The 114,067-nt window shown below is 61.8% G+C and carries 110 protein-coding genes, 1 tRNA gene and 2 pseudogenes (2 of these 113 only partly in view); 59 read left to right on the top strand and 54 right to left on the bottom strand.

Annotated elements, in window-relative coordinates:
• A protein-coding gene (locus GY791_16705; protein ID MCP4330068.1) for a DNA polymerase III subunit chi crosses the window boundary here: on the bottom strand, positions 1–314 show its 5' portion. The gene continues 136 nt to the left of window position 1, outside the view; only the first 314 of its 450 coding nucleotides appear in the window; it begins with the start codon at positions 312–314; its stop codon lies off the left edge, out of view.
• A gap of 15 nt (positions 315–329) precedes the next feature.
• Entirely contained in the window at positions 330–1,805 is a 1,476-nt protein-coding gene (locus GY791_16700) for a leucyl aminopeptidase (GenBank protein ID MCP4330067.1), read from the bottom strand.
• Positions 1,806–1,990: 185 nt separating this feature from the next.
• Between GY791_16700 and GY791_16695 the strand changes: the two genes are divergently transcribed.
• The 6 genes from GY791_16695 (at position 1,991) to rsmA (ending at position 9,652) form a co-directional block, all read left to right on the top strand.
• Positions 1,991–3,142, top strand: a complete 1,152-nt coding sequence (locus GY791_16695) for a YjgP/YjgQ family permease (GenBank protein ID MCP4330066.1) — start codon at positions 1,991–1,993, stop codon at positions 3,140–3,142.
• 43 nt (positions 3,143–3,185) lie between these two features.
• Positions 3,186–4,256, top strand: coding sequence for an LptF/LptG family permease (locus tag GY791_16690; protein MCP4330065.1), 1,071 nt, complete (start codon positions 3,186–3,188; stop codon positions 4,254–4,256).
• The gene (locus GY791_16685; GenBank protein ID MCP4330064.1) at positions 4,256–6,418 is read left to right on the top strand and encodes an LPS-assembly protein LptD; all 2,163 of its coding nucleotides are present in this window, start codon (positions 4,256–4,258) and stop codon (positions 6,416–6,418) included. The genes GY791_16690 and GY791_16685 overlap by 1 nt, the downstream gene beginning before the upstream one ends.
• A gap of 93 nt (positions 6,419–6,511) precedes the next feature.
• On the top strand, positions 6,512–7,765 hold the full coding sequence (locus GY791_16680; GenBank protein ID MCP4330063.1) for a hypothetical protein: 1,254 nt from the start codon (positions 6,512–6,514) through the stop codon (positions 7,763–7,765).
• Positions 7,765–8,787, top strand: a complete 1,023-nt coding sequence (gene pdxA, locus GY791_16675) for a 4-hydroxythreonine-4-phosphate dehydrogenase PdxA (GenBank protein MCP4330062.1) — start codon at positions 7,765–7,767, stop codon at positions 8,785–8,787. Before GY791_16680 ends, pdxA begins: the two co-directional genes overlap by 1 nt.
• A gap of 7 nt (positions 8,788–8,794) precedes the next feature.
• Positions 8,795–9,652, top strand: a complete 858-nt coding sequence (gene rsmA / locus GY791_16670) for a 16S rRNA (adenine(1518)-N(6)/adenine(1519)-N(6))-dimethyltransferase RsmA (protein ID MCP4330061.1) — start codon at positions 8,795–8,797, stop codon at positions 9,650–9,652.
• Here the strand turns inward: rsmA and gmk are convergent.
• Complete coding sequence (gmk, locus tag GY791_16665) at positions 9,627–10,265, bottom strand: guanylate kinase (GenBank protein MCP4330060.1); 639 nt, start codon at positions 10,263–10,265, stop codon at positions 9,627–9,629. The genes rsmA and gmk overlap by 26 nt on opposite strands.
• Before the next feature lie 11 nt (positions 10,266–10,276).
• Complete coding sequence (locus GY791_16660; GenBank protein MCP4330059.1) at positions 10,277–11,149, bottom strand: YicC family protein; 873 nt, start codon at positions 11,147–11,149, stop codon at positions 10,277–10,279.
• A 99-nt stretch (positions 11,150–11,248) separates the two neighbouring features.
• Here GY791_16660 and GY791_16655 point away from each other — a divergent pair, with 99 nt between their 5' ends.
• Entirely contained in the window at positions 11,249–12,010 is a 762-nt protein-coding gene (locus GY791_16655; GenBank protein MCP4330058.1) for an SDR family NAD(P)-dependent oxidoreductase, read from the top strand.
• A 33-nt stretch (positions 12,011–12,043) separates the two neighbouring features.
• On the opposite strand, the gene mltG is transcribed toward GY791_16655, so the two are convergent.
• The 5 genes from mltG to fabD all read right to left on the bottom strand — a co-directional run bounded on the left by mltG (position 12,044) and on the right by fabD (position 16,411).
• Entirely contained in the window at positions 12,044–13,015 is a 972-nt protein-coding gene (gene mltG, locus GY791_16650; protein ID MCP4330057.1) for an endolytic transglycosylase MltG, read from the bottom strand.
• A gap of 5 nt (positions 13,016–13,020) precedes the next feature.
• On the bottom strand, positions 13,021–14,280 hold the full coding sequence (fabF, locus tag GY791_16645) for a beta-ketoacyl-ACP synthase II (protein ID MCP4330056.1): 1,260 nt from the start codon (positions 14,278–14,280) through the stop codon (positions 13,021–13,023).
• 60 nt (positions 14,281–14,340) lie between these two features.
• Positions 14,341–14,574, bottom strand: a complete 234-nt coding sequence (locus GY791_16640; GenBank protein ID MCP4330055.1) for an acyl carrier protein — start codon at positions 14,572–14,574, stop codon at positions 14,341–14,343.
• Positions 14,575–14,722: 148 nt separating this feature from the next.
• Positions 14,723–15,460: a 3-oxoacyl-[acyl-carrier-protein] reductase gene (gene fabG / locus GY791_16635; protein MCP4330054.1), complete on the bottom strand. Its 738-nt coding sequence runs from the start codon at positions 15,458–15,460 to the stop codon at positions 14,723–14,725.
• A 9-nt stretch (positions 15,461–15,469) separates the two neighbouring features.
• Complete coding sequence (fabD, locus tag GY791_16630; GenBank protein ID MCP4330053.1) at positions 15,470–16,411, bottom strand: ACP S-malonyltransferase; 942 nt, start codon at positions 16,409–16,411, stop codon at positions 15,470–15,472.
• A 195-nt stretch (positions 16,412–16,606) separates the two neighbouring features.
• On the opposite strand from fabD, the gene rpsF reads away from it, so the two are divergent.
• The 12 genes from rpsF to GY791_16570 all read left to right on the top strand — a co-directional run bounded on the left by rpsF (position 16,607) and on the right by GY791_16570 (position 27,977).
• Entirely contained in the window at positions 16,607–17,074 is a 468-nt protein-coding gene (rpsF, locus tag GY791_16625; GenBank protein MCP4330052.1) for a 30S ribosomal protein S6, read from the top strand.
• Positions 17,071–17,319 carry a 30S ribosomal protein S18 gene (rpsR, locus tag GY791_16620; GenBank protein MCP4330051.1) on the top strand — a complete coding sequence of 83 codons (249 nt, stop codon included), beginning with the start codon at positions 17,071–17,073 and terminating at the stop codon, positions 17,317–17,319. The genes rpsF and rpsR overlap by 4 nt, the downstream gene beginning before the upstream one ends.
• Before the next feature lie 30 nt (positions 17,320–17,349).
• On the top strand, positions 17,350–18,024 hold the full coding sequence (gene rplI / locus GY791_16615) for a 50S ribosomal protein L9 (GenBank protein ID MCP4330050.1): 675 nt from the start codon (positions 17,350–17,352) through the stop codon (positions 18,022–18,024).
• Between the two features lie 131 nt (positions 18,025–18,155).
• The gene (locus GY791_16610; GenBank protein MCP4330049.1) at positions 18,156–19,385 is read left to right on the top strand and encodes a class I SAM-dependent methyltransferase; all 1,230 of its coding nucleotides are present in this window, start codon (positions 18,156–18,158) and stop codon (positions 19,383–19,385) included.
• Between the two features lie 157 nt (positions 19,386–19,542).
• Entirely contained in the window at positions 19,543–21,054 is a 1,512-nt protein-coding gene (locus GY791_16605) for a replicative DNA helicase (protein ID MCP4330048.1), read from the top strand.
• Entirely contained in the window at positions 21,041–22,153 is a 1,113-nt protein-coding gene (alr, locus tag GY791_16600; protein MCP4330047.1) for an alanine racemase, read from the top strand. The genes GY791_16605 and alr overlap by 14 nt, the downstream gene beginning before the upstream one ends.
• A gap of 6 nt (positions 22,154–22,159) precedes the next feature.
• Complete coding sequence (locus GY791_16595) at positions 22,160–22,933, top strand: ABC transporter permease (protein MCP4330046.1); 774 nt, start codon at positions 22,160–22,162, stop codon at positions 22,931–22,933.
• Complete coding sequence (locus GY791_16590) at positions 22,930–23,706, top strand: ATP-binding cassette domain-containing protein (GenBank protein MCP4330045.1); 777 nt, start codon at positions 22,930–22,932, stop codon at positions 23,704–23,706. The genes GY791_16595 and GY791_16590 overlap by 4 nt, the downstream gene beginning before the upstream one ends.
• A gap of 34 nt (positions 23,707–23,740) precedes the next feature.
• A complete protein-coding gene (gene radA / locus GY791_16585; protein ID MCP4330044.1) occupies positions 23,741–25,108 on the top strand; it encodes a DNA repair protein RadA in 1,368 nt (455 codons plus the stop codon).
• Between the two features lie 12 nt (positions 25,109–25,120).
• Complete coding sequence (locus GY791_16580; GenBank protein MCP4330043.1) at positions 25,121–25,780, top strand: CvpA family protein; 660 nt, start codon at positions 25,121–25,123, stop codon at positions 25,778–25,780.
• Positions 25,781–25,798: 18 nt separating this feature from the next.
• Complete coding sequence (locus tag GY791_16575) at positions 25,799–27,253, top strand: amidophosphoribosyltransferase (GenBank protein ID MCP4330042.1); 1,455 nt, start codon at positions 25,799–25,801, stop codon at positions 27,251–27,253.
• A gap of 4 nt (positions 27,254–27,257) precedes the next feature.
• The gene (locus GY791_16570) at positions 27,258–27,977 is read left to right on the top strand and encodes an SDR family NAD(P)-dependent oxidoreductase (protein ID MCP4330041.1); all 720 of its coding nucleotides are present in this window, start codon (positions 27,258–27,260) and stop codon (positions 27,975–27,977) included.
• Between the two features lie 13 nt (positions 27,978–27,990).
• Here GY791_16570 and GY791_16565 read toward each other — a convergent pair whose 3' ends face one another.
• Genes GY791_16565 through GY791_16555 form a run of 3 tightly spaced genes read right to left on the bottom strand, consistent with a single transcriptional unit; the run spans position 27,991 to position 31,327 of the window.
• A complete protein-coding gene (locus tag GY791_16565) occupies positions 27,991–29,331 on the bottom strand; it encodes a ribosome biogenesis GTPase Der (GenBank protein ID MCP4330040.1) in 1,341 nt (446 codons plus the stop codon).
• Positions 29,332–29,334: 3 nt separating this feature from the next.
• Positions 29,335–30,678 carry a PQQ-binding-like beta-propeller repeat protein gene (locus GY791_16560; protein ID MCP4330039.1) on the bottom strand — a complete coding sequence of 448 codons (1,344 nt, stop codon included), beginning with the start codon at positions 30,676–30,678 and terminating at the stop codon, positions 29,335–29,337.
• A gap of 4 nt (positions 30,679–30,682) precedes the next feature.
• Positions 30,683–31,327, bottom strand: a complete 645-nt coding sequence (locus tag GY791_16555) for a tetratricopeptide repeat protein (protein MCP4330038.1) — start codon at positions 31,325–31,327, stop codon at positions 30,683–30,685.
• A 206-nt stretch (positions 31,328–31,533) separates the two neighbouring features.
• On the opposite strand from GY791_16555, the gene GY791_16550 reads away from it, so the two are divergent.
• Together GY791_16550 and GY791_16545 are read left to right on the top strand one after the other, a co-directional pair.
• Positions 31,534–31,884 carry a DUF2794 domain-containing protein gene (locus GY791_16550; protein MCP4330037.1) on the top strand — a complete coding sequence of 117 codons (351 nt, stop codon included), beginning with the start codon at positions 31,534–31,536 and terminating at the stop codon, positions 31,882–31,884.
• A 100-nt stretch (positions 31,885–31,984) separates the two neighbouring features.
• The gene (locus tag GY791_16545) at positions 31,985–32,260 is read left to right on the top strand and encodes a hypothetical protein (GenBank protein MCP4330036.1); all 276 of its coding nucleotides are present in this window, start codon (positions 31,985–31,987) and stop codon (positions 32,258–32,260) included.
• A 277-nt stretch (positions 32,261–32,537) separates the two neighbouring features.
• On the opposite strand, the pseudogene GY791_16540 reads toward GY791_16545, so the two are convergent.
• A pseudogene (locus GY791_16540) lies at positions 32,538–32,726 on the bottom strand (hypothetical protein).
• Between the two features lie 58 nt (positions 32,727–32,784).
• Between GY791_16540 and GY791_16535 the strand changes: the two are divergent.
• Positions 32,785–34,125 carry a hypothetical protein gene (locus tag GY791_16535; GenBank protein MCP4330035.1) on the top strand — a complete coding sequence of 447 codons (1,341 nt, stop codon included), beginning with the start codon at positions 32,785–32,787 and terminating at the stop codon, positions 34,123–34,125.
• 297 nt (positions 34,126–34,422) lie between these two features.
• Here the strand turns inward: GY791_16535 and guaA are convergent, their stop codons facing one another.
• The 5 genes from guaA to GY791_16510 form a co-directional block, all read right to left on the bottom strand.
• Positions 34,423–35,970: a glutamine-hydrolyzing GMP synthase gene (gene guaA, locus GY791_16530; GenBank protein MCP4330034.1), complete on the bottom strand. Its 1,548-nt coding sequence runs from the start codon at positions 35,968–35,970 to the stop codon at positions 34,423–34,425.
• A 43-nt stretch (positions 35,971–36,013) separates the two neighbouring features.
• The gene (locus GY791_16525; protein MCP4330033.1) at positions 36,014–37,324 is read right to left on the bottom strand and encodes an RsmB/NOP family class I SAM-dependent RNA methyltransferase; all 1,311 of its coding nucleotides are present in this window, start codon (positions 37,322–37,324) and stop codon (positions 36,014–36,016) included.
• A gap of 20 nt (positions 37,325–37,344) precedes the next feature.
• A complete protein-coding gene (gene guaB / locus GY791_16520) occupies positions 37,345–38,808 on the bottom strand; it encodes an IMP dehydrogenase (GenBank protein ID MCP4330032.1) in 1,464 nt (487 codons plus the stop codon).
• Between the two features lie 98 nt (positions 38,809–38,906).
• The gene (locus GY791_16515) at positions 38,907–39,638 is read right to left on the bottom strand and encodes an RlmE family RNA methyltransferase (protein ID MCP4330031.1); all 732 of its coding nucleotides are present in this window, start codon (positions 39,636–39,638) and stop codon (positions 38,907–38,909) included.
• Positions 39,610–40,641 carry a Ppx/GppA family phosphatase gene (locus GY791_16510; GenBank protein MCP4330030.1) on the bottom strand — a complete coding sequence of 344 codons (1,032 nt, stop codon included), beginning with the start codon at positions 40,639–40,641 and terminating at the stop codon, positions 39,610–39,612. Before GY791_16510 ends, GY791_16515 begins: the two co-directional genes overlap by 29 nt.
• 151 nt (positions 40,642–40,792) lie before the next feature.
• On the opposite strand from GY791_16510, the gene GY791_16505 reads away from it, so the two are divergent.
• From GY791_16505 to GY791_16495, 3 genes are all read left to right on the top strand, one after another.
• A tRNA-Gln gene (locus tag GY791_16505) sits at positions 40,793–40,866 on the top strand.
• A 160-nt stretch (positions 40,867–41,026) separates the two neighbouring features.
• Positions 41,027–42,013 (top strand): hypothetical protein, encoded by a 987-nt coding sequence (locus GY791_16500; protein ID MCP4330029.1) that lies wholly within the window; start codon positions 41,027–41,029, stop codon positions 42,011–42,013.
• 245 nt (positions 42,014–42,258) lie between these two features.
• The gene (locus GY791_16495) at positions 42,259–42,684 is read left to right on the top strand and encodes a gamma-glutamylcyclotransferase (protein ID MCP4330028.1); all 426 of its coding nucleotides are present in this window, start codon (positions 42,259–42,261) and stop codon (positions 42,682–42,684) included.
• 21 nt (positions 42,685–42,705) lie between these two features.
• On the opposite strand, the gene GY791_16490 is transcribed toward GY791_16495, so the two are convergent.
• The 5 genes from GY791_16490 to GY791_16470 all read right to left on the bottom strand — a co-directional run bounded on the left by GY791_16490 (position 42,706) and on the right by GY791_16470 (position 50,920).
• Positions 42,706–44,421, bottom strand: a complete 1,716-nt coding sequence (locus GY791_16490; GenBank protein MCP4330027.1) for a glutamine--tRNA ligase/YqeY domain fusion protein — start codon at positions 44,419–44,421, stop codon at positions 42,706–42,708.
• A gap of 86 nt (positions 44,422–44,507) precedes the next feature.
• Positions 44,508–46,232, bottom strand: a complete 1,725-nt coding sequence (locus tag GY791_16485) for a Mur ligase (GenBank protein ID MCP4330026.1) — start codon at positions 46,230–46,232, stop codon at positions 44,508–44,510.
• A 26-nt stretch (positions 46,233–46,258) separates the two neighbouring features.
• On the bottom strand, positions 46,259–49,105 hold the full coding sequence (gene cphA, locus GY791_16480) for a cyanophycin synthetase (GenBank protein ID MCP4330025.1): 2,847 nt from the start codon (positions 49,103–49,105) through the stop codon (positions 46,259–46,261).
• A gap of 19 nt (positions 49,106–49,124) precedes the next feature.
• Positions 49,125–49,946, bottom strand: a complete 822-nt coding sequence (locus GY791_16475; protein ID MCP4330024.1) for a cyanophycinase — start codon at positions 49,944–49,946, stop codon at positions 49,125–49,127.
• Between the two features lie 605 nt (positions 49,947–50,551).
• On the bottom strand, positions 50,552–50,920 hold the full coding sequence (locus GY791_16470; protein ID MCP4330023.1) for a hypothetical protein: 369 nt from the start codon (positions 50,918–50,920) through the stop codon (positions 50,552–50,554).
• Here GY791_16470 and GY791_16465 point away from each other — a divergent pair.
• The 8 genes from GY791_16465 to GY791_16430 all read left to right on the top strand — a co-directional run bounded on the left by GY791_16465 (position 50,901) and on the right by GY791_16430 (position 59,644).
• Positions 50,901–51,449: a hypothetical protein gene (locus GY791_16465; GenBank protein ID MCP4330022.1), complete on the top strand. Its 549-nt coding sequence runs from the start codon at positions 50,901–50,903 to the stop codon at positions 51,447–51,449. The genes GY791_16470 and GY791_16465 overlap by 20 nt on opposite strands.
• 168 nt (positions 51,450–51,617) lie before the next feature.
• The gene (locus GY791_16460; protein ID MCP4330021.1) at positions 51,618–52,253 is read left to right on the top strand and encodes a DUF1326 domain-containing protein; all 636 of its coding nucleotides are present in this window, start codon (positions 51,618–51,620) and stop codon (positions 52,251–52,253) included.
• A gap of 266 nt (positions 52,254–52,519) precedes the next feature.
• Positions 52,520–53,311: a DUF2182 domain-containing protein gene (locus GY791_16455; protein MCP4330020.1), complete on the top strand. Its 792-nt coding sequence runs from the start codon at positions 52,520–52,522 to the stop codon at positions 53,309–53,311.
• Between the two features lie 190 nt (positions 53,312–53,501).
• Positions 53,502–53,831, top strand: coding sequence for a hypothetical protein (locus GY791_16450; GenBank protein ID MCP4330019.1), 330 nt, complete (start codon positions 53,502–53,504; stop codon positions 53,829–53,831).
• Between the two features lie 25 nt (positions 53,832–53,856).
• Positions 53,857–54,708 (top strand): class I SAM-dependent methyltransferase, encoded by an 852-nt coding sequence (locus GY791_16445; GenBank protein MCP4330018.1) that lies wholly within the window; start codon positions 53,857–53,859, stop codon positions 54,706–54,708.
• Between the two features lie 68 nt (positions 54,709–54,776).
• Positions 54,777–55,349 carry a PadR family transcriptional regulator gene (locus GY791_16440; GenBank protein MCP4330017.1) on the top strand — a complete coding sequence of 191 codons (573 nt, stop codon included), beginning with the start codon at positions 54,777–54,779 and terminating at the stop codon, positions 55,347–55,349.
• A gap of 21 nt (positions 55,350–55,370) precedes the next feature.
• Positions 55,371–56,480, top strand: coding sequence for an efflux RND transporter periplasmic adaptor subunit (locus GY791_16435; protein MCP4330016.1), 1,110 nt, complete (start codon positions 55,371–55,373; stop codon positions 56,478–56,480).
• Positions 56,477–59,644 (top strand): efflux RND transporter permease subunit, encoded by a 3,168-nt coding sequence (locus GY791_16430; GenBank protein MCP4330015.1) that lies wholly within the window; start codon positions 56,477–56,479, stop codon positions 59,642–59,644. The genes GY791_16435 and GY791_16430 overlap by 4 nt, the downstream gene beginning before the upstream one ends.
• A gap of 529 nt (positions 59,645–60,173) precedes the next feature.
• Here GY791_16430 and GY791_16425 read toward each other — a convergent pair.
• From GY791_16425 to GY791_16405, 5 genes are all read right to left on the bottom strand, one after another.
• Entirely contained in the window at positions 60,174–60,428 is a 255-nt protein-coding gene (locus GY791_16425) for a DUF1090 domain-containing protein (protein ID MCP4330014.1), read from the bottom strand.
• Between the two features lie 658 nt (positions 60,429–61,086).
• Positions 61,087–61,920: a CDP-diacylglycerol--serine O-phosphatidyltransferase gene (gene pssA, locus GY791_16420; GenBank protein MCP4330013.1), complete on the bottom strand. Its 834-nt coding sequence runs from the start codon at positions 61,918–61,920 to the stop codon at positions 61,087–61,089.
• Between the two features lie 49 nt (positions 61,921–61,969).
• On the bottom strand, positions 61,970–62,635 hold the full coding sequence (locus GY791_16415; protein MCP4330012.1) for a phosphatidylserine decarboxylase: 666 nt from the start codon (positions 62,633–62,635) through the stop codon (positions 61,970–61,972).
• A gap of 97 nt (positions 62,636–62,732) precedes the next feature.
• A complete protein-coding gene (locus GY791_16410) occupies positions 62,733–63,638 on the bottom strand; it encodes a c-type cytochrome (GenBank protein MCP4330011.1) in 906 nt (301 codons plus the stop codon).
• 43 nt (positions 63,639–63,681) lie between these two features.
• Positions 63,682–64,161 carry a cytochrome c gene (locus GY791_16405; GenBank protein MCP4330010.1) on the bottom strand — a complete coding sequence of 160 codons (480 nt, stop codon included), beginning with the start codon at positions 64,159–64,161 and terminating at the stop codon, positions 63,682–63,684.
• Positions 64,162–64,315: 154 nt separating this feature from the next.
• Between GY791_16405 and GY791_16400 the strand changes: the two genes are divergently transcribed.
• The 4 genes from GY791_16400 (at position 64,316) to GY791_16385 (ending at position 67,829) form a co-directional block, all read left to right on the top strand.
• Positions 64,316–64,900: a TIGR00730 family Rossman fold protein gene (locus GY791_16400; GenBank protein ID MCP4330009.1), complete on the top strand. Its 585-nt coding sequence runs from the start codon at positions 64,316–64,318 to the stop codon at positions 64,898–64,900.
• Between the two features lie 90 nt (positions 64,901–64,990).
• Complete coding sequence (locus GY791_16395) at positions 64,991–66,205, top strand: NADP-dependent isocitrate dehydrogenase (GenBank protein ID MCP4330008.1); 1,215 nt, start codon at positions 64,991–64,993, stop codon at positions 66,203–66,205.
• 22 nt (positions 66,206–66,227) lie between these two features.
• Positions 66,228–66,782, top strand: a complete 555-nt coding sequence (locus tag GY791_16390; protein MCP4330007.1) for a peptidylprolyl isomerase — start codon at positions 66,228–66,230, stop codon at positions 66,780–66,782.
• A gap of 6 nt (positions 66,783–66,788) precedes the next feature.
• Positions 66,789–67,829, top strand: coding sequence for a cyclase family protein (locus GY791_16385; protein ID MCP4330006.1), 1,041 nt, complete (start codon positions 66,789–66,791; stop codon positions 67,827–67,829).
• Positions 67,830–67,861: 32 nt separating this feature from the next.
• Here GY791_16385 and GY791_16380 read toward each other — a convergent pair whose 3' ends face one another.
• The gene (locus GY791_16380) at positions 67,862–68,785 is read right to left on the bottom strand and encodes a LysR family transcriptional regulator (protein MCP4330005.1); all 924 of its coding nucleotides are present in this window, start codon (positions 68,783–68,785) and stop codon (positions 67,862–67,864) included.
• A gap of 192 nt (positions 68,786–68,977) precedes the next feature.
• Here GY791_16380 and GY791_16375 point away from each other — a divergent pair, with 192 nt between their 5' ends.
• From GY791_16375 to GY791_16355, 5 genes are all read left to right on the top strand, one after another.
• Positions 68,978–70,144, top strand: a complete 1,167-nt coding sequence (locus tag GY791_16375; GenBank protein ID MCP4330004.1) for an aminopeptidase P family protein — start codon at positions 68,978–68,980, stop codon at positions 70,142–70,144.
• A gap of 37 nt (positions 70,145–70,181) precedes the next feature.
• On the top strand, positions 70,182–71,180 hold the full coding sequence (locus GY791_16370; GenBank protein ID MCP4330003.1) for a TRAP transporter substrate-binding protein: 999 nt from the start codon (positions 70,182–70,184) through the stop codon (positions 71,178–71,180).
• Positions 71,181–71,264: 84 nt separating this feature from the next.
• Positions 71,265–71,783 carry a TRAP transporter small permease subunit gene (locus GY791_16365; protein ID MCP4330002.1) on the top strand — a complete coding sequence of 173 codons (519 nt, stop codon included), beginning with the start codon at positions 71,265–71,267 and terminating at the stop codon, positions 71,781–71,783.
• A gap of 4 nt (positions 71,784–71,787) precedes the next feature.
• On the top strand, positions 71,788–73,095 hold the full coding sequence (locus tag GY791_16360) for a TRAP transporter large permease subunit (protein ID MCP4330001.1): 1,308 nt from the start codon (positions 71,788–71,790) through the stop codon (positions 73,093–73,095).
• A gap of 10 nt (positions 73,096–73,105) precedes the next feature.
• On the top strand, positions 73,106–73,864 hold the full coding sequence (locus GY791_16355; GenBank protein MCP4330000.1) for an arylmalonate decarboxylase: 759 nt from the start codon (positions 73,106–73,108) through the stop codon (positions 73,862–73,864).
• Between the two features lie 90 nt (positions 73,865–73,954).
• Here GY791_16355 and GY791_16350 read toward each other — a convergent pair whose 3' ends face one another.
• The 7 genes from GY791_16350 to GY791_16320 all read right to left on the bottom strand — a co-directional run bounded on the left by GY791_16350 (position 73,955) and on the right by GY791_16320 (position 83,615).
• Positions 73,955–75,133 (bottom strand): VWA domain-containing protein, encoded by a 1,179-nt coding sequence (locus tag GY791_16350; GenBank protein ID MCP4329999.1) that lies wholly within the window; start codon positions 75,131–75,133, stop codon positions 73,955–73,957.
• Positions 75,134–75,153: 20 nt separating this feature from the next.
• Positions 75,154–76,011: a MoxR family ATPase gene (locus GY791_16345; GenBank protein MCP4329998.1), complete on the bottom strand. Its 858-nt coding sequence runs from the start codon at positions 76,009–76,011 to the stop codon at positions 75,154–75,156.
• Positions 76,012–76,070: 59 nt separating this feature from the next.
• Complete coding sequence (locus GY791_16340; protein ID MCP4329997.1) at positions 76,071–77,270, bottom strand: hypothetical protein; 1,200 nt, start codon at positions 77,268–77,270, stop codon at positions 76,071–76,073.
• Positions 77,271–77,279: 9 nt separating this feature from the next.
• Positions 77,280–79,946 carry an alanine--tRNA ligase gene (alaS, locus tag GY791_16335; GenBank protein MCP4329996.1) on the bottom strand — a complete coding sequence of 889 codons (2,667 nt, stop codon included), beginning with the start codon at positions 79,944–79,946 and terminating at the stop codon, positions 77,280–77,282.
• 194 nt (positions 79,947–80,140) lie between these two features.
• Entirely contained in the window at positions 80,141–81,235 is a 1,095-nt protein-coding gene (gene recA / locus GY791_16330) for a recombinase RecA (protein MCP4329995.1), read from the bottom strand.
• A 292-nt stretch (positions 81,236–81,527) separates the two neighbouring features.
• Complete coding sequence (locus GY791_16325) at positions 81,528–82,058, bottom strand: hypothetical protein (GenBank protein MCP4329994.1); 531 nt, start codon at positions 82,056–82,058, stop codon at positions 81,528–81,530.
• Between the two features lie 588 nt (positions 82,059–82,646).
• A complete protein-coding gene (locus GY791_16320; protein ID MCP4329993.1) occupies positions 82,647–83,615 on the bottom strand; it encodes an IS1595 family transposase in 969 nt (322 codons plus the stop codon).
• A gap of 133 nt (positions 83,616–83,748) precedes the next feature.
• Between GY791_16320 and GY791_16315 the strand changes: the two genes are divergently transcribed.
• Positions 83,749–84,717: an IS1595 family transposase gene (locus GY791_16315; protein MCP4329992.1), complete on the top strand. Its 969-nt coding sequence runs from the start codon at positions 83,749–83,751 to the stop codon at positions 84,715–84,717.
• A gap of 583 nt (positions 84,718–85,300) precedes the next feature.
• Positions 85,301–85,819, top strand: a complete 519-nt coding sequence (locus tag GY791_16310; GenBank protein ID MCP4329991.1) for a hypothetical protein — start codon at positions 85,301–85,303, stop codon at positions 85,817–85,819.
• A 318-nt stretch (positions 85,820–86,137) separates the two neighbouring features.
• Here the strand turns inward: GY791_16310 and GY791_16305 are convergent, their stop codons facing one another.
• From GY791_16305 to GY791_16280, 6 genes are all read right to left on the bottom strand, one after another.
• A complete protein-coding gene (locus GY791_16305) occupies positions 86,138–86,560 on the bottom strand; it encodes a type II toxin-antitoxin system HicB family antitoxin (protein MCP4329990.1) in 423 nt (140 codons plus the stop codon).
• Positions 86,557–86,745, bottom strand: a complete 189-nt coding sequence (locus GY791_16300) for a type II toxin-antitoxin system HicA family toxin (protein MCP4329989.1) — start codon at positions 86,743–86,745, stop codon at positions 86,557–86,559. The genes GY791_16305 and GY791_16300 overlap by 4 nt, the downstream gene beginning before the upstream one ends.
• 139 nt (positions 86,746–86,884) lie before the next feature.
• Positions 86,885–87,649, bottom strand: coding sequence for an arginase family protein (locus GY791_16295; protein MCP4329988.1), 765 nt, complete (start codon positions 87,647–87,649; stop codon positions 86,885–86,887).
• Between the two features lie 110 nt (positions 87,650–87,759).
• Positions 87,760–89,775, bottom strand: coding sequence for a response regulator (locus tag GY791_16290; GenBank protein MCP4329987.1), 2,016 nt, complete (start codon positions 89,773–89,775; stop codon positions 87,760–87,762).
• Between the two features lie 170 nt (positions 89,776–89,945).
• Positions 89,946–90,365 (bottom strand): RNA polymerase-binding protein DksA, encoded by a 420-nt coding sequence (gene dksA, locus GY791_16285; protein MCP4329986.1) that lies wholly within the window; start codon positions 90,363–90,365, stop codon positions 89,946–89,948.
• A gap of 148 nt (positions 90,366–90,513) precedes the next feature.
• Positions 90,514–91,059: a DUF924 domain-containing protein gene (locus GY791_16280; protein ID MCP4329985.1), complete on the bottom strand. Its 546-nt coding sequence runs from the start codon at positions 91,057–91,059 to the stop codon at positions 90,514–90,516.
• A 167-nt stretch (positions 91,060–91,226) separates the two neighbouring features.
• On the opposite strand from GY791_16280, the gene GY791_16275 reads away from it, so the two are divergent.
• Entirely contained in the window at positions 91,227–91,535 is a 309-nt protein-coding gene (locus tag GY791_16275; protein MCP4329984.1) for a DUF1153 domain-containing protein, read from the top strand.
• A gap of 237 nt (positions 91,536–91,772) precedes the next feature.
• Positions 91,773–92,486, top strand: coding sequence for a response regulator transcription factor (locus GY791_16270; GenBank protein ID MCP4329983.1), 714 nt, complete (start codon positions 91,773–91,775; stop codon positions 92,484–92,486).
• A gap of 54 nt (positions 92,487–92,540) precedes the next feature.
• On the opposite strand, the gene GY791_16265 is transcribed toward GY791_16270, so the two are convergent.
• Positions 92,541–93,191 (bottom strand): histidine phosphotransferase, encoded by a 651-nt coding sequence (locus GY791_16265; protein ID MCP4329982.1) that lies wholly within the window; start codon positions 93,189–93,191, stop codon positions 92,541–92,543.
• 124 nt (positions 93,192–93,315) lie between these two features.
• On the opposite strand from GY791_16265, the gene GY791_16260 reads away from it, so the two are divergent.
• The 6 genes and pseudogenes from GY791_16260 to GY791_16235 all read left to right on the top strand — a co-directional run bounded on the left by GY791_16260 (position 93,316) and on the right by GY791_16235 (position 100,342).
• A complete protein-coding gene (locus GY791_16260) occupies positions 93,316–93,510 on the top strand; it encodes a DUF3553 domain-containing protein (GenBank protein MCP4329981.1) in 195 nt (64 codons plus the stop codon).
• A gap of 67 nt (positions 93,511–93,577) precedes the next feature.
• Entirely contained in the window at positions 93,578–95,284 is a 1,707-nt protein-coding gene (locus GY791_16255) for an NADH-quinone oxidoreductase subunit F (protein ID MCP4329980.1), read from the top strand.
• Positions 95,281–98,049 (top strand): formate dehydrogenase subunit alpha, encoded by a 2,769-nt coding sequence (fdhF, locus tag GY791_16250; GenBank protein MCP4329979.1) that lies wholly within the window; start codon positions 95,281–95,283, stop codon positions 98,047–98,049. Before GY791_16255 ends, fdhF begins: the two co-directional genes overlap by 4 nt.
• A gap of 142 nt (positions 98,050–98,191) precedes the next feature.
• Positions 98,192–99,394 (top strand): glycosyltransferase family 4 protein, encoded by a 1,203-nt coding sequence (locus tag GY791_16245; GenBank protein ID MCP4329978.1) that lies wholly within the window; start codon positions 98,192–98,194, stop codon positions 99,392–99,394.
• Positions 99,250–100,011: pseudogene (locus GY791_16240) on the top strand (TauD/TfdA family dioxygenase). Before GY791_16245 ends, GY791_16240 begins: the two are co-directional and overlap by 145 nt.
• Entirely contained in the window at positions 99,968–100,342 is a 375-nt protein-coding gene (locus GY791_16235; GenBank protein MCP4329977.1) for a TauD/TfdA family dioxygenase, read from the top strand. The pseudogene GY791_16240 and the gene GY791_16235 overlap by 44 nt, the downstream one beginning before the upstream one ends.
• A 15-nt stretch (positions 100,343–100,357) precedes the next feature.
• Here GY791_16235 and GY791_16230 read toward each other — a convergent pair whose 3' ends face one another.
• From GY791_16230 to fdhD, 5 genes are all read right to left on the bottom strand, one after another.
• Positions 100,358–100,723 (bottom strand): carboxymuconolactone decarboxylase family protein, encoded by a 366-nt coding sequence (locus GY791_16230; GenBank protein ID MCP4329976.1) that lies wholly within the window; start codon positions 100,721–100,723, stop codon positions 100,358–100,360.
• A gap of 68 nt (positions 100,724–100,791) precedes the next feature.
• On the bottom strand, positions 100,792–102,138 hold the full coding sequence (locus GY791_16225) for a YihY family inner membrane protein (GenBank protein ID MCP4329975.1): 1,347 nt from the start codon (positions 102,136–102,138) through the stop codon (positions 100,792–100,794).
• Between the two features lie 113 nt (positions 102,139–102,251).
• Positions 102,252–102,566: a hypothetical protein gene (locus GY791_16220; GenBank protein MCP4329974.1), complete on the bottom strand. Its 315-nt coding sequence runs from the start codon at positions 102,564–102,566 to the stop codon at positions 102,252–102,254.
• Positions 102,567–102,624: 58 nt separating this feature from the next.
• Positions 102,625–103,293 (bottom strand): molybdenum cofactor guanylyltransferase MobA, encoded by a 669-nt coding sequence (gene mobA / locus GY791_16215; GenBank protein MCP4329973.1) that lies wholly within the window; start codon positions 103,291–103,293, stop codon positions 102,625–102,627.
• A 140-nt stretch (positions 103,294–103,433) separates the two neighbouring features.
• The gene (gene fdhD / locus GY791_16210) at positions 103,434–104,315 is read right to left on the bottom strand and encodes a formate dehydrogenase accessory sulfurtransferase FdhD (GenBank protein ID MCP4329972.1); all 882 of its coding nucleotides are present in this window, start codon (positions 104,313–104,315) and stop codon (positions 103,434–103,436) included.
• A gap of 121 nt (positions 104,316–104,436) precedes the next feature.
• Between fdhD and GY791_16205 the strand changes: the two genes are divergently transcribed.
• From GY791_16205 to GY791_16175, 7 genes are all read left to right on the top strand, one after another.
• Positions 104,437–105,141, top strand: coding sequence for an ABC transporter permease subunit (locus tag GY791_16205; GenBank protein MCP4329971.1), 705 nt, complete (start codon positions 104,437–104,439; stop codon positions 105,139–105,141).
• Between the two features lie 3 nt (positions 105,142–105,144).
• Entirely contained in the window at positions 105,145–105,885 is a 741-nt protein-coding gene (locus GY791_16200) for an ATP-binding cassette domain-containing protein (protein MCP4329970.1), read from the top strand.
• A gap of 24 nt (positions 105,886–105,909) precedes the next feature.
• Complete coding sequence (locus tag GY791_16195) at positions 105,910–106,743, top strand: extracellular solute-binding protein (GenBank protein ID MCP4329969.1); 834 nt, start codon at positions 105,910–105,912, stop codon at positions 106,741–106,743.
• Between the two features lie 51 nt (positions 106,744–106,794).
• Complete coding sequence (locus tag GY791_16190) at positions 106,795–106,974, top strand: hypothetical protein (GenBank protein MCP4329968.1); 180 nt, start codon at positions 106,795–106,797, stop codon at positions 106,972–106,974.
• Positions 106,975–107,037: 63 nt separating this feature from the next.
• On the top strand, positions 107,038–108,180 hold the full coding sequence (locus tag GY791_16185) for a porin (protein MCP4329967.1): 1,143 nt from the start codon (positions 107,038–107,040) through the stop codon (positions 108,178–108,180).
• Between the two features lie 33 nt (positions 108,181–108,213).
• Positions 108,214–108,369, top strand: coding sequence for a hypothetical protein (locus GY791_16180; protein ID MCP4329966.1), 156 nt, complete (start codon positions 108,214–108,216; stop codon positions 108,367–108,369).
• A 21-nt stretch (positions 108,370–108,390) separates the two neighbouring features.
• Complete coding sequence (locus tag GY791_16175) at positions 108,391–109,218, top strand: solute-binding protein (protein MCP4329965.1); 828 nt, start codon at positions 108,391–108,393, stop codon at positions 109,216–109,218.
• A 3-nt stretch (positions 109,219–109,221) separates the two neighbouring features.
• On the opposite strand, the gene GY791_16170 is transcribed toward GY791_16175, so the two are convergent.
• The 6 genes from GY791_16170 to GY791_16145 form a co-directional block, all read right to left on the bottom strand.
• Positions 109,222–110,091: a helix-turn-helix transcriptional regulator gene (locus GY791_16170; GenBank protein MCP4329964.1), complete on the bottom strand. Its 870-nt coding sequence runs from the start codon at positions 110,089–110,091 to the stop codon at positions 109,222–109,224.
• A 44-nt stretch (positions 110,092–110,135) separates the two neighbouring features.
• A complete protein-coding gene (locus GY791_16165; GenBank protein MCP4329963.1) occupies positions 110,136–110,342 on the bottom strand; it encodes a hypothetical protein in 207 nt (68 codons plus the stop codon).
• Between the two features lie 23 nt (positions 110,343–110,365).
• Entirely contained in the window at positions 110,366–111,397 is a 1,032-nt protein-coding gene (locus tag GY791_16160) for a hypothetical protein (GenBank protein MCP4329962.1), read from the bottom strand.
• A 193-nt stretch (positions 111,398–111,590) separates the two neighbouring features.
• Entirely contained in the window at positions 111,591–112,076 is a 486-nt protein-coding gene (locus GY791_16155) for a hypothetical protein (GenBank protein MCP4329961.1), read from the bottom strand.
• 5 nt (positions 112,077–112,081) lie between these two features.
• Positions 112,082–112,804, bottom strand: coding sequence for a hypothetical protein (locus GY791_16150; protein MCP4329960.1), 723 nt, complete (start codon positions 112,802–112,804; stop codon positions 112,082–112,084).
• A gap of 364 nt (positions 112,805–113,168) precedes the next feature.
• A protein-coding gene (locus tag GY791_16145) for a c-type cytochrome (GenBank protein ID MCP4329959.1) crosses the window boundary here: on the bottom strand, positions 113,169–114,067 show its 3' portion. It continues 436 nt past the right edge of the window; only the last 899 of its 1,335 coding nucleotides appear in the window; its start codon lies beyond the right edge, outside the window — the gene reads right to left on this strand; its stop codon occupies positions 113,169–113,171.

The raw sequence follows: 114,067 nt of genomic DNA, 5'->3' as shown, positions 1-114,067 counted from the left end.
CAACGGTCGTACTCGGCCAACCGTTGCGATCGAGAACCGTCGACCATCACCAGAACCGATGCCGCATTCGGATTTTCGTCCTGATTTGTCAGCCATATCGGTTGCTCCGCCGCATGGCCGTCCTTGGCGCTGCCGTGAGGCAGGAAGCCACGGTCGTCGTAGGTCCAGAGATGGGCGTTCAACGCTTCGACCCGCTCATCGGAACCGACCATGACAACCGCACGCGCGCCGCTTTTGAGAACCTTTTCCAACAGCCGCGGCAGCGCAGACTCCAAGCTCGAGCGGGTCAGGTGATAGAAATCGACCCGTGACACCCCGGCTCCCCAGATCTATCTGACCTCATAACTTTCGGCGACGAATCTGTCCAACAACCGCACCCCGAAACCGGTTCCCCCCTTGGGCACCGTCGGAGAATCCTTCTTCGACCAGGTGACGCCGGCAATATCGAGATGCGCCCACGGCAGATCATTGACGAATCGCTGTAGGAATTGTGCCGCGGTTATGCTCCCCGCCTCGCGGTTGCCAATATTCTTGACGTCCGCGGCGTCCGTGTTGATCAGTTTGTCGTAATTGTTGTGGAGCGGGAGACGCCATACTTTCTCTCCCGTCTTGCTGCCGGCATTGCTTAGCCGCTCGGCAATCTCGTCGTTGTTCGACATCAGACCTGCGTGTTCGCTGCCAAGGGAAATGATGATGGCACCGGTCAAAGTCGCGAGATCGATCATGAGTCGGGGGTGAAAACGGTCCTGCGTGTACCATAGCGCATCGGCCAGAACGAGCCTGCCCTCGGCATCGGTGTTCAGAACTTCGATCGTCTGACCCGACATCGAGGCGACGATATCGCCCGGCCGCTGCGCCGACCCGGATGGCATGTTCTCGACCAAGCCGACGACCCCGATCGCGTTTACTTTAGCCTTCCTGCCGGCCAGCGCCTTCATCAAACCTATCACCACGCCGGCGCCGCCCATGTCCCATTTCATCTCCTCCATTCCGGCCGGCGGCTTCAACGATATGCCGCCAGTATCGAAGGTCACGCCTTTGCCGACGAACGCAATCGGCTTGCTTTTCTTAGATTTTGCAACGCCCTGCCACTGCATGACCACGAGCCGTGGCGGTCGCGCGCTGCCTTGGGCAACGCCAAGGAGCGCGTTCATGCCGAGCCGCCCCATTTGCTTTTCGTCGAGGACTTCTACCTTGACGCCGAGACCGGTCAATGTGCGGGCGGCCTTGGCCAAGGTTTCCGGATATATGACATTGGCGGGCTCCGAAACGAGGTCACGGGTCATGAAGACGCCGTCGGCGACCCTGTCCAGCGCGCCAAACGAGCGGCGAGCCTTTGACGCATTGCCGCAACCAATCGAAAGCGACTTCAGCGTCGGCTTGTTCTTCGGTTTTTCTTGGGTCCGATATTTATCGAACCGATAGGTGCGCAGGCGGGCGCCATAGGCGAATTGATCGGCCGCCACGAAATCATCAAGGAGTACCGTCGCCGTCGCCTCCCCCACACGATTGAGGAAGGTCACGACGGTTCCGCCGAGATCCTGTGCGGCTAGATCGTCAAGGGCCTTTTCCTCGCCGAGGCCGAGCAGCACGATGCGGCCGAGTTCGATGCCGCTTGGTGCCGCGAGTTCAAGTGTCTGACACTTTTTGCCCTCGAACCTGCTTGCCTTCATTGCCCGCGTCACCATGCCGGACACCTGTTTATCCAAACGCGCGGCGCTCGGCGCGAGCTTCCTTTTATCGAAAACACCGATTACGACCGCACCACGGGTCGGTAAATTCGGCTTCACAAAGCTTAATTTCATCCACGCCTCCCATTTGGCGGCGCCGTTGTCGGAGCGCCACGCCGCCAAGACTTATGACAGCCAGACCAAGCTTTCAAGCGACACGCCATGAAGATAACCTCGGCGACAAGTCTGATTTGACTTCAAGCCGCGCTACGTCTTGAATTCGGATCACGGCCGGTCGCACGCGAGGAGACAAATTGCGGATGGCAGATACAAGCGCCACGTATCGGAGCAGCCGCACTTTGCAGCGCTATATCTTCCGACAGGTTCTGGTCACATTCCTGATCGTCCAGGGGGCTATTATCGGCATGTCCTGGATTATCGGCTCGATGAACCACCTGCGTTGGGTCATCAATAACGGCATGCCATTTGCCGACTACATGTACTTCAACTTTCTTCTCATCCCCATCAACTTCAAGGGTTTGGTGACGCCGTCCGCGGTCATCGCGGTGATTTTCGTGTACAACCGCCTCAATTCGGAACGCGAGGCGGTTGCGATGAGTGCGGCCGGTCTGAGCCACCTTCGCCTAGCCATGCCGGGGCTGGTATTCGCGATGTTGTTGGCCGCCTTTATGGCGGTGCACCTCGCCTACATTTCGCCAATGAGTTACCGCGAGTTTCGCGCTATCAGCCACAAACTGGATAACGCCGGACTCGTCCTCAACCTCAAGGAAAAGGAATTTACCTCTGTCGCCCCCGATCTGGCGATCTACGTCGGAACCCGGCACAGCAACTCCGAATTCGAACGTGTCCTTGTATGGGAGACCAAGGACGCGGATGAGCCGTTGGCGGTCACCGCCGAGCAAGCCAAGCTAATATTCGATCACGAGAAGCCATTCTTCGCCATGTTCAACGGCACGCAGCAGGTTTACGATCGAGAGTCGCGGTCCATTTCCTTCACCGATTTCGAGCAATACACGCTGAACCTGGAGCAATACATTCAGGAATCGTGGGATCCCGCGGCCGAGTTGCGGGAGCTCTACCTGCCCCAATTATGGGCCCTGGCCCATGCCGATCCGCCGCGTCCCAAGTTTCGTAAATACGCATTTAGCCGCGTGGCCGCTGCGATCAAATTGATCGCCATCGTTGCTGCGGTTTTGGCGATCCTGCTGTCCGGCCCCTTCAATCGGCGCGGCCAAGCCTGGCGCATCGTCATCGCCGTTGCGACATTGTTCGCCGTCGAAGGGGTGGTCGCCGTTCTCGTTAACGCGACACTCGCCAGTTCGGTCGCCGGATTCGGAATGCTCGCCTTGTGTGCCGCGCTTATCGCCGGCGGGATTTGGTTCCTTTCGCGGCGCAGCCTTGGCCTCAACCTACCCTTCCGCCGTCGGCCGCCGCGCCGAGCGCCGGCATAGCACGGCCGATCCGATGCGCCTCTCGATCAGGCTTTCAACCTACGTGGCACGAAATTTTTTGATTTCATACTGCGGCGTGATAGCCGTCCTCACGGTTTTGAATTTTCTGAAATATCTAATCGACTATGGCCGCAAATCGACCGGCCGGGAGGATTTGACATTCGACATCGTCCTCGAGATGTCGGCGCTTCGAATCCCCCAGACCGTCGAGCTCATGACACCGATCGCCTTGCTGGCCGCCGGTATGATTGCGATGTGGCGACTCAGCCGGAACAATGAACTGGTCGCCATCCGGGCGGCCGGAATCTCGGTCTGGCAATTCCTCACTCCCGCATTGCTCGTCGCGATCGCGATTAGCGCTGTCGTCCTCGGCATCATCAATCCGTTGGGCGCGGACAGCTTGGCCCGACACAATGCGCTCTACACGAAGTACATCGATGCCAAGGATCGAGTGTTCAAGGTCTCGTCCGTCGGCCTCTGGTTTCGTGAAGTCGATTCGGCGGGCATCACCGTCATCCATGCCGATAGATTGGACAGTGGTGGCGACAGCGTCGCGATTGAAGCGGTTTCGGTCCTGTTGTTCGATTTCAATGATCGGCTTCGCCTGCGGATCGACGCCGATCGCGGCGAGCTTCACGATGGATATTGGCGACTGATCAATACCGTGTCCAAGGAGCCGGGAATTGGGCCCCAGTCGCATGAATTCATCGACCTCAAGACACGGCAGACGGTGACCCAAATCCAGGAAGGCATTACAGAGCCCGATTCCGTTCCATTCTGGAAACTGCCAGAGGTCATAGCTTTGACAGAAGCGGCCGGCTTCACAGCCGTTCGCTATCGTATACACTGGAATACGCTGCTGGCGTCGCCGGTCCTGTTTTGCGCGATGATGTTGATCGCGGCGACTTTTACATTGAGGATGCCGAGGCGCGGCGGCACGATGAAATTGATAATCGCCGGAATTATGGCGGGGTTTATCGTTGAACTTTTGAAGTACGTGATGGTAACGCTCGGTAACTTTGGCCAGGTTCCAGTTGTACTGGCGGCATGGACGCCCGCCGTCGCCGCGCTCATGTTCGGCGTAGCGGCATTGTTCCATGTTGAAGACGGTTGATGGTTCGGCGCGCTCTATTGTCCGCGTGCCTTGCCGCCCTGGTCTTGCTGGCCATATCGGCAGCGTCCTTTGCCGCCGGCAAGGATGAAGCCCTCATCAGCGCCGATTCGCTCACTTACGACGAATCACTCCAACTGGTCATTGCGCGCGGCAACGTCGAGATCGTTCGCGAAAACCGCATGCTGCTGGCCGACACGCTGACCTACAACGAGCGCGATGACATCGTAACCGCGTCCGGCAACGTTATGTTGATCGAGCCCGGCGGCAACGTTTATTTCGCCGATTTCATGAAGCTCGAGGACGGTATGAAAAAGGGCTTCATCGATGACCTAAGTGTGTTGTGGACGGACAACACGCGGATCGCGACGGAGCACGCGACATTCGTCGACGAAACCGAGAAGCGTTACACGCGGGTCATCATGTCGCCCTGCGATTTGTGCAAGGAGGATCCTACGCGCCCGCCGCTGTGGCAGTTAAAGGCCGACGAGGTGGTGCATGATGAAATCGCGCACGACGTCGTCTACCATGACGTAACCCTCGAAATGTGGGGCGTGCCGGTATTCTATACGCCCTATCTTTCGCAGGCGGATCAGACCGTCGACAAGCGGTCGGGCATACTTTTCCCGAGCTATGGCTACGATACCGAGCTCGGCTACACATTCCAGGTACCCTATTTCTGGAATGTGGCGCCCGATCTGGATTTTACTTTCTCCCCCATTATCACGACCAAAGAGCGGGTCAATCTGGTCACCGAATACCGCCAACGATTTACCGATGGCCTGATCGAGATTCTCGGCAGCGGCACCTATGTCGAACAGACCGACGACGACAACAACCCCGGCGATGGAAACGAACTCCGCGGCCACATCGAAGGTCACGGGCAGTTCGACATCAACAACACCTGGCGCTGGGGATTCGACCTCCACCGTTCGACCGACAAGACCTATCTGCGCCGCTACGGCTTCGATTCCCCGACCACGTTGGTCAGCGACGCCTATATCGAGGGCTTCAATCAACGCAGCTACGCGTCGGGCGAGACCTTCTTTTTCCAGGGCCAGAGGGACGAAGACGAGCCTGGCGATACGCCAATTGTCGTGCCCTTCATCCAGTTCAACCATGTCAGCCAACCGACCGACTACGGGGCGCGATGGGGAATCGACGCCAGTTTGCTCAATATCATTCGGACGGAAAGCGTCAATACGTTCCGCTTGGCGCTGGACGGGGAATGGGTGTTGCCGCATACCTTCGAGGACGGGCAGATTGTTACGGTCACCGCTTCGGTTTTGGGCGAGTACTACTTTGGCCAGGTCCTCGACGATGTGACGATGCCTTTCGGGCCGACAACGGACGTCAACAAAGGGCGGATCTATCCGCAGCTCATCGTCGACTGGCGTTATCCGTTCGGGCGCCGCTCGGGCACAACACAACAATTGATCGAACCGATCGTCGCCATTGTGGTCGCGCCACCGGATCCGAATTCGTCCGACCTCCCGAATGAGGACAGCCAAGATTTGAACTTCAGTGATGCGAATCTTTTCGAAGGCAACCGGTTCCCCGGAATCGACTTGCTCGATGGCGGCCAAAGGATCGTTTACGGATTGAAGGCTGGCGTCTATGGCGATAACGGCGGCTTCTCGTCCGTGTTTTTCGGGCAGAGTTATCGATTTTACGGCGATACGGTCTATCCGACGAATTCGGGACTCGACAGCGCGTTGTCCGACTTTGTCGGCCGGGTCCAAATTCAGCCGACCGACTGGGCCAATTTCGTCGCCCGGTTCCGCCTCGACAGCGGTGATTTCGCGGCCCGCGTTATCGAAATCGACTCCAGCTTCTACTTCGATCCGTTCGAGTTCGATATCGATTATACGTTCGTCGATGGCGTAACCAGTCCGACGCTGTCCTTCGATACTCGCGAAGATCTCAATTTCAGAACACGCGTACAGATTGACGAGAATTGGCGCGCATCCGCCTCCCACCGCCACGACCTGGCCAATGGCGAGCCGTTGAGTTCCCGCGTAGGTGCATTTTATTCGGATGAATGTTTCGACTTTGGTGCGGAATATGAACGCCGTTTCTTCGACGATTCCGCGTTTTCCGGCGACAATCGGTTCTTTTTCTCGCTGATTTACAAGCATTTGGGCGAAGTGAGAACGAGTATCTGACTTGATAACAACAATTGCGACGCCGCCCTGCCGATTGCTATATCTACTGGCGAATATGATTGTTTCCTTAACGAGGCAGCGCTGGATTCCGGGATGCGAACGATAGCCTCCATATTCGCGATCGTCTTGGCCTTGGCCATAGGCAACACCGCGCACGCCCAAAGCGTTCAGCGTATTGCAGCCGTCGTGAATGAGGATGCTATCTCGGTTTATGACTTGCTGGCACGGCTTCGCATGGTCGTATTGACGACCAATTTGCCCGACAACGCCCAAACGCGGAATTCGCTGGCCCCTCAAATCTTGCGGACGTTGATCGACGAACGCCTTCAACTCCAGGAAGCCGAACGGCTCAGCATCGGAGTCGACGACGAGGAAGTCGCGGCGTCGATCAAGAGGATGGAGTCGCAGCTTCAACTGCCCGAGGGCGGGGTCGCTGGTATTTTGCGGCAGGCCAATATTCCGATTTCGACACTGCGGGACCAGGTCAAGTCGCAGATCGCCTGGTCGAAAGTGGTCAGCACCCGCCTGCGGCCAACGGTTACGATCGGCGAGGATGAGATTCAAAATTACTTGGAAACCCTCAGGGCCAATTTGGGTAAACCCCAATTCCGTATCGGCGAGATTTTTCTGGCGGTCGACACTCCGGCCAACGACGTGGAGGTGCGGGACCGAGCACGTAAGTTAAGCCAGGAGATTCGTGAGGGAGCCCGGTTCCAGGCAATGGCGCGACAGTTCTCGGAGAGTTCGTCGGCCGCCGCCGGCGGCGACATCGGGTGGATCCGGTTGGACCAGCTCCAACCTGAAATCGCCGCGGTCGTGAAAACGATGGACGAACGACAGGTATCCGATCCGATTCGCACCAACGAAGGCTACAGCATCATCATCCTGGCCGGCCAGCGGAACGAGAAACTGCCGGAGCCGGTTGAGGTCGTTGCATTGCAGCAGATCAACCTGCCCTTCGGTGTCGGCGCTTCCAACGCTGAGATACAATCGCAGATCGAACTTGCGCGAACCGTGAGCGAGGTCGTCAGCGGTTGCGACGACCTCGAATCCGCGGGTCGTGAAATGGGCGCACGCGTCTCCCAGAGACTCGCCGATCTTGAGGTCGAGGACCTTACGCCGGCGATGCGCAAAGCCATCGCGGGGCTGCCGACGGGTCGAGCCAGTCCTCCAGTGACACAGGAGCAAGGCGTGAACGTTGTCATGGTCTGTGAACGCTCGCAAAAGAACGGCCTACCCAGCGACAGAGAAGTGACAAACCAACTGGCCACCGCCAAGCTCAATTTGCTGGCACGGCGCTACATGAGAGATCTCCGCAATACTGCGTTCGTCGACGTCCGCGTCTGATGGCTGGCCATGCGGACGGCTTGCTCGCCGTCACCATGGGCGAGCCGGCTGGGATTGGCGGCGAGCTCACAATGCTGGCCTGGCAATCCCGGATGCCAGATCAACCACCCTTCTTTGTCGTTGATGATCCGGCCCGGCTGGCAAGAATATGTCGGAACCTGGGATGGTCGATTCCGATCGAAGCGGTGACCGATGCCGGGCATGCGCGTGAGGTTTTTGACAACGCACTGCCGGTGGTGCCGATCACGGTTCCGGTCGCGGTAGAACCCGGTCGGCCGAATTCGAAGAACGCGGCGGCCGTGCTGGCCTCGATCGATCGATGCCTAACGCTGGTTCGTGAAGGGGCGGCCGACGCCCTGGTTACCAATCCAATTCACAAGCATGTCCTGATGGACGCCGGGTTCGAGCATCCGGGCCATACCGACTACTTGGCACAACGAGCGGGCAGCGCCGGCCGCGCGGTCATGATGCTGGTCTCGCCATCGCTGCGCGTGGTTCCGGTGACCGTCCATCTGCCCCTGGCCCAAGTTTCAGCGGCTCTAAGCGAAGATCTCATCGTTCGGCACTGCCAAGCAACCGAGGAGGCTTTGCGGCGAGATTTCGCCGTCGCCAATCCGAGGATCGCGGTGGCCGCGCTGAACCCCCACGGCGGCGAAGGCGGTGTCCTCGGCAAAGAAGAGATCGAGATAATCCAGCCGGCGGTCGAGCACGCGCGCACCATGCAAATCAATGTCATAGGGCCGACTCCAGCCGACAGTCTCTTCCACCCAATCGCTCGCGAACAGTTCGACGCGGCGATTTGCATGTACCATGACCAGGCGCTTATCCCGCTGAAAACGCTCGATTTTGATGCCGGAGTCAATGTCACCATCGGGCTTCCCTTCATCCGCACCTCGCCCGATCACGGTACGGCATTCGATATCGCCGGAACCGGGCGTGCCAATCCGCGTAGTATGATCGAAGCCCTGAAACTGGCCGCCGTGATCGCACAACGGCGGGCGCAATCGGCGAAGACGGCATAGTTGCAAGATGGTTAGCAGCGAAGAACCGCCGCCCCTTCGAGACGTTATCGCCAGGTACGGCCTTTCGGCACGCAAGGGGCTGGGACAACATTTCCTTCTCGATCAGAACCTAACGGCAAAGATAGCGCGCAGTGCCGGTGACCTGACCGGGGCAAATGTCATCGAGGTCGGTCCAGGTCCCGGCGGTCTAACGCGTGCGCTTCTTGAGAGCTCCGCCGCAACGGTCGTCGCCGTCGAACGCGATGCGCGATGTATCGACGCGCTCACCGAACTCGGTGCGCGCTATCCCGGGCGCCTCAAAGTCATTGAGGCGGACGCCCGTCGCGTCGACGTCTCGACATTGGCGCCGGCGCCACGCCACATCGTTGCCAACCTCCCGTATAATATATCGACCGTACTGCTCATTGCCTGGTTACGGCAAGCCGAGGCGTTCGCGTCGATGACCTTGATGTTTCAGCGCGAGGTCGCCGAACGGCTGGTCGCGTCGCCCCGTACCCACGCCTATGGCCGTCTCACAATTGCCGCCCAATGGCGCTGCCACGCCGATCTCCTGTTTGACCTGCCCCCCGCGGCCTTCGTACCGCCGCCGAAAGTCACGTCGACCGTGGTGCGCCTCGTTCCCCGCCCGACACCCCTCTGCGATGCCGATCCGACCTGCCTCGAACGCGTGGTGGCTGCGACGTTCGGACAACGTCGCAAGATGATCCGCTCGAGTCTTCGCTCCCTCGGCATCGATGCCAATCTGTTATGCGAGGCCGCCGCGATCGAGCCGACGGCACGCGCCGAGGCTCTCGACATTGTGGCCTACTGCGCCCTCGCCCGTGCATATCGGAAAATGATCACTGACCGCGGCGAAGGTTGTTGACGAAATCACCGAGACCAACAAGCCGTGCGCGACGGTGTCGTTCCGCCATGAGTATGGCTCGAACGCGGGCCACGCTGTCAGTAATGTCGCGGTTCACGACGATATAATCATACTCCGGATAGTGGCTCATTTCGTCCGCCGCTTTTGCCATCCGCGCGGCCACGACCTCACGACTATCCTGGGCACGCTCCGTCAATCGCTGTTCGAGGGCGCCGGTCGACGGCGGTAAAATAAAAACCGACACCAAATCCTCTCGCACCCGCTCCTTCAGTTGCTGGGTGCCTTGCCAATCAATATCGAAAAGCACGTCGCGCCCGGATTCGATGGCGGTCTCCACGGGTTCCCGCGGCGTCCCGTAATCGTGGCCGAAAACGTGCGCGTGTTCGAGCAAATCGGCACGTTCGACCATTGCCGCAAAATGCGCCTCGTCGACAAATATGTAATCGCGCCCTGGTTCCTCGCCGGGGCGGGGCGGCCGCGTCGTCGCCGAAATCGACAGAGTCAGATTGGCGTCGTGTTCAAGCAGGCGCCGTGAGATCGTCGTCTTGCCGGCGCCCGACGGCGACGACAGCACCAGCATCAAGCCGCGCCGGCGAATCTCGCTATCAGCCATGGCTCTGTAAGCTACTCAACGTTTTGCACCTGCTCCCGCATTTGGTCGATCACGGCCTTCAAATCCAATCCAATCGTCGTCAGGTCGATGTCGCTCGACTTCGCGCACAGCGTGTTGGCCTCGCGATTGAATTCCTGGCAGAGGAACTCAAGCCGGCGGCCAACCGGCTCATCTTTGGCAATGAGGTCGTTAGCCGCCATGATGTGTGCGTTGAGGCGGTCGAGCTCTTCGCGAATGTCCGCCTTGGCCGCCAATACCGCCGCCTCTTGAAGGAGCTTTTCCTCGGGCAGCGCGGGGACGGATTCGAGCAGTTGCTGTACCTGGGATGCCAATCGTGCGCGAAGCGCCTCCGGCTGCACAGCGGCCGTTGTCGACGCCGCCGCGACCAACTCGCCGACCCGGCCGAGTTGGCCAATCAGAACCTGCTGCAACCGCTCGCCTTCGGCATCGCGAACGGCGACGGCAACGGCGAGTGCCTCGTCCAGCGACGCCATCATCGCGGTGTCCCGTGTCTGGGTCGCCTGTTCGTCTTCCTCAGCATCGGAAAGCTCGATCAGGCCGCGCACCTGAAGCAAGTTCTCGATGGTTGGCTTTCGATCGGAAACCAGGTCTTTGAGCTCTGCCTGCAAGCTCAGTATCTGGTCGAGCAGGGCGTGATTTACCACCGGTCGTTGCGCCGACTGATTCTTGGTGACGAGCAGCGATATTGAGACATTGCCGCGGCGCAACACAGCAGCGCCACGTCGCCGAACCTCGGCATCCATGCGCTCGGCCCCGGCTGGCATACGGCAGCGTATATCGAGCCCCTTCCCGTTAACGGTCTTGATTTCCCAGGTCCACCGGGTGTCGGCCAAATGGCCATCGACGCGGGCATAACCGGTCATGCTGGATAATGGCACGAGCACCCCTTATTTTGTATTTCGGCCGCTATTGGCCGCAATATAGACTTGGTCCCATCCACCAACAAGGTGCATCCGGCCTTCATGCGCGATCCCCGAAGTGTCCTCATAACAGGGGCCAGCAGCGGCATCGGCCGCGCACTCGCAATGCGCTACTCCCAACCCGGCCGGTCTCTGGCTCTAAGCGGCCGTGACCAAAAACGACTGGACGAAACGGCGGCGCTATGTACGGAGCTGGGCACGACGGTCCGGCGTACGATCGTCGACGTGACCGATGCGGACGCCATGCGGTCGTGGATCGCTCAAAGCGATGAATTGGCGCCTCTGGATCTGGTAATCGCCAATGCCGGAGTGTCGGCCGGTACCGGCGCGGGCGGGGAGGACGCTGACCAGGCCCGGCATATCTTTCGCACCAACCTCGATGGCGTGGTCAATACGATTCACCCGGCAATCGACTGCATGAAACCGCGCGACCGCGGACAGATCGCGATCATCAGCTCACTCGCCGCCTATCGCGGGTTTCCCGGAGCCCCCGCATATTGCGCCAGTAAAGCGGCGGTACGAACTTACGGGCAAGCGCTGCGCGGCGCCCTCCATCGCCACGGCATCGGCGTAACGGTGGTCTGCCCCGGTTTCGTGAGAAGCGCGATGACCGACACCAACGATTACGCCATGCCGCTGATGATGGAAGCGGCCCGGGCGGCAGATATCATCGTCCGCGGCATCGAGAAAAACCGCGCCAATGTCGCTTTCCCTTGGCTGCTTCACGGCGCTGTCTGGCTTTTCGCCGCCTTGCCGGCGGCCTGGACCGATCCGTTGTTCCGGCGGCTTCCCGAAAAAAGTTAGGTCTCAGCAAAAGGCCTCTGCCTCACTCTTTCGCTATTGCGATTTCTGGCGCTGCAGCCGACGCCATTTCGCGACATTGCGGTTGTGCTCCGCCAGAGTCTTGGCAAAGACATGGCCGCCAGTGCCGTCGGCGACGAAATAGAGTTCCTTGGTGTCGGCGGGGCTGAGGACCGCGGCGATCGCATCGCGGCTCGGGATGGCGATGGGGCCTGGCGGCAGTCCGTCGATGAGGTATGTGTTATAAGGATTCGGCGTCTCCAGGTCTTTCGTCATCAACGGCCGGTCGATCGCGCCGGTTCCGTTCGAAAGGCCATAGACGACCGTGGGATCGGCCTGCAGCCGCATCCCGTTCTTGAGCCGGTTGTTGAACACCGCCGCGATCCTCGGGCGTTCTTCGGCGATTGCCGATTCCTTCTCGACGATCGATGCCAGGATGACCGCTTGTTGGCGATCGGCGACGGCGATTCCGCCATCGCGGTCCGGCCACAGTTCGTCCAGCGCCTTATTCATATCCGCGACCATCCGCGCAACCAGCGCCTGCCGGCTGTCGCCACGATCGAAATAATAGGTCTCCGGCAGCATCCACCCTTCATCAGGAACTTCGGTGATTTCGCCGTCCAGCGTATCGGCGGCCATGATCTCTTCGAGTGCCTGCTTGACGGTAATCCCCTCGACGATGGTGATGCGGTGTTGCACCGTCTTGCCGTCTAGCAGGAGATCCATGACCCCATTCGGACTAATCCCCGCCGGGACCTCAAATTCCCCGGCCCGCAGTCCGCGTCCGACGTCGGCGACGCGAACACCGGCAATGAACAGCCAGGGATATTCGACTATCCCCTCCTCCGCCAACAGCGAAGCGATGCCGGTGAGACCGATTCCCTTCGGGATCGTTATGATTTTCGGTTCGGCCAACGGGCCCGGTTGCGTGAAGACGTAGTAGCCCCATCCCATGACGCCGCCCGCGACAACTACGAGGGTAAAGATTCCGGCGAGAAGTCGGCCCATCTGCGCTAGGGCGCCGGACCGAATATCAGTGATGCGTTGGTTCCGCCAAAGCCGAAGGAGTTCGAAAGGGCATACCGAATCAGCCTTTCCTTGGCGGTAAAGGGCACGAGATCGATGTCGCAACCTTCGGATGGATTATCCAGGTTGAGCGTTGGCGGCGCGACCTGATCCTGCAAGGCCTTGATCGAGAAAATCGATTCGACGCTACCCGCAGCGCCGAGCAGATGGCCGATCGCCGATTTGGTCGACGACATGCTGAGTTTGTAGGCGTGGTCGCCGAACAAACGCTTGACCGCTCCCAACTCAATCTCATCGCCCAGCGGTGTCGATGTGCCGTGAGCGTTGATGTAGTCGATATCGTCCACGTTGAGTTGGGCGTTGCGTAGCGCCGCCTCCATAGCGCGATACCCGCCGCTGCCGTCTTCCGCCGGCGCCGTCACATGAAACGCATCGCCGGAAAGGCCATAGCCGAGAATCTCGGCATGGATCGTGGCGCCGCGCTTCTTGGCATGGTCCAGGTCCTCGAGAACAACGACCCCGGCTCCCTCTGACATGACGAAGCCGTCGCGATCTCGGTCCCAGGGCCGGGAGGCGGCCGGCGGATTATCGTTGAAGTCGGTCGACAGAGCCCGCGCCTGATGAAATCCGGCGATGCCCAGCCGGCAGACCGATGCCTCCGCCCCACCGGCAACCATGACATCGGCGTCGCCATAGCGGATCAACCGCGACGCATCGCCGATCGCGTGCGCTCCGGTCGAGCACGCCGTGACCACGGAATGATTGGGGCCGCGGAAGCCGAATCGGATCGATACGTAGCCTGAGACAAGATTTATCAGGGAAGCGGGAATGAAGAAGGGACTGACACCGCGCACGCCCTTCTCATGAAAGGCCAGCGCCGATTTCTCGATCCACTTGAGGCCGCCGATGCCAGATCCGATCAGGACACCGGTTCGGTTCTGCGATTCCTCATCCTCGGGTTCCCAGCCCGAATCCTTGACCGCCTGGATGGCCGCCGCCATGCCGTAAATTATGAAATCATCAGACCGGCGCCGGTCACGAACCGACATCCATTCATCAGGATTGAACTCGCCCGGGCCGTCACCGAACGTGAAGGTTCCGGCGATTTTGATCGGCAGGTCGGACACATCAAAAGATTCGATGGTTCGAATGCCAGATTCGGAATTGGTGAGCTTTTTCCAGGTGGTCTCCGCATCACAGGCGAGCGGCGAAACCATTCCTATGCCGGTTATGACGACACGTCGCATATTTGTGCTCGGCTCCGTACTACGGCAGCCAATGGGGCGCCGGACCGGCCGCTTCTCCGATCAGGCGTGTTGTTCGATGAAATCGATGGCGTCTTTGACCGTCACGATCTTTTCCGCCGCGTCATCGGGGATCTCGCAACCAAATTCCTCTTCGAAATGCATAACAAGCTCAACGGTATCGAGACTGTCCGCCCCTAAATCGTCGATAAAGCTGGCATCGTCCGTTACCTTGGTCTCCTCGACGCCAAGATGCTCGACTACGATTTTCTTAACCCGATCACCAATGTCACTCATATCTTACAACCCTCAAGAATTATTGGGCAATGATAGGGAGATAGGGCCGACGGGGCCTATGCGCGAGCCTTTCCGGACCTAAGAATCGCCGTTTCCTAACACACTTTGTTGACGATGACCAGCATATGCCCGTATTGAAAATCCGCCCTCAAATCATCGCCATTCCGCCGTTTACATGGATCGTTTGGCCGGTCACGTAGGCAGCCTCATCGCTCGCCAAATAGACCACCGAATAGGCGATATCGTCGGGGTCGCCGAGGCGTCCGACCGGGACGCGCTCGAGCAATTTTTCCTTTTGGGCGTCAGGCAGGACATCGGTCATCGCGGTTTCGATGAAGCCGGGGGCGACGCAGTTGACGGTCACACTGCGCGAGGCGATTTCCGCCGCCATCGACTTCGACATCGCAATCATGCCGCCCTTTGAAGCCGCGTAATTGGCCTGCCCCGGATTTCCGGTTACGCCAACGACGGAGGTAATATTGATGATACGGCCCCAGCGGCGACGCATCATGGAACGGATCGCCGCCCGCGACAGCCGAAACGCCGCCGTCAAATTCACGTCCAAAACGGTTTGCCAGTCCTCGTCCTTGAGCATCATCGAGAGGTTGTCGCGGGTAAGGCCGGCATTGTTGACCAATATGTCGACCCGCTCCATGGCGTCCTCGGCCCGCTTTATCAGCCCGAGGACTTGTTCCACGTCGCCGAGATCGCAAGGAATGACATGAACCCGCTCGCCAAGCTCACCGGCTATGGCATCGAGTCGCTCGGTCCGCGTGCCGGAGATGGCGACGGTCGCGCCTCTGTCGTGAAGACGGCGTGCAACCGCACCGCCGATACCGCCGGTCGCGCCTGTGACGAGCGCGCATTTCCCGGTCAGATCAAACATCGGCATCTCCTAGATCGAATTAAGGAAGCTTTCGATATCCTGGGCATCCTGGACCGCGACCGCGCTGAGGTCGCGGTCAATGCGCTTGGCCATTCCGGTCAGGATCCGGCCGGCACCGAGCTCGACCTGGGAATCCACGCCCTGATCGCGCATGTAGAGTACCGATTCCCGCCAGCGCACCCGTTCCGTGACCTGTTCCACCAGCAGGTCGCAAATTGTATCCGGATCCTCGACCACCGACGCCGTGACATTGGCCACCAAAGGTGTCGCCGGAGGCTCGATCGCCGCCCGCCAAAGCGCTTCGCGCATGACATCCGCCGCGGGCTGCATGAGGGCACAGTGGAAGGGCGCGCTTACCGGCAGCATGATGCTTCGTTTCGCACCCTGTTCCGACGCCATGGCAACCGCCCGTTCGACAGCGCCGCGGCTGCCGCTGACCACCACCTGTCCCGGCGCATTGTCGTTGGCGGCGGCGCAGACCTCATCGCCCGCCGCCGCTTGGGCGATCGCGACGACGGCGTCGAGTTCGAGTCCGAGTATCGCCGCCATGGCTCCGTCGCCGACCGGCACCGCATCCTGCATGGCGCGGCCTCGTGTCTTGAGCAGGCGCGCGGTCTCGGCAACCGAGACAGCTCCAACCGCGCAAAGCGCCGAATACTCGCCCAACGAGTGGCCGGCGACAAAGGCGGCGACACTCGGCAGGTCGACGCCGCCTTCCGACTGAAGAACCCTGACGACGGCCAAACTGGCCGCCATTATCGCGGGCTGTGCGTTCTCGGTCAGTGTCAGATCGGATTCGGGACCCTCGAACATGATCCGTGAGAGATGCTGATCCAAGGCATCATCGACCTCCTCGAGCAATTGCCGCGCCGCCGGAAAGGCCGCCGCTAAGTCCTGTCCCATGCCAACCGCCTGGGAAGCCTGGCCCGGAAAAACGAAAGCTCGTGTCATATTCTGCAATTTCCCCTGTGATTGGCATCTAGTGAAGGGGCCGGGCCAAGCGCTGTCAAGCGCACTTGCACGGCATCGGCAAATGTGTATATTTCGCCGCCTCATAACTCCTTGCCGACAATAGTCGGCTAGCGCCGGGTGGCTGATCTGTAAAGGGAGCAGCGCCGGGGCATGAACAGCCATGAGGAGCAAACGATGGCGTTTTACGAAAGCGTGTTTATTGCGCGCCAGGACATATCGGCGACCCAGGCCGATGCACTGGCCGACAAATACGGCGAGATCATACAAACCGGCGGCGGCACCGTCGCCAAGCGTGAAAACTGGGGTTTGCGCACGCTTGCCTATCGAATTCGAAAGAATCGGAAGGGGCACTACATATTGATGAATATCGATGCCCCCGCCGAGGCGGTCCTGGAGATGGAACGCAATATGCGCATCGATGAAGATGTCATCCGCTATTTGACGATCCGCGTCGACGAATTGGACGAGGGTCCGTCGCCGGTCATGCGGAACCGCGGCGGGCGCGATCGCGATGACCGTGGACCGCGGGGACGCGACAGCCGTGACAGCCGTGACAGCCGTGATGATAGCGATCGCCAAAAGAATCGCGCCAGCGACACCGCTGACGGCGGCGATACCAAAAGCGAAGGGGCCAAGGAATGAGCAACGGGACATCCAGACCATCCCGCCGGCCGTTCTTCCGGCGTCGCAAATCCTGCCCGTTCTCCGGCCCCAACGCGCCGAAGATCGACCACAAGGACGTCAAATTGCTGCAACGATTCATATCGGAGCGCGGAAAGATCGTGCCGAGCCGCATAACCGCCGTATCGGCCAAACGTCAACGCGAGCTCGCCCGCGCGATAAAGCGCGCGCGCTACCTGGCGCTGCTCCCCTATGTCGTCAAGTAGCGTCGGCGCACCGCGCGAGGAGACCCGCCCATGGAAGTGATACTGCTGGAACGAATAGAGAGGCTTGGACAGATGGGGGACGTGGTCAACGTCAGACCCGGTTTTGCCCGAAATTTCCTGTTGCCACAAAAAAAGGCGCTCCGTGCGACCCAGGCCAATCGCGAGTACTTTGAAACGCAACGGGTGGAGCTCGAAGCGGCGAACCTGGAACGACGCCAAGAAGCCGAGGATATCGCCGGGCGTATGGAGGGCTTGACCTTGGTAGTCATCCGTCAGGCCGGTGAGAGCGGCCAGCTTTACGGTTCGGTTTCCGCGCGCGACGTTGCCGAGGCGACCACCGCTGCCGGTTTTCATGTGGATCGAAGCCAGGTCCAGATGGCACACGCGATCAAGACACTTGGCATCCACGAGGAGCACATCGCGCTTCACCCCGAAGTCATCGTCGATGTCTCTCTGAACGTGGCTCAGTCGAACGAGGAAGCCGAAGCCCAGAAAGCACGCGGCGGGTCGCTGGCCCAGATTGCCGAGCGCGAGGCGGCGGAGAGTGCGGCCCGGGCGAACCGCGCACGCGCGGCCGAAGCGGCCAAAGAAGAAGCAGCGGAAAAAGCCGCCGAAGCCGCCGAAGAGGCCGATATCGAGTCTGCCGGCGAATCCGAAGCCGATGGCGGAGACGAGGCCGAGGGAGCAGAGAACGCCGAAGTGTAAGGGGACGTCGAGTTTGTCCTTTCGCTAGGGCGGTGTGATTTGCTATAGATTTAGAGATGGGCACGGGTCGGGTCACGTAATCGCGCCTTTGGTGCCCAGGACCACGTCGGATTCACAGTCGGAACGAAGCCATGCTGGCGTCGCACCTTCTGAAACACTTGGTCAAAATCGGCAATCTTCGCGTGATAGATGCCGATGGCGCAGTCCATGAATTCAAGGGCGACGAAGGGCGGACGTGCGCAATTCGGCTTCACGACCGAGCGCTCCATCGCAAGTTGTTTTTCCGGCCCGAGCTCTATATCGGCGAAGCCTATATGGATGGTTCGCTGACAATCGAGGAAGGATCGCTTTACGACTTCCTCGATTTGTGCGGCGTCAATATGGCGAATCTCGAGACTCATCCGAGTTACCGCCTTTCACAGCCGGTTAACCGAGTCCTGCGCCGAATTCATCAGTTCAACCCGATCGGACAGGCGCGCAAGCATGTCGCCCACCACTACGATTTGTCCGACACCCTTTACGATTTGTTCCTCGACAAGGACCGGCACTATTCGTGCGCCTATTTCCGCAGCGGTAACGATGATCTCGAGGCCGCCCAGGCCAACAAAATGAAACATATTGCGGCCAAGCTGCTGTTACGGCCGGGCCAGAATATTCTCGATATCGGGTCGGGTTGGGGTGGCATGGGCCTCTACCTGGCGCGCGCGTCCGAGGATTCGACCGTTACCGGAATTACGCTTTCTACCGAGCAACACGCGGTATCCAATAAGCGCGCCAAGGATTTGGGTCTTGACGGCCGGGTACAGTTCGAACTTCGCGATTACAGGAACCAGTCCGGAACCTTCGATCGGATCGTTTCGGTCGGCATGTTCGAGCATGTCGGAGCCAGCTATTACACCCAATTCTTCCGCAAGGTGAAGGGCCTGCTCGCAGAAGACGGGGTGGTCCTGCTTCATTCCATCGGCCGTATGGAGCCGCCGGGATCGACCAATCCATGGATCCGCAAATATGTCTTCCCGGGCGGATACACGCCGGCACTTTCGGAAGTCATGCGGGCGGTCGAGAAAGTTGGGCTGTGGATCACGGATATCGAGATCCTACGCCTGCACTATGCCGATACCTTGCGCGAATGGCGGCGCCGATTCGCCAACAACCGCGATAAGGTTATCGACCTGTACGATGAGCGATTTTGCCGAATGTGGGAATTCTACCTGACAGGGTCCGAGATTTCGTTCCGCCACATGAACCAGATGGTTTTCCAGATGCAGCTCGCCAAACGACAGGACGTTGTGCCGTTGACGCGGGACTACATCACCGACTGGGAACGAACGCAGTCCGAGGTATCGGTGGCGGCGGAATAGCAAGAGTTTTTTGTACCGCGCTTATCCACATCCGGCAGTCGCGCCGCGACAACCGATTGCTGGCCTCCGACCCGCTGTGGACAGGCCCGGTCAGATTCCTGTGGGTAGTTGCAATTGACTCTTCTGCAGAAGGGTGCGACGAGTCATTGTCCGATCCATGGAGAACTCGACTACCGAAACCAACATCACCGCCCTGCCCGGCAGCGAAACACGGGCCGCGAGCTATCGCACGCCGCCCCACAATTTCGAAGCCGAAATGGCGCTGTTGGGCGCGATTTTGGCCAACAACCGGTCCTATGAGCGGGTTTCCGAGTTCCTCCGTCCGGAGCATTTTGCCGACGACCGCCATGCGCGCATATACGAGGTCGCGGGCCGCCTGATTGACCGCGGACAAATCGCCGACCCGATTACCCTCAATGCCTTCTTCGATCAGGATACCTCCCTCGACGACATTGGCGGGGCCCAATATATCGCGCGATTGGCAACGTCCGCGGTCAGCATCATCAATGCGACCGACTACGCCCATACGATTCATGACCTGCATCTGCGCCGCGAGCTGATACAGCTCGGCGACGAAGTCGTGAACGGCGCCTATTCGGACGACGTCGATCTTCTCGCCATCTCGCAGATCGAGATCGCCGAGCAAAAACTCTACGATCTCGCCACCAAGGGCCATTACGAAGGCGGATTCCAGCCCTTCAAATCGTCCCTGACCGAAGCCGTCGACATGATGCAGGCGGCCTATCGTCGCGAAGGTCATGTCGTCGGCGTTTCGACGGGGCTGGCCGATCTCGACAAGAAACTCGGCGGGCTCCACCCATCCGATCTCGTTATCCTCGCCGGCCGGCCGTCGATGGGAAAGACGTCCTTGGCGACCAATATCGCCTTCAATGCCGCCCGCGATTTCCGCGAGGAAGAGGACGAGGATGGCAAGGTCCGCGTGGTCGACGGCGCGCTGGTTGGCTTCTTCTCCCTGGAAATGTCCGCCGAACAGCTGGCAACCCGGATTCTATCCGAGCGGTCTGGCGTCTCATCGGAGAAGATCCGCCGCGGGGAAATAGGCACCGAGGATTTCGACAAGGTCGTGCTCGCCAGCCAGGAACTCGAAACGATGCCTTTGTTCATCGACGACACACCGGCCTTGTCGGTGTCGGCGCTACGGACCCGCGCACGACGGCTCAAGCGTCGGCGCGGCCTCGGTCTGATCGTCGTCGACTATCTGCAATTGCTGAGACCCACCGCCGGAACGCGGCCGGAGAACCGGGTCCAGGAAATTTCCGATATCACGCGGGGCCTCAAAACGCTGGCCAAGGAGCTCAATGTTCCGGTCCTCGCGTTGTCCCAACTGTCCCGTGCCGTCGAACAGCGGGAAGACAAGCGGCCGCACCTTGCCGATCTTCGCGAATCGGGATCGATCGAACAGGATGCGGACGTCGTTATGTTCGTCTATCGCGAAGAGTATTATGAGCAGCAGCGCGAGCCGGATCCCGGCACCGACGCCCATTTCAAATGGCAGGAGAAGATGGCGCGAGTTCACAACATCGCCGAAATCATCATCGGCAAGCAACGCCACGGGCCGATCGGCACCGCCAAGCTGTATTTCCACAAGAACATCACCAAATTCGAAAACTTGGTTGAGGACGATCGGCTGCCGGATGACGGTCTCTAGGTCGAGGACGGGCTTTCGCGACAGCGCCGTTCTGACCATCGACCTCGACGCTATCGCCGCCAATTATCACACCCTGCGCAGCCGCCTAGCGGGCGGCATCTGCGCGGCGGTGGTTAAAGCGGACGCCTATGGCCTCGGCGCCGCGCGAATCGCGCCAGTCCTGCAGAACGCGGGCTGCCGTCACTTCTTCGTGGCGCTGCTGGACGAAGCCGTGGCACTGCGCGCGTTCTTGCCGCAGGCAGATATCTATGTCCTCAATGGCCTCTTGCCGGGCAGCGAGGCGACTTTTCACCGCCATCGGCTGGTGCCGGTGCTTAACGACCTCAGCCAGATCACGCGATGGCAGACCTATAGCCGGGAGCATGGGCCGCTGGGGGCTGCGATCCACATCGACACCGGCATGAACCGACTGGGTTTGTGTCCAGTGCAGACCGATCATTTGATCGCCGAGCCCGAACGCCTTGATGGTATCGATCTCCTCTACATCGTCAGCCATCTGGTCCGGGCGGAGGAAAACGACCATCCATTGAACCGGACGCAACTCGACACCCTGTCGACCGCGCTTGGGCGCCTACCCTCGGTGCCCGTCAGTTTCGCCAATTCTTCCGGCATGTTTCTCGCCTCGTCCTTCCACTTCGACCTCGCCCGTCCGGGGGCCGCCCTATATGGGGTCAATCCAACGCCGACGGCCGAGAATCCGATGCGCAACGCGGTCCGCCTCGAGGCGCCGATACTGCAGGTTCGTGACGTTGACAGCCCCATGACCGTTGGTTATGGTGCCACGCACAAGATCTCCAAAAGGGGAAAACTAGCAACAATTTCAGTTGGTTATGCGGATGGTTACCTGCGGTCTTTAAGCAGTCGGGGAACCTGCGTGGTCAACGGCGTGCGGGCGCCGGTCGTCGGCCGGGTGTCAATGGATCTGATCACCGTGGATGTCTCGAACGTTCAGTCACAAAGCATCAAAGCGGGGGACAAGGTTGAGGTGCTGGGGCCGGGTCACGACATTAACGATCTCGCGAACGAGGCCGGTACGATCGGGTATGAGATATTGACGTCATTGGGCCGGCGCTATCGACGCCGTTATGTCGGCGGCTGATCCATAATGCCGGTCCTGCAACCGATCGGTCACGCCGTACTGGTCTTTCTCGCGGCCATGGGGCGTATTTCCAATTTTGGCGCCCGCAGCGCCTTTCACTGCTTTCAGCCCCCGTTCTTCCCGCGCCTGATCGGTCAGCAGATGGTCGACATCGGCTTCTATTCTCTGCCCGTGGTTGGCCTTACGGCAATTTTCACTGGCATGGTGCTCGCGCTCCAGAGCTATACCGGATTTGCGCGCTTCAACGCCGAATCGGCGATCGCGACCGTGGTCGTGCTGTCGATGACCCGCGAGCTCGGACCGGTCCTGGCCGGGCTCATGGTCGCCGGTCGCATCGGCGCCGCGATCGCTGCCGAGATCGGCACAATGCGGGTCACCGAGCAGATCGACGCGCTGGCCACGCTCTCGACCAACCCGTTCAAATATCTCGTCGCGCCCCGGATTATCGCAGCCACCTTGATGCTGCCGGTGTTGGTCCTGATCGCCGACATCATTGGCGTGCTCGGCGGCTACCTGATCGGCGTTTACCAGCTTGATTTTAATGCCGCCAGCTATATCCGCCTGACCTGGGAATTTCTCGAGCCGATCGATGTCATCTCCGGCCTCACCAAGGCCGCAATCTTCGGATTTCTAATCGCGCTTATGGGCTGCTATCACGGCTATCATTCCGCCGGCGGCGCTCAAGGCGTCGGCCAGGCCACGACCAACGCCGTGGTCTCGGCTTCGATTCTCATTCTGGCGTTCAACTATCTGACAACCGCAATATTCTTCGGCATATGAGCGAGCCAACTCCCAAAATTTCAATTCGCGGATTGCACAAGTCGTTCGGGTCCAAACACGTTCTGCAAGGGCTCGACCTCGATGTCGCGACAGGCGAATCGGTGGTTGTGATCGGCGGCTCCGGCACTGGAAAGTCGGTGCTGCTGAAATGCATCCTCGGGCTCCTCGATCCCGAGGCCGGAAGCATCAAGGTGGATGGGGAAGAGGTCGTCGGCATGCGATCGCGGGACCACGACCGGGTCCGCGCCAAATTCGGCATGCTGTTTCAGGGTGCGGCGTTGTTCGATTCGCTGCCGGTTTGGGAAAACGTCGCGTTCGGTCTGATTCAAGGCCGAAGAATGGCTCGACCCGAAGCCAAATCCATCGCGCTCGAAAAATTGGCCTCCGTGGGATTGAACGCCGAAGTCGCCGAACTCGGCCCGGCCGAGTTGTCCGGCGGGATGAAAAAGCGCGTCGGTCTGGCCCGCGCCATTGCGGCCGACCCGGATATTATCTTTTTCGATGAACCGACCACCGGCCTCGACCCGATCATGGGCGATATCATCAACGACCTCATCGTCGAATGTTCGAAACAGCTCGGCGCCACGACCCTGTCGATCACCCACGACATGGCCAGCGCACGCAAGATCGCGGACCGTATCGCGATGCTCAATGACGGTCGGATCATCTGGAACGGACCTGTCAGCTCGATTGACGGATCCGGTAACGAATTCGTCGACCAATTCATTCACGGTCGCGCCGAAGGCCCGATCAAGATGTCGTTGCGCGGGTAGCCGCGATGTTACCATCCGGTCGAAGCCGATAGCGATGGCACGGCAGGTATCCCGCTTCGTTTGTCAGGAATGCGGCGCCTCCTATCGCAAATGGCAGGGTCGCTGCGATGAATGCGGCGAGTGGAATACAATCGTTGAAGAAACGGGTCGAGAGGTTGCGCCGCGCGGCGTCGGCGCGGCCAAGGGTCACCCGGTTCCCTTAACCACCCTGGATGGAGCGCCGGCCGAGGCCGACCGCCGCCACACCGGGATCGACGAGTTCGACCGGGTTTGCGGTGGCGGATTGGTAGCCGGGACGGCCGTCTTGGTCAGCGGCGACCCGGGGATCGGCAAATCGACGCTCTTGCTTCAGGTTCTCAGCGCCCTGTCGTCGACCGGCACCTGTATCTATTTTTCGGGAGAGGAAGCGGTCGATCAGATCCGCCTTCGGGCAAACCGGCTCGGTCTGGCCGATGCACCGGTCCAACTCGCTACCGCAACCAATATCCGGGATATCCTTACCACGCTCGAAATCGGCGCCGTCCCAATTGCGGTGGTCATCGATTCGATCCAAACCATGTATATCGACACCCTGGACTCGGCACCGGGGACCGTCGCGCAGGTGCGGACCTCGGCTCACGAACTGGTCCGGCTCGCCAAACGAATCGGCACCACCGTTTTTCTCGTCGGCCACGTGACCAAGGAGGGCATGATCGCCGGGCCGAGGGTGCTCGAACACATGGTCGACGCGGTGCTTCAATTCGAGGGAGAGCGCAGCCATCAATTTCGCCTGCTGCGCGCCATCAAGAACCGATTTGGCCCCACCGACGAAATCGGCGTGTTTGAAATGACCGACGGCGGACTGTCCGAAGTTGCCAATCCGTCGGCTTTGTTTCTTGCCGAACGCGAAGAGAATGTCAGTGGCGCCGCCGTGTTCGCCGCCATGGAAGGTACTCGCCCGGTCCTGGTCGAAATCCAGGCGCTGGTTGCACCGACCGCATTTGCAACGCCCCGTCGCGCGGTCGTTGGCTGGGACGGCGGCCGCCTCGCGATGGTCTTGGCGGTCCTGGAGACCCGTTGCGGGCTTGGCTTCGCATCCCGCGACGTCTATCTCAACGTCGCCGGGGGGATGCGCATTTCGGAGCCTGCGGCCGATTTGGCGGTCGCGGCGGCGTTGATTTCGGCGATATTCGATGTATCTGTCCCGACCTCCAGTGTCGTATTTGGCGAAATTGGCCTCGGCGGCGAGGTGCGTCGTGTCGGCCACGCCGAGGCGCGCCTGCGCGAAGCGGCAAAGCTCGGATTTGAGGCAGCGATCCTGCCGATGGCCAAAACGGCTAGCAAGACGAACCCCGATTTCGGCCTCTCAAAAACCGAAATTTCCCGCCTGCAAGAACTGGTCGAATTGCTGCGACCGGACTAGGATGTGCGCGTAATGGAGAATTGGCCCGTCAACCCCACGGATCTGGGCGTCGTCACGATAATCCTCATTTCAGGGTTGCTGGCCCTTGTGCGGGGATTTGTGAAGGAAATGCTGTCGGTCGGCGCATGGGTCGGCGCGGCCATCGCCGCCCTATACGCCTTCCCCTACGTTCAGCCCTATGCGCGGGATTTGATCTCGATCCCCTTCGCCGCCGACGCCAGCGCCGCGATTTCGGTGTTCCTCGTAACGCTGATCATACTATCCGCATTGACCCACTGGATCGCCAGACATGTGCGGCAAAGCCACTTCAGCCGTGTCGATCGCCTACTCGGCCTGGTTTTCGGGGTCGTCCGCGGCGCGGTGGTCATATGCCTGTTGTGGCTGCTGGTCGATTGGGCGGTTGAGCCCGCCAAGCAGCCGAAATGGATCACCGAGGCACGAAGCCTGCCCTTGATCCAGCAGGGCGGAATGATGTTGGCGCAACTTGTTCCCGAAGACGTCCGGGCGCGTGGGGCGGCGGCCATTGGCGACGCCGAGGACGCGGCGCGCGACGCGGTGAAATCCGAGGCCGGCCGGCGCCTCGAAGCCGGCTCTGGGTCCGACGAGGAACCGTCCGGATACGGAAACGAACAGCGCGACGACATGAACGAGCTTATCGAAAGCAACCAATAGCGAAGCACCGAAGCGGTGATTCTGACCATGCTTCCCTTTGACGATGACAAACTTCACGAGGAATGCGGCGTTTTTGGCATCTTTGGCCACGACGACTCGGCCGCGTTGACCGCGTTGGGGCTCCACGCGCTCCAGCATCGCGGCCAAGAGGCGGCCGGGATCGTCACGTTCGACGGCGAACACTTTCATACTCATCGGGCCCTGGGCCTGGTCGGCGACAGTTTCAGTTCGGAAGACGTCATCGAGAGGCTCCCTGGTGATTCCGCTGTCGGCCACAACCGCTATTCGACAGCGGGCGACACGGTATTGCGAAATGTCCAGCCGTTGTTCGCCGATTTCGAGTTCGGTGGGCTCGCCGTCGCACACAACGGCAACTTGACGAACGCCGTCGCATTGCGCACCGACCTGGTCAAGCGTGGCCATCTGTTCCAGTCGACCAGCGACACTGAGGTCATCATCCATCTCATAGCCACCAGCACCCGATCGAATTTGGTTAGCCGGTTTCAGGATGCGATGGCACAGATCGAAGGCGCCTACTCATTGGTTGCGCTCAGCCGCAAGAAGCTGATTGGAGTCCGCGACCCGCTCGGTGTCCGGCCGCTTGTGCTGGGGCAACTCGACAAGAGCTATATCCTGACCTCCGAAACCTGCGCGCTGGATATCATTGGTGCCACGTTCGTTCGCGACATCGAGCCCGGTGAAATCATTGTTCTCGATGCTGAAGGAGTCCATAGCTTCCATATGCCGGGGCACCAACCGCCGCGCTTCTGTATCTTTGAGTACGTCTATTTTGCCCGGCCCGACAGCTATTCCGAAGGGCTCAGCGTTTACGACGCGCGCAAACAGATTGGCGCCGAGCTCGCCCGCGAGGCGCCGGCGGACGCCGATCTCGTCGTGCCGGTACCGGATTCGGGAGTGCCGTCGGCGATCGGTTATGCCGCCGAGGCGGGCATCCCGTTCGAGCTCGGGATCATCCGCAATCACTATGTCGGCCGCACCTTTATCGAGCCGAGCGATCAGATTCGCCACCTGGGTGTCCGGCTCAAGCACAACACCAACGCGGCGATGCTCGCCGGAAAGCGGGTGATTCTCGTCGATGACAGCATCGTGAGGGGGACGACATCGCGAAAAATCGTCGAGATGGTGCGGCAGGCCGGTGCGGCTGAGGTTCATATGCGAATTTCGAGCCCGCCGACGACCAATTCCTGCTTTTATGGCATCGACACGCCGTCGCGCCAGGAGCTTCTCGCCGCCAACTACGATATCGAGGGCATGCGCACCCTGATCGGGGCCGACAGTTTGGCTTTCGTTACGATCGACGGGCTCTATCGCGCGATGGGCCTTTCGGGCCGCAACGCGTCGGCGCCGCAATATTGTGATGCCTGTTTCACCGGTGAATATCCGACACGATTGACCGATTGCGAGGGCGGCTCCAACAAGGCCCAGCTCTCGCTGCTCGAAGAATACGCCTAGCACCATGGCAGGCCAAACCGGAGCGTTGGCGGGGCGAATCGCCCTGGTGACCGGGGCGTCGCGCGGCATCGGCGCGGCGGTGGCCGAACGCTTCGCCGCCGAGGGTGCCCATCTCATCCTCGTCGCGCGCACCACGGGCGGCCTCGAAGAAGTCGACGACCGCATCCGGCGGAATGGGAATGAGGGCGCCACCCTGGTCCCGATCGACCTCACCGACTACGACAAGATCGATCAAATGGCGGCGGCGGTTTACGAGCGCTTCGGCCGGCTCGATGTCCTGGTCGGCAATGCCGGAACATTGGGGGTGCTTTCGCCGGTCGGCCATATCGACCCCGAAATATGGGACCGCACTTTCGCGCTCAATGTGACGGTCAATTGGCGCCTAATTCGCGATTTCGATCCCCTGCTCCGTCGCTCCGACGCCGGCCGTGCCATATTCGTCACGTCCGGTGCCGCCCGCGCCGCCTCTCCCTATTGGAGCGCCTATGCCGCCAGCAAGGCGGCACTCGAGGTCATGGTCCGATGCTATGCCGGGGAAACCGCCAATACCAACGTCAGGGTCAATATCCTCGACCCCGGTGTCGTCCGGACCGATATGCGGGCGACGGCCTTTCCCGGCGAAGACCCCGCGAGCCTGCCGCATCCGGAAACGATCACCGATGCTTTCGTCGCCCTTGCATCCGCGTCGTCGACCGACCACGGCGGCACGACTCAGGTGCAGTAATGGCGTTGAGAATTCAGGTATAGGGGTTCTTGCCCTTACGCAATGCGATCCGAATCGGCACGCCCTTCAGGTCGAAGTCCGCCCGCAGGGCATTGGTCAGGTAGCGAAGATAGGAATCCGGCAGCTCGCCAGGCTTGTTGGCGAAAACGGCGAAGGTTGGCGGTCGCGCCTTGACCTGGGTCATGTAACGGAGCCGAATCGGACGGCCAGCCGCCAGCGGTGGCGGATGGGTCTCGACCATGGCCTCGAGCCACCGGTTCAATGCCGCCGTCGGGACCCGCCGATTCCACGTCTCGTGGATTTCGAAGACCGCCGCCATCAAATGATCGAGCCCGCGCCCGGTCAGCGCTGAAACCGGCACCGCGGGGACATCTTTCACCTGAGGCAGCGATGTTTTCATGCGATCTCGGAGGGCCGCCAGGGCGGCATTCGCATCGGTCACCAGGTCCCATTTGTTTAGCGCGAGCACGAGCGCGCGCCCTTCGTCGGCGACCAATCGCGCGATCGTCAAATCCTGGCGCTCGAGCATCGTCCGCGCGTCGAGCACCAGAACCACGACCTCGGCGAATTGGACCGCGCGCAAGGTATCATCAACCGACATCTGTTCGAGCCGTTCGCTGACCCGCGCCTTACGGCGCATGCCGGCGGTATCGAAGAGACGGATCGCCCGATCCTGCCACTGCCAATCGATCGCTATGGCGTCTCGGGTGATTCCCGATTCCGGCCCGGTCAGGAGCCGTTCCTCGCCGATAAGACGGTTGATCAACGTCGATTTCCCGACATTGGGCCGGCCGGCGATCGCGAGCTGAAGCGGTCCGGTCCGCTCGACTTCGTCCAAATCAGCGGAATCCGCCTCCTCGCTGCGGTCGAACGGAACCAGCGCATCGATCAAGTCCGCGATCCCCAGACCGTGCTCCGCCGAGATGGCGATGGGATCGCCCATGCCCAGGCCGAACGCGTCCAGCACCCCAGATTGCGCCGCGGCGCCATCGCACTTGTTGACGATAAGGATTACAGGCTTGTCGCGGTCGCGCAGCCAAGCCGCGAAATGACGATCTATCGGTGTGACGCCGGCGCGGCCGTCGATGACGAACAGAACAACGTCCGAGGCGGCGACCGCATCGGCCGTGTGTCGTGCCGCCCGGCCCTCCAAGGTTGCATCGGCGGCATCTTCCAGGCCGGCGGTATCGAACACGGTGAATTGGAGGCCGCCAATGCCGCCCTCGCCGTCACGGCGGTCCCGCGTCACCCCGGGTGTATCATCGACGATGGCTTGGCGGCGTCCGACTAGGCGATTGAATAGGGTCGACTTGCCGACATTCGGCCTGCCGACAATGGCGACGGTGAAAGACATCGGTCACCGATAGGCGATAAGTTCGGCGTCTTCGGTCAGGAAATAAATCGTACCGTCGGCGACCACCGGCGACATCGCCACACCGTCATCGAGCTCCACCGTTCCGAGGAGTTCCGCCGTGTAGGGAGAAAACGCCGCCATGATTTCATTGTTGCCGGCGACGATGAGGCGGTCACCGGCAAGCACCGGACCACTCCACATTATCGGACCCGTGCGATCCTCGGGATCATCGTAAAGCGGCAGCGGCCGCACCCATCTGATGCCGCCGTTTCGCCGCGCGATCGCGACCAATTCCGCGTTGTTGGTCAGCACGAAAATGAAATCGCCGGCGACCCACGGCGTCTCGATGCCGCCGAAATCCTGCTCCCAGACCCTGCCACCGGTGCGCAGGTCGATTGCCACCATCCGGCCACTATGACCAATGACGTAGACCTGATTGTCATAGATCACCGGCTGCCCGCGAATCGTCGACAGCGATGAAATCGCATCAACACGGCGCAACGACACCAAGGCGTCGTTCCACACCGTCCGCCCGGTATCGATCCGAAACGCAAATATCTCGCCCGACGGGTAAACGGCGATCAGTGTGTTGCCGTCCGCTGCCGGGCTGGCATAGCCAAGGATGGATGCCAACTCGGTGATCCCGGCGTGGGACCACATTTCGCGTCCGTCGGTGGCATCGAGGGCCTGCAGCTGGCTGTCGATGGTGACCGCGAATACCCGACCGGCATAAACCGTCGGCGCCGCGCGAATCGGGCCCCGCATGCGAACGCGCCAAATCTCGCCGCCGGTCGCCGCGTCAAGCGCGATGGATTCGGCGGCGCCTGTGGTCACATAAAGGCGGCCCTGGTCGAAGGCGATGCCACCGCCCAGATTGCCTTCCTCTTCCTCTTCCGGAAGGACTTCGACCGACCAGATCTCGGCCCCGGTTGTCGCGTCGAAGGCGGCCACCATAGCCTCGGAATCGATGGTGTAGATCCGGCCATCGCCGATGATCGGCGCTGCCATCAAGCGGTCCTCGCCGCCCGTTCCCTCGCCGATGCTGACCTCCCACTCCCGCTGCGGCAGCTCGCTCGACGCGAGGTGATGCATGGCGTGGCTCGGTACGCCACCGGCCTGAGCCCAGCTCACGTTCTTGACCGGCGGCGGTATCTGGACATCGAGATCGGCCAGCGAGCGGTCCTGCTGGATTTTCGTATCGAGCACCATGACGGGAATTCGCTCGCCGACGAGCGGTTCATCGTCGTCGCCGGTTCCGAGAAGATCCTGAAAGTCGACGCATCCCGTCACGGCAAGGCCGAGGCCGAGCACGACGGTGACCCGCCACAAGAAGGCGCTCATCGCCATGCCCCTATCCACCGAGCGTGGCCAATATTTCGGTGGCCCGGGCGCGGAGGCCAATCGGCGCGGTATCGTCGTCGGATAAGGCCGTCAACAGGTCACGGGCCCGCCCGGTTTCGCCGGTTCGTATCGCCAACAGGGCGATCAACTCCTGGGCGCTATACCGCCACGGGCTCGTCTCCGCGGTCAGCGGCTGCAGACGGGCGGTCAAGGCGACCGGATCGCCGCTGTCGAGGGTGTTGAGCGCCAGCAACAGAACCGTGAGATCGCGGAATATGGGGTCGGTCGACGGATCGTCGGCGACCCGCTCGAGGATCGCCACCGAGGTCTCGGTATCGCCGGCGCGGGCGCGGGCCTCCGCTTCCTGCAGCCGGGCCAGCACCGCATAGCCATCGCCGGCGGATTCGGCCAATTCGGCGAAGGCCGTCGCCGCCGTCCCATCATCGCCTTGTTCGAAGGCGTCGAGCGCCACCGCGAAGGCTTCGCCCGCCGCTTCGCCCTGGCTGATCTGGTATTGGCGCCAGCCGGTGGATACGGCGATGGCAAGCACGACAAAGACCGCTATGCCGATCGCAATCCCGCCGTACTTTTTCCACAGCTTGGCGTAGCGTTCGTGACGAAGGTCTTCGTCGACTTCTTGGAAAATGTCGGCCATTCGATGATTCCCGGAGCGCCCGCTGGGGTCGGAGCGGCGTAAAATAGCCCGCCGTTTCGCTAAACGCAAACACCGCCTCGGGTTTCCGAATGGTTTTGACGGTAATCGCCAAATCCTTCTGGCCGTTGAATTATCGGCGCTGGACAGCCCTTCCAAAATGGGGGACGATTGGTCATGGAAATGTCACCGAAAGGAGCGTCCTGCCAATGGGACAGGTGCTGAGCATCGCGGACTTCAAAGCCCGTCCACAGGTTGTTTTTTTCGACCGCCGCGAGCTCAGTAAACTCCTCAATGTTTATAGTCGACGGGTCATCAGTGGAGAATGGCGCGACTACGCGATCGATCATGATGGTCGCCGGGCGGTGTTTTCGGTGTTCCGCAACAGCGCCGAGATGCCCGTCTTCTCCGTCGCCAAGGAAGCCCGCGGCGCGCGCGAAACGCCGCGCTACGTGGTGACCCGTGGTCCGTGCCAGGTTAGCCGCGCGGGGACGATCGACGAGGCCATCGTCGCTCTCGAGCGCCAGCTTCGCTCGGTTTCGCCGGCGCGCCGCGCTTAGAACGCAAAACTAATCCGCAGAACTCCGTCGCCTCGCCAAGCGCGCTTGATCCCACATAAATGTTCTTGTTATGTTCTGTTCTCTCGAACGGATCGTCACCATGGCCGGGATCAAGAACAGTCACCTCGCCGCCGAGGAGGGCAAGCGCCGTCCGACCACGCTCGGCGAGCTCGGTGACGCCCGGATCGATGTCTTCTGCTGGTGCAACCGCTGTAGCCACAATGCGGTTTTGGCGGTCGAGATGCTGATCGGTGAGCTCGGTCCCGACTTTCCGGTGCCCGAGGTCGGCGCCCGGACCCGCTGCAGCGGTTGCGGATCGAAGGATGTCGCGACCCGGCCGGCTTGGCCGTCGCTGGGTCTCGTCGCGCGGCACTAAGATTTTCGCTCGATTGGCGTCGAAATCGGCCGCCGCCATTCAGTTGGCTGGAGATCTATGATATGGTTGGTCGTTGAAGAGGAGGTTCGGAAGATGATCCCGCCGGACAATCAAGACTCGTCCTCAAAAAACGAAACCACATCATAGAGAAATGGCCCGGTCTCGGATCGGGCGGTGAGCTTTCAAGCCACCCACAACGCAACCCCGCCGGCGGATCCCAGGCGGGGTTGCTGGTTTGCCCGCGTTCAATCGTCCGCTAGCATCACGACAGTGCTCGTCATAGCGCGCCCGGGCAAAGCCCGTACTCCCACTCGATGGTGCCGGGTGGTTTCGAGGTCACGTCATAGACCACCCGATTGACCCCGCGGACCTCGTTGACGATGCGGGTCGCGGTGTGGTCGAGAAACTCGTGGGCGAAGGGAAACGGCTCCGCCGTCATGCCATCGGTCGAGGTCACCGCGCGCAACGGTGTGAAGTCGAGTTTAGAGGCAAATCCGCGATCCCGTTGTGAGGCAGATTCTGCGATGAAGCTTGAAATTCTTGAACTGAAAGAAGTTTGGACCGACGAATTGAAGCGTCGCGGTGACTGGGTTGTCGCGAATATCGACACTTCCATCGCGTGGCCGGTCAGAGTTCAAGAGCTGCCGTACGATGGGTGGAATTATTGGACTATTCCAGTCACACGCGATGCCTTTCCGGGGATTGCAGCCCGCGCTGATGGTATTTCACGGGACGAATTGCGGAAGCGCATCCTCCGATTTCTGAGTGTGATCTCATGGGTCGAAGGTAAGGGAGCGGTGCTCGAAGCCTTTTCCGGTGGTAGCCTTCCCCATTCAATTGGGCGAGGCAAGGAAGGCGGTTACGTAATCCGTGATGGTTTCGACCTTCCTTACCTGCCGGTTATCGATTCCGAGAGAGCAAAACTTGCCTTAGCACTGATGCGCGAAGGGCGGGGATTAAGTCACCCTGCTTATTCATTCCTCTCCTTTTTTCGTGCGATTGAAGTAGCGGTCGGAGACGGTCCCGCACGACGGGCGTGGATGCCGGACGTCATTGGAAGACTAGAAAACATGCATGCCAAGAATGCCGTTGCAGAGTTGAAGGCCGAAGGCGTTGCTGACATCGCGTTACACCTGTTCGAGTCGGGGCGCTGCGCGATTGCCCACGCCAATGCGGACCCAATTATTGATCCAGATGACCCGGCGGACTCTCGGCGTCTGTATCGCGAACTGCCGATCATTGAAAGTCTTGCCGAAATGGCGATCGAAGAAGAATTGGACTTTAAGACCTCGATGACGGTGTATCGTGAACACCACCATGAGCTTGCGGGGTTCAAAGCTGCTTTTGCCGATGACCATGTCGAAAAGCTTATACGTGGGGACGCCATTCCTCCCGGCACTCAGTTTGACCTCCCGACTATATCTGTTCGTTTGCGTGGGAAACCACCTTTTCCGGCTCTTGAAGGATTGGTGCCACTTCAACTTGAGCAAATTGGTTCGCGAGCCTTGTTGATCTATGGGAGAGAAGACGGCTCGCTACAGGCCAAGTTTTACCTCAACTTTGCGGAAGAACGATTGGAATTCGACATTTACGAAGGCGTCTTTGGGATCTCAGATGACGACTCAGCGGCCTACGCGGATAGAAAGGCCGACCTGATTGATTTCCAGAAATGGTACTTACTTAATGGGAGCCTTGAAATAGTTGATACCGAAAGCGGGAAAGAGATTGCTAGGAAGGATGCGTTTATACCTGTGAATGTCATCGTTCAACCTGAAGGCTTCGACAAAGAAATAGAGCTTTGGCGGGGAATTGCAGAGACCCGACGCGGATTGGAAATGTCAGGCAGTGAAAAGCCAGGGCCGTGAGATGGCGATAGGCGTGCAACGAGCCAGCTAAGGTCAGCTTTTCGCACACTGTCAACCGTTCGAGAACTTGCAGGAAACGGCCGCTTGCGCCTCATTTGGCCAGCTGGCCCCGACAGCTAGTTTCCGACTGTCGTGCAAAGCGGACCAAGTTGCGACAATGAACGGGATGTCCATCTTGGCGTGAAGTTAGTGCGGCGAATTCCATCATCATACATTTGTTCTTATTTGGGAACTATCGCCAGAAGCCTTTACGCTTTCGCGCGCTGTTGCCGCCGATCGTGGCCGTTTCTAATACTCTCACTCCCACTCGATGGTGCCGGGCGGTTTCGAGGTCACGTCGTAGACCACCCGGTTGACGCCGCGGACCTCGTTGACGATGCGGGTCGCGGTGTGGTCGAGAAACTCGTGGGCGAAGGGAAACGATTCCGCCGTCATGCCGTCGGTCGAGGTCACCGCTCGCAGACCGCAGACATACTCGTAGGTTCGCCCGTCCCCCATGACGCCGACCGTCTTGACCGGCAGCAGGACGGCGAACGCCTGCCAGATCGCATCATAGAGCCCGGCGGCCCGGATCTCTTCGAGATAGATCGCGTCCGCCTTGCGCAGGATCTCCAGCTTTTCGGGCGTAATCGCGCCCGGAATGCGGATGGCGAGCCCGGGTCCGGGAAACGGATGGCGGCCGACCAAGGACTCCGGCAGCCCCAATTCGCGGCCGAGGGCGCGAACCTCGTCCTTGAACAGCTCGCGCAGCGGCTCGACCAGCTTCATGTTCATGCGCTCGGGCAGGCCGCCGACATTATGATGCGACTTGATGGTGACGCTTGGCCCGCCGGTAGATGACACCGATTCGATGACGTCGGGATAGAGCGTGCCCTGGGCGAGGAAATCCGCCCCGCCGAGCTTGCCGGCCTCCTCCTCGAAGACGTCGATGAAGGTGGCGCCGACGATTTTGCGCTTGCGCTCCGGATCGTCGACGCCATCGAGGCGCGACAGGAAGAGGTCGCTCGCGTTCCGCGCCACCAAGGGGATGTTGTATTTGCGGCGGAACACGGTTTCGACCTCTTCGGCCTCGCCGGCCCGCAGCAGGCCGTGATCGACGAAGATGCAGGTCAACTGATCGCCGATCGCCTCATGGATGAGGACCGCGGCGACCGACGAATCGACACCGCCCGATAGGCCACAGATGACACGTCCCTTCGCCACCTGCGCGCGAATTTGCGAGATCGCCGAATCCTTGAACGCGGCCATCGTCCAGTCGCCGCGGCATCCGGCGACATGATGGGCGAAATTGGCCAGCAGCCGCCCACCCTGAGGCGTATGGACGACCTCGGGGTGGAACATGAGGCCGTAATATTTCCGCCCGTCGTCGGCAATCACCGCAAACGGTGCGTTCTCGCTGACGGCGACGGCACGAAATCCTTGCGGCAAGGATTCGACCCGGTCGCCGTGGCTCATCCAGACCTGCTCGCGCTGCCCCTTGTCCCAGAGTCCATCGAACAGCGCGCAGTCGTCGACAACCTCGATGAAGGCGCGGCCGAATTCGCGATGGTCGGCGCTCTCGACGCCGCCGCCGAGTTGCGCGCACAGGGTCATTTGCCCATAGCAGATGCCGAGCAACGGCACGCCCATCTCGAAGACGATGTCGGGCGCCCGTGGCGTGTCGTCGTCGATAACCGACGCCGGCCCGCCGGAAAGGATAATGGCTTTCGGCGCGAAGGCTTCGATCCGCTCGGCCGCGGTGCTGAACGGTGCGATCTCGCAATAGACCCCCGCCTCCCGCAATCGCCGGGCGATCAGCTGGGTGACCTGGGAACCGAAATCGAGGATCAGGATACGGTCGGTCATAATTCGATCCTATGGAACAGTTCGGACGCGCGTATGCAAGGGCTCACCGACCCTGGCGCTCGAAAATGGCGATGAAATAGCCGTCCGTCGCGGTCCGTGCCGGGCTCAGCCTCACATAGGGTCCGCCACAGGGACAGCTCCGCTCGACGACCCCATCCCACACGTCATTGGCCGGCAGCGCGACGAAATCCGCATGGCTGTCGAGGAACCACGCCGCCTGATTCTCGTTCTCTTCCGGCAGCACCGAGCAGGTCGCATAGACCAACTGCCCGCCATGCCCGACGCATGCCGCGGCGTCGGATAGGATCGCCCGCTGCGTCGCCACGTAGAGGTCGAGATCACCGCGAGACAGCCGCCACTTTGCCGCTGGGTCGCGCCGCCAAGCACCCGATGTGCTGCACGGCACGTCGGCCAGCACGCGGTCGGCACCGTCTCCCAAACCCGTCAACCTGCCGGCCCCACCGAGCGGCCGCACATCGACGAAACCTCTGATCCCGGCCCGCTGCAGGCGCGGCATCATGGCCGCCAGGCGACGCTGCTCGATGTCACACGCGACGAGCCGACCCCGCCCTTCCATCGTGGCGGCCAGCGACAGCGTCTTGCCGCCGGCCCCGGCGCAATAATCGACGACCGTCATGCCGGGCTGCGCCGTGGTCAGAGCGGCGATCAGTTGTGACCCCTCGTCCTGGACTTCGATCAGGCCGTTGCGGAACGCCGGCGTGTGATCGATCGGCGTGCCCTCGGCGATCCGCAGACCGAACGACGACATCGGCAACGGCTCGGCCGCGATGCCGACCGCCTGAAGGTCGGCGCGCACGAACTCACGCGTCGCCTTCAACGAGTTAACCCGGATATCCAGCGGGGCCGGGCGATTGAGGGCCTGCAGCTCCGCCACCACGGCGCCGTCGAAAGCGCTGTGGAGCGATTCGTCGAGCCAATCGGGGTATTCGCCACGAACCGTTTCCGGCTGTTCGGCGCTGTCGATCATGTGGCCGCAGAGCGCCGTGATCAGGGTTCGCTCCGCCGCCGTCAACGGCAACGGCCGATAAGTTCCGCCATCGAACAGCCCGGCAATCGCCCCCTCTTCCAGCCCGTCGGTAAGGACCAGCGAGGCGATCATGCGATCGCGGTCGGAAATCGCCTCACCGCCCAAATGGCGCGAGCACCACCAATCGAGGCGGGCGCGGCTGCGGATGATGGTGTAGATGCGGCGCGAAATCGTGCGGCGGTCCTTGGCACCGGCATACCTGTTGGCGCGGAACCAGGCGCGCAGGACGCGGTCGGCCGGGCGCCTATCCGACGCCAGCAGCCCGAGTATCTCGATAGCGCTTTGTAAGCGTGCCCCCGGCGTCACCCTGACCCTCCGCCGCCTCCTCAGATGTTGGGGCGATAGTTTGGCGCTTCCCGTGTAACGCTGACGTCGTGCGCGTGGCTCTCCTGGATCCCCGCGTTCGTCGTGCGTTGGAAAACACTGCGGGCCTGGAACTCGGCGATTGTCCCGTTACCGGTGTATCCCATGGCGGCACGCAGTCCGCCGACCAGCTGATGAACGATATTCGCCACCGACCCCTTGTACGGAACCTGCCCCTCGATGCCTTCCGGCACCAATTTCAGACTATCCCGGATCTCCTGTTGGAAATAGCGGTCGGCCGATCCGCGGGCCATCGCGCCGACCGACCCCATGCCGCGGTAGGACTTATAGGACCGGCCCTGGTAGAGATAAACTTCGCCCGGGCTTTCATCGGTCCCCGCCAAGAGTGAGCCGATCATGGCGCAATCCGCGCCGGCGGCGATCGCCTTGGCCAAATCCCCGGAATAGCGAATGCCGCCGTCGGCGATGATCGGCACCTCGGCCTTGTGGCCGACCTCGACCGCGTCGAGAATCGCGGTCAATTGCGGCACGCCGACACCGGCCACGACGCGGGTCGTGCAAATCGAACCCGGCCCGATCCCGACCTTGATCGAGTCCGCCCCGGCGTCGATCAACGCTTTTGCACCATCAGCTGTGGCGACGTTTCCGGCGACGATTTGGGTATGGTTGTCGAGCTTTCGAATGCGCCCTACGGAATCGATAACGCCCTCGGAATGGCCGTGCGCGGTATCGACCACGATGATATCGACGCCAGCGTCGAAGAGCGCCTGGGCGCGCACCAAGCCGTCATCACCAACGCCGGTCGCCGCCGCCACGCGGAGCCTGCCGTGCTCGTCCTTGGTGGCATCCGGAAATTGCTGCGACTTCTCGATATCCTTGACCGTGATAAGGCCGATGCAGCGGTAGGAATCGTCGACGACCAGCAGTTTCTCGATGCGGTGCCGATGGAGCAGTCGCTTGGCCTCGTCGCGATCGACTCCCTCCTTGACGGTGATCAGGTTCTCGCAGGTCATCAGTTCGCGGATCGGCTGGCCGGGGTCGCTGGCAAAGCGCACATCGCGGTTGGTCACGATACCGACCAAGCGGCCGCCATCGCCCTCGACCACCGGAATGCCGGAAATACGGTACTCGGTCATCAGCGCCAAGGCATCGGCCAAGGTCGCGTCCGGGTCGATCGTCAACGGGTTGACGACCATGCCCGATTCGAACTTCTTGACCCGGCGCACTTCGTTGGCCTGGGCTTCGATGTCGAGGTTCTTGTGGATCACGCCGACGCCGCCGAGTTGCGCCATGGCGATCGCCATCGCGCTTTCGGTAACCGTGTCCATGGCCGCCGATATCAACGGAATACGCAGCTCCACGCTGCGGGTCAGGCGCGTTCGGGTATCGGCGTTTTTGGGCAGGACGGCGGATTTGGCGGGCAAGAGGAGGACGTCATCGAATGTGAGAGCCTCGCGAAATTCCATGCCGCCTCCGAGTCCGAATTTGGCGCCGCACTATACAGACGACAATTGAAATCCCCAAGGAAATTGGTGGCGGCGGAGGTGGATTCTTGAGCCCCCGGCTAGGCCTCGCCACGAAATCCGGTTGCGACGACGTACATTTCGGCCGAGTCCTTTCGGCTCGCCGGCGGTTTGACATGCCGAACAGTGGCAAAGGCCCGCTTCATGCGAGCCAGGAGCGCCGATTCCGTACCGCCCTGCAATACCTTCGCGACGAACGCGCCATTCGGCGCCAGTACCTCGACGGCGAATTCGAGCGCCGCTTCGCACAGCGCCATGATGCGCAGGTGATCGGTTGCCGCATGGCCGGTCGCCGGCGCGGCCATGTCGCTCAGAACCAAATCGGCCTGCCCGCCGAGCCGATCGCGGATCCGGTCCGGTGCATCGACATCCATGAAATCGAGCGGAAGAATCTCGACCCCGGGCAAAGGGTCCATCGGCAGCAGGTCGACGGCCAGAACCGAACCGCCGCCGGATCCCGCCCCGACCCGATCCGCGGCCACCTGCGCCCAACCGCCGGGCGCGGCGCCCAAATCGAGGACCCGCATGCCGCGACGCAGCAGGCGGCACCGGTCATCGATTTCGGCTAGTTTGAACGCCGCCCGCGACCGGTAGCCCCGGCGTTTGGCCTCGGCGACATAGGGGTCATTGAGCTGACGCTGCAACCATCGCGTCGACGACGCCTTGCGACGCCGCGCCGTCTTGACCCGGACCGCCGGATCGCGCGAGCCGCCTTTTCCGGGCCCGGACACCTTCCGCGCCACGTTAATGCTCCGCCGATCGCGTTGTAGCAACCAACCCCATCAGGATGCCTTCGCGCAGGCCGCGGTCGGCGACGCGCAACCGTCCGACCGGCCACAAGCGGCAAATGCCTTCGAGAATGGCGGCGCCGGCGACGACGAGGTCGGCGCGCTCGGCTCCGATACAAGGATGGGTCGCCCGTTCCGCGCAGCTCATTGCCGCCAGTCTGCGGCTAACGCCGAAAATGTCGTCGAAATCGAGGTAACTGCCATCGACGCGCCGCCGATTGTAGCGGCGAAGATCAAACAAGATGCCGGCTAGTGTGGTCACCGTGCCCGAGGTTCCCAACATCTGCACCTGCCCCGATTCGACGTGGATCGAGATGCGGTGGCGGTCCTCGAAGGGCACGAGTCCGTCGACTACGTGGGACACCATGGTGTCATATTCATCGGCCGACACGCGACCGCCGCCGAATCGCTCGGCGAAACCGACGACCCCGAACGGCAGTGAGACAAAATCCTGCATCGCCGGTGCACCGGTGTCGGAGACCGTCAACCAGATCAGTTCCGTGCTGCCGCCACCGATATCAATGACCAGGGCGTGAGGATGGGAATCGTGAAGCAGCGAGGAACAGCCGACCAGAGCGAGGCGTGCCTCCTCGTCGGAATCGATGATTTCGAATCGAATCCCGGTTTCGGCGCGGACTCGGTCAAGAAACTCGGCCCCGTTGCGCGCCCGCCGGCAGGCCTCGGTGGCCACGCTCCGCGTCACCGTCACACCGCGCCGCGCCATTTTTTCGGCGCACACCTTAAGCGCGTCGAGCGTGCGCGCCATGGCGTCCTCGTCGAGGTCACCGGTATCCGACAGGCCTTCGCCGAGGCGGACGATGCGGGAAAACGAATCGATGACGCGAAAACCTTCGCGGCTAGGCCGCGCGATCAGCAGCCGGCAATTGTTGGTCCCGAGATCAAGCGCGGCATAGATCGGCGGCGACGGCGACGAATTCCGTCGCCGATCCTGTCTCGACATCTGCCGATCGTGTGCCGCCATCACCATTCCCGGATCTAATCGGTCCGAATTGGGCGCAAAGATTAGCCTGTCCACGGCACCGCCGCCAGCCTCGGGCCGACACGGTGGAGACTGTTCACAGCGGTTCGGGTTATGGTAAAAGGCTGCCGCGTCGGCGGCGACCGGGCGTCGTCCCGCTTGGGGGATAGTTCAACGGTAGAACACGCGGCTCTGGACCGCGTAATCCTGGTTCGAATCCAGGTCCCCCAGCCAATTCATTAAGTTATCGCTTTATAAAGATAATTTGGAAACTCTTGGGCGATCTAGCCCATTGGCTAGCCCATAAAAGTGGTCCAAGCACGGCGGCGGCCTAAACCACAACTTGACGCGGGCCGGCTGTACCCGTAGCCGTTCGTGTGGAGCGGTAATGGCCATGGCTTTCAACTACCCCATTTCCGAATGCGATGTCCGCGAATGTGATCGGCCCCGGTTGGAGAAATTCCGGGAACGGTTCAGCGTGTGGCAAGAATGGCTGTCGAATGACGAGCATTCAATCTGGAGGCAGATTCACGGGATGCTTTGGAACGATATGGTGTTCCGAACCATCAACGAATGCCGCCGCATAGCCCACAAGTGCCCATCACCCAATGTAGATTTCAACCGGGCCGTGGCCTCGTTCATTGACGAAGGCTATGTGGCCAAACAGTTGCTCGCGATCCGGCGCTTGACGGAAACCAACGGACGAGGTGACGCGATCAACATTCCCCGGCTCTTGGATGACATGAAGGCCAACGCCGATCTGTTCACACGCGAGATGTACGTGTGCCACGACGGCTTGCCATTCGACCCGGAACCCGCACGCCAACGGAGTTTGCGGACGCTGGCAGCCGAGGCAAAGAAGACCAACGGGGTGACGGTCACCAGTCTACCGACCAATGGCCCCGAGGCATACGACACGGCAACACTTGTCCATCAACATTTCGACTGCCTCATTGGGAATGAGAATGGTCAATGGTTACGCAATGACAAACTTGACCCGGCCATTTTCGATAAAATCAAGAGTAAGCTCGGCATTTGTGCTGGCATTAACAAGGTTGCCTCCAAGTTCATTGCTCATGCTGCCGACGCGGGATCACGCGGCCAACTAGACGAGCAGGAAAGGGCCGTCACATTGAATAGAATTGAAGCGGGTCAGCGGAAGATCTGCCGAGTAGTAGCCTACATAAACGGTCCGCTTCTCTACATCAGCGATTCGGGATTTTTACCAACTCCACAGTACGACCACCTGAAGCATCTCGAAAAGCGATGGCTCGATCCGAAGAATACAGAAATAATCGACGATTTCTGGAATAGTCGTGCTGAGAAGGTCGAATCGTGGACGAACGGGAACTGGAATCAGCTACTCAACCTTCCAGGCTAGCAACTTTAGAAATAAGCGCGCGTGAGTCATGGATTAGGTGGCACACGACACGTTCTCGATGGTCGATTTGCGAGAGTGCCGCTGGTTCGACAAAGGCTATTCGAGATTGTGGCTCAATAGGAAAGGCACCGGACGATGGCGGCGCCATCTCAACTTGAAAGACTCTCCACGCGGGATTGCGGACGTGCGCGGGCCGTGGCCGAGTCCGGTATCGTCGAGGGGCGGGCCGCCTAGCCCAGAACACCATGCACAAGGTATTCGTCTATGGAACGCTCAAGCGCGGCTTCGCCAATCACGACGCCGGGATGAGCGGGTTCGCCTTCATCGGCCGGGTCAGGACGATCGACGCCTACCCGCTGGTGATCGGCGGGCGATGGTTCTCCCGCTATCTCATCCCGGAGCCGGGCGTCGGCCATCGGGTGTTCGGCGAGGCCTATGGCGTCGACGATCGAGGCCTGCTTTTTCTCGACGATTTCGAAGGCGCCGGGACGCCGAACGGCTATCGCCGCATTCAGGTTAGCCTCGAAGGCACGGACGACGGGGCGACATTTGACGCGTGGACCTATGGCAAGGACCGCGCGGCCATCGCCGGGACACACTCGGCGCCGATGACGGAGTATCTCGACGATTCGCAATACGTGCCGGCAGCGCGGCGCAGCAGCCGATTCTAAACGACACTTCGCCGCCGGGAACTACGCTTTGGGCTGCGCCTGGCGCTGCACCTTGGCCCAGGTGTCGCGCAGCCCAACAGTGCGGTTGAAGACCAACCGTTCCGGCGTCGTATCCGGATCGAGGCAAAAATATCCCAGGCGCTCGAATTGGACCGTTCGGCCGGTTTCGGCATCACCAAGACTCGGCTCCAGCCGGCATTCGGTTAGGATCACCTCGGAATCCGGATTGAGGTCGTCGAGCAGTTCGCCATCCGCTCCGGGATCGGGGCGGGTAAAAAGGCTGTCGTAGAGCCGTATTTCGGCCGCGACCGAATCCTGCGCCGAGACCCAGTGCAAGGTCGCCTTGACCTTGCGGCCATCCGGCGCATTGCCGCCGCGGGTCTCGGGATCATAGGTGCAGCGCAGTTCGACGACCTCGCCGGCCGCGTCCTTGACCGCCTCGCGGCAGGTAATGAAATAGGCATAGCGCAAGCGCACCTCGCGGCCCGGCGCGAGGCGGAAAAACTTCTTCGGCGGATCCTCCATGAAATCGTCGCGCTCGATATAGATTTCACGCGCGAACCGGAGCGATCGTTGGCCGGCCTCAGGGTCTTCCGGATTGTTGACCGCTTCCAGCGTGTCGTCGCCGTCTTCGGGATAATTTTCAATCACCACCTTCAACGGCCGCAGCACGGCCATCCGCCGTTCGGCCGATTTGTTGAGATCCTCGCGGATGCAATGTTCCAGCAGCGCCATCTCGACGGTGCCATCGCCCTTGGTGATCCCGATGCGCCGCGCAAAATCCCGAATCGCGGTGGGCGGAACGCCGCGGCGGCGCAACCCGGACAGGGTCGGCATGCGCGGATCGTCCCAGCCGCGGACATGGCCCTCGGTGACCAACTGAACGAGCCGCCGCTTCGACAGCACGGTGTAGGACAGGTTGAGCCGCGAAAATTCGTACTGGTAGGGGCGCGTCGGAACCGGCAGGTTCTCCAACAGCCAGTCGTAGAGCGGCCGGTGGTCCTCGAATTCCAGAGTACAAAGCGAATGGGTCACGCCTTCGATCGCGTCCGACTGGCCGTGGGCGAAATCGTAGGTGGGATAAACGCACCAGGCCTCTCCGGTGCGCGGATGGTGGGCGTGCAGAATGCGGTAGATGACCGGGTCGCGCAGGTTGATGTTGCCCGACGCCATGTCGATCTTGGCCCTGAGAACCCGCGCACCTTCGGCAAATTCGCCCGCCCGCATGCGCCGGAACAGGTCCATGTTCTCGGCGGCTGCGCGGTCGCGGTACGGGCTGTTGCGGCCCGGTTCGGTCAGCGTACCGCGATACGCGCGGATTTCGTCGGGTGACAGATCATCGACATAGGCCTTCCCGGACTCGATCAGGTTCTCGCCCCATTGATAAAGCTGCTCGAAATAATCCGAGGCGAAATGCAGATGCTCGCCCCAATCGAAACCGAGCCACCGCACGTCCTGCTGGATCGTCTCGATGTACTCGACATCCTCCTTGGTCGGATTGGTGTCGTCGAAGCGCAGGTTGCAGTAGCCGCCGAATTCCTCGGCGACGCCGAAATTCAGGCAGATCGACTTGGCGTGACCGATATGGAGGTAGCCGTTGGGCTCCGGCGGAAAACGCGTGACGACGGTATCGCGGCGACCGGACGCGAGGTCCGTGCGCACGATCTCGCGGATGAAATCGAGCTTGCCGTCATCGCTCCGCGATTTCTCGCCGGTCGAAGATTCGACGTTTTTCATGGCGTTCTCATTGACGCATTCGTCGTTGCAGGAATTCGGGCGATGATCTAGCGGTTTTCGCGGCGTCCGCCAAGAGGGTGCAAAATTCAGTCATCGATATCGATCGGCATTCCCGCCTGCCAACCCCGGTCGCGCAGTTCGACAAGTTTACCGAGCGCCTCCTTGCGATCGGTGTGTAACAGCAGCACGAGGAGGTCGCCCTCCTCCGCCCATTCGAGCGCTTGCCGCAGGCCGTCGAGCTCGGAATCCGCGCTGCCCACGACATCGCGCGGCGCGCCCAGGGAATCGAGTTCCTGGGCGATCAATTCCGGCACCTCCCCCGCTTCGCGACCGCGAAGGGCTTTGGCCATCTCCTTGACCAGGATGCGGTCCGGGCGCGCGTCCCAGACAATGCGGGCGAGATCGCGGATATCCTCGTCGCGGCGGTCGCCGGCCTGGCCGAGAAGAAACAGGCGCCGTCGCGCCGGCAGATGCCGGATCCCATCGATCAGCGCGGCGACGCCGTGAGGATTGTGGGCGAAATCCACGAGTACGGTCACGCCGCCGAGGTCGATGAAATTGCCGCGGCCCGGATTGTCCTCCGGCCCACCGCTGAATTTGGCCAGACCCTCGGCCATCGCCGCAACCGGAAGGCCAAGGACATCGGCCAAGGCGATCGCGCCGAGGGCGTTCGACAGGTTGAAGCGCGCGGCGCCGTTCAGGCCGATCGGAAAATCAGCGACCTCGAGGACCGGGATCCGCTCCTGTCCGCGGGCGAGGACCAGCTGGTCCTCGGCCAAAACCGCCGCCTCGCCTCCGGACGCCAGCCATGCCGCCATGAATTCGCTGTCCGGAGACAAACTGACCCAGGTGATTTCGCCGTCGAACGCCATGCCATGGCGGACCAGTTGCGGATCGTCCGCATTGAGGATCAGGCGCCCACCCGGCTCCACGCTCCGCGCCGGCAGGAATTTCGCCTCGGTCAACCCGGCCAGATCCATGACGCCGTACTCGCCGAGGTGGTCGACGGCCACGTTGGTGATCAAACAGGCGCGGACCCGGGGGATCGTGAGTCCACGCCGCAACAGGCCGCCGCGAGCGACTTCGAGCACGGCGAGGTCGGCACGTGAGTCGCGCACCGCGCGACGGGCGCCGCCGGGCCCCGAATAGTCGCCTTCGTCGACGATTTCGCCGCCGACGCGAACCCAATCGCTCGAACACAGGCCCACAATGCGACCGGTGGCGGCGCCGATCGCGGCGGTCAGGCGGACTGTCGTCGACTTGCCGTTGGTGCCGGTGACCAGTCCGACCGGGATGTCATGCACGCGGTCCCAATCGATGTCGTCGACCGTCGGCAAGGCATCGTCGGGCCAGGCCTGGCATCCAGTGCCGAGCCCCACCGATGCCCTGTCTTCACCGTGAAGAAAGACCACACCCCGGGCACGGGCGGCTGCCTCGATGGCGACCAGAGCGGGATTTCGCTCTTCCGCGATATTCGCGCGTATTGCAACGGCAGCCGGCTCCAGCTCGGACACCGCGGCACCGTCCCATAGCGCCCGCGCCTCCTCCCAGGCCCATTCGACGATCTCCGTCGCCGCGTAGAGGCCATCGATCGGCGCACTGACGGCGAGGCTCGCGCCACCCTGGAACGGCCGTATCGCCGTAATCGATTGGCTCCAGCCCACCGCATCCAACATCCGGCGCGCCTGGCGCCGCCACAGCGCCGCGATATATCCTTCGTCACCGGGCGGCAAGTCGGCCTCACCCGCCGCGCCCGGTCGGTTCATGATCAGATTGGCACCGGTCAGCCGGCGTATGTCGGATAATTCCATGGCCCCACCCACCGCGGCGGAAAGTATCAATCTGCCTCTTCCGGTTCCACCGCGAGGCGCACGCCGCGTTTGTCGCGGACCAGTTGCAGGCTGCCGATCCGGGCGAGGTCGGGCACTTCGGGCGCATCGACCACCGGCCGTGCGTCGGCCAGTGGATCGGGTACCGCTTCGGCCACGGCCGAAGCAGTGGCCTCCACTTCGTCTTCACCATTCTCGTGCGGCCGGTTGAAGTAGATGATCTGTTTCCAGCTGCGCCCGATGTTGTCGCCAAAGATAAGGACGAGGTCTCCCGCCTCGGCCATTTCGAGCGCGGTGGCAACGGCCTTTTCTTCTTCCGGGATTACCTCGATAGCGGATTCCGCCACGCCATTCTCGATCAGGGCCCGGCGCATGATCTGCGGCACCTCGTCCGGCCCCCGTCCGCGGGTATTGTCATCGCGACGGCAGATATAATGATCGAACACGCCGGCCAGTGTACGTGCCGCCTCGACGATGTCTTCGTCGCGGCGGTCGCCCGGCAATGCCACGACGCAGATGCGGCGGCCCGGAGGGTCCAGTTGTTCGACAAGCCGGCACATCGCGGCCATCGCGCTGGGATTGTGGCCATAATCGAGGATGACCTTGAACGGATGCTCGTCGAATACGTTCATGCGACCGGGCGCCTGGAAATAGGAGGTCGTAAACGTCCGCAGCCCGTGCCGGATGTCTTCCAGGTTTTGGTCCAGGCTGTAGGCGATGGCCACCGCACACATCGCGTTCTGAACGTTGAACATGGCCCGGCCTTCAAGCGTGGCAGGAATGAGGTGCGTCCACATCAGCGGGATATGGGCGCCATTGTCGTAGATGGTGACCATATGCCCGTTCATGCCCTGCTCGAGGACAACCGCGCGGCCGCCGGCGCGGACGTGCTCGCGGACCAGGGGATGGGTGGCATTCATGGTGATGTAGCAGAGATTTTCGGCCTCGGTGTGTTCGGCCATCTTGAGGCATAACTCGTCATCCGCGTTAAGGACCGCGGTATTCTTGGCGACTTCGACGACGATGCGCTTGACCTTCGCCATGTCCTCCAGCGTCTCGATGCCCTTCAATCCGAGGTGGTCGGCGGCGATGTTGAGCACGGCACCGACGTCGCACCGTTCATAGCCTAGGCCGCGCCGCAACAAGCCGCCACGCGCCGATTCGAGGACGGCGGCATCGATCGACGGATCGCGCAGGATCATCTGCGCCGCCACCGGCCCGGTCATATCCCCCTTTACCGTCAAATTGCCGTCTATATAGACGCCATCGGTGGTCGCCAATCCCACCGTGTTGCCGGACATCTTGAAGATGTGCGCGACCATCCTTGCGGTGGTCGTTTTGCCGTTGGTCCCGGTGATCGTCGCGATCGGAATCCGCGACGGCATCCCCGGCGGAAACAGCATGTCCATGACCGGCCCGGCCACGTCCCGTGATTGGCCTTCGCTGGGCGCCACATGCATGCGGAATCCGGGTGCCGCGTTGACTTCGCAGATCGCCGCGCCGGTTTCCTTGAATGACTTGCTGATGTCCGAGCACAGGAAATCGACACCGCCGACATCGAGCCCCACCGCCTTCACCGCGCGTACCGCCATGTCCCGGTTGTCCGGATGAACGATGTCGGTGACGTCAATCGCGGTGCCGCCGGTCGAAAGGTTGGCCGTCGACCGCAGATGGACGACTTCGCCGGCGGGCGGAACGCTGTCCTTGGTGTAGCCCAGCTTCTCGAGCATCTGGTTCGCCTGACGGTCGAGCTCGATGCGGGTCAAGACCTTCTCATGGCCGACGCCGCGCCGAGGGTCGCTGTTGACCTCCGCGACCAGCTCTTTGACGGTTTGGGTGCCGTCACCGATGACATGGCCCGGAACCCGCTTCGACACGGCGATCAGCTCTCCGTTCACCACCAGCATGCGGTGGTCGAGGCCTTGAATGAACGACTCGATGATGACTGCTTGGCTGCTGCGATTGTTGGATTGCGCATGCTCGAAGGCGGCGCCCACCGCCTCGGCGTCGGCGACCCCGATGGAGATGCCGCGACCGTGGTTCGCGTTGAGCGGCTTGACGACGACCGGATATCCGATTCGTCCCGCCGCGCGCACGGCATCCTCCGCACCGTAGACGAGGCGCTGCTTCGGCACCGGCAAGCCGAGGTCGGCGAGAATCCTGTTCGTTTCCTCCTTGTCGGAGGCCAATTCGACGGCGATGTGATGGGTCTCGCTGGTTACCGTCGCCTGGATACGGCGTTGGAACCGTCCGTGACCGAGCTGGACCAGGCTCTGCGCGTTCAGCCGGATCCAGGGAATGTCGCGTTCCCGCGCTGCCTTGACCAGCGAGGCCGTGCTGGGGCCGAGCGCACGGCGCTGAGCAAAGCGAATAAACGCGTCACGCTCTTCGTCGAATACGAAATCAGGCCGCCGGAGATCTTCGTCGACCAGGTCCTGCGGCAGGAGATGGTGGATCAGGTCGAGCGCCAGCTGTCCGGCCTGAAGTCCGACTTCCTCCTGTTCGTATTCGTAAACCATGTTGTAGACGCCGGCCTCGCCGGCGCCGCGGGTCTTGCCGAAGCTGACTTCGGCCCCGGCGACGTTCTGCAACTCGATCGCCGCATGCTCCCAGACATGGCCCATCCAAGTGCCCTCTTCATCGCGCAGGCGGCGGACGAATCCGCCCGGCTCGCCATAGGAGCACCCGTGTTCGTGCAGGCCGGGCAGCGTTTCCAGCAGAGGGCCGATGAAACCCTCGCCCAAACGGCCTGTCGGCCATTCTTCGAGGATCCCGATATCGACAAGATGTCGGATCATCGGGAAGAGCGCATAGATGTTCGGTCCTCGATAGACCGATGTGTCGAGGATCCGCATGACCCAGTTCTCCCTGCCTTTAGCTGCGTTGGTCCGCAGGATTTGCCGCTCGGGTCGTCAAATCGTAACGATCACCCTGAAGCATTATATGCAACCTGACGCCGATTAGGCCAATTGGATCGCCGAGCCGTGCCGAATCCATCGAGGAGCGATCGATATGGCTGGGATCGATGACCGTCAATCCCCCGCTGCCCAACACTTCGATCCGATCCTCGGGATCGATAAACGCCGCCGTGTCCTCATCGAGACCAATGCCGACGGCGAACGGATTATAGGCCAGCGCGGTCAGCAATCGTCCCAACCGATCGCGTTGCCTGAAATGTTGATCGATGATGATCTTGTTGGTCAGGCCGAGGCCGGGGGCGAGGTGTACCATCCCGCTGCGCGGCGTGGCGCCATCCGCGCCGTGGGCGATCATGTGCTCACACAGAAAGGCCGCGCCGGCGGAGGTTCCTGCGATTGGAACCCCGTCGGCGTTGCGGCGGCGCAGAATTCGGGCCACCGAGGTGCCGCCGATATTGGTCGACAAGCGCAACTGGTTACCACCGGTTAAGAAGACCCCGGTCGCCGCGGTGATCTGCTCGTGCACCGATTCGATTTCGCAATCGCTTCGGCTTTCTATCCTGACGATGTCGACCCGTGGCACACCAAGCTGGCGAAAGACTTTCTTGTGCTGGGACCCCGCCGTCTTGAGCCGCGACGCGGCTGGAATCACGACGATCCGTCCGTCCGGACCACCGCTGAGTTCAGCGAATCGCGACAAAATCTCAGACGATCGAACTTTGCGCTCACCGCCACCAATCGGGATGATCCATCCCCGCTGCCCGTGGTCGGGCGCCATCGCAGGACACACGTTCCGAACTTCCCCTAGCTGGCGAAAAGGGCGCTAACATCGGGGATCGTCGATGTGCCGTCAAGCATAGACAGAGGGGAATTTATAACTAATCGATCCGGCCTTTGCGGCGGCCATAAAGAAGCGTCACGTTGATCCGCCGATGCTCCCTTACCGCGCACGCAAATGGGATTTGGATATCGTCGCCCGGCGGCCGTCCGTCACCGGTTCGGCGGCCCGATTCTTTGGCCAGCCGATCCCGGCGACGCCGTTCGCGACGGTTGGGACTATCGGCCATGGTCACGATACGCCCTCAATCTCCTGGACACGCGTCACCGCGTGCCGATTTCATATACCAAATACACGAACTTTCGTAGTCCGTCGCGGCCGTCATCCAGGTGACGGGGATATCGAAACCGGCTTGTGAGTGTTTGGCGCCCGTCTTATCCTCTGTTGTCGGGCAATGGTCGTGGACGGTTCGGCACTCCGCGCGGGCGGCTGTTGAGGCCCAAAACGACCACGTCCGGCACCGGTCAGGGAGGGCACAAAATGGTGGATAAGAACGATAAGACGGAGAGCAAATCGGCCAAATCCGATGCGGCTTCAAAAAAACCTCAATCCGGAGCCCCAACCTCGGATACGGGCCCGGCGAAGGGAGAGGCTATTTCAGCCGAGGTAAAAAAGCCCGCTCCGGCTGCGCCGTCGCCGGAGACACCAAAACCGACACCGAAGCCCGAAAAGCCGGCCGCGTCGTCAGCGACCGAAAAGAGTGCCGCCAAACAAACGACGGCGAGCGGCGGGTCGACAAAACCGCCGGTGCAGTCGAAGCCTGCGGCGACGGCGCGGCCCGGCGGCGAAAAACCGTTACGCCCGACCTCGGGCTCGGCCGCCGGAACGACTTCGTCCGGGGTCGATTGGAGCCTGCCAAATGGGTTGCGCTCACCGTGGCTCGTCTCTGGCCTTATGGCAGTTATCCTCGTCATCGTCATCGTCGTTCTGGTTGGGATTTATGATTCGCGCTCCGCTGCCCTCCGGTCCGAGCAGCAACGCCTGACCGAAGCGGTCGCGAACCTGACGCAGCAGCTCGAGGACGAACATTCGGCCGCCGGCGAATCGGGCAGCGCGGTCGCCGCGCTAGAGGCGATCAAGCAGGAGATCGCCGACGCCAAGACGCAGCACGAAGAAGTGACCGCGGCAATCACTGGCCTGAGCGAACAGAAAGCGCTTGCCGAAACCGAGTTGTCGACGACCCGTGAACAGATCGCGGCGAGCCGCGATGTGCTCGACGCCGTTGAGAAGGAATTGACAGTCTTTCAGACCGACGTCGAAGAGCTGATGGCGGAGCAGGAAAAGGCGACGGCACTGGAACAAAAAGTCACCGATCTCAGTGCGCAAATCGAGGAGCTCGAAAAGCAGCGCGCCGACCTGAGTGGCCTGGTCGCGGCAACGGCCAAGGAGCTCGAACAGGCGGTGACGGGCCTCCGGTCGATCCAGCAGCAACTGGGTGAATAGCCCCAATCGGGCAGCGCCCGGTGGCGATCATCCGATTTGATCGGAAACTATCGAACCGGTGATTGTTGCGCCGGTTCAAACCGACGATGTTATTTACTAGAATAGGCGCCGGAACGTGCCCGGTAGCGGCGCGCCTTGTATCAAAATCAACGCACTCTGGAGATCATCATGGCGAATGTCGACTGGTATATCGAAGGCGTCGAATTTGGCAATTGCAACTGCGATTACGGCTGCCCGTGTCAGTTCGAGAGCCTACCATCGGAGGGTCATTGCCGCGGCTTCGAAGTTCTGCGCATCGACAAAGGCCACTTTGGCGACGTCAAGCTGGACGGTCTCTGTGCCGCCATTCTCTATGCCTGGCCAGGACCCATATTCGAAGGCAATGGTGAAATGCTGGTGATCGTCGACGAACGCGCGGACGAAAGCCAGAGGGATGCGTTGATCAAGGTGCTCCACGGCGAGGAAACTCTTGATGAGGCGACCCACTGGTGGGTCTTCCGGGCCATGTCGAGCACGGCGCACAAACACCTGGTCAAACCGATCGAGTTCGAAATCGATGTCGAAGCGCGAACGGCGCGGGTCTCTATTCCTGGCGTTCTCGAATCGACCGGGCGGCCGATCAAGAGTCCGGCGACGGGCGAAGAACACCGCGTCCGCATCGACATCCCCAACGGGATCGAGTTCGAATTGGCCGAAGTCGGCAGCGCCACGACCAAGGCCGGTGCGGCGATCAAGTTGGACATCGACGACCGCTATGGCCAGTTCAACAAAATACGCCACTCCGGTTCGGGCGTCGTTCACTGAGCGTGCGGCACTCGGTAGCCGTCGCGGCAGTCGACGTCGCGCCGTGACTAGGTCTGCGCTCGCCATCCGGTCAGCGCGGTTGATTGCCGCGCGCCGAGGCCTCGGCAGATTCCGAACACCGGCGGTCTAAACAGGAGCCCGCAGGAATGAATTCCTCATCCACGCTCGAAACAATCTTGAAAAATGATCGGTTCGTCGTGATCGGCGGTCTGGCCGTCGTCATTGTTTTGTCGTGGATTTACATATTGCTCGGCGGCGGCATGGGAATGACCGCCTTCGAGATGACCACCGAGCCATTTCCGTCACCGAGCGGCTCGATGCCGTCCGAAATGGCTGAGCAAAACGGCCAAAAGACGCCCCCCGACACGATGACCATGGAGCCCGACACGCCGCCGTCGGAAATGAGCATGGAAATGGCGGGAATGATGCAGCCCGCGGTCTGGACGCTCGATTACGCGGTCCTCATGTTTTTCATGTGGTGGATCATGATGATCGCCATGATGCTGCCGAGCGCGGCACCGATGATCCTGCTTTTCGCCGCCATCAACCGCAAACAGCGGGAGCGCGACGCACCTTTTATTCCGACCGGAATATTTGCCTTCAGCTATTTGGTGACGTGGGCGATGTTCAGTGTCGTCGCGGTTGCCTTGCACTGGGTGCTCGACGTTACCGGATTTCTGACCGGGATGATGCAGAGCACAAGCCTGGTCCTCGGCGGCGTCTTGCTGATCGCGGCCGGGGTCTGGCAGCTGACGCCGCTCAAGCATGCCTGTCTCAAGCACTGCCGGTCGCCATTGCAGTTCATTTCCCATCACTGGCGCAGCGGGCGGATGGGCGCGTTCCGTATGGGGGCCGAGCACGGCGTGTTCTGCCTCGGCTGCTGCTGGTTTCTGATGGGTCTATTGTTCTATGGCGGCGTGATGAACCTCTATTGGATCATCGGGCTGGCGTTGTATGTCTTGCTGGAGAAAACCATGCCCCATGGACATTGGCTCGGTATCGTTACGGGTGTCGGCCTTGCGATCTGGGGAGGGAGTCTTATCGCGCTTACGCTGTGACCGGTCGCACCGGCATATCCTGCCGGCTGGCTTGGACATTCGGTGCCGTGACAAGGTTGCGACCTGCCTTGTCATTTCAGCACTTTGCAGGCAGTTTCTGGCGTTCGTCGTTCCTGCCCCCCGTTCGAGGAGACGTTGGCGCGTGAAAATGCATCGACTGTCGATAGGTGCGATTGCGGTCGCGAGTATCATGAGCCAGATGGGCCCGGCATCGGCCCAGGTTTCGCGAACCCCCAACCTCTGTGATTCGTTGGCCAAAGACCTGTCGTCGCGGTATGCGGTGCAGCTGCTGTCCGGTGCCCCGCGGCGCACGGATCGGGCGCCCGACCCGTTGGTCGGACGTTTCGCCACCGCGGTTCAGCTCTACAGTTCGCTGCAGTGCCCGGTAGTCCCGCTGGCCGACATGCTCGAATGCCTTCAGGTCGCGATGATCGAGGTCGACGGCGACATGCGGGCGATGATCAAGCGCCGGCAGCAGTGCGAACAGCAATACCGTACGACGATCACCGGGTCTGAATAGGCCGGCGGGTCAAGGGTATCCGGTCGTGAGCCAATCCCACCCGACACCCGACAAGTACGCGATGCGCGCTCAGTGGAAGGCGCGCGGGCCGCACTGGGACGGCCAGGCCGACCGTCTGGCGGAGATGGCCGACCGGATGAATCGCCCGTTCATTGAAAAGGCGGGGATTACGCCGGGTCAGAACGTTCTCGACCTCGCCTCCGGGGCCGGCGAGCCGGCGCTCACCATCGCCCGCCTGGTCGGCGGCGGCGGATCCGTGATGGCCACCGACTTGGTCGAGGAAATGCTCGAAGGTTGCCGCCGCCGGGCCGCCGCGGCCGGGATCGGCAATATGTCCTTTCAGATCGCGGACATGGAGATGCTGCCCTTCTCGGACGGCCGTTTCGACCGGGTGACCAGCCGGTTCGGGATCATGTTCGTGCCCCGGGCCGATATTGCGCTCAAGGAAATGCTCCGCGTGCTCAAGCCGGGCGGCAGGACTGCTGTGTTGGTTTGGGGACCGATAGCCGCGACGACCATGTTCACCGCGCTGGCCGACGCCGGACGGCGGGTATTCGGGGACGATCCCAGCTTCGATTTTGAGACGCCCTTTCGATTCGGCGACGATGGCGTCCTCGCCGAATTGTTCCGCACCGCCGGATTCCACAGCGTGGCCGAGCACGATGTTCGATTCACCCCGGAAGCGCCGGCCGACCGGGCGTTCTGGGCGCCCCAGCTGCAACTGTCGATGGGCCCGCGGCTGCGCACCGCGACCGAATCCGAAAAATCCGACCTCGACAAGGCGATTCGGCGCGCCTTCGCGCCCAATCTTGACGGTGCCGTCTATCGGCTTCAGGCGCAGGTCAAGATCGTCACCGGCGACAAGAACGCCGATTGATATATTGGTTCGATATATATCTTGACAGTATATAACGGTTAGGTATATAGGCGTCCGTGGAGGTTGCCATGGACGCCAAGACCCTGTGCCTCGGGATTCTCACCCACCGCGAGGCCTCCGGATACGAAATTCGCAAAGCCTTCGAGGAAGGGCCGTTCCACCACTTCTTCGATGTCGGCTACGGATCGATCTATCCCGCCCTCAACCGGCTGGCCGAGGAGGGTCTGGTTTCGTGCCGCGCCGAATCTCAGGAAAAGCGGCCGGACAAGAAGGTTTATTCGATCACCGAGGAAGGCCGACTGGCGTTTACCAATTCGCTCATGGAACCGCTCACGCGCGACAAGTTGCGCTCGGAGTTCTTGTTTTTCCTATTTTTTGCCGACCTGCTGCCGTCGCGGCATGTCGAGCGTGTCGTCGATGACCGAATCGCCGAAATCAAAGCCCAGGTCGCGCGTATGGAATCCAACGACTGCGGCAAGACCGGCGACCCCTGCAGGCAATTCGTTCACGGTTATGGACTTGCGCTCTATCGCGCAATCGCCACCTACATGGAAGAAAACAAGCACATTCTGATTGATCAGGCCTCGCGCGCGGAATTGGGCGCCAAGGAAACCGAGCCCGCTGTATCCGCAGCGGAATAGCAGCAACACGGAAAGACGAAGATGCAGGCTGGAAAGGCGAAGTTGCCGACGTCGTACCTGATCGCGGGCGTACTCGCATTGGTTGCCGCAACTTGGATTTTGTCGGGCGTCATCGGCGGCTCGGAAAGTCCGGCGACCGCGCCGGCGGCCAACGAATTAGCGGCGGAGACGAAGAAACCGGCGGTCAAGGTCCGGGTCCGCCGACTCGTCGCCGAAACCCACAAACAGGAACTGGTGTTGCGCGGCCAAACCGAGGCCTCGCGTTCGGTCGAGCTCAAGGCCGAGACCAGCAGTGTCGTCGAAACCATCACCGCGAAGGAAGGCAGCCGGGTCAAAGAGGGCCAGGTCATCATCGAATTGGCGCGTGACCATCGTGATGCGCGCCTCGCCGAGGCGCGGGCGCTGGTTCGCCAGCGTGAAGTCGATTTCGCCGCCGCCTCGAAACTCGCCAAGAAGGGTTTTACCGCCGAGACTCGGCTCGCCGAAACCCGAGCCTTGCTCGATGCCGCGCGAGCGGCACTGAAGTCGATCGAGGTCGATCTCGAGGACGTCACGATCGAAGCGCCCTTCGACGGGGTCCTCGAGCGGCGCTACGTCGAGACCGGCGATTTCCTCGATGTCGGCGATCCGGTGGCCCAGGTCATGGACCTCGACCCCCTGTATGTCGTGGCACAGGTCTCGGAACGCGATATCGGCCAGGTCGAGCGTGGCGACGTCGCCACGGCACGGCTTCTCTCGGGTCAGGAGGTCGAAGGCTTTGTGACCTATGTCGGCGCCTCCGCGGATGCCGAAACCCGCACCTTCCGCGTTGAGATCGAGGTGCTGAACCAGGATCTGAAGCTGGCCGACGGGGTGTCGACGGAAGTGCGGCTCTCCATTGATCAGGTCCGCGCACATCTTGTGTCGCCAGCGGTTCTGACGCTCGACGATCTCGGCAATGTCGGCATCAAGACGGTGAACGGCGATAATATTGTCGAATTTCATATCGTCGAAATCGCTTCCGACCAGACGGACGGTATCTGGCTGGCGGGACTTCCCGATACGATCGACCTGATTACCGTCGGTCAGGAATTCGTCAAGCCGGACCAAGTCGTCGAACCGGTCTACGTCCCGGCCGCAGCCGCGCAATGAATGCAATCATCGACGCCGCGCTGAGCCGATCGCGGACGGTTCTCGCCGGTCTGTTTCTGATTCTCGTATCGGGAACCGTGGCCTATATCGAGATTCCCAAGGAATCCGATCCCGATATCAACATTCCGATCATCTACGTCTCGGCGACGCTGACCGGCATCTCGCCGGAGGACTCCGAGCGTCTTCTAATCCGGCCGCTGGAACAGGAACTTCGCACCGTGGAAGGCGTCAAGGAGATGCGCTCCAACGCCTATCAGGGTGGCGCCAACGTGATCCTCGAATTCGAGGCCGGGTTCGACGTCGATGCCGCGCTCGACGACGTCCGCGAAAAAGTCGACGACGCGGAACCGGACCTCCCCGAGGAGGCCGAGGAACCGACCGTCAACGAAGTCAATTTCAGCCTGTTCCCGATCATTCTCGTGACCCTCTCCGGCGAAGTGCCCGAGCGAACCTTGCGCCGCCTCGCAAGAGAGCTTCAGGACCGCCTGGAGACGATCTCGAGCGTGCTCGAGGCGACCATTCCCGGCGATCGCGAGGAGCAAGTCGAGATCATCATCGATCCGCTGCTGGTCGAAAGCTACGGCCTGTCGGAAGGGGAAATTACCGGTGCGGTGGATCGCAGCAACCGGCTCATTGCGGCCGGCAACCTCGATACCGGCCACGGGCGCTTTGCGATCAAGGTGCCGGGCCTGTTCGAGGACGTCCGGCAAATATTGGACATGCCGATCAAGGTCAACGGCGATGCGGCCGTCACGCTTCAGGATATCGCCACCGCGCGGCGCGGTTACGAGGACGCCGAGGGCTATTCACGCCTCAACGGGCAGAATGCGGTGACGCTCGCGGTCTCCAAGCGGACCGGCGAAAACATCATTGAAACCATCGAGTTGGTTCGTGCCGCGGTCGAGGATGAGCGCGGGAACTGGCCCGATGTCATCGATATCAGCTATTCCCAGGACCGCTCGACGCAGATCCGCGACATGCTGCGCGACCTCCAGAACAATGTCATCAGCGCGGTGCTGCTGGTGATGATCGTGGTCGTCGCCGCGCTCGGCCTGCGCACCGCAACCCTCGTCGGCATCGCCGTACCGGGCTCGTTTCTGGCCGCTATCCTGCTGCTTTCGGTGATGGGTTTGACCATTAACATCGTCGTCCTTTTCAGCCTCATCCTTGCTGTCGGTATGCTGGTCGACGGTGCGATCGTCGTCACCGAATACGCCGACCGCAAGATGACCGAGGGCGTCGATCGGCGCGAGGCTTACGGGTTGGCGGCCAAACGTATGGCATGGCCGATCACGGCGTCGACCGCCACCACTTTGGCCGCTTTCCTGCCACTCCTGTTCTGGCCGGGCGTGGTCGGCGAGTTCATGAAATTCTTGCCGATCACGCTGATCGCGACGCTGTCGGCCTCCCTCTTGATGGCGTTGATTTTCGTGCCGACGCTGGGATCGATCATGGGCCGGCCCGGCGGCGCCGTTGACGAAGACACGATGAAGGCGTTGGCGGCCGATGGCGACGCCGACCTTGCCAAGGTACGGGGATTGACGGGGCGATATCTGCGGTTGCTCGACCGTGCCCTGGATCACCCCGGCAAGATTCTGATCGCGGCCGCGCTTGTCCTGATCGGCGTGCAATGGGCCTATGCGAAATTTGGCCACGGCATCGAATTTTTCCCCAACGTCGAACCGGAGCGGGCGGCTTTGCAAATCCATGCGCGCGGCAATCTGTCGATCGACGAGCAAGACGGATTGGTGCGCGAAGTCGAGGTCGTCGTCCTGAACCTCAACCGCGAGCATGGCGAGATCGAAACGATCTACGCGACGACCGGACAAAGCGAAGGCCCGTCGGAGGATGCCGAGGACATTATCGGAGTTATCCAGTTACAATTCGTTCCCTGGGATCAGCGCCGGCCGGCCGTCCAGATCCTCGATGAGATACTTTCGGAAACCGCCGGTATCGCGGGAATTTCCGTCGAAACCCGGGAGGAAGAAGCGGGCCCCCCGGTGGGCAAGGCGATCCAGATCGAGGTCAGCGGACGCGACACGGAATTGCTCGACGACACCGTCGGCCTCATCCGCGCACGACTCGATGAGATGTCCGGCCTGACCAACATCGAGGACAGCCGCCCGATACCCGGAATCGAGTGGGAGATCGCCGTCGACCGGTCGCAGGCGGCAAAATTCGGCGCCGACGTCACGACAATCGGCGACTCGATCAAGTTGGTCACCAACGGTTTCGAAATCAGTACCTATCGGCCCGACGACAGCCGCGATGAGATCGATATCGTGGTGCGCTATCCCGAAGCGTACCGGACCATGGACCAGCTCGACCAGATCCGCGTCGCCACCGAATCCGGTTTGGTGCCGATCAGCAATTTCGTAACGCGGACCGCCCAACCGAAGGTCGGCACAATCAATCGCATCGACGGCCACCGCGTGCTGACGGTCAAATCGGATGTGCGCGAAGGCGTTCTCGCGGACACCAAGCTCAAGGAAATCCAGGCTTGGCTCGAAACCGTCGACATCGACCCCCGGGTCGACATCGCGTTCAAGGGCGAAGACGAAGAGCAGAAAGAAGCGCAGGACTTCCTCCTGAAAGCCTTCGGCATCGCCCTGTTTATCATGGCGATAATTCTGGTGACCCAATTCAATTCGTTCTACAGCGCGTTCCTCATCCTGACCGCGGTCGTCATGTCGACCATCGGCGTGATGATTGGGCTGATGGTTATCGGCGAGCCGTTCGGCATCGTCATGTCTGGGGTCGGGGTTATTGCGCTGGCCGGGATCGTGGTCAACAACAACATCGTCCTGATCGATACTTTCGACCGCCTCAAACACGGAACCTCGTCCGCCCGTCAGGCGATCTTGCGCACCGGCGCACAGCGCCTCAGGCCGGTTCTCCTGACCACGGTAACGACCGTCCTCGGGTTGATGCCGATGGTGTTGCGGATGAACGTGGACTTCGCTACCCGAGAGGTCGCGATCGGCGCCCCGTCGACCCAATGGTGGACCCAACTCTCGACCGCCATTGTGTTCGGCCTAAGCTTCGCCACCGTGCTGACGTTGATCGTGACCCCGTCCGCGCTGATGCTCCGCACCAATGTCGCGGAATGGCGGCAAGACCGGCGTCGGCGCAGGATCGGCCGCGACCGCCCCGCGACGAGCTAAGCGGCCACCAGGCGTACGGCTTTAGAATCCGACCGCAGATGAATTGAGTGGAATCTGCTGACTGCGGTTCCTTCCATGCGCCCAGATAGCGAGGCGGACGCAAGATAGGGCTCGGGACCGCCCATGCCGAGTGAGACTATTTAGGCCCGCCCGTCGCAAGTGATATGACCTACGAAGAATGGGCGCCAGCGCCGCCGCACATACCCGACCCAGTCGGCGCGGGGTCGACCGCCGACGGCGGCCGAGCGAAATGCAGTGAACACCCTGTACAATATGGCGCCATCGACGGCCAATTGCGGATGTTGCGGCGGGTATTTCCACCTTACGCAATAGCGCAGCGGAATTTATACCGGCGGCGCGTCGATAATACTGGCATCCCCTCAACCGTCACCTGGCGGTGGGTGCGCGTCGAGCCACGATGCCACCGCCGAGCCTTGAACCACCGTCGCGAGCATCCGTCTCGTCATCCGCGGGCTTACAAGAGCGTGATGGAACGTATTCGGTTTGCGTCAGATTCCAGGCAATCAAATTACTGCCAAATGCTAGAGTATTTTTCTATGTCTTTTTCCAATTTTTCTTTTGCTTTTTGAAGTTTGCCCTGGGTTTTTTCTAAATTCTTTTCCGCTTTTCTTATCTCTTTTTCATTTCCACTCGCTTTCACTGCGGTTAGATTAGCTTCGGCTGCTTCAACCTCGTCTTGATAGAACCAAACAGCACGCCCTCGTTCCGCGATTTTTTCTTCCTGTTGATCCCTCAAATCGCCGTCATCACAATACTGATTCACGGCTGACAACGCCTATTGCAGGCCGGCATCCCGATATTGATTGCCATATTGTTGTGCGTACTCTCTTTGCACCTCGAGAATACACATTCTTCTTTCACAGCCGGTCAAATCCATACATCGATCCATCGACGCAATACTAGGGCCGGAGAAAAAAAGTGCCGCCGATGCGATAGGTATCAATTTCCCCAAATTCATTCTGGCCTCCCTTTGGTGTTATCCGAAGGACACCGTGCTCGTTGCGTCACACCAAGACTATTCAGTCCAAGTTACCATAAGTGGTACCATTGATCCACGGGGTTTCCAGTCTTGACCCGAAAAAAATAGAGTGATTTCAATTTGATGCGACCCCATCGCGGTTTGATTAGCGATGCAGGATCACAACTCTTTGGACCTCAATTACTCGCCGATAGGTGTCGCCGAGCGGAATGACGTCATCCAGACGACCAGAGGGTCGGCGCGTCTGCCTCGATCGCGCCGCACCTGACCACGGTAACGACCGTCCTCGGGTTGATGCCGATGGCGTTGCGGATGAACGTGGATTTCGTCACCCGAGAGATCGCGGTCGGCGCCCCGTCGACCCAGTGGTGGACCCAACTTTCGACCGCCCCGCGACGAGCTAAGCGGGCACCGGATTAGGAGCCCTGGAACTCCATTCGCTCTAGATCTTCGGACCACGTCGGTCGTGAACGTCGCTTTCGTCACCGACACTGATGAAGGCGCCGTCTTCTTCCTCGTCGTCGATCATTTGGCTCGCCGCCCGCAACCGCCGGTACATGCGATAACTGAACGGAATGCTGACGATATAGGCGAGCCCGACCGCGGTCAGGGTCAGCCACGGAGCGCTGGCGAAAAACCCGGCCAGCAGCCCCACCGCAAGGAGGATCGGCAGCACGAAGTGGCGCGGAATCCGGTCGTGCTTGAGCGAAAACGTCGGCAACTGGCTGACCATCAAGGCGGCGACCGCGACCAGCACGATTCCGGTGATGATCGGCGAACGGAACACCTCGGACTGAAAGCCGAACGACATGATCATCGGCCAAATCGCCAAGCCCGCCCCGGCCGGCGCCGGTGCCCCGGTGAAAAAGCGATTGGCCCAAACCGGCCGGTCCGGCTTTTCGAGACGGGTATTGAAGCGCGCCAGGCGCAAAGCACAACAGACCGCGAATAGCATGACCGCGGCCCAGCCCACGCTGCCTGCCTCATGCAGGCTCCAAAAGAAGACCAGGACGGCCGGCGCGACGCCGAAGCAGACGATATCGGAAAGCGAATCGAGCTCGGCGCCGAACTTGCTGGTCTGGCCGAGCATCCGTGCGATACGGCCATCGAGGCCGTCGAATATTCCCGCCACCACGATGGCGATGACCGCGGCCTCCCACCGTTCCTGCAATCCGAAGCGAATGGCGGTCAATCCCGCGCACAGCGCCAGGATGGTCAGGACGTTGGGGATCATCCGGTTGATCGGCAGGTCGCGAAGACGCGGACGGCGCTGCATCACTCGTTTCTTTTCGTCGATCGTCACCGGCCCTCCTCAATCCACCGCGTCAGGAAAGATACGCCACGACCGTCTCGCCACCGATCATTCGCTGACCTTTCGAGACCACCGGCGTGACCCCCGGAGGAAGATAGAGGTCGACCCGGCTGCCGAAGCGGATGATCCCATAGCGGTCTCCGGCGCGGACATATTGCCCATCGCTAAGATCGCATTTTATCCGCCGCGCAACCAGTCCGGCAATTTGGACAAACGCCAACTCTCGGTCGTCGGGGAGGCGCAGCGACACGGCCATGCGCTCGTTTTCCTCGCTCGCCTTGTCTAGTGAGGCATTCAGGAACTTGCCGGCATGATAGGCGGTCTTGATGACCTGTCCGTCGGCCGGAACACGGTTTACATGAACGTCGAAGACATTGAGAAAGACGCTGACGCGCGGCATCGGATCGGACCCGAGCTCGAGATCGGCCGGCGGGGCCGCCATAGCAACAGCCTGAACCACACCGTCGCCCGGCGACAGGACGACTTTTTCCAAGGGCGGCGGCACGCGATCCGGATCGCGAAAGAAATAGACGCACCACGCCGTTGCGATCGCCCCGAGCCAGCCCAGCGGACCGTAAATGATGGCCAATACGACGGAAGCCAGCACAAACAATCCGATGAACGGCCAGCCCTCGCGATGGACGGGAACGAACACCGTCTTTAGCATGTCGGCGATCACACGGGACCGCGAATCGTCGTCTTGTGAGGACACGAACGTCAGATACAAAGTTGTGGGAATTTCGGTCTAGCGCGATTCGGCCAAACCTGAAAGCACTTTACTCGGTCGCGCTCGGCTCGGCTGCGATGACGTTTACGACCGGCGGCACCGCCATCAGGTAGGCGGCAATGGCCTTGAGGTCGTCATCGGTAAGCTTGCTGGTATCGTCGCGAACGACCCTGCTCATGACCGATCCGACGACATCGCCATCGGGCAGGATGCCGGTCCGAAGCATGAAAGTAATGTCGACCGTGCTCCAGTCGCCAATCCCCGTCTCCGGATCGGGCGTGATGTTCGGCACCCGCTCGCCTTCGGGACCATCGCGATTTCCGGCGAGATATTTGTCGCTCTCGAAACCGCCGAGAAATCCCCGTGGGGTATGGCATTCGCTGCAATGGGCGAGGGCCTGGACGAGATAGGCGCCGCGATTCCAAGCCTCGCTTTGCCCGGGGTCGGGAACGAAGGCTCCGGGGTCGAAATAGAGCCAGCGCCAAAACGTCAGCAGGAACCGCCACGAAAACGGAAAATCGAGTTCGTGGGGTCGATCCGGCACGTCGGCCGCCGGGACGGTCTGGATATAGGCCCACAGGTCGATCGCGTCCTGCGGCGCCATTTTGGTATAGGACGTGTAGGGAAACGCAGGGTAGTAGTTGCTGCCATCGGGCGAAACGCCTGCGGTGACCGCGGTGACGAAATCGGCCTCAGACCACGCTCCTATCCCGTGGTTCGGATCGGGGGTGATGTTCGGCGGATAGAATGTGCCGAAAGGCGTGATCAGAGGCGCCCCGCCGGCGAGCAACCCGCCGCCGCCCTTCTCATCGGTATGGCAGGCCTTGCATCCGGCGGCCTGGAATATATAGGCGCCGCGCTCGGCGGAACCGGCAGCGAAAGCCGGCCCCGCAAATGCGAACGCGGCAAGGGCGAGGAGGGCGACGACAACCGATCGCCGCCCCGTCATGCTCATCGATCTCGCAGGCGAGTAAACCGCATCGATCCCCGGACGCGGGCTAGTCCTTCTTCACGCGATAGGTGTCGTGACACGCGCCACAGGCTTTGCCGGTTACCCCTACGGCGGCCCCGATCGCGGCCATATCACCGCCCTGGGCCGCTGCGACCAATTTTTCGGCGGCATCGCGCAAACCATTGGCCTTGCCCTCGAACCCGGACCAGTCGGTCCAGATATCCGGCTTGGCGGTCGTCTCCGCGGCGGTATTGCCGGGATTCTCCTGAAACACGGACGTAATAAGCGTCGACATCACGACGATACTCGCCGCACGGTCCTCGATCGGCGCCGCCCCCGCGCTGACCTCACCTTTTACGACCATCGCGATCGATCCCATATGGGCGCCGATCGATTTCATCAGGAGCTGGCGATACTTGATCACATTTGCGGGGTCATCGGCGGCACCGGCGGGGAATACCATTCCAAGACCGAGGCCGATCGCAAGAATACCAATTACGCCATAGGACGCCGTCTTTTTCTGCATCGAAGAATCTCCATCCACTCGTTCGAAATCAACGCACGAAGCCTTCCCGTCATACACCGGCGAATTTCGCACTTCGCAGGCGACAGGCCAGTCACGGACAAATACTATGCGGATTCACAAGAAACATGCATGAACCTATTGTGAGCGAGATGAAATGAACGGCATTTCTTCGATCTGTGTCTATTGTGGTTCCTCCGACGGTCATAGCCAGGAGTTGCGCGATCAAGTGGCGGATTTCGGCCGAATTCTCGCCGAAAACGAGATTCGCCTGGTCTATGGCGGCGGCAAGGTGGGGCTGATGGGGATCGTCGCCGATGCCGTACTCGCGACGGGCGGGGCCGTGACCGGTATCATCCCCTATTTCCTTGACGATCGCGAACGCGGCCACAAGGGGGTCACCGAGTTGATCAAGACCGACAATATGCACGCGCGGAAACACGTCATGTTCGAACGGAGCGACGCATTCGTCGCCCTTCCCGGCGGTATCGGCACTCTCGACGAGATGTTCGAGGTCATCAGCTGGCACCAGCTGGGGCTCCACGACAAACCGATCGTGTTCGCCAACCTCGACGGCTATTGGCAACCGCTGCAGGATATGATCGCATCCATCGTCGGCGCCGGATTCGCGAGTCAACCGCGCGGCGTGCTCTACGAATTCGCCGACACTGTCGACACAATTCTGCCGACCATCGCCCGTCATCGCGAGAGTGCCGTGCGCGCACGAGCCGACCGTCTGTAGAGTTCCATTCCGTCCTTGCGCTCGGCCACACGGGTGCTATTTTCGCGGCGCAATTCCCGCCGTCGCAAATTACCGCCACCAGGAGAATCGATGAGCAAGATTCAGGTCAAGAACCCCATCGTCGAACTCGATGGCGACGAGATGACGCGCATCATCTGGCAGTTCATCAAGGACAAACTTGTCCTGCCTTACCTCGATGTCGATTTGATCTATTTCGATCTCGGCATCCAAAGCCGCGACGCCAGCGACGATCAGATCACCGTCGATTCGGCCAACGCGATCAAGCAGCATGGCGTCGGCGTCAAATGTGCGACGATCACGCCCGACGAAGCGCGGGTGGCCGAATTCGGGCTCAAGGAGATGTGGCGATCGCCCAACGGCACCATCCGCAACATCCTCGGCGGCACCGTTTTCCGCGAGCCGATCATCTGCCGCAACGTGCCGCGCCTGGTTCCGGGCTGGACCGAACCGATCGTCATCGGCCGCCACGCGTTCGGCGATCAATACCGGGCCACCGACTTCGTCGTACCGAGTACCGGCAAGCTGACCATCACCTTCCACCCCGACGACGGCGGCGCGCCGATCGAACGCGAAGTCTTCGATTTCCCCGGCGGCGGTGTCGCCATGGCGATGTACAATCTCGACGATTCGATCCGCGGTTTCGCACGATCGTGCCTGAATTACGGTCTCAACCGCGGCTGGCCGGTCTATCTCTCGACCAAGAACACGATCCTCAAGGCCTATGACGGCCGCTTCAAGGATTTGTTCCAGGAGGTCTTCGACACGGAATTCGCCGACCGATATCGCGAAAAAGGCGTCACCTACGAGCACCGCCTGATCGACGACATGGTCGCGGCCGCCCTGAAATGGAACGGTGGTTTCATCTGGGCGTGCAAGAACTATGACGGCGACGTGCAATCGGACACCGTCGCCCAGGGTTTCGGCTCGCTGGGCCTGATGACCTCGGTGTTGATGGCGCCCGACGGCAAGACGGTCGAGGCCGAGGCGGCGCACGGTACGGTGACCCGGCACTTCCGCGAACATGAGAAGGGTCGCGAAACGTCGACCAACCCGATCGCGTCGATCTTCGCCTGGACGCGCGGCCTCAAATACCGCGGCCAATTCGACGACACGCCGGATGTGACCGGCTTCGCCGAAACCCTTGAGCGGGTCTGCGTCGAAACCGTCGAATCCGGGTTCATGACCAAGGACCTGGCATTGTTGGTCGGCCCCGACCAAGGTTGGCTGACGACGCAACAATTCCTCGACAAACTCGACGACAACCTCAAGCAGGCCATGGCCTAGAACGCTTCGTGGAGACTTACAGATGAAAATTCTCAGCCGCCTCATCGGCGCACTACTATTGGTGACGATTATGACTTCGACGGATTCCGCGCAAGCGCTCGATCCCGAAAATACGCTCTATCTCGATCTTGAAAACGGTCGCGTGGTAATCGAATTGCGGCCCGATCTGGCGCCCGGTCACGTGGCCCGCATCAAGGAGCTGGTCCGCCAGGGCTTCTATGACGGCATCGTGTTCCACCGCGTAATGCCGGGATTCATGGCGCAGACTGGCGACCCCACCGGAACCGGAACCGGCGGTTCGGGACAGAACCTCAATGCCGAGTTCTCGCTGGAGCCCCACGTCCGCGGAACCGTTTCGATGGCCCGCGCGTCGAGCCCGGACAGCGCCGACAGCCAGTTCTTCATCGTCTATGCCGATGCCAATTTCCTCGACGGCAAATACACCGTGTGGGGCAACGTCGTCGAAGGGATGGAGGCGGTCGACCTTATCAAGGCCGGCGAGCAATCGAACAACGGCATCGTCGAGGGCGAACGCGACAAGATCATCCGCGCCCGGATCGCCGCCGACGTCGACTAGGGATCGATGGCGGGGCCACGGTGGACGCGGCGCCCGGAAGGTTCGAACTGGGGCGACTTCGGTGCCGACGATCAATACGGCCGGCTCAATTTGCTGACCCCCGAACGCGTTCGCAATGCGGCGCGGGAGGTTCGCACCGGCCTCGCCTTCTGCCTCAGCCTGCCGCTCGATTTCCCCGGCGGCAACGTCCTCAACCCGCGCCGCCACCCGCCGCGCTTGGCGCCGACACTGCTTGGTGACGACGCCTACATCAATTTCCCGATGGCGCGGCTCGACCCCGAAAATACCGATGTCGTCAGCGACGATCAAGTCCTGCTGTGGTGCCAGTATTCGACCCAATGGGATTCGCTGGCCCATGTCGGGGCGTGGTTCGACGCCGATGGCGATGGCGTCGCGGAGAAAGTCTATTACAACGGATTTCGCGCCGGCAGCGACGTCCACGGGCCGATCGACTATGACGGCGAAGGCAGCGTCGAAGAGGGTGCCACCGGTGCCCGCGCGCTGGCCGTCGACCGCCTTGCGGTCAAGCCGGTCCAGGGTCGGGGGGTCCTTGTCGACCTCGCCGCCCATTTCGGCCGCGCGCGCAAATTGGTCGATCTCGAGACCCTCGAAAAGGTGATGGCGGCGGACGGTGTCGAGATCGAAACCGGCGACATTCTCGTGCTTCGGACCGGATTTGCCGAGGTGCTATTGGAGATGAATCGCCAACCCGATATTGCCGTTCTCAACGAGTCGTGCGCGGTCCTCGACGGTCGTGACGAGGGGCTCTTGCGATGGATCACCGACCGCGGCATCGCTGCCATCTGCGCCGACAATTATGCGGTGGAGGCCTACCCGGCCCGCGTCGCGAAGGGTCCGCGCCCTGCCCTGCCCCTCCACCATCACTGCCTGTTCAAGCTCGGTTTGCCGCTGGCGGAGCTTTGGTTTCTAGCCGAGCTCGCGGCTTGGCTGCGCGAAAACGGCCGCCACAGTTTTCTGCTGACCGCGCCACCCCTGCGGCTGCCGGGCGCATTCGGCTCGCCGGTGACGCCGGTGGCGACGGTGTAGCGTCTCGTGATCGGTGTAAGGGCGCGGTGAAATTAGCAGGAATTCGCAAGCGACCGAGTCGGATCGTCGGGTCGCGTCTCGGCAAAATAGGACTTGAGATCCGAGACGAAGGCGTCGGCAAGGCGCGTTCCCGGCCAGTGGCTGGGCCGGATCAACGAGATGTCGAAGCCGATGCGGGGCCGGAACGGACGAACGACGAGTCCGCCGCCGGCATGTTCCGACACCGTCACCGGGTCGAGCAGGCAGATGCCAATCCCTTGCGCGACGAGCGCACAGGCCGCCGTCGTGGTGAAGGTGTCCACTCGCCGCCGCGGGCGCACCTGTGATCGCTCGAGCGTGGCTTCGACAGAAAGCCGCCAGCGATCGAAATTGGTCAGCGTAATAAGATCCTGACCGTTGAAATCATCGGGACCGACCTCCGCCTTTGCCGCGAGAGGGTGGCCGGGCGGGGCGACACATAGCAGTTCCAGATCCATCAACGGCTCGCTGACGATTCCGGCCATCTCGCCGGGGAGCATGGCGAGGCCGACATCGACCTGTCGCGCCGCCACCCATTCGGCGATCCTTGCCGAACTCCGCACCGGCAGCGAGACAGAGACCTCGGGGCGGCCATCGAGAAAGTGGCGCAACATGCCGGGAAGCCAGGAATTCGACAGCAGCGGCAGGGTGCCGACGACGACGTGACCGCGGCGCGATTCCCGCAGATCGTCGGAAAACCGATTGAGGCCGTCAAGACCGACATAGACCCGCTCGACCTGATCGAACAAGGCGTGCGCCTCGGGCAACGGTTCGATTCGGCTGCCGGCGCGCCGGAACAAGGCAAACCCGAGCTCGTCTTCGAGACGGCGCAGATGCTTGCTGACAGCGGGTTGAGAGACGGAGAGACGGCGCGCCGCTTCGGTCACCGAACCGGCCTCCATCACGGCGCGAAAAATCTCGACTTGGCGAATATTCACCGCGGCCTCCGGTCAGTTGACGCGCCCGGCATCGGGTTAGGGTCGACGGCCATGGATCACCATCATAACCAAACTGAATACTCTTAACAAATAAATGTATTCGAGGTTATATCGCGGGCGCGGTAACGTCGATCAACCGAACGCTGTGATCCGCATATCGCAGTTCGCCCAATCGGATCGAGGTCCGCCGCCATGCTCGACACGGTCGAATCAATCCTACCGTTTCCCGAAGCGAGCTATGACGCACCTCTGGCTGTCGTCCAAGAGGCGCTGGCGGCCGACGGGCTGGCTGGCGCGCTCCTGTTCGACCCCGAGAACATTTTTTGGCTGACCGGATTTCAGACGATTGGCTATTTCACACTGCAATGCCTGTGGGTGCCGCGCGCCGGCGCGCCGGTCCTGATCTCGCGAATGGTCAACCAGCGGCTGGCCGAAGCGACGCCGACGATCGGCTCCTTCGCGGGGATCAGCGACACCGCCGAACCGGTCGCTATCATCGCCGATGTCTTGACCGCCGCGACCGACGACAAAGCTATCATTGGGCTCGAGACCGCGGCTTGGTATCTAACCGTGGACACCTATCTAGCGTTGCAGGACCGTGTTGGAAGAGCGTTCCGGCCCTGGAACGGCACCATCGAGGAACAACGCAAACGCAAATCCGTCGATCAGCTCGACCGCATCCGGCAGGCGGCGCGGGCCGCCGAAGCGGGGATGGCGGCGGCGTTGACCGCGATTTCGCCGGGCCGCACCGAGAACGATATCGCGGCCGCCATGCATCAGGCCACAATCGCCGCCGGCAGCGAGTATCTCGGCCACCCGCCCTTGGTCGTCGCCGGCGAGCGCAGCGCGCTGTGCTTTGCCATGTGGCGACGGCGGCCGCTCAAGCGCGGCGATATCGTTCTGCTTGAGAACGCCGGCTGCGTCGACCGCTACCATGCCATGCTGTCACGGACCGCGGTCATCGGCCCGCCGACCGCCGAACAGAAGCGCGCCGCCGACACCTCGATCGGCATGCTTGACGCCGCCATCGACGCGATCCGGCCTGGCGTGACCTCGGACACGGTCGACGCCGCCTGCCATCGCGTCGCCGAAGCGGCCGGGCTGGCGCGCTATTCTTTCAACCGCACCGCCTATGCCATTGGCATCGGGTTTCCGCCGAACTGGGCCGAGGGCCGGTTCCTGTCGTTGCGCGCCGGCGACGCTACGGTGCTCGAGCCGGGCATGGTCTTTCACATCGTCGGCGGCGCCCTATTCCTCGAGGATTACGGCGTTCTTTTCTCCGACAGCATACTGGTCACCGAAGACGGCTGCGAGCCGATCACCACTCATCCGCGAAAGTTGGTCGTGATCGACGATTGAACGTCGACCGCGGCATCGACACCTAAGGGAGGTCAAAATGACTATTCGAACAGCACGACACGCCGTCACCATTGCCATGTTGGCAGGCTCAATCGGTTATTTCGGTACTGCCGGATCGGCCCAATCGGCCGAAAAATGGGATATGCCGGCGGCCTACTCCGCGAAGAACTTCATCTCGCAGAGCTATATCGCCTTCGCCGAGGAGGTCACCAAGAACTCGAACGGTGAGCTCGAGATCGTCGTCCATCCCGCCGGCTCGCTCTACAAAGGCGCCGAGATCTTGCGCGCGGTGCGCTCCGGCCAGGTTCCGATCGGCGCCCGGTATATCGGCGCCCACGCCACCGAGGACCCGGTCTTCGGCGTCGATACGGTGCCCTTCCTGGCGACCAATATGGACGAGGCCTGGGACCTCTATCAGGCGTCCAAGCCGGCGCTTGACGCGGCACTCGCGGATCGCGGGCTGAAGCTTATCTACGCTGCGGCCTGGCCCCCGCAGGGCCTGTTCGCGAACAAAGAGATCACCGGTGCCGCCGATATGGAAGGGGTCAAATTCCGCGCCTATGACGCGAATACCGTGCGGCTGGCCGAGTTGATGGGGGCAGTCCCCACCAAGACCGAGGCCACGGAAATCTCGCAGGCGTTTTCGACCGGGGTCGCCGAAAGCATGATCGCTTCGGGTGCGATCGGCGTGTTCCAGAAGATCTGGGACTATGTCGACAACTTCTACACGGTCAATGCTTGGATTCCGAAAAGCGTCGTCATCGTCAATCAAGATTCCTGGGATTCGCTCAGCGACGAGACGAAGCAAGTCGTGATGGCGGCGGCGGCAAAGGCGGAGGCCGATGTCTGGAATGCGGTCGACTCGGTCAACGACGGTTACAAGAAGACGCTGGCCGAAAATGGAATGAACGTCGCCGAGCCGAACGAACAGTTGATGTCCGACCTTATCGCCATCGGTCAGACGATGACCAAGGAATGGAGTGCGGAGGCCGGTGATTCGGGTGCCGAGATCATCGAATCCTATCGCGCGATGTAGGACGCCGAGGAGAGCCCGGGGCCGGTTCGCGCGGCGCGTCCGGCCCCGATTTCCGTCGCCATCCAGCGGAACGAGTTCACGCCAATGTTCACCCGCCTCGATCGTTGCCTCAATTGGCTCTACCACGCCTGCGGGCTGATTGCGGCTGCGTTCATTTCCGTCATCGTCCTGCTGGTGCTGATCAATATCGGCAGCCGCGTGGTCGGCACCTTCGTCCCCGGCATGACCGAAATGGCGGGCTACGCGATGGCCGCGGCCGGTGCGTTCGGCCTCGCCTATACCTTCGGCGAACGCGGTCATATCCGAGTCACCATGGTGATCGATGTTTTGCGCGGCCGGGGCCGCTTCTACGTCGAGTTGTGGTCACTCGGTATTGCCACGATCCTCGCCGTCTACCTCGCCGTGTTCTTCGTCCGCATGGTTTACGTCTCGTGGCTTTTCGATGACCGCAGCGACGGTTCGGATGAACTCCTGATCTGGATTCCGCAGGTCCCGACCGCAATCGGCTTCGTCGTCTTCGCCATCTGCCTTGTCCACGCGACCGTCAAGGCGGTGGCCGCCGGCAAGGTCGACGACGGCGGACCGGCGACAACGGGACACTAAGGGCATGGACGAGACCTATCTCGCCATTCTGTTCATTTGCGTTCTGCTCGCCCTACTCGGCAGCGGCGTCTTTATCGGTATCAGCCTGCTCGGCGTCGGTGTGTTCGCGATGGCGGCGTTTACGGGGCGGCCGATCGGCGACGCGATGGCGACGACGATCTGGTCGCACACATCGTTGTGGGGACTCTCGTCCCTGCCGCTGTTCATTTGGATGGGCGAGATCCTATTCCGGACCCGGCTATCGGAGAGCCTGTTCAGCGGCTTGGCACCGTTGATGCGCCGCCTGCCCGGCGGCCTCCTCCACGTCAACGTGGCCGGATGCTCCGTTTTCGCCGCAATCTCGGGCTCGTCGGCCGCGACCCTGATAACGGTCGGCAAGATCACCGTTCCCGAACTGCGCAAGCGCAACTATCCGGAATCGATCTCGCTCGGTACCCTGGCCGGGGCGGGAACTCTCGGGCTGCTGATACCACCCTCAATCACGATGATCGTCTATGGCGTCACGGTACAGGAATCGATCGGCCGGCTCTTTATCGCCGGGATATTGCCGGGCCTCATGCTCGCCGTCCTGTTCTCGGGCTACATTGCCTGTTGGGGCCTGTTCTCGGCCGAAGGACGCACCCACCGGGAAGCGGTCGCGCCGTGGTCCGAAAAACTGGCCGGACTGATCGAACTCACGCCAGTCGTCGCGTTGATCGCGGCCGTCATCGGCTCGATCTATTTCGGCATCGCCTCGCCGACCGAGGCCGCGACCCTCGGCGTCGTCGGGTCGCTCGTTCTGTCGGCGATTCAGGGCTCGTTAACCCGCGAATCACTCCGCGCCTCGCTACTCGGAGCGGTCCGCACGACCTCGATGATCATGCTGCTGCTTGCCGGATCGGCCTTCCTCACCCTGGCGATGGGCTTTACCGGTCTGCCGCGGGCGCTGGCCGAATGGATCGGCGCGATGGAACTCTCGCCGTGGATGTTGATCGCCGCCTTGACGATCTTCTATATCATCCTTGGCTGCTTCCTCGACGGCATCTCATCTATCGTGTTGACGATGGCGCTGATCGAGCCGCTGATTCGCGCCGCCGGGTTCGACATGATCTGGTTCGGCATCTTCGTCGTCATGGTTGGCGAGATGGCGATGATCACGCCGCCGATCGGCTTCAACCTGTTCCTCGTCCAGGGCATGACCGACCGCCATATCGGCTTCGTCGCCCGCGCCGCGCTGCCGATGTTTCTGTTGATGATCGTTGCGATCGTGATCCTGACCGTTTTTCCGGAGATCGCGCTGTGGCTGCCCGAGATCATGTCGCGGCGTCAATAGTGAGGGCGCCATGACCGAGCCCGCGAACCCCTACTGGGCGCCGACATTCGACGACGGCCCGCATGGCCGTGGTCAGATCGGATTCATTTGCGTCGCCAATGCCGATCTCACGGAGGCCGACATGTTCCGCATGCGGCCGCCCGGGGTCGGCGTTCATTTCGCCCGTATCGCGATGCCGCGCGACTGCACGGTAGTCGGGTTGGCGGCCATGGAAGATGGCCTCGACACCGCAGTCGCGACGCTGATGCCGGCGCGAAGCGACCTCGACGTGATTTGCTACAATTGCACCTCGGGCAGCTTCGTCATCGGCGAGGACAAGATTATCGATACCATCGCGGCGGCGCGGCCCGAGGTCGCGGCGACGACCCTGTTGACCGGCGTCGTCGTCGCGCTGAATGCGGTCGGCGCCCGCCGGATCGCGATCGGCACCGCCTATACCGACGACATCAATGCCCTCGAGCACACCTATTTTGCCGAGCACGGCTTCGACGTCGTACGGCTTCGCGGCATGGGCTTGATGACGGACATGGAGATGAACCGCGTCTCGACCGCAAGCCTGGCCGAGTTCACCCTGGCGCTCGACGGCCGCGACGTCGATGCCGTTTTCATCAGTTGCGGCGCTCTGCGCGCCGTCGAAATCGTGGATCAAGTCGAGGCGGCAACCGGCAAACCCGTCATCACCAGCAATCAGGCGAGCCTGTGGCATTGCCTGCGCCTCGCCGGCATCGACGACCGGATCGACGGATACGGGTGCCTGTTTTGCCATTAGCAATCCGGTCGCATCCGGAGCGCCGGACTGTTTCTTGCAGACTACGTGAGCCTTGATTCGATTTTGGCTTCGGCGGAATCCGGAAACGGTCTACCGCGTCAGTTCGCGCATCGCCCGGTCGAGCCCGTCGAGCGTCAGCCCATACATGCGGTCACCCACGAGCTGCGAGATCATCTCGATCGACGGTGTATAGGACCAGTGCTTCTCGGGTACCGGGTTGAGCCATACCGCCGCCGCGTAGACGTCGAGAATGCGCTCCAGCCACACCGATCCCGCCTCCTCGTTCCAGTGCTCGACGCTGCCGCCGGGAAACGCGATCTCGTAGGGGCTCATCGACGCATCGCCGACGAAGATGAGCTTGTAGTCCGCGGGGTAGGTATGGAGCACGTCCCAGGTCGGGATCTGTTCGCCACGGCGGCGCCGGTTGTCCCGCCACACGCCCTCGTAAAGGCAGTTGTGGAAGTAATAGTATTCGAGATGTTTGAATTCGCTGCGGGCGGCCGAGAACAGCTCCTCGCAGGTACGGACATAGGGGTACATCGAGCCGCCGACATCGAGAAACAGCAGCACTTTCACCGCGTTATGGCGTTCCGGCACCATCTTGAGGTCGAGCAGCCCGCCGCGGTGGGCGGTCGAGCGTATGGTGTCCTCGAGGTCGAGCTCGGTCGCCGCCCCCTCGCGGGCGAAGCGGCGCAGACGGCGCAAGGCGACCTTGATGTTGCGGGTGCCGATCTCGACGCTGTCGTCGAGGTTCTTGAATTCGCGCTTGTCCCACACCTTGACCGCGCGATTGTGCCGGTTCTTGTCCTGGCCGATGCGGACGCCTTCGGGGTTGTAGCCGTAGGCGCCGAACGGTGAGGTACCGGCGGTGCCGATCCACTTGCTTCCGCCCTCGTGGCGGCCCTGCTGCTCGGCCAAACGCTCGCGCAGGGTTTCCATCAGCTTGTCCCAACCGCCCAGGGCCTCGATCTCGGCCTTCTCCTCTTCGGTCAAGACCCGCTCGCCGAGAGCGCGCAGCCAGTCTCCGGGGACTTCGGCGGTGACGCCGTCCTCGGGCAGCTCGAGCCCCTTGAAGACATGGCCGAAGACGCGGTCGAACTTGTCCAGGTTGCGTTCGTCCTTCACCAGGCAGGAGCGGCTGAGATAGTAGAAGTCGTCGACCCGGTAGGCCGCGATGTTGTGCTCCATCGCCGCCATCAGGGTGAGATATTCGCGCAGCGACGCCGGCACGCCGGCCTGGCGCAGGGAAAGAAAAAAATCGATGAACACCGCGCGCGCCCGCGAACGCGCTAGTGCCCGCTCTGCTCGCGACGGGCGAGGAAGGCGAGGCGCTCGAACAGCTGCACATCCTGCTCGTTCTTGAGCAGGGCGCCGTGGAGCGGCGGGATCAGCTTCTTGGGATCGCGCGCGCGCAGAATCTCGGGAGCGATATCCTCGGCCATCAGGAGCTTGATCCAATCGAGCAGTTCGGAGGTCGACGGCTTTTTCTTCAGACCCGGCACTTCGCGCACTTCGTAGAAGATATTCAGCGCGTCGCGCACCAGGCTGCGATGAATGTCCGGGTAATGGACGTCGACGATGCGTTCCATGGTTTCGCGCTCGGGAAACCGAATGTAGTGGAAGAAACAGCGGCGCAGGAATGCGTCGGGCAGCTCCTTCTCGTTGTTCGATGTGATAATGACGATCGGCCGCTGGCGGGCGACGATTCGGCTCCGCGTCTCGTAGACATAGAACTCCATGCGGTCGAGTTCGAGCAGCAGGTCGTTGGGGAACTCGATATCGGCCTTGTCGACCTCGTCGATCAGGAGAATCGGCCGCTCTTCCGCCTCGAAGGCGTCCCACAGCTTGCCGCGGACGATATAGTTGGCGATGTCGTGAACCGATTCCAGGCCGAGCTGCGAATCGCGAAGCCGCGATACCGCGTCATACTCGTAGAGGCCGTGCTGCGCCTTGGTCGTCGACTTGATGTGCCACTCGATCAGGTCGCGGCCCAGCGCCTTGGCAACCTCCTGGGCGAGGATGGTCTTACCGGTGCCCGGCTCGCCCTTGATCAGGAGCGGCCGCTCGAGCGTCACCGCCGCGTTGACCGCGACCATCAAATCCTCGGTCGCGACGTAGGTATCCGTGCCTTCGAATCGTGCCGTCATGTTTCCGCCGCTATGGTTTCGATGTCAGCCGATAGACATAGTTTATGTCGCCACGCTTGTCAGGGCAGTTCGAAAAAAAGTATGCGGCCATTGGCGATCAGCTGCTTCGCGTCGGCCGGCTGGGCCATGCCGGAAACAACGACGCCCTTCGCGCCGGTCACCACCACCCCGAGGCCGCGGTCGTCGCGGTTGCCGCCGGTGGTGGTGGCGGCGAGCGGCTTGCCGTCGGCATCGAGGACCAGCGTCCAGAGATCAAAATTATCGGTGCCCGCGATCTGGGTGGTGCCGGTGGCTGCGATCCGGCCGTCGTCGAACAGGTCGAGTGCCATGATGCGGTCGGTGGCGGTTCCGCCCAGGGCGCGGTCCCATACCAGATTTCCGCCGCCGTCGACGCGCAAGAGCCAGGCATCGGCACCGCCGCTGCCACTCGACAAGGTTTCGCCGCCAACTACCATGCCGTTATCCGGCGTCGCCGCGACGGCATTGGCGGAATCGTGAGCCGCGCCGCCGAAGACCTTCTCCCAGCGCCGCTCACCGCCGGGCCCGAGCCGCGCCAGCCACAAATCGGGTGCGTTGCCGCCAACCCTGACCAGGCCGGCCAGGGCAACGTCGCCATCCGCGAGCAGAGACGCGTCGGTGACGATTTCGGCATCGAAGGTGGCCTCCCACCGGCGGTCGCCGGCGGCGTCGACGCGGAATGCCCAACCGACCGGCCGCGATTCGCCTTCGAGCGAGGTAAAACCGGTAACCACCGCGCCGCCGTCGCCGAGGGCCGCGATTGCGAACGCCTCGTCGTTGCCGGGGCCGCCGAAGGCCTTGGCCCAGACCGTCCGGCCGTTCGGGTCGAGGCGGGCGACGAAGGCGAGCGAGCTTTGCGTCGCGTCCGGCCAATAGGTCCCGGCCACCAGCACGTCGCCGCCCGGCAGCGGCGACACCGCGCGCAGGCGCGAGCGGAAATGTTCGAGGAACACCAACTCCCAGGCGATCGTACGGTCGGGCGCGACCCGCACCGCCCACGCCTTCAGCGTGTCCCGGCCCTCGAGAAAGGTCGAGCCGACGGCGACCACAGCGCCGTCCGGCAGCACCGCCACGTCGGCCAGCTGATCGTAAGCCGAGCCGCCGGCGGAGAGGTCGTCGACAACCCGCAATTCGGCGGCAGCGGCGCCTGGTACCGCACCGAGCCAAGCGAGGCCGAGGACCGCCGCGAAGAGGCGACGGCCAACGTTCCCACCACAGACGTGCATCAAGGTGGATTTCACGCGCGGGCGTCAGGCGACATCTTTGGCCCGCAACGCCACCGCCTCTTCGATCGCCACCAGCGCCGCATCGGCCTTGTCTCCGTCGGGCCCGCCGGCCTGCGCCATATCCGGACGGCCGCCGCCGCCCTTGCCGCCGAGCGCGGCGCAACCGACACGAACCAGGGCGACCGCATCGAAGCGATCGGTCAGGTCCTCGGTCACACCGACCACCAGCGACGCCTTGCCGTCGGCAACGCCGGCCAGGGCTACCACCGCCGAGCCGAGCCGCTTCTTGATCTCGTCGACCATGCCCTTGAGTTCCTTGGCCGGCACTTCGCTCACCCGGCGGGCGGTGAACTTGACGCCATCGATATCCTTGGCCTCGCCGCCCGACGCGGTGCCGGCGCCGCCGGCCGCCATCGCCTTGCGCGCCTCGGTCAGTTCGCGCTCGAGCCGGCGCCGCTCGTCGAGCAGGCCGAGGACCCGGTCGGGCACGTCGCCGGGGCTGGCCTTGAGCGCCGCAGCAGTCCGTTCGAGCACCTCTTCCTCGGCCTCGACATGGGCCTCGGCGGCCCGCCCGGTCAACGCTTCGATGCGGCGCACGCCGGCCGCCACCGCGCCTTCGCCGATGATCTTGAAGAGCCCGATTTCGCCGGTCCGCGCGACATGGGTGCCGCCACAGAGCTCGGTCGAGAATTCCCGGCCGTCGTCGGCGCCGCCCATCGACACCACGCGCACTTCGTCACCGTATTTTTCGCCGAACAGTGCCAAGGCCCCGGCCGCGATCGCCTCGTCGGGCGTCATCAGCCGGGTCGCCACCGATGCGTTGCGGCGGATGCGGTCGTTGACCTCGGCCTCGATGGCGCGGAGCTCGGCACGCTCGACGGCGCGCGGCTGGCTGAAATCGAAGCGCAGCCGGTCTGGCGCGACCAGCGAGCCCTTCTGGATGACGTGGTCGCCGAGGCGGCGGCGCAATGCCTCATGGAGCAAGTGGGTCACCGAATGGTTGGCGCGCAACGCCCGGCGCCGGTCGCGGTCGATGCGCATTTCGACGACGTCGCCGACCGCGATCGCGCCGTGGTCGACGACGCCGATATGGACATGGAGGTCGCCGAGCTTCTTCAGCGTGTCGCGGACCGCGATGTCGAGACCGCCGCCGTTGAACATGACACCGGTATCGCCGACCTGGCCGCCCGATTCGCCATAGAACGGGGTCTGGTTGACGACGATTGCGACCTCGGTACCGGTCTCCGCGTGATCGACTTCCCGGCCGGCGACGACAATCCCCTGCACGCGGCCCTCGGCGGTGTCCGATGCATAGCCGAGGAACTCGGTGGCGCCGACCCGCTCGCGCAGGTCGTACCAGATGTGATCGGTCGTCGCGTCGCCGGAGCCGGCCCATGCCTTGCGGGCTTCCGCCCGCTGGCGCTCCATGGCGACGTTGAAGCCGTCGACGTCGACGGTCCGTCCCTGACCGCGCAGCACATCCTGGGTGAGATCGAAAGGGAAGCCGTAGGTATCGTAGAGCTTGAACGCGACCTCGCCGGCCAGCGTGCCGCCGGCGCCGAGCCTGTCGGTCTCCTCGGCCAGCAGGCGAAGGCCGCGGCCCAGGGTATCCTTGAACCGGCTCTCTTCGAGGTCGAGGGTTTCGGTGACCAGCGCCTCGGCGCGCAGCAACTCCGGATAGGCGTGGCCCATCTCGTCGATCAGGGTCGGCACCAGGCGGTGGAGATGGGTTTCGCGGCAGCCGAGCAGATGGGCGTGGCGCATGCCGCGGCGCATGATCCGGCGCAACACGTAGCCGCGGCCCTCGTTCGACGGCAGCACGCCGTCGGCCATCAGGAACGCGCTCGCCCGCAGGTGGTCGGCGATGACCCGGTGCGAGACCGCGTGCTCGCCGTCGGCGGCGGTCTTCGACAGCTCGGCCGAGGCCTCGATCAAGCGGCGCATGAGCTCGATGTCGTAATTGTCGTGCTTGCCCTGGAGCACGGCGGTGATGCGCTCGAGCCCCATGCCGGTGTCGATCGACGGCCGCGGCAGGTCTATGCGCTCATCGGCGGAGACCTGCTCGAACTGCATGAACACAAGGTTCCAGATCTCGATGAAGCGGTCGCCGTCTTCGTCCGGGCTGCCCGGCGGACCGCCGGCAAGGCCTTCGCCGTGGTCGTAGAAGATCTCGGAACACGGGCCGCAGGGGCCGGTATCGCCCATCGACCAAAAGTTATCGCTGGTCGCGATGCGCAGGATGCGGTCCTCGGGCAGGCCGGCGATCTTGCGCCATAGCTCGAAGGCGTCGTCATCTTCGGCATAGACCGTGGCCAGCAGCCGCTCGGCGGGCAGGCCGAACTCCTTGGTGACCAGGTTCCAGGCCAGCTCGATGGCGCGGTCCTTGAAGTAATCGCCGAAGGAGAAATTTCCGAGCATCTCGAAAAAGGTGTGGTGGCGGGCGGTATAGCCGACATTCTCGAGATCGTTGTGCTTGCCGCCGGCGCGGAGGCATTTCTGCGCCGTCACGGCGCGGCTGTAGTCGCGCTTCTCGGCCCCGGTAAAGACGTTCTTGAACTGGACCATGCCGGCGCTGGTGAACAGCAGCGACGGATCGTTGTGCGGCACCAGCGGGCCCGACGCCTCGATGCGGTGATCGTGGCGCTCGAAATAGTCGAGGAACGCCTTGCGTATGTCGTTTGCCGTCGCCATGACGCTTATCTAGTCCTCCGCACCCGAATCCCAAGCCGGGACGCGCGAAAGGCGGCCCCGCGGCTGCTTTTACCGTGGCCTCGGCGGCCTGTCCAGGAAGCGCAACTGCCCCGGCGGGGGCCAAAAGAGAGGGCGCGGGCCGAATTTCCGGCGCGCGCCCCTGAGGTCGCTTGGGGAAGGGAGGAGGGGTGGGTCTATTCGGCCTCGGCCAACGGGTCGTCCTCGGCACTGGCCTCGCCGACCGCGTCGACCATCAACGCCTCGGCGACGAGGCCGGCGTTCTGACGGATACGGGCCTCGATCTCGGCCGCGATATCGGCGTTCTCCTTGAGGAAGGCCTTGGCGTTCTCGCGGCCCTGGCCGATGCGCTGGTCGCTGTAGGAAAACCACGAGCCGGCCTTTTCGACGATCCCGGCGGCGACGCCGAGATCGAGAAGCTCGCCGGTCTTGGAGATGCCTTCGCCGTACATGATGTCGAATTCGACGGTGCGGAAAGGCGGCGCCAGCTTGTTCTTGACCACCTTGACCTTGGTCTGGTTGCCGGTGATTTCCTCGCGGTCCTTGATCGCGCCGATGCGGCGGATGTCGAGGCGGACCGAGGAATAGAATTTGAGGGCGTTACCGCCGGTGGTGGTTTCGGGGCTGCCGAACATGACGCCGATCTTCATGCGGATCTGGTTGATGAAGACGACCATGCATTGGGAGCGCGAGATCGATCCGGTCAACTTGCGCAGCGCCTGGCTCATCAGCCGCGCCTGCAGGCCGACATGGGTGTCGCCCATCTCGCCCTCGAGCTCGGCGCGCGGGACCAGGGCGGCGACGCTGTCGACGACGAGGACGTCGATGGCGCCGGAGCGGACCAGGGTGTCGGCGATCTCGAGCGCCTGCTCGCCGGCGTCGGGCTGGGAGATCAGCAGTTCGTCGACGTCGACGCCGAGCTTGCGGGCGTAGGCCGGGTCGAGGGCGTGCTCGGCATCGATGAAGGCACAGGTGCCGCCGCCGCGCTGGGCCTCGGCGATGACATGAAGCGCCAGCGTCGTCTTGCCCGAGCTTTCGGGCCCGTAGATTTCGACCACCCGGCCGCGGGGCAGGCCGCCGATGCCAAGCGCGATGTCGAGCCCGAGCGAGCCGGTCGACACGACCTCGGCGTCGACCGCGGTTTCGCTCTGGCCGAGGCGCATGATCGAGCCCTTGCCGAAGGCGCGTTCGATCTGGCCGAGCGCGGCGTCGAGTGCCTTGGATTTATCCATCGAACCTTTTTCTACCAAACGAAGAACGGTTTCCGCCATCGGGGATCCCCCTTATTCCATACGGGTTCTGAATCTGCAATCGGCGCAATGTACACGTTTTGTTCTGTTCTGTAAATGTTCTTTTTAAGGGGGATGGTATACTTGACAAATACAGACCAACACATACCTGAAAAGGGACAGGCCGGCGCACAGTTTAGGGAAGTCCCGCTTCCTGAGGGAATGACTCCTGAGCTAGCGGCTAAAATCGAGAGAATGATCTGTCAATACGTGGACGCGGCAAACGGCGTAGACGATCACGCACCCATAGCCTTACCCCTTGAGTTTGGGATAGCTATATTTCGAGAGATTTCCGGAAGGCTTCGTTCATAGTCAGTTTGCTAATTTTGCCAAAATCCGTGCTCAAGTGAGACAGAAGCGAGACAAAATCTTCGATATCCTGAAGTGTCCATGAGCCGTCTTTGGTTCGTAAATCAGGGCCATTGAAATCTGTTATCCTGACGCTGATGGCTGCTGGAGGGCCGGGTGAGAATCCTTGGACATTGGAGTGCGTTAGCCGAACGCGGCTGGTGTTCGCCTTCTTTAGCCCATCACAAACCGGCCCAGCTATTTGGTGCACAACCTTAAAATTCGGATGTTCTGCATAAATCTGTTTGAATAGTTTGGCTTTCAGGCGAAAAGAGGTTTTGGGCAATTGCGTTGCGCCGGTTACATAGCGCTCATTGCTGACAGCGTTAAGAAGGATGTCTAAATGCTGTTCGAGTTTTCCCCAACTGAGGTGTCCGATCCCAATGGCGCGAATGATTGGTTCGGCATAGGTCGGAATTTCGTTTATCGGCTCTAGGTTTATGATTGTTTCAGGCATGGCAAAGCCCCCAAAAGATCAAGGCAAAAGTAATGACAGCGCGCGCGAAGATGCGGTGTTGCGGCGGATGCTGAACACGCCCCCGAAGCCGCATAAGCCGCTCGATAAGGGCGATAAGGGAAGGGGCGGCCCGAAGACCGCCCCTGCGTCTAAGTCAAGACGATAAGCGCGACCGCAATCCACCTAAGGATGGCGGCCACATCGACCCTGACCGCCACGCTTACCGAGAAAACCATCTCTCGATAGCCTTTCTCGGCCCATGACGCCATGAACCGGAAAAGGTTCTTGGTGCCCGGTTTCCCAGTGATTGACCCCACTAGGAGGGTGCGCCCACGAATTGGCCTGATCCGTGAGTGCGTCGGCAGGGGTGTTGTCCCAATCCGCCCAACTTGGGTTCAGCCTACTGAACGGGTTGAGGGGAGGTTGAGGCACCCAAACCTTGAGCCGCTTCCAACAAAGCGGCCCGGCGCGGGTTGGACCGCGCCTAGGCGTGCAGAGATTGCCGCCGCAGCGGGTCTTTGCACGTCTGGCCGGATTATGACTCGGGTTTATCATTTGAGTCGAGTCAGCAAGCGTTGTGTAACTTCTTTAATTGTAAGCCTTTTGCTGGCTTTCTTGCCCGCTGTTAGTCCGCCGATAGGTGAGGCGCTTGCCCTCAATGCCCTTTAGGGCTTCGTCGGCGCGCTGGTCATCTTCGATGCCAAGGGCGGAGCGGCGGTTGTAGCGGAAATCGAACTCGGCAAGGTAGCGGTCCAGATGCTTTTCCTGGCAGTGCTGATAGACGCCCTTCATGCCGCGTTTGAAGATCGAGAAATAGCCCTCGATGGTGTTGGTGTGTGCCTCGCCGCGCACGTACTCTTTCTTGCCGTGGTTGACTCTTAGGTGACGTGAGAATTCACGGCCCACATTGCGATAGTGATTGGCTTCATCGGTCGAGAGGACGCTTTCACGCCAGACGTTGGTCACGACGATATCGCGGATTTCCTTGGTGCCGACCTTATCGACCTTGAAGGAACGGACGGACCCGCCGCGCTCGACCAGCGAAACGACCTTCTTCATGTCACCGTAGCCACGTTTGCGAAGCCATTTACCCTTGTCGGAGTCGTATTCGTAGGGCTGTTTGCCGAGAAAGGTTTCATCTGCTTCCACGACGCTACCGGGACCGCCCATGCTGCGATCGAACATAGGGCCTTCGCGCATGGACTCACGGATACGATGGGCCATGAACCACGCGGTTTTGTAAGTGACGCCCAACATGCGGGCCAATTGGTGCGAGCTTATGCCCTTCTTGCTGGAACAGATCAGGTGATTAGCCAACAGCCATTTGTGCAGGGGCACCTTGGAGCGTTCGAACAGGGTACCGACCGTCACCGTAAATTGCTGGCGGCAATCGCTACAGGACCACAGGCCGGGGCGTGCGGTCTTGCCCTTGATGCGCGTCGAGTTGTCTACAGAACCGCAGTGCGGGCAGATAGGACCATCGGGCCAGCGTATGGCTTCGAGGTGCTTCCTGGCTGCGGCCTCTGACTTGTAACGTGCGGCTGTAATGTTGGTCATGGCTAACTCCTTGTAACCTATAGATGGGGAGCAGCCGTGTATTTGTCAAGTATACAATCGCCTTTTTAAGGGGTGATTATATACTTGACTGAACGGCAGTCACTACCTATCTTTAGTATCAAGGAGATAGACGATGACCGACCTTTCCAAGCCCATATTCACCAACGAGACCGCCGCCCGTAAGCATATCGAGGCCATCCGCTGGCCCGATGGTCCCTATTGCCCGTACTGCGGCGCTATGGACAAGGTTAAGGTTCTCGGCGGCAAATCGATGGGGCCGGGCTGGTATCACTGTGGCGACTGCCGCAAGAAGTTTACCGTCCGTGTCGGCACCCTCTATGAGCGCTCCAAGGTTCCCTTGCATAAATGGGTTCTCGCAACACACCTCATGGCCGCCTCCAAAAAAGGTATTAGCGCCCACCAACTCCATCGCATGTTGGGCGTCACCTACAAGACCGCGTGGTTCATGGCTCATCGCATCCGTGAGTCCATGCGTGAAGGCCCCCTTTTTGACCGCTCGATGGGCGGGCCTGGAAGCGTTGTTGAGGCCGACGAAACTTTTCTCGGCAAACAGCCCTACGAATACGACTCGGAAAAAGGTAAATGGCTTCGCAAGCGTGGCTACGGCGACATGAAGAAAGTCGTTTCCCTCGTAGAGCGCGGCGGTTCCGTCCGCTCCTTCAAAGTCGATAAAGTCGGCACCAAGGAAATCCGCGATATCGTGGTTACAAACGTTTGGCGTGAAAGCATCCTGTCCACCGACGAGGCCAATCACTATCGCCGTGTCGGGCGTGAGTTCTCGCGCCACCTGAGAGTCAACCACGGCAAGAAAGAGTACGTGCGCGGCGAAGCCCACACCAACACCATCGAAGGCTACTTCTCGATCTTCAAGCGCGGCATGAAGGGCGTCTATCAGCATTGCCAAGAAAAGCACCTGGACCGCTACCTTGCCGAATACGACTTTCGTTACAACCGCCGCTCGTCACTCGGCATCGAGGACGACGAACGCGCCGCCGACGCGATCCGTGGCATTACCGGCAAGCGCCTTACATATCGGCGGACTAACAGCGGGCAAGAGAGCCAGCAAAAGGCTTACAATTAAAGACGTTACGCGCCGCTTGCTGACTCGACTCAAACGATAATCCAGAGTCATAATTTAACTAGGTGCGGGAAGGGTCCGCTGCGGCGGTAACCTCCACCGCATTAGGGGCGTAGGTTGCGCCCTGGGCCCCCTGAACCGAGGGGGCTTAAGGTCGAGACCCGGCTCAGTCTCTCGGCCACCCTGAGGGCGGCCAATGAGGATTGGCCCAGCCCAACGGGAGGAGAGCAAGGCGGGTTGGCAATCTTGGCCGATGCCCACTCCAAGGTGCTGCATAGGAGCGGGCTAGCGCTAGCCACGGCGCGAATACAAACAGTTCGGGTTTAGCGCCCGTGGCCACGGGCTTAACCGTGAGGCAACTCGATGGTTAGGTTTCGTGTGACGGTCGAAGTGGACAGTGCAACGGCTATGAAAATAGCCTTAGTCTTGTTTCTTCTTTTGGCCTGAAGTGGACCGGGGGGCTTTTGTCCCCCGGTCTTGCTTATGAGGCTTCGGCGGCGTCGTTAGCATCCGCTCCAACACCCTGTCGCGGCGCTTCGCAGCCTCTTTGTCGCTGTATTCGTCTTGGTCTCTCGGGATTTTAGCCATGCCCCAACATCACGTAACAGAAGATCACCTTAAAGGCTTTGGCTCAGTCATAATGTACTGGGCGATACTAGAAACCTTAATCCTATACGCTTTAGCGCCCCTACTCAAAACAGATGAAGAACGTGCAATGGTCGCTTTTTGGCATATTGGTTACAACGACCGCAGAGACGTAATGCGTACATTCGTGCAGCTGGCGGAGCTTGATGAAGAAGCCGCAAAAGAATTTGAGTGTTTAATCGTACGAATGAACGCAGCCTACAGCTTAAGAAATACAATTGCTCACTCTGTATGGGCCAAGGGTGACGAACCAAACTCGATCGTGCCTCAGGTGATGAAGGCAAGGGGTAAGATCAAATTATCCGGCGTGAATTTGAAGGAGGAAAAGTTCACCCCAGAACGATTGGCAGCAGAAGCCTCTAAAATCACGAGACTCACGGAAGACTTCATCATGTTCGCTAAGAAACATTTGGGGATGGTTCCTGACGCAAATCCAGAAGACGCCTCACTAACCGTCTAATGTCGGGCTCCAACGCCGCAGAGCCCCCATTGTAATCCACACCGTCCTCCCAATCGCGGAAGATAGCAATCGCTTGGTCCTCAATCCTAGCGCCAGCCTGTCCCACCTTAGATAATACGCCGCTTTGTTCAGTCAAGTATACTATCGCCTTTTAAGGGGCGTCTCGGACATCCCATTCAAAGATTAGGCACTACGGGCAATTGACTTAAATCGAGTGCCTGGCGGGCGTTATGTGAAATGAGTGCGGGTCAAATCCCAACAGATTGAGATCTGCGAGAGTCGCGGCGCCGACCCTGGCATCCAAGCGTCGAGCCCATTTCATGCCACCTGTTCTTCCTCGACGGCGATTCTGGATCCAAGAGCGCCGAACGCGGCGTCCAACTGATCGAGACGAGACGCGTGGCGGAGGTCAAGCAGCCGATCAACCTGCGGCCGGTGGACGTGCAGGCGCTCGGCAAGCTGCGCCTTGTTCACGCCTTCCGCCAGCATGCGGTTATAGAGGCGAACCTTGAGCGTGGTCTGGGTCGGCAGGAAAACCCGCGGTTCGCCCTTCCGGCGCGCTGGGGGAATGGGCTCGCGGTCGGCGATACGCGCGGCGATCGCCTCTTCGATGGCGTCCAGCGCGCGCGAGCGTGCGTCGGCCTCGTCCTCACCGTGGGTCGTCACCTCCGGCAAATCGGGGCAGGTGACGAGCAATGTTCCGTTGTCGTCGGCTTCGAGTTTCACACGATACGAGATCATTTCAATCCTAAGTCCTTCTTGATCTTGGCGACCAGGCCCGTGCCGAGCTCCTTGCCTTTCCCGTGCATCGGCAATTGCGCTTTCCCGTCCCCGCGATAGACCGTGACATGCCCGCTTCCGCCCCTGTGGTTTTGAAAGGTGCAACCCTGCTTTCTGAGCCAACGGCGGAATTCACGCGCGTTCATCGAATGTATAAATAGCGCAACATTTCTGTTGCGCAACATTTCTGTTGCGCAACACTTATGTTGCAATAAGCGACCATTCTTGATCGCGACCATTGATTTGAGAAAGCCCATCCAATGCGCCCACCACACGCTGCGCCGGTCAATCCAGCAGCGGAGCGAGGGTTTCCAGACAGACCTTTTCCGTCGTCCGGTCGGGATCGCGGTCCGGGCTCCAGCCGCAGATCGAGACCGCGATCACGCGGCCGCCGGCGGCGAGGCGGCGAAACACGGCGCCGAGCTCGGCCGCCCCCGGCCCGCCCGGCGCCGGATAGTTCTGCGCCGGCGCCTCGTCGGGATTGATGACGTCGGTATCGACATGGACATAGAGCGGACCGTCGGGCAGCGGCCCGTCGGCCAACGCATTCACGTCCGCGACGTGGACCATGCGCGAGCCGGCCAACGCGATCCGCTCCCCGGGATCGAGGTCGCGGGCGTCGGTCAGCACGACCGCCTCCTCCGCGTGGGCGGCGAGCCCGACCGCCTCACCCAGCCGCGGCTCGCCGCGGCCGACGATCATCGCCAGCGGCATGCCGCCGAGGAAGCCGCTCGGCGTCGTCTCCCAGGTGTTGAAATCGCCGTGGGCGTCGAACCAGATCAGGGTCGGGGCGACGCCGGCGCGCTGCAGACCGGCCAGGACACCGATCGCCGAACAGCAATCGCCACCGAAGCAGACCGGCCGCTCGCCGGCTGCCGCGACACGCTCGACGAAGGCGGCCAGCGGGCGATGGAGGCAGGACACCCGCTCCTGCTGGTCGCCATCGGGAAGCTCGGGATCGATGATTTCCCAGCCGGCACCGGCCAGGGTGAGGAAATGCGGAACCCGGCGGTCGAGGAAATAGGGCGTGAGAGCGTAACGGTTCTGCATGGGAAATCCGAGGCCATGCGCGGCCCGAATCGGCCCCGCCGGCGACGACTATAACGCGGGCGATCGCGGCGCCCAACCGGCCGCATTCGGCGGCCGCGCGGAACCGTCGTTCAGAGCGCCACCGACCTGGGACTGTCGTCGTCGCGGATGACCTCTTTGACCATCGCCGCCAGTTGGGCAAGGTTGAACGGCTTGGGCAGAAAATGGATGTCTTCGGTGGCATCGAGCCGCCGCCGCACGGCGTCCTCGGCGTAACCCGAAATACAGATTACCTTGATGTCGGGGCGTTGTTCGCGCACCGCCTGGATCAGGCTCGGACCGTCCATCTCCGGCATGACGATATCGGTGACCAACACGTCGACGTCGCGGCCGGCATCGCGCAGTACGCTGAGCGCGTTATGGCCGCCCGACGCCTCGAGCACGGTATAGCCCTTGTTGCGCAGCGCGCGGGCGCCGAACAGCCGCACCGCATCCTCGTCCTCGACCAGCAGCACGGTGCCGTGGCCGGTGAGGTCGCGGGCGACGGCGTCGTCGGTCTCGATCTTGAGCGCCCGCGGCGCGTCCTGCAAGGCCTCGTGGAACGGCAGGAAGACGCTGAACCGCGCGCCGCCGTCGGGCATGTTGTCGACGAAGACGAAGCCGCCGGTTTGGCGGACGATGCCGTAGACCGTCGACAGCCCGAGGCCGGTGCCGGCGCCGACCTCCTTGGTCGAAAAGAACGGCTCGAAAATGCGCTCCAGGTTCTCCTCGGCGATGCCTGAGCCGGTGTCGGTGATCTCGATCAGCGCGTAGTCGCCGGGCGGCATGACCTCGGCGCCGCGGCGCAAGGGATCGTCGACGACGATGCCGCTGGTGCGGATCGTCAGCGTGCCGCCGTCCGACATCGCGTCGCGGGCATTGACCGCGAGGTTGATGATGACCTGCTCGAGCTGGCCGTGATCGACACGCACCGGTCCGACGTCGCGGCCGTGATTGATCTCGAGGACGATGTTTTCGCCGATCAGGCGGCGCAACAGATAGGACAGCTCGGCGATCACGTCGGTGATGTTGAGCACCTTGGGGGCCAACGTCTGCTGGCGCGAGAAGGCCAGCAACTGACGGACCAGGTTGGCCGCCCGGTTGGCGTTCTGCTTGACCTGCATGATGTCGGCGAAGGATTCCTCACCCGGCCGGTAGCGCAGCAGGAGCAGGTCGCAGAACCCGATCATCGCCGTCAACAAATTGTTGAAATCGTGGGCGATGCCGCCGGCGAGCTGGCCCACGGCCTGCATCTTTTGCGATTGGGAAAACTGCATTTCCAGATTCTTGCGCTCGGTCGCATCGACGGCATGGACGACGGCGCCCAGAGGCTTGCCGGTATCGTCGTCGATGCGATTGAGATGCAGGTCGACGACCGCCTCCGCGGCGGACGAGAGGTGCACCTCGACGGAAACCCGCTGCAGCTCCTTGTCGCGCAGCCGGGCGAGTTGCACCATCGCCGTCGCCTGGTCCTTGCCGGCGACGATCGAGCCCAGGGCGAAAGGCGCTCCCGGTGCCGCGTCGGCGTGGACGAGCTCGCGGAAGGCGATGTTGCACTCGCCGATTTCTCCATCGAGATCGACCCACGCAATGCCCACCGGGGCGCAATCGAAGAACCGGCGGAAGCGCTCTTCGAGGCGGCGATACCCGTCCGCCGGGTCGGCACGATCGATAAGCGCCACCACGGACCCATGTATCCGCGTCGGATCGTCGACCGCGCGGTGCTGCAGGACCCGTACGCGGCGTTGCGCGGTGTTACGTCCGGCGACCAGGGTGAAGTCGACTTCGAGGGCGTTTTGGTTCGCCGCCAAGGGCTGAAAGGCGACCCCGCCCTCACCGTCGACGACGAGAAAATCGGCCAGCGCAATAGTACCGCTTGTCAGCTCTTGCGATGTGTAGCCCAGCCAATCGGCAAGAGTCGTATTGAGATCCAAGATATGACCGTCGGCGTCGAGCAGGAACAAGCCGACCGGCGCACCATCGGCGAGGCTCGGTTCGCCGCCGCCGGCTTGCGCCACACCGTCGACAGCGCCATTGCCGGGATCGGTTTTGAGCCAGCGCCGCAGCAGGCCGCTTGGGCCTGTGCCCGGTTCCAGACTACCGTCCATTTTCCATCCACTTCGGGTCATGGCGTGCCGCGCTGACTGAGCGACGCGCAGTGTAGCATAAGTCGGTGAAGGCAATATCTGCCCGTCGGTGCATCCGCATGGACCGATGATGGGTGAAAGATGGTTAATGAAAGGTTAAGCGCGACGGCCCGTACCGGGCCGCGCACCGGTCACGTTTCGCGCTGGGTCTTTTCGAGCCGTTCGTGGCGTTCCTGCGCTTCCAGGCTGAGCGTCGCGATCGGTCGCGCCTCGAGGCGCGAAATCGCGATCGGCTCGTCGGTCTCCTGGCAGTAGCCGTAGGAGCCGTCTTCTATCCTCTGCAAAGCGGCGTCGATCTTGGCGATCAACTTGCGCATGCGGTCGCGGGTGCGGAGCTCCAACGACGTATCGGTCTCCGCCGACGCACGGTCGGCAAGGTCAGGCTCCTGCAAGCCGCCATCCTGAAGGTGCTGCAAAGTCTCGTTCGACTCCTGCAACAGTTCCTCTCGCCAACGCAGGAGCTTCCGTCGGAAGTACTCCCGCATCATCGAGTTCATGAACTTCTCTCGGCGTTTCGGCTTGTAGTCCGGAGACAAAAAAGGTGATGACATCGCCCTTTAGCACATCGGTGGTGGTCGGACGGCGCGCAATATACGGACAACGTATGACGGCGGCAAGTCCGCGAAAGCACCGCCGGCAAAAATATTTCGGCCGGCCGAATTGAGGCCCGCTAACGGCGAACCAGCGCGACCGGACCGCTTAGAACGATGATCCGGGCTTGCCGAGAAAGGCCTCCTCCTCAACGGTCGAGCGGCGGCCGAGCACCTCGTTTCGGTGCGGAAAGCGGCCATAACGCCGCACGACTTCGAGGTGCTGCACGGCGTAGTCGTGAAAGTCGGAGCCCGGTTTGCGGCGCTCGGCGATGGCAACGCACAATTCCTGATCGGCAAGAACTTCGCTGTGCTGAAGGGGCATATAAAAGAACGGCCGCAAGATCTCCGGCACCGCCGCATCGTAATTCTGGGACAGGGCGTGGCGGGTCAGGCTGCGTGCCTTGGCATCGGTGGCGTAGGACCGACAGGAACCGCGGAACATGTTGCGCGGGAATTGGTCGAGCACGATGACCAGGGCCAGGCAAGACCTGGCGTCGCGCCGCCAGCCGTCGAAAATGCCGGCCGCGGCCTGCCAATAGACCGATCCGAAGCGGCGGCCGATCTCGCGGTCGACGTCGGGGTTCTTTTCGTACCAGCCCCGAGGCCCGACGTCGTCGATCCAGAAATCGAGGATTGATGTGATAGCCGTCATAGCGCGCTCCCCAAACCACAGGTTAACTATAGGCAGATTACACAGGAACGCACGCAGCCAATGCCGACCGAAACCGATATTAGGCCTTTCTTAAAAATCCACGGTTACAAGGGCTTGACCGTGGAACAGAGACTGAATGTCGCCGATCCGGCGTTGGAGGTTTGCGCATGTCCAAGGGCTCAAAATCGAGCAAAGGAAAGGTGGTCAAGATAATGGCCTCGCGATCGGCTCTCGCCGATTTACCTTCCCCGAATACCCGACGGTGGGTGCCGCGCCGCAAGGCTGAAGTCGTGGCCGCCGTCGACAAGGGAGTGCTGACATCGGAGGAAGCCTGCGAGCGCTACAACCTGACCATGGAAGAGTTCGAATCGTGGAACGAGATGGTGCGCCGGCACGGACAGAAAGGGCTGCGTGTCACGCGATTGCAGAAATATCAGGATCGGCCGCTACGCCGTCCGATCGAGGTTCCGTCCTAGATCGGACCGGTTCGAGGCGCGCGGCGATCGGCCGTATTGGGGCATTCGGAGACGATACCGGCCACGATTGGGGTGCCGGATCGGCTACTATTTGTTATATAGCTCAAAGGGCGGCTGATAACCTATTGCGAGTGCGAAATTTTTTATTCAGGAATAGTAAGAATTTGTTAACAGCTTTATGGGTAATTTGCTAAGATATATGGTTAACGGCGGGTGACAAGTCGCGGGGTAAAAGGTATGCGTGTGCTCTTAGTCGAAGACGATCAGGCTACGGCCAATACGATCGAATTGATGCTCAAGTCCGAGGGTTACGTCTGTGATACGACAGATCTGGGCGAGGACGGGCTTGAGATTGGTAAACTCTACGATTACGACATCATCATTCTTGATCTGGTTCTGCCGGACATGGACGGGTACGAGGTTTTGCGACGCTTGCGGGCGGCGCGGGTCAATACACCGACCTTGATCCTCTCCGGCCTCAGCGAACCGGACAGCAAGATCAAGGGTCTCGGCGTCGGCGCCGACGATTACTTGACCAAGCCATTCGACAAGCGTGAGCTCATCGCGCGGCTGCAGGCAATCGTGCGGCGCTCCAAGGGCCATGCCCAATCGGTGATCCAGACCGGCCGATTGACCGTCAACCTGGATACGCGGACGGCGGAAGTCGACGAGGAACCGCTCCACCTCACGGGCAAGGAATACGGCATCCTCGAATTGCTGTCGCTCCGAAAGGGTACGACGCTGACCAAGGAGATGTTCCTCAACCATCTCTACAACGGCCGCGACGAGCCGGAGCTCAAGATTATCGATGTCTTCGTCTGCAAGCTGCGCAAGAAGCTGACCATGGCGACCGGCAGCGATAACTATATCGAAACCGTTTGGGGCCGCGGCTACGTGTTGCGGGACCCGCGCGGTGCACCGGCCGAGCAACCGGCGATTTCAGCAGCCTGACGAGCGAGTTACACGTGATCTAATGGGGCGCCTTTGGCGCCCTTCTTTTTGCCGTTAATGCCGTATGTGGGCGGTCGTCAGCAGCACTACGCGATCCGGTTCCGATTCATCGATCGTAATCGCACCGCCAGCGAACTGGGCCAGACCGAAAGCATAATAGCCCTGCGCCGCCGCCGGCGTCATGTTGGGTAGGTTGGCAAATCCGCTCAAGGTCTCCCGATATTCCGGCCGCAGCACCGCGCCGGGGCCCTCCGCCCTAATCGAGATGTCGATGCCGGTGTCGCCTTCGCCGACGCTGATCGAAAGCGATCCCCGGCCGCGCAGCGCCTGCTGACCGGCCAACGCCAAATTGACCAATAGTTTCGCCACATCTTTCGGCAAATCGCTGTCGCCCAAGTTTGCCTGCCAGGCGACGCGAACCCGTTCGGTGGTGAACAACGCCTTGCACAGCCGCTCCGCATCGGCGAGATAGGTGCCCGCCGAGCCGCCGCCAAAACCGAAGGCGAGACGGGCGAACTCCAACTCCGCGGCGGCCTGACGGGCGCTTTGGCCGATCAACGTGAGGGCTTCCGCATCGTCGCCGCTGGGCATTTCGGAGACCAATTCCATTCCATTGTTGACCGCGCCGATCGGACCGGCGAGGTCGTGACACACGCGAGAGAAAAGCAGTTGGACGATACGAATGTCGATGGTCGGAGGGGTCATGGCATTTGTCCGATATTCGATAATATCTGCCGCCTTGGCGACCTGTTCTTTCCTTGTTGCACGAACCGATTATCTTTACCACCAATCGATAACGTTGAATGAATACGGGGCGGCGGCAGCGATTTTGTATACCGAATTGACACCCGGAGCCTACGTGCGCCATCCCACCGAGACCGAATGGGGCCTGGGCCAGGTCCAATCGGCGATCGGCGACCGGGTCACCGTCAACTTCGAAAACGCCGGCAAGGTGGTGATCAATATCGCCCATATCAGCTTGATCGTGGTCGATCCGGCCAATGTTGACGAAGATGAAAATTAGTTGCCCAAAGCACTATCAATGAGCCGCGAACCTCTCTAAATTCGCCAAAAATTGGGGGAGCGACAGGATGGTATCGGATGCAGATTCGATCGGGACGACACGCCCTCACCCGGGCGCCGGACGGCGTCACGCGCTGCCCTATACCAAGGGCCGGCAACTCGATTTGGCGGCCCTTGCCGAGGTCCAAGATCTGCTCGGCGACCGCTCGCGGCGGCGCGATCTCTTGATCGAGCATTTGCACCTGATCCAGGACCGCCACCGCCGTCTTTCGGCTCCCCACCTGGTCGCTTTGGCCCACGAAATGAACGTGCCGCTGACCGAGGTCTTTGAAGTCGCAACATTCTACGCCCACTTCGACGTCGTGCTCGACGACGGTCCGGTGGCGGAATTGACGATCAGGGTCTGCGACAGCCTGACCTGCGAGATGATGGGCGCCCAGGAGTTGATCGGGTTGCTTGCCGCGCGGTTCGCGGACCGGCCGGTGCGCGTGGTAAGGGCGCCGTGTATGGGTCGTTGCGAAAAGGCGCCGACGGCCGAAATCGGCCACCGCCATGTCGACCAAGCCAACCTCGACAGCATCGTGGCGGCGGTCGAGGACGGCGACACCCATCCCGAGATCCCGCCCCACGAGTCGTTCGACGACTATCGTGCGGATGGTGGTTATAGCTTGCTCCACGACTGCCTCGATGGTGCCCGCGAAGCCACGGCGTTGATCGAAATCTTGAAGGATTCGGGCCTGCGCGGGCTCGGCGGGGCCGGATTTCCGGCCGGCATGAAATGGGAACTCGTGCGCAAAGAGCCGGCGCCGCGGTTGATGGCGGTCAATGCCGACGAGGGTGAGCCCGGCACATTCAAGGACCGCTACTACATGGAGACCGATCCCCACCGGTTTCTGGAGGGGACCCTGATCGGCGCCTGGGCAGTGGAAGCCGCGGACGTTTATGTCTACCTGCGCGACGAATACCCCGGCGTGCGCGAAGTGTTGCTGGAGGAAATCGAGCGCGTCGAGGCGGCCGGCCTGTCACCCCATACCAAGCTCCACCTCCGCCGCGGCGCCGGCGCCTATATTTGCGGCGAGGAATCGGCGATGCTCGAGAGCATCGAGGGCAAAAGAGGGCTGCCGCGCCACAAGCCGCCCTACCCGTCCCAGGTCGGCCTGTTTGGGCAACCGACCCTCATTCACAACGTCGAGACTCTGTTCTGGGTCCGCGATATCGTCGAGAAAGGCGCCGACTGGCTCACCGGAGAGGGCCGCAACGGCCGCCAGGGCCTGCGCAGCTTCTCAGTCTCCGGCCGGGTCAAGGAGCCGGGGGTCAAGCTCGCCCCGGCGGGTGTCACAGTCCGCGAGCTGATCGACGAGTTCTGCGGCGGGATAGCCGATGGCCACACCTTCATGGGCTATCTTCCCGGCGGCGCCTCGGGTGGCATTCTGCCGGCGTCGATGGATGACATCCCGCTCGATTTCGGCACCCTCGAGCCGCACGGCTGCCTCATCGGCTCGGCGGCGGTGATCGTGCTCTCCGATCAAGATAGCGCGAAGGCCGCGGCGCTCAACCTGATGCGGTTCTTCGAGGACGAGAGCTGCGGCCAGTGCACGCCGTGCCGCGTCGGCACCGAAAAGGCGGTACGATTGATGTCGCAGCAGACCTGGGATGCGCCGTTGCTGGAGGAACTCAGCGGCGCCATGGCCGACGCGTCGATCTGCGGTCTCGGACAGGCCGCGTCCAATCCGCTAATGTGCGTATTGAAGCATTTTCCCGAGGATCTGAAATGAGCGAGCCGATCGCCTTCACGCTGAACGGGGCGGAGGTCGAGGCTCAGGCCGGCGAAACCATCTGGCAGGTGGCCAACCGGCTCGGTACCGAGATTCCCCATCTCTGCTATGCACCGGAACCGGGCTACCGGCCCGACGGCAACTGTCGCGCCTGCATGGTCGAAATCGACGGCGAGCGCGTGCTGGCGGCGTCGTGCATCCGCAAGCCGACGCCGGGGATGCAGGTCAGTTCGGTCTCCGACCGGGCCAAGAAATCGCGTGATATGGTGATGGAATTGCTGATCGCGGATCAGCCCGAGCGTGCCACCGCCCACGATCCGGATTCCAAGTTCTGGCACTGGGCGGACTCCATGGGCGTCGCGACGAGCCGTTTCCCGCGCGACGATTCGCCGGCGCCGGACGTCAGCCACCCCGCGATGGCGGTCAACCTCGATGCCTGCATTCATTGCAATTTGTGTGTCCGGGCCTGCCGCGAGGTCCAGGTCAACGACGTCATCGGCATGGCCGGCCGCGGCGCCCACAGCAAGATCGTGTTCGACTTCAACGACCCGATGGGTGACAGCACCTGCGTCGCCTGCGGCGAATGCGTCCAAGCCTGCCCGACTGGCGCACTGATGGAATCCAAGCTGCTCGATGAGAAGGGTGTCTATATCGATCGCGAACTTCGCGAGGTCGAGAGCGTCTGCCCCTATTGTGGCGTCGGTTGCCAGATTACCTATCAGATCGACGGCGATGATATCGTCGCCGTACAGGGCCGGGACGGCCCGTCCAATCACAACAGGCTCTGCGTCAAGGGGCGCTTCGGTTTCGACTATGTCGGCCATGCCGATCGTTTGAAGGTGCCGATGGTGCGCCGCGAGGACGCGCCCAAATCGGCCGACATCTATATCGATCCGGCCAACCCGTGGACCCATTTCCGCGAGGCATCGTGGGACGAAGCATTGGACATTGCGGCCGCCGGCCTGGTCAAGATTCGCGACCGCGACGGGCCCAAGGCACTCGCCGGCTTCGGCTCGGCCAAATGCTCCAACGAAGAGGCCTACCTATTCCAGAAGCTGGTCCGTACCGGCTTCGGCAGCAACAATGTCGATCACTGCACCCGGCTGTGCCACGCGTCATCGGTGGCGGCGCTGATGGAGAATATCGGCTCGGGCGCGGTTACCGCGCCGTTCATGGCGGCCGAAGACGCGGACGTCATCATCGTCATCGGCGCCAACCCGACCAACAACCACCCGGTGGCGGCGACTTTCTTCAAGAACGAGGCCAGGAAGGGCAAGACGCTGATCGTCATAGACCCGCGCGGTCAGGCTCTGAAACGCCATGCCACCCACATGCTTCAATTCAACGCGGGCAACGACGTCGCCCTTCTCAATGCGATGATCAACGTGATCATCGAGGAGGAACTCTACGACCAGCAATACGTCGAGGCAATGACCGAGGGGTTCGAGGGGCTCAAGGCGCATATCGGCGCGTTCACGCCGGAAACGATGGCGGAGATTTGCGGCATCGATGCCGATACGCTGCGCACCGTCGCCCGCGTCTATGCCCGCGCCGAGCGCGCGATCATATTCTGGGGCATGGGTATCTCGCAGTCCACCCACGGCACCGACAACGCGCGCAGCCTGATCGCCTTGGCGCTGCTCTGCGGCCATGTCGGACGGCCCGGGACCGGGCTTCATCCGCTGCGTGGCCAGAACAACGTCCAAGGCGCTTCCGACGCCGGTTTGATCCCGATGGTCTATCCCGACTATCAGAGCGTTGAGCACGAGGCTGCCCGCAAACGCTTCGAGCAGGCCTGGGAAGCCGAACTCGACCCCAAGCGCGGCCTGACCGCGGTCGAAATCATAAACGCGGCCCATGCCGGACAGATAAAGGGCATGTACATCATGGGCGAAAACCCGGCGATGTCGGACCCCGACCTCAACCACGCCCGCGAGGCGATGGCGATGCTCGATCATCTCGTCGTCCAGGATCTGTTCCTGACCGAGACCGCGATGTATGCCGACGTCGTCCTGCCGGCCTCCGCATGGCCTGAAAAAGACGGTACCGTCACCAATACCAACCGCCAAGTGCAGATGGGCCGCAGCGCCCTGAATCTGCCCGGTGATGCGCGCCAGGATTGGTGGATCATCCAGGAGATCGCGCGCCGCATCGGCCTCGACTGGAATTACAGCCACCCCCGTGATGCCTTCGCGGAGATGGCTACCGTGATGCCATCGCTCGACAACATCTCGTGGGACCGGGTCGACCGCGAATCGTCCGTGACCTATCCCTGTGCGGCGCCGGATCAACCGGGCCAGGACATTGTCTTCGGCGACGCCTATCCGACCGCGTCCGGACGCGGCAAATTCACCCCGGCCGCGGTGACGTCACCGAACGAATTGCCGGACCATGACTTCCCGATGATCTTGACCACCGGCCGCCGCCTCGAGCATTGGCATACCGGCGCCATGACGCGGCGCTCCGAGGTGCTCGACACGTTGGAGCCAGAGGCGATAGCGAGCTTCTCGCCGACCGACCTCGAACGGATGGGTATCCGGCCGGGTGAGCGCGTCCGCGTGGCGACCCGGCGCGGCGACATCGTGCTCGGCGCCAGGGCCGAAATGGCGGTGCCGCCGGGGATGGTATTCATCCCCTTCTGCTACGCCGAGGCACCGGCCAATATGCTGACCAACCCTCAGCTCGACCCGTTCGGCAAGATCCCCGAGTTCAAGTTCTGCGCCGCCCGCGTCGATAAGCTCGAAGACCGCGGCGCGGCCGAATAGGCGGGGCCGTCACGGCAACGCCGTCGCTGCCCAGGCCGAGCGCACGCCGAATCGGTCCAGTGCTCTTATGGATTTCGGCAGATATCATCGCCATAATTCGGCGCTGTTACGGAAGTTTGGCGGTCGGCGGATTGGACGCTCTATGAACATTGCCTTCCTCGGTTATCTGCCGCCGCTTCAAATCGGTGGCGGCGGGCTGTGCAACCACGAAATTCTCAAGGGCATGGTGACGCGCGGTTGGTCAGTAACGGCAATCGTCCCGCTCCCCGTCGGCGACCCGCCTGCCGCCTATCAAAGCGCCGCACCGGGGGTCCGATTCGTCACTTTCCCAACCGACGCCTTCGAAGCGGATGCCCTGGTGCCCAGAAATGACAATTATCGCAACCAGCGCCGCCACGTCCTAGCCCGCCTGAAGCGGTTGGTCGCCAACGATCGGCCGGATGCAATCTTCGTCGGCCGCAGCTCCTTCGCGCTTGACGTGCCCGCCTTCGCGCGCCGCCACGCCATCCCTACTTTGATCATCCATCATGGGTCCATCTATAGGATGCTCGCCGGCCACTATCCGCCGTCCCTGACCGAGGAGTATTTGGAAGATTTCCGCGCCATGGACGTCGCCATAGTTCCGTCCCACCATTCCGCGGCGCGTCTCCGCCAAGCCGGTTTCAGGGGCGTTCGCACGATCTGGAACGGCATCGACGTCGACCGGTTTCGCCCTGGCCGAGGGGACAAGGCGGTGTTGGAAAGATTGGCGATCCCACCCGGTCGCTTCGTCGTCTCCCATGTTTCGAACATGAAAGCGGTAAAACGGGTCGAGGACCTCGTCGCGGCCGCCAAGATCGCCGTCGAGCAAGAACCTCGCCTGCTCTTTCTCATCGTCGGCGGCGGTCCGTCGCTGGCCGGAGTCAAGAGCGCCGTCGATAACGCCGGTATTTCGGAGCATTTCCGTTTCACCGGTATGATTCCTTACGCTGAAGTTCCCGACTACATCGGGATCTCCGATACGGTGGCGATGCCGTCGGAAATCGAGTCGCTAAGCCGTGTCTATCTGGAAACGATGGCCTCCGCGAAAGTGCTCGTGGCGAGCGATATTCTCGCCTCCCGTGAGGTCGTCCAAGAGGGTGTCAGCGGCCTGCTTTTTCCCCGTGGCGACGCCGCGACACTCGCCGCCGTACTGGTCTCCGCCGCCCGTGACCCGGAAATGTGCGGCCGCATTGGCGCCGCCGCCCGCGCGCATGTCGTCGAACACCATCGAGTAGAAGACATGATCGATCGTTATCTCGCGACGTTCGAGGAGCTCGTTGCCGCCGGGAAGGCCGATTGCCGATCCGCGGCTCGGGTTTCGTAGTTCGAGGACATCTCGACCCGGGCCATGTGGAGGATCCTTTCAGCAAGTATTTCCGGAGACCGCGGGCGGTGAAGATAGAGGTGGAACGAAGGCCCCTGCATGACGCCGTCGGGGTCGAAATCCGGGATCTCGATCTCGGTGAAGGGTTTTCGAAACAGGCCGTCGAAACCGTACGCGACGCTGCCCATCACCACGCCTGTGTTCTGTTGCGGAAACAGGACATGCCGCCCCCGGCGCTGATGAGGTTGGGGGACGCGCTCGGCGTGCCGCTGCCGCCCTATCGGCCGCAATACAGCCTGCCTGGGTTCCCCGAGATTATCGCTGTGGGCAATGTCATCGAAGACGGTGCGGTCGCAACCTATCTCAACCGCGGCGGCGTCGAATGGCACACCGACAGCCCGGGCTCATCGCGGCCGCCGGGTTACAGCTTGCTCTATTGCCTCGAAAGCGACATGCCCGACGGTGGGGGCGAAACCGGATTCGCATCGTCCGTTTCAGGCTATCAGGCATTGTCAGAGTCCCTGAAGCGCCGCATGGACGACCTCAAATTGATCCATAGTTTCAATACCTTCAATGACCGCGTCGCCGGCTATCGGGACAGCACGGTGCCGGCCCAAGGGGCCGCGCTGCGGGCGCAAAACCGGGATACAATCCGACGACGCCGTTCAGGTTCATCCGGCGACCGGCGCGCGGCATCTCTATGTCTCGCATGCCATGATCAAGTCGATTCCCGGCATGGACTTCGCCCAAGGAATGGAACTCGTGATGCAGGCGGTCGCGGAAGCCACGATGCCCGAGCTCGTCTACAAACATCGATGGGCGCCGGGCGACCTGATCGTGTTCGATAATCGGACCTGTATGCACACCCCCTACCCTTACGACTTCGACGACTATCCGCGAACCCGGCGCCTGTTGCGCCAAATCATAGTCGGCGGCCGCGAGGGATGACGATAGGAGGATCGATCACGCGGCGTCGATTTCTTCGAACACTTCACGGGCAACGGAAATCCCATTGAAGCCGGACGGCCAGCCCGCGTAGTGGGCGACGTGGAGCATCAACTCCTTGATCTCGTCGCGGGTGACGCCGGCATTGAGTGCGCCTCTGACGTGGACGCGCAGCTGGCGTTCGAAGCCAAGGGCAGCGATGACCGAAACGGTGATCAGCTCGCGGTCGCGATGGTCGAGGCCGGGCCGGGTCCAAATATCGCCGAACAGGTGCTCGATGGTAACGCCGAGCATTTCGGCGTTGGCCTCATTCGGTACCGGCGCGCTGCCGAACAGCTTTTCCATCACCGCGAGGCCGCGGGCGTGACGATCGGTGTCTGCCATAATTGTCTCTCCCGTTTCGATATCCGTTCGCTGTCGACAGGGTCGCCAACAAGAATGGCCGGCCCGAATTATTGGGCGGCGGACGTGGTATCCACGACCAGGCTCTTCAAGGTCACCGATTGAAGTTCCTCGGTCAGCGCCTTGTCGAATCCGGCGAGCGCGCGTTCGACCGGCGCCGCCGCGGGCAGGCGCTCCGGCGTCAGTTCGGATTCATCAGCCGATCTCACCGCCTCAATGATCTCCGCGACCGTGGTCTTTTCCGGCGGATGGGCCGGCATGAAGAGCGGCGGGCTGTCATCGGTCCGCGCCAGCAAATGGCAAGCCACCAGGCGTGCGGCAATCGGCTCGAGGACGCTCGACGGCACGCCGATACGCCGCGCCAACCCGTCGATGCTCCACCCCGGCTCGCCGCTGTAGTAATTTTCGGTAACAAAAAACGCGGTCAGCAGAGCGAGTTTTTCCTTGATGCGGCTGCTGATACCGCCGTCGCCGCTGGTGCGCAGGTATTCCGGATACTGGTCGTAAAAGGCGATACAGGCGCCGATCAGAAGGATCAGCCAGCCGAGATAGATCCAGATCATGAACAGGACCAGGGTCGCGAAGGTCGAATAGATGGCGGCGTATTTCGCCGTGCCGACGACAAAAGATGTGAAGCCCCACCCGACCGTGTTCCACAGGACGCCGGCGATGACCCCGCCCAGGAACGCCGAGCGCAGCCGGACCTTGGTATTCGGCATGTAGAAGTAGATGAATGTGAAGGCCGCCATGATCATCAAATAGGGCACGACGAGACCGCTCACCGCGATCAAACCCTCCGACACCTCGTGCGGCACGTACTTTTCGACCACCGGCGCCGACACCACCGAAGCGGTGATGCCGATCGAGGAAAACACCAGCACCGGTCCGATCATCAGGACGCTGATATAATCGCGGAAGCGCTGGGCCAAGGAGCGTTCGATGCCGATGTGCCAGACGTAATTGAAGGCACGCTCGATCTTCCGCATCAGCGATACGACCGTATAGAACAGGAACACCAACCCGACGAAGCCGAGCACGCCGACCTGCACGTTGTCGACGAATTCGACGATCTGTTGCGCGATCTCCGTCCCCTTCTCGCCGAGCGGAGCGAGCAGGTTCATCAGCATCGGCTCGATCTGGTTGTGCACCCCGAACGCCTTGAGGACCGAGAAACTGATTGCCAGGAGCGGCACCATGGACAGCAACGTCGTATAGACGAGACCCATGGCACGCAGGGACAGCTGGCCCTCGAGGATGTCGCGGACGATGGCGTAGAGGATGCGCACGACCTTGACCGACCAATACTTCCACCATGGCATGGCGGCGATGTCGACGTCCCACAGATAGTCGTCGACGAGGCGCTGGAGCGCCGGTGGCAGGGTCGGATTGTGGCTCATGGTTCCGGTCTGGATTCAATCCTGAACGGCAATCTTCGCACCAAACGCTCTGAATCGACACGTAAATCTCGATAACCCGGAATGGCCCAGCCGCGCCAAGTGGGATGTGCGCCCTAATCGCAGTGCCTGAGATTCCCGTCTTCGTCGAAGGTGATACGGGCGTCCGCCGGGCAAATAACACCGTCGAAATGCGCGGCCTCGAAAAGGGTACAGCTTTGCAGCTTGCCGTTGGCATGCCGGATCATGGTCTGGCTGTGTGCGCATTTGATCCAACCGGTTTCGACGTGGACCTCATGGACGGCTTCGATCTCACAGCTCCGGATCGCCCCGTCGGGAAAGAAATCGATGGTGCCGCCGCGGCACTGCATCTGGCCGACGGCTGGTCCGGTCAGGACAAGCAGCGACACCGCCGTCGCGGCACCGGCCACGCGCCGGCACCGAGCCCTCACCCTGCCTTCCGGTGCCGGTCCAAGGCTGGAGCAACGACTATTCGGCGCCATCCTGAAAGCCATCCTGGCCGCGGTCCATTTGCCGCAAAATATCTTCTGCCGCATCGAGATCCTCGGGCCGATTGGTATTGAAGAACGGATCGACCGGCGCGCAGTCGAAAGCGACCGTGAGGTGGCGATGGCGGGCGGTCCAGACGTCGACCTTACGGATCTGCTCGTCGACCATGGCGCGGTGGAGGTTGTCGCGGAGCGCCACCGGCCACAAGCCAACGACCGGATGGCTGCGCTCGGCCGATGCGGCACAAGCCATGTCGCCGCCCTCGCCTTCGACCGCAGCCCGCAGGCGGGCGACCAAGTCCACCGGCATGAACGGCGCATCGGTCGGAAACGTGGCGACCAGAGAGGCGTCGGGCATGTGTTCGGCGGCCCAGGTCATCCCGGTCAGCACGCCGGCGAGCGGTCCGGCAAAGTCCGCCACGACGTCGGCCACAACCGGCCAGCCGAAATCGACAAACCGGGCGGGATCACCGTTGGCGTTGAGGATCAGGCGGTCGACCTGCGGCGACACCCGATCGCCGATGTGGGCCAGGATCGGACGGCCGCCGAGAGGACGCAGACATTTGTCACCGCCACCCATGCGGCGCGACCGGCCGCCGGCAAGCAAGACACCAACGATCGGCGAGCGAAAATTCCCGGTTGCCGGCATGCTATCCGATCACGACGTCCAAGCCGGCCCGGCGCTCTCCCGCCCGGCTGCGGGACAAGCGGGCACGGCACCGATCCGGCGCATTGCGAAGTCTTGACCACAGCGGAGTGAAAGCAGGTTGAGGCGGATTTCGATTTGCCCTAGGCGGCATCTTCGGCGAGTCCGCCCTTGCGTTGGTGACGGCTGGATTCTTCTCCGACCTGGTTGATGTCGGCATCGTGGACGATACGGTCCTCGCCGGCGAGCGCGACGAAGCGCTTGCCGCGGGCACGCCCGATCAGTGTGAGATGGGCCTGCTTGGCAAGGTCGACACCCCAAGCCGTAAAGCCCGAGCGCGAGATCAGGATCGGGATTCCCATCTGGACGGTCTTGATCACCATCTCGCTGGTGAGCCGGCCCGTGGTGTAAAAGATCTTGTCGTCGGGGCTGACGTCATTGAGGAACATGTAGCCGGCGATCTTGTCGACCGCGTTGTGACGGCCGACGTCTTCCATATAGACCAACGGACGGTCCTGCTCGCACAACACGCAGCCGTGAATCGCCCCCGCTTCGAGATACAGGCTGGGCGCGGTGTTGATCTTCTTGGTCAGGGCATAGAGCCAGGAGGTGTGTAGAACGACGTCCGTGGGCAGCGCGACGTCCTCGAACTTCTCCATCAAATCGCCGAATACCGTGCCCTGGGCGCAGCCCGAGGTTCGGGTTTTCTTTTTCAGCTTTTCCTCGTAGTCGGTTTCGCGCTCGGTCCGCACCACGACGACCTCGAGCTCGTCGTCGTAGTCGACTCCGGTTACGACGTCATCGGCGCGCAACATGTTTTGATTGACCAGGTAGCCGACGGCGAGGAATTCGGGATAGTCACCGATCGTCATCATGGTGACGATTTCCTGCCCGTTGAGAAACAGGGTCAGCGGCCGCTCGATGATGACCGAGGTTTCGATCGCCGTGCCCTCGTGGTCCACACCGGCCACGCGCTGGGTCAGTCGCGGGTCCTTGGGGTCCGGTCGAATGGTGAATTCATCCATAGCCGGAATATGACCAGCGGGCACCGAAAGGGCAAGCGGCGGCGCCTGCATCCGTCACACAAGGATTGTAAAATTCAACAGAATTTGCATATTATCACGTAATTATGCAGTCAAAATCCCTATGTCCGAGATATTTGCCGCATTCGGCAGCGCCGTATCGCTGATCGTCGCCTGGGACGCCGATCTAGCCGAAATCGTCGGTCTGTCGCTGCGCGTCAGCCTCGGCGCGGTGGCGGTCGCGTCGGTCATCGGCCTGCCGATCGGTGCCGCGGTCGCCCTCTACCGTTTTCCCGCCCGCAAGGTCGTGATCGTGCTTCTCAACGCCTTGATGGGCCTGCCGCCGGTCGTCGTTGGCTTGGTCGTCTATCTCTTCCTGTCGCGCTCGGGGCCACTCGGCTTCCTCGACCTGTTGTTTACGCCGACCGCTATGGTCATCGCCCAGACCATACTGATCGCCCCGATTATCGCCGCGCTCACGCGGCAGGTCCTCGAGGACATGTGGCTCGAATACGAGGAGCAGTTGCGTTCTCTCGGGGCGCGGACTAGCCGGGCGCTGTGGACCCTCCTTTGGGACGGCCGATTCACGCTCGTGACCGTGATCCTCGCCGGATTCGGACGCGCCAGCGCGGAGGTCGGCGCGGTCATCATCGTCGGCGGCAACATCGCCCATCTGACCCGGGTCATGACCACGTCGATCGCGCTCGAGACCCGTAAGGGCAATTTGGAACTGGCACTCGGCCTTGGCATCATCCTGATGTGCTTGGCGTTGGCGGTGAATGCCGCGGCCTACCTGGTCCGCGACCTCGCCGAGCGGCGGACCGGATAAGCCATGGATGCCGGGCCGGTCACGAATCATACGATCCTGCCGCTGTCGCTGGAACGTCTGACCTTCGATGCCGGCGGCAAAGCGATCCTTCACGAGCTCACCGCGCGGTTCGGTGCCGACGAACGCACCGTCATCCTCGGTCCCAACGGGGCAGGCAAAAGCGTGCTGCTTCGGATTTGCCACGGTCTGCTCAAGCCGACCTCCGGTGCGGTCCGCTGGGAAGGCGCGATCGGACGCCCCAACACGGCGCACGAACAGGCGATGGTCTTTCAACGTCCGGTCATGTTGCGGCGGTCCGCCTACGCCAACGTCGACTATGCCCTCAGCCTGCGCGGCGTGCCGCGCGAGAGGCGCCGCGAACGCGTGCTCGATGCCCTCGCCCATACCGGCCTGTCGCGCTTGGCCGACCAGCATGCCCGCGTCATGTCCGGCGGCGAGCAGCAGCGGCTCGCGCTGGCCCGGGTTTGGGCGCTGCACCCACAGGTCGTCTTCCTCGACGAACCGACTGCGAACCTCGATCCGCAGGCGAGCCGGCAAGTCGAACGCATCATCGACGCCATTCACGAGACCGGCAGCAAGATCATCATGACCACTCACGACCTCGGCCAGGCGCGCCGTCTCTCCGACGAGGTCTTGTTTCTACATCAGGGCCGCGTCCTCGAGCGCTCGCCGTCCGCGGCCTTTTTTGACGAACCCGCGACGGCTGAAGCGGGAGCCTTCATGCGGGGCGAGTTGCTGGCCTGAACCCCAATCGAAAGGAAGTCGATCATGTCCGTCTTTCGCCGTCTGATGCTCCAAATGGCCACCGCCCTATTGGTCGCCACCAGTGGCACCGCGTTCGGCGCAGAGAAATCGATCACGTTGGCGTCGACCACGTCGACGGACAACTCCGGCCTGTTCGCCTATTTGTTGCCGATCTTCGAAGCCGAATCCGGGATCCGGGTCGACGTCGTCGCCGTCGGCACCGGGCAAGCGATCCGTCTGGCCAAGGCGGGCGATGCCGATGTGCTGCTGATCCATGACAAGCCCTCGGAGGAAACGTTTGTCGCCGAAGGCTTCGGCGTCGAGCGGCGCGACGTGATGTACAACGACTTCGTGATCGTCGGACCGGCGAACGACCCTGCCGGCATTAAGGGCGGCGACGATGCAGTGAGGGCATTGCGCAGGATCGAAGCGAGTGGCGCACCCTTCGCCTCGCGCGGCGACGACAGCGGCACCAACAAAGCGGAATTGCGGCTGTGGAAAGCAGCCGGAATCGACCCGGCCGACGCCTCCGGTACCTGGTACCGCGAGACCGGGTCGGGCATGGGGCCGACGCTCAACACCGCGTCGAGCATGAACGCCTATACGCTGACCGACCGCGCCACCTGGCTCAGCTTCAAGAACCCGGGCGAACTGGAGCTCGTGGTCGAGGGCGACCGGCGCCTGTTCAACCAGTACGGCGTGATCCTCGTCAATCCGGTCAGGCACCCGCACGTCAAAGCCGAAGACGGCCAAGCCTTCGTCGATTGGATCACCTCGGCGGCGGGGCAGAAAGCGATCGGTCGCTTCGGAATCGGCAGCAAGCCGCTTTTCTTCCCCAATGCCATGATCACGGATTGAGCCATGGGGGAAACCATCGACACCAACGCGTATCCGATACGGAGGACGGCCATGGGTGTGAGAGCGGGAACAAGACCAGCCAAGGCCTCTGGAATCGTCGCCGGGGCCGTAATGATGATGGCGGTCGCCGGGACCGCGGGCGCCGGCGAGACGGTCACCGTGACCATGACCAAGGAGCAGTGGGACGCCATTCAGAGCGTCCTGCCGCGGCTCAACGAGCTCGAATCGTAGGTCCGCAACAACACTCAAAACCTGCAGGTTCAGCAAGGCCAGACCGAGGAGATCGGCCAGAAGGTGGGCCAGCTCACGGACGGGGCGGTCGATGCCGACCGGATTCCCGACCAGGGCTCGCTGGTAAACAGCGGCAAGAAGGGCATGACCTTCGAACTGTCGGGCCAGGTCAATATGGGCGTCATGTTCGCCGATACCGGCAGTGGTCCGGCGCTGGGAACCCCAATCGGAACGACGCCGGACAATGACCGCAAGGTCTGGATCGTCGACAACGACACGTCATCATCGCGGTTCCGCTTCATCGTCAAGGCGCCGATCGACGATGTCTGGAGCGCCGGCGCCACCGTAGAACTCGAACTCGAACAAAACGCCAGCAACGAGGTAAACCAGACCGACGCATCGACGCGGGCGTTCGATTTCAACCTTCGCAAGGGTGAGGCCTGGCTCAAGAACAAGAGCTGGGGAAAATTCTGGATCGGCCAGGGTGATACGGCAACGAACGGTATCACCGAGCAGGATCTCTCGGGCACAAAAGTCATCGCCAAATCGGACGTCCAGACCGTCGGCGGCGGGCTGATCTTCCGCGACGCGAACGGCATGCTCAACGCCGGTTTGCTCGACGTTGCCGACTTCTTCAACAACCTCGATGGGCTGAGTCGCAAGCAACGCGTCCGCTACGACACTCCGACGTTTGCCGGGTTTTCCCTGGCGACGAGCTATAGCGACGGTGGGTTCTACGACGTGCGCGTTCAGCACACGCAGAAATATCCGGCTCTCGGCGGCCTCAAAGTGGCAGCGGCGGCGGGCTGGTACGATGGGACGGACTCGGCGGGCAGTGGCAAGGAAGGCTTTGGCGGTTCGGCTTCGATCCTGCACGTGCCCACCGGCCTCAACATCTCCGGCGCGCACGGCCAAGTTCTCGACACAGACGGCGATACCGAGCCGCATTTCTATTACCTCAAGGGCGGCTGGCAAGGTAACCTCTTCGATTTCGGCAAGACCGCGCTGTCGGCGGATGCCTTCATCGGCGAGGATTACGAGCAGGACGGGAGCACGTCCGACGCCTATGGCTTCCAGTTGGTTCAGAACATCGATGCCAGCAACACCGAGCTTTATGCGGGCGGTCGCGTGTTCGAGGTGGAGAACCCCGGCGACGACTTTCAGGATATCTGGACCGGCATGGTCGGTGTGCGGCAGAAGTTCTAGGTCACCGGCACGGAGATATAGGAGACGCTTGGCATGCGATATTTGATCGTGGCGGTATTGCTGGTGTCGCTGGCGGCTTGCGCCGGCAGTGAGGATTTCGAATACGAGCAGCCGGATGGCATGAAGCCGGGTCCTGGCCTGTTCACGGGCGAGGACGGCGTCGTGAGTTTCACCATCCCCTATGATTGATCGGCTGCGACCGCGGAACCGATGAACAGACTGGCCGGAATTCTCCTGCTGGCGGCGGCGATCGCCTGGGGGCCGGAACAGGCTTCAGGACAAGACCCGGTACGCCTGGCGACGACGACGACGGTCGAGGAATCCGGCCTGCTCGATAATCTGCTCGAAGCCTATGCTCGGGATTCCGGCGAGACCGTCAGGGTGATCGTGCGCGGCACCGGCGAGGCGATTGCGCTCGCCCGCCGCGGCGACGTCGACCTGATCCTGGTCCATGACACGGAAGCGGAGAGAAATCTCGTTGCCGACGGCGGCGGAAGCGCCCGCGCCGATGTGATGTACAACGATTTCGTCATTGTCGGGCCGGGGGACGACCCGGTCGCGGTCAAAACCGCCACCGATGCCGCTACGGCGCTGCAGCGGATCGCCGATAGCGGTACGATGTTTATTTCTCGCGGCGACAATAGCGGAACCCACCGGCGCGAGCGCGAGCTATGGGCGATCGCGGGCCGAGATCCCCAGGGCCGCAGCGACGCCTGGTACCTCGAAAGCGGTAGCGGCCAAGGGGCGACCCTCAACATCGCATCGGCGCGGCTGGCTTACGCCCTGACCGATCGCGGCACGTGGCTGGCGTTCCGCAACAAGGACCAGCTGCGCATCCTGTTTGCCGGCGATCCGTTGCTTAAGAACGTCTACGGGTTGGTTCTCGTCGACCCCGACCGCCATGACGGCATCAATGCGGCGGGTGCGCGTCGCCTCGCCGACTGGCTTCTATCGGAACCGGGCCAGAAGGCGATCGCCGCCTATCGCATCGATGACGCGCCTGCCTTCCGGCCGGCGGCATCGAATTGGGAGGAATAACCCTTAAGGCCCGTTGTAGTGCACGCGACCGAGACCGCCCACGCCATAACCCTTGAGACTTGACGCGCGCGTGCGGAAGGCTTTCGAATGCGCGAAATCGAAAAGCGCCTGGATTTCGGGTTCGAAATAGTCGTGGCGCGTCATCACCAAGTCCAGGCGTTCTCGGTGCAGTGGTACAAAGTCGAGCTGGTATTGCGCCGCGACCGCGGCAAGACCCAGCCCGACATCGGCAAGGCCTTCCTGGATCGCCAGGCCGACATCGGTCTCCGTACGCGCCGGCGTGTCGGTCCAATCCAGCCGCGCCGGATCGATACCCTCGCGAACCAACAGATGCTCCAGCAGGATCTGGCTGCCGGCGCCCTTTTGACGTGGAATGACACGCATCCCTGTCTGCGTTGCGGCCGACAGGTCCGCCGCGCCTTTCGCTTTGCCGCGCGCTACGATGAGACCTTGTTGCCGCCCTGCCCATTCGATGACCACGATCGGCTGGCGGTCGAGCGCCGCGCGAACCATCGGCACGTTGTAGTCGCCGCTTTCTGCGTCGAGCACGTGAAGCGCGGCGACCATGGCCTCGCGGCGTGCAAGCCGTCCGAGGCCGTCGAGGCTGCCGCCCGGCAGAATGGCGAGGGTCGACGAAGATTCACGCAACGCCCACTCCAACAAGGGGTCATGGCTGCCGGCAACGACCCGCGGGACCGGGGGCTCTCCGGCTACCGGACCGTCGCTCCCCTCGAGCACCCAGAGATCGATTAAGGCCTTGGGAAACAACCATTTTCCGGTTACGCGCGTGCAAGGTATCCGGCGCCCGCGGACCAGGTCATAGACCTTTCGCTCCTTGATGCGGAGGTATTCGGCGACCTCCTTGGTCGTCATCATTTCAGGCATGCGGGCCCCCGGATGCACACGGTGCCGGCCTTCTATTCGAGTGCAATCTCTCCGCCGATGGCGACGTCGAGGCCGACGTCACCGATCGTCAGCTGCACGTTCACCGGCAGGGATTCACTGCCTGACAGCTTGCCTGACTCGAGAGCGTCCCGGATTGCGCCCTCGATCTCACGCTGCGAGGTCACACCGACTTTTTTGAGGAATTTCCGGATGCTCATGTTGAGCGTGTCTTGGTCCATATTTCTCTCCTATATCGAATGACTCAGGCCGCGGTGGCCAGAGGCAGGTTGAAGATCAGGTTTTGCGGCTTGATGCGGAGGACGCCGTCGGTGGTCATCGCCATCGCCATGTAGACGGGGCGACCCTTGACGTTCGGCAGCATGGCGTCGGGGTCGGGGAACTCAGCCCGAAACAGGCACAACAAGCGGTAGCGGCGGTCGTCGTTAAGCGGCACACCGTTGTACAGATCGTTGAGCATCGCGGTGGCCTCGGAGTCCAAGCCAACGTGCCACACCCATCGTTCATCGCTGATCGACTGCACCGGATAGATCGTCACCTCTATCGCCAGCAGGTGTCGCACCCAGGCTTCGAGGGCCCGGCAGAACGCGTCGAGACCCGGCTTGGTAAAACCGATATCGAGCACGGTGTCGAAGCTGTCGCTGCGCCGCCAATAGACGGCCCCGGTCTCCTCGTCGAGAACATCGAGCTCGATGACACGGCCGCTGGGCTGGGAGTCTGTCAACAATTGGCCGATATGGTCGAAATGCACAATCCCATCTCGGGCATCGCGCGTGGCACGCATGTCGACGATTTCCTCATCGGCGACCATGATCGTGTCCTCTTTGATCGTGACCTTCTGGCTGCGGAACAACAGCTCGCCGGCGCGGACCCGGAGCGGGTCCGGACAACGGTCGAGAACGCCCCGCATGATCGCATGGACCAGCTGATCCAAGAACAGCGGCGGGAAACCGGACACCCCATTGCGGAACAGGGCTATGTAGCCGGATTCCAGCGTACCCTCGCGCAACAATACGTCGCGAAAACGCAACACCGCATGATAATTGTCGCGGGCGTCGGGATCGGCAAACTCTTCGATGCGACGTGCTTCCACGGCCATCGTCGGATCGGCCATCAGATCTTCATGGAGTCGAAGCTCGGCTGGGCAGGATTCCTCTACCGGCGCCAATTCCGGCCTGCCGATATAGGCACGCAAGAACTCCGGGGTGACCGCCAAGCGGCCGGTCTTGTCCTTGTTCAGCAAGTGATATCCGGACGAGCGCCAAAAATCCGCCATCTTCTAAGCCGCCTTCGGATCGAAGGGACACGACCCCCCCAATAGTGGTGGGCGCTCCTCCGACCATGACGAGCGAGGGCTGAAGAAGCTCGACGATGCGGGGCGCCGGGCCCCGGTGGCGATGATGTGTGCCGACAATTCCATCAAATCCTGTGATATGCGGGGAGGCCCGTAATTGAAACGCTTCGATCGATCACACACTGCCATCGTCCTCGACGATCGTCCAGATACGGGCGTGCGCGGCTTCTCGCGGCGGTTCGACGGTACGAAAGCGCTCGATAATATCGCCATCTTCGAAGTCGCGCTCGACGCAAAGCAGCGTGTTGACCTTGTGGTCGCAGAGACCGGCGGCAAATTCCGCCTCTTCGCGAGCAGCCGGCAGTGCCGTTTCGATATCGGGCGCACCGAATCGCTCAACCGCGTAGATTGCCAGTGCGTGCAGCACGCCTTGATACTCTTCGTCTTGGATTTCGGCGACACGGACAAAAGTCGACCAGCCGAAACTCGACGTGCCGAGAAACGCCCGCGCAAAAGCTTGGCGCCGCTTGCCGATCAGGGATTCCGGATCAGCGCCGGCAAAAACGAACGACCCCGAGACAGCCCACTCGTCAGGCGCCGCCGCGGCGTCATAGACATGGCTATCCGATATATCGAGCTGCACGGTTCGCGGGAACCGCATCTTCGCTACCGTCCAATCGCATCGGTCAGAAGAATGTCCCGCAGTCCGCTTTCCGTCGCCATTCGCAGGTCGCCGTCGGCGGTAACGTCGAGAAACTCTCCCATGACCGTCTGGCCGGCGAGCGCGACCGAAATTGATTTGCCGCCTCCCTTGATACGCGCCAACCATGCCGCCCGGAGCGGCGCAAAACCATCATCCTGCCAGCGATTGACCCAGGCCAGGAAATGCCGGCTGAAAGATTCCAGCGCGGCCGCGGCGGTCACGTCGACGCAGTTCTCATATGAGAGTGTCGTCTGCGGTATCGAATCCCGTTTCGACGATTGGGGCTGCCCGGTAATCGATAGTCCAGCACCGAGTACCAACCATTCGGGAATGTCCTCCGCTGTTATGTTCTCGGGCGCTCGCAGTTCGATCGAAGCGGCGCGGCGCTCGTTGACATGAATGTCGCCCGGCCAACCGAAGCCGACCTCTACTCCGGGAGGTAAAATCGAGGCTAGCGCATCGCCCATGCCAAGCGCACCGGAGAACATGACCGGCGCGGCCCTGGCCCACGGCTCCGTTGGCGTGAGGACGATCGCGCAATCGAGGCAATCCGCGCGATCGGACCAAGCCAGGGTCGCCGGATCGGCGCCATCCTTGGCAAGGGCAATGGCGCATTGCATCGCCGAATCGTCGCTAGCGATTCGAACCAACCGATAGAGCGGCGGCAATGTCAGGGAATCGATCATCGGCGACATCGGTTGCGCGGCAGCGGCTCAGCGGAGAAGCACAATTGGAATACTCGATCGGAAGAAACGAAGTGTCGCCTTGCGACCGGTCAGCGCCATCGCGGACCCGCGGAAACATGCGACGGATGCGCAACAAGACGGGCGCAGCGGCTAGTTGTCGAGCCGCACGTTGCCGCCCGAATATACATCCTCCGAACTGGACGGAAGATCGTTGAGGGTCAAATAGGCGCCGAACGCGATAAGCAACGCGGCGCAGATACTGGCGATAAAGGCGTTCATGTTGTTGTCACTCCCTAACTCCGGCGCGTGGCGCGGGATTGTACCTTGTTGCCCATGATAAGGCCGCTCGTGTCACTATGAAACATCATTGCGCGCCGTCGACGGCGGTCGCCTCTCTTAGATATTCGATCAACGCCATCCGGTCGTCGTCATTTGGCATGCGCTGGAGCGGCATCTTCGACCCGGGTGTGTATTCCTGCGGACCTTCGGTGAACAGCGCGTTTATGGTCGCGTCCGACCAGATAATCGTGCTGTCGCGCAGGGCCTCGGAGTAGCGATAGCCGGGTACCGACCCGGCACGACGGCCGAACAACCCGTGCAACGGCGGACCGGCCTTGTTTCCTCCGTTGGCGGTCAGGTTGTGACAGGCGGCACATTTTCGGAACAGCGCGGCACCGCGTCCGGCTTCGGCGACGGCATCGGATGTTTCCGGCGCTTTGGCTTCGAGACCCAACGAGGCGCCGCTGCGGACGTCCCACACTTTGATCAGGTCGTCGGCACCGGCCGAAATCAGGCGTTCGCCGTCGGCAGCGAAGGTCAGCGTCCAGACCGGGCCGCGATGGCCTCGCAGGGCGCGAATAAAGGCGCGTTGCGGTAGATCCCACAGGAAGATCCTGCCGCCAAATCCGGCCGAAGCGATGTAGCGGCCTTCCTTGTCCACCGCGACCGCCAAGACCGAGCCTTCATGCCCTTCGAGCTTGGCCAAGGCTTCGCCGGTTTCGATCGACCAAATGCGCACGGTTTCGTCGGTGCTCGCCGAGACGGCCAACTTTCCGTCCGGCGTAAAGACGACGCTGTTGACGGCAAAATCATGGCCGGGCTGCTTCCATACCTGGGCGCCGTCTTCGACCGACCACAGGCGAACGGTGGTGTCGTAACTGCCCGTCAACAGGCGGCTGCCGTCGGGGGAGAACGCGACGGCGTTGACGTTGCTGTCATGACCCTCAATCTCACCAACCGCCTTTCCCGATGCCAGGTCCCAAA

The organism is Alphaproteobacteria bacterium, from assembly GCA_024244705.1.
Classification (GTDB): domain Bacteria; phylum Pseudomonadota; class Alphaproteobacteria; order JAAEOK01; family JAAEOK01; genus JAAEOK01.
This window is presented reverse-complemented; position numbering and strand designations above follow the sequence as displayed.

What these genes read in the sequence shown, in the direction of transcription:
- dksA (MCP4329986.1), bottom strand. Translation starts at nt 90,365, where the DNA reads ATGTCATCACCTTTTTTGTCTCCGGACTACAAGCCGAAACGCCGAGAG.
- GY791_16570 (MCP4330041.1), top strand. Translation starts at nt 27,258, where the DNA reads ATGGCAGGCCAAACCGGAGCGTTGGCGGGGCGAATCGCCCTGGTGACC.
- GY791_16595 (MCP4330046.1), top strand. Translation starts at nt 22,160, where the DNA reads ATGCCGGTCCTGCAACCGATCGGTCACGCCGTACTGGTCTTTCTCGCG.
- GY791_16555 (MCP4330038.1), bottom strand. Translation starts at nt 31,327, where the DNA reads ATGGCCGACATTTTCCAAGAAGTCGACGAAGACCTTCGTCACGAACGC.
- GY791_16545 (MCP4330036.1), top strand. Translation starts at nt 31,985, where the DNA reads ATGGCCGGGATCAAGAACAGTCACCTCGCCGCCGAGGAGGGCAAGCGC.
- GY791_16310 (MCP4329991.1), top strand. Translation starts at nt 85,301, where the DNA reads ATGCCCCAACATCACGTAACAGAAGATCACCTTAAAGGCTTTGGCTCA.
- fabD (MCP4330053.1), bottom strand. Translation starts at nt 16,411, where the DNA reads ATGACACGAGCTTTCGTTTTTCCGGGCCAGGCTTCCCAGGCGGTTGGC.
- GY791_16470 (MCP4330023.1), bottom strand. Translation starts at nt 50,920, where the DNA reads ATGACGAGGATAACTGCCATAAGGCCAGAGACGAGCCACGGTGAGCGC.
- GY791_16655 (MCP4330058.1), top strand. Translation starts at nt 11,249, where the DNA reads ATGCGCGATCCCCGAAGTGTCCTCATAACAGGGGCCAGCAGCGGCATC.
- GY791_16200 (MCP4329970.1), top strand. Translation starts at nt 105,145, where the DNA reads ATGGATGCCGGGCCGGTCACGAATCATACGATCCTGCCGCTGTCGCTG.
- GY791_16590 (MCP4330045.1), top strand. Translation starts at nt 22,930, where the DNA reads ATGAGCGAGCCAACTCCCAAAATTTCAATTCGCGGATTGCACAAGTCG.
- GY791_16640 (MCP4330055.1), bottom strand. Translation starts at nt 14,574, where the DNA reads ATGAGTGACATTGGTGATCGGGTTAAGAAAATCGTAGTCGAGCATCTT.
- GY791_16370 (MCP4330003.1), top strand. Translation starts at nt 70,182, where the DNA reads ATGACTATTCGAACAGCACGACACGCCGTCACCATTGCCATGTTGGCA.
- GY791_16490 (MCP4330027.1), bottom strand. Translation starts at nt 44,421, where the DNA reads ATGAAAAACGTCGAATCTTCGACCGGCGAGAAATCGCGGAGCGATGAC.
- GY791_16315 (MCP4329992.1), top strand. Translation starts at nt 83,749, where the DNA reads ATGACCGACCTTTCCAAGCCCATATTCACCAACGAGACCGCCGCCCGT.
- GY791_16485 (MCP4330026.1), bottom strand. Translation starts at nt 46,232, where the DNA reads ATGGAATTATCCGACATACGCCGGCTGACCGGTGCCAATCTGATCATG.
- GY791_16360 (MCP4330001.1), top strand. Translation starts at nt 71,788, where the DNA reads ATGGACGAGACCTATCTCGCCATTCTGTTCATTTGCGTTCTGCTCGCC.
- GY791_16695 (MCP4330066.1), top strand. Translation starts at nt 1,991, where the DNA reads ATGGCAGATACAAGCGCCACGTATCGGAGCAGCCGCACTTTGCAGCGC.
- rsmA (MCP4330061.1), top strand. Translation starts at nt 8,795, where the DNA reads ATGGTTAGCAGCGAAGAACCGCCGCCCCTTCGAGACGTTATCGCCAGG.
- GY791_16160 (MCP4329962.1), bottom strand. Translation starts at nt 111,397, where the DNA reads ATGGCGGATTTTTGGCGCTCGTCCGGATATCACTTGCTGAACAAGGAC.
- GY791_16205 (MCP4329971.1), top strand. Translation starts at nt 104,437, where the DNA reads ATGTCCGAGATATTTGCCGCATTCGGCAGCGCCGTATCGCTGATCGTC.
- GY791_16410 (MCP4330011.1), bottom strand. Translation starts at nt 63,638, where the DNA reads ATGAGCATGACGGGGCGGCGATCGGTTGTCGTCGCCCTCCTCGCCCTT.
- GY791_16305 (MCP4329990.1), bottom strand. Translation starts at nt 86,560, where the DNA reads ATGATCTCGTATCGTGTGAAACTCGAAGCCGACGACAACGGAACATTG.
- GY791_16565 (MCP4330040.1), bottom strand. Translation starts at nt 29,331, where the DNA reads ATGTCTTTCACCGTCGCCATTGTCGGCAGGCCGAATGTCGGCAAGTCG.
- pdxA (MCP4330062.1), top strand. Translation starts at nt 7,765, where the DNA reads ATGGCTGGCCATGCGGACGGCTTGCTCGCCGTCACCATGGGCGAGCCG.
- GY791_16165 (MCP4329963.1), bottom strand. Translation starts at nt 110,342, where the DNA reads ATGGACCAAGACACGCTCAACATGAGCATCCGGAAATTCCTCAAAAAA.
- GY791_16450 (MCP4330019.1), top strand. Translation starts at nt 53,502, where the DNA reads ATGAGCCAGATGGGCCCGGCATCGGCCCAGGTTTCGCGAACCCCCAAC.
- GY791_16400 (MCP4330009.1), top strand. Translation starts at nt 64,316, where the DNA reads ATGAACGGCATTTCTTCGATCTGTGTCTATTGTGGTTCCTCCGACGGT.
- GY791_16255 (MCP4329980.1), top strand. Translation starts at nt 93,578, where the DNA reads ATGGTATCGGATGCAGATTCGATCGGGACGACACGCCCTCACCCGGGC.
- rplI (MCP4330050.1), top strand. Translation starts at nt 17,350, where the DNA reads ATGGAAGTGATACTGCTGGAACGAATAGAGAGGCTTGGACAGATGGGG.
- guaA (MCP4330034.1), bottom strand. Translation starts at nt 35,970, where the DNA reads ATGACCGACCGTATCCTGATCCTCGATTTCGGTTCCCAGGTCACCCAG.
- GY791_16300 (MCP4329989.1), bottom strand. Translation starts at nt 86,745, where the DNA reads ATGAACGCGCGTGAATTCCGCCGTTGGCTCAGAAAGCAGGGTTGCACC.
- GY791_16510 (MCP4330030.1), bottom strand. Translation starts at nt 40,641, where the DNA reads ATGGTGATGGCGGCACACGATCGGCAGATGTCGAGACAGGATCGGCGA.
- GY791_16550 (MCP4330037.1), top strand. Translation starts at nt 31,534, where the DNA reads ATGGGACAGGTGCTGAGCATCGCGGACTTCAAAGCCCGTCCACAGGTT.
- GY791_16405 (MCP4330010.1), bottom strand. Translation starts at nt 64,161, where the DNA reads ATGCAGAAAAAGACGGCGTCCTATGGCGTAATTGGTATTCTTGCGATC.
- recA (MCP4329995.1), bottom strand. Translation starts at nt 81,235, where the DNA reads ATGGCGGAAACCGTTCTTCGTTTGGTAGAAAAAGGTTCGATGGATAAA.
- GY791_16660 (MCP4330059.1), bottom strand. Translation starts at nt 11,149, where the DNA reads ATGACCGGTTATGCCCGCGTCGATGGCCATTTGGCCGACACCCGGTGG.
- mobA (MCP4329973.1), bottom strand. Translation starts at nt 103,293, where the DNA reads ATGCCGGCAACCGGGAATTTTCGCTCGCCGATCGTTGGTGTCTTGCTT.
- GY791_16395 (MCP4330008.1), top strand. Translation starts at nt 64,991, where the DNA reads ATGAGCAAGATTCAGGTCAAGAACCCCATCGTCGAACTCGATGGCGAC.
- GY791_16680 (MCP4330063.1), top strand. Translation starts at nt 6,512, where the DNA reads ATGCGAACGATAGCCTCCATATTCGCGATCGTCTTGGCCTTGGCCATA.
- fabF (MCP4330056.1), bottom strand. Translation starts at nt 14,280, where the DNA reads ATGCGACGTGTCGTCATAACCGGCATAGGAATGGTTTCGCCGCTCGCC.
- GY791_16685 (MCP4330064.1), top strand. Translation starts at nt 4,256, where the DNA reads ATGGTTCGGCGCGCTCTATTGTCCGCGTGCCTTGCCGCCCTGGTCTTG.
- GY791_16280 (MCP4329985.1), bottom strand. Translation starts at nt 91,059, where the DNA reads ATGACGGCTATCACATCAATCCTCGATTTCTGGATCGACGACGTCGGG.
- radA (MCP4330044.1), top strand. Translation starts at nt 23,741, where the DNA reads ATGGCACGGCAGGTATCCCGCTTCGTTTGTCAGGAATGCGGCGCCTCC.
- GY791_16560 (MCP4330039.1), bottom strand. Translation starts at nt 30,678, where the DNA reads ATGGCGATGAGCGCCTTCTTGTGGCGGGTCACCGTCGTGCTCGGCCTC.
- GY791_16230 (MCP4329976.1), bottom strand. Translation starts at nt 100,723, where the DNA reads ATGGCAGACACCGATCGTCACGCCCGCGGCCTCGCGGTGATGGAAAAG.
- GY791_16245 (MCP4329978.1), top strand. Translation starts at nt 98,192, where the DNA reads ATGAACATTGCCTTCCTCGGTTATCTGCCGCCGCTTCAAATCGGTGGC.
- mltG (MCP4330057.1), bottom strand. Translation starts at nt 13,015, where the DNA reads ATGGGCCGACTTCTCGCCGGAATCTTTACCCTCGTAGTTGTCGCGGGC.
- rpsR (MCP4330051.1), top strand. Translation starts at nt 17,071, where the DNA reads ATGAGCAACGGGACATCCAGACCATCCCGCCGGCCGTTCTTCCGGCGT.
- GY791_16355 (MCP4330000.1), top strand. Translation starts at nt 73,106, where the DNA reads ATGACCGAGCCCGCGAACCCCTACTGGGCGCCGACATTCGACGACGGC.
- guaB (MCP4330032.1), bottom strand. Translation starts at nt 38,808, where the DNA reads ATGGAATTTCGCGAGGCTCTCACATTCGATGACGTCCTCCTCTTGCCC.
- GY791_16495 (MCP4330028.1), top strand. Translation starts at nt 42,259, where the DNA reads ATGCACAAGGTATTCGTCTATGGAACGCTCAAGCGCGGCTTCGCCAAT.
- GY791_16375 (MCP4330004.1), top strand. Translation starts at nt 68,978, where the DNA reads ATGCTCGACACGGTCGAATCAATCCTACCGTTTCCCGAAGCGAGCTAT.
- fdhD (MCP4329972.1), bottom strand. Translation starts at nt 104,315, where the DNA reads ATGGATGAATTCACCATTCGACCGGACCCCAAGGACCCGCGACTGACC.
- GY791_16265 (MCP4329982.1), bottom strand. Translation starts at nt 93,191, where the DNA reads ATGACCCCTCCGACCATCGACATTCGTATCGTCCAACTGCTTTTCTCT.
- GY791_16170 (MCP4329964.1), bottom strand. Translation starts at nt 110,091, where the DNA reads ATGACGACCAAGGAGGTCGCCGAATACCTCCGCATCAAGGAGCGAAAG.
- GY791_16455 (MCP4330020.1), top strand. Translation starts at nt 52,520, where the DNA reads ATGACCGCCTTCGAGATGACCACCGAGCCATTTCCGTCACCGAGCGGC.
- GY791_16605 (MCP4330048.1), top strand. Translation starts at nt 19,543, where the DNA reads ATGGAGAACTCGACTACCGAAACCAACATCACCGCCCTGCCCGGCAGC.
- GY791_16435 (MCP4330016.1), top strand. Translation starts at nt 55,371, where the DNA reads ATGCAGGCTGGAAAGGCGAAGTTGCCGACGTCGTACCTGATCGCGGGC.
- GY791_16180 (MCP4329966.1), top strand. Translation starts at nt 108,214, where the DNA reads ATGCGATATTTGATCGTGGCGGTATTGCTGGTGTCGCTGGCGGCTTGC.
- GY791_16610 (MCP4330049.1), top strand. Translation starts at nt 18,156, where the DNA reads ATGCTGGCGTCGCACCTTCTGAAACACTTGGTCAAAATCGGCAATCTT.
- GY791_16290 (MCP4329987.1), bottom strand. Translation starts at nt 89,775, where the DNA reads ATGGACGGTAGTCTGGAACCGGGCACAGGCCCAAGCGGCCTGCTGCGG.
- rpsF (MCP4330052.1), top strand. Translation starts at nt 16,607, where the DNA reads ATGGCGTTTTACGAAAGCGTGTTTATTGCGCGCCAGGACATATCGGCG.
- GY791_16325 (MCP4329994.1), bottom strand. Translation starts at nt 82,058, where the DNA reads ATGCCTGAAACAATCATAAACCTAGAGCCGATAAACGAAATTCCGACC.
- GY791_16475 (MCP4330024.1), bottom strand. Translation starts at nt 49,946, where the DNA reads ATGGCGCCCGACCACGGGCAGCGGGGATGGATCATCCCGATTGGTGGC.
- GY791_16150 (MCP4329960.1), bottom strand. Translation starts at nt 112,804, where the DNA reads ATGATCGATTCCCTGACATTGCCGCCGCTCTATCGGTTGGTTCGAATC.
- alr (MCP4330047.1), top strand. Translation starts at nt 21,041, where the DNA reads ATGACGGTCTCTAGGTCGAGGACGGGCTTTCGCGACAGCGCCGTTCTG.
- GY791_16275 (MCP4329984.1), top strand. Translation starts at nt 91,227, where the DNA reads ATGTCCAAGGGCTCAAAATCGAGCAAAGGAAAGGTGGTCAAGATAATG.
- GY791_16580 (MCP4330043.1), top strand. Translation starts at nt 25,121, where the DNA reads ATGGAGAATTGGCCCGTCAACCCCACGGATCTGGGCGTCGTCACGATA.
- GY791_16440 (MCP4330017.1), top strand. Translation starts at nt 54,777, where the DNA reads ATGGACGCCAAGACCCTGTGCCTCGGGATTCTCACCCACCGCGAGGCC.
- GY791_16345 (MCP4329998.1), bottom strand. Translation starts at nt 76,011, where the DNA reads ATGACGGCACGATTCGAAGGCACGGATACCTACGTCGCGACCGAGGAT.
- gmk (MCP4330060.1), bottom strand. Translation starts at nt 10,265, where the DNA reads ATGGCTGATAGCGAGATTCGCCGGCGCGGCTTGATGCTGGTGCTGTCG.
- GY791_16460 (MCP4330021.1), top strand. Translation starts at nt 51,618, where the DNA reads ATGGCGAATGTCGACTGGTATATCGAAGGCGTCGAATTTGGCAATTGC.
- fabG (MCP4330054.1), bottom strand. Translation starts at nt 15,460, where the DNA reads ATGTTTGATCTGACCGGGAAATGCGCGCTCGTCACAGGCGCGACCGGC.
- GY791_16500 (MCP4330029.1), top strand. Translation starts at nt 41,027, where the DNA reads ATGGCTTTCAACTACCCCATTTCCGAATGCGATGTCCGCGAATGTGAT.
- GY791_16270 (MCP4329983.1), top strand. Translation starts at nt 91,773, where the DNA reads ATGCGTGTGCTCTTAGTCGAAGACGATCAGGCTACGGCCAATACGATC.
- GY791_16390 (MCP4330007.1), top strand. Translation starts at nt 66,228, where the DNA reads ATGAAAATTCTCAGCCGCCTCATCGGCGCACTACTATTGGTGACGATT.
- GY791_16700 (MCP4330067.1), bottom strand. Translation starts at nt 1,805, where the DNA reads ATGAAATTAAGCTTTGTGAAGCCGAATTTACCGACCCGTGGTGCGGTC.
- GY791_16320 (MCP4329993.1), bottom strand. Translation starts at nt 83,615, where the DNA reads ATGACCAACATTACAGCCGCACGTTACAAGTCAGAGGCCGCAGCCAGG.
- GY791_16295 (MCP4329988.1), bottom strand. Translation starts at nt 87,649, where the DNA reads ATGCAGAACCGTTACGCTCTCACGCCCTATTTCCTCGACCGCCGGGTT.
- GY791_16385 (MCP4330006.1), top strand. Translation starts at nt 66,789, where the DNA reads ATGGCGGGGCCACGGTGGACGCGGCGCCCGGAAGGTTCGAACTGGGGC.
- alaS (MCP4329996.1), bottom strand. Translation starts at nt 79,946, where the DNA reads ATGGCGACGGCAAACGACATACGCAAGGCGTTCCTCGACTATTTCGAG.
- GY791_16195 (MCP4329969.1), top strand. Translation starts at nt 105,910, where the DNA reads ATGTCCGTCTTTCGCCGTCTGATGCTCCAAATGGCCACCGCCCTATTG.
- GY791_16225 (MCP4329975.1), bottom strand. Translation starts at nt 102,138, where the DNA reads ATGAGCCACAATCCGACCCTGCCACCGGCGCTCCAGCGCCTCGTCGAC.
- GY791_16155 (MCP4329961.1), bottom strand. Translation starts at nt 112,076, where the DNA reads ATGCGGTTCCCGCGAACCGTGCAGCTCGATATATCGGATAGCCATGTC.
- GY791_16430 (MCP4330015.1), top strand. Translation starts at nt 56,477, where the DNA reads ATGAATGCAATCATCGACGCCGCGCTGAGCCGATCGCGGACGGTTCTC.
- GY791_16235 (MCP4329977.1), top strand. Translation starts at nt 99,968, where the DNA reads ATGACCGCGTCGCCGGCTATCGGGACAGCACGGTGCCGGCCCAAGGGG.
- GY791_16535 (MCP4330035.1), top strand. Translation starts at nt 32,785, where the DNA reads ATGAAGCTTGAAATTCTTGAACTGAAAGAAGTTTGGACCGACGAATTG.
- GY791_16190 (MCP4329968.1), top strand. Translation starts at nt 106,795, where the DNA reads ATGGGTGTGAGAGCGGGAACAAGACCAGCCAAGGCCTCTGGAATCGTC.
- GY791_16175 (MCP4329965.1), top strand. Translation starts at nt 108,391, where the DNA reads ATGAACAGACTGGCCGGAATTCTCCTGCTGGCGGCGGCGATCGCCTGG.
- fdhF (MCP4329979.1), top strand. Translation starts at nt 95,281, where the DNA reads ATGAGCGAGCCGATCGCCTTCACGCTGAACGGGGCGGAGGTCGAGGCT.
- cphA (MCP4330025.1), bottom strand. Translation starts at nt 49,105, where the DNA reads ATGCGGATCCTCGACACATCGGTCTATCGAGGACCGAACATCTATGCG.
- GY791_16365 (MCP4330002.1), top strand. Translation starts at nt 71,265, where the DNA reads ATGTTCACCCGCCTCGATCGTTGCCTCAATTGGCTCTACCACGCCTGC.
- GY791_16465 (MCP4330022.1), top strand. Translation starts at nt 50,901, where the DNA reads ATGGCAGTTATCCTCGTCATCGTCATCGTCGTTCTGGTTGGGATTTAT.
- pssA (MCP4330013.1), bottom strand. Translation starts at nt 61,920, where the DNA reads ATGCAGCGCCGTCCGCGTCTTCGCGACCTGCCGATCAACCGGATGATC.